General features: G+C 66.2%; 119 protein-coding genes (2 of these 119 cut by a window edge). 67 read left to right on the top strand and 52 right to left on the bottom strand.

Translation table 11 applies throughout. From position 1 onward, the window contains the following. Nucleotides 1-691 carry the 3' end of a ribonuclease H-like domain-containing protein gene (locus FEJ81_RS05805; protein WP_138244390.1) on the top strand. Its footprint begins 806 nt before the window's first position, so 691 of the gene's 1497 nt are visible here — the last part of the coding sequence; its start codon lies beyond the left edge, outside the window; the stop codon is at nucleotides 689-691. A gap of 2 nt (nucleotides 692-693) precedes the next feature. Beyond that, nucleotides 694-3231, top strand: coding sequence for a DEAD/DEAH box helicase (locus FEJ81_RS05800; RefSeq protein WP_138244389.1), 2538 nt, complete (start codon nucleotides 694-696; stop codon nucleotides 3229-3231). Between the two features lie 35 nt (nucleotides 3232-3266). Here the strand turns inward: FEJ81_RS05800 and FEJ81_RS05795 are convergent, their stop codons facing one another. Together FEJ81_RS05795 and FEJ81_RS05790 are read right to left on the bottom strand one after the other, a co-directional pair. Then, complete coding sequence (locus FEJ81_RS05795; RefSeq protein ID WP_138244388.1) at nucleotides 3267-3671, bottom strand: hypothetical protein; 405 nt, start codon at nucleotides 3669-3671, stop codon at nucleotides 3267-3269. Between the two features lie 91 nt (nucleotides 3672-3762). Next, a complete protein-coding gene (locus tag FEJ81_RS05790; protein ID WP_138244387.1) occupies nucleotides 3763-4203 on the bottom strand; it encodes a hypothetical protein in 441 nt (146 codons plus the stop codon). Nucleotides 4204-4470: 267 nt separating this feature from the next. On the opposite strand from FEJ81_RS05790, the gene FEJ81_RS24135 reads away from it, so the two are divergent. Beyond that, on the top strand, nucleotides 4471-4602 hold the full coding sequence (locus tag FEJ81_RS24135; protein ID WP_267877932.1) for a hypothetical protein: 132 nt from the start codon (nucleotides 4471-4473) through the stop codon (nucleotides 4600-4602). Between the two features lie 19 nt (nucleotides 4603-4621). On the opposite strand, the gene FEJ81_RS05785 is transcribed toward FEJ81_RS24135, so the two are convergent. Beyond that, nucleotides 4622-4849, bottom strand: coding sequence for a hypothetical protein (locus tag FEJ81_RS05785; protein ID WP_138244386.1), 228 nt, complete (start codon nucleotides 4847-4849; stop codon nucleotides 4622-4624). A 448-nt stretch (nucleotides 4850-5297) separates the two neighbouring features. Further along, the gene (locus tag FEJ81_RS05780) at nucleotides 5298-6260 is read right to left on the bottom strand and encodes a PGF-CTERM sorting domain-containing protein (protein WP_138244385.1); all 963 of its coding nucleotides are present in this window, start codon (nucleotides 6258-6260) and stop codon (nucleotides 5298-5300) included. Nucleotides 6261-6658: 398 nt separating this feature from the next. Here FEJ81_RS05780 and FEJ81_RS05775 point away from each other — a divergent pair, with 398 nt between their 5' ends. Beyond that, nucleotides 6659-8056 (top strand): APC family permease, encoded by a 1398-nt coding sequence (locus FEJ81_RS05775; RefSeq protein WP_138244384.1) that lies wholly within the window; start codon nucleotides 6659-6661, stop codon nucleotides 8054-8056. A 78-nt stretch (nucleotides 8057-8134) separates the two neighbouring features. Here FEJ81_RS05775 and FEJ81_RS05770 read toward each other — a convergent pair whose 3' ends face one another. Then, nucleotides 8135-8626: an Lrp/AsnC family transcriptional regulator gene (locus FEJ81_RS05770; protein ID WP_138244383.1), complete on the bottom strand. Its 492-nt coding sequence runs from the start codon at nucleotides 8624-8626 to the stop codon at nucleotides 8135-8137. 203 nt (nucleotides 8627-8829) lie between these two features. Between FEJ81_RS05770 and FEJ81_RS05765 the strand changes: the two genes are divergently transcribed. Together FEJ81_RS05765 and FEJ81_RS05760 are read left to right on the top strand one after the other, a co-directional pair. After that, a complete protein-coding gene (locus FEJ81_RS05765) occupies nucleotides 8830-10164 on the top strand; it encodes an aspartate aminotransferase family protein (RefSeq protein ID WP_138244382.1) in 1335 nt (444 codons plus the stop codon). Between the two features lie 186 nt (nucleotides 10165-10350). Then, a complete protein-coding gene (locus FEJ81_RS05760; protein ID WP_138244381.1) occupies nucleotides 10351-11694 on the top strand; it encodes an acetyl-CoA carboxylase biotin carboxylase subunit in 1344 nt (447 codons plus the stop codon). Between the two features lie 54 nt (nucleotides 11695-11748). On the opposite strand, the gene FEJ81_RS05755 is transcribed toward FEJ81_RS05760, so the two are convergent. From FEJ81_RS05755 to FEJ81_RS05735, 5 genes are all read right to left on the bottom strand, one after another. Then, nucleotides 11749-12510, bottom strand: coding sequence for a LamB/YcsF family protein (locus tag FEJ81_RS05755; protein ID WP_138244380.1), 762 nt, complete (start codon nucleotides 12508-12510; stop codon nucleotides 11749-11751). Nucleotides 12511-12713: 203 nt separating this feature from the next. Then, nucleotides 12714-12956 (bottom strand): acetyl-CoA carboxylase, encoded by a 243-nt coding sequence (locus FEJ81_RS05750; protein WP_138244379.1) that lies wholly within the window; start codon nucleotides 12954-12956, stop codon nucleotides 12714-12716. A gap of 80 nt (nucleotides 12957-13036) precedes the next feature. Next, entirely contained in the window at nucleotides 13037-14014 is a 978-nt protein-coding gene (locus FEJ81_RS05745; RefSeq protein WP_138244378.1) for a 5-oxoprolinase subunit C family protein, read from the bottom strand. Beyond that, the gene (locus FEJ81_RS05740; RefSeq protein WP_138244377.1) at nucleotides 14011-14913 is read right to left on the bottom strand and encodes a 5-oxoprolinase subunit B family protein; all 903 of its coding nucleotides are present in this window, start codon (nucleotides 14911-14913) and stop codon (nucleotides 14011-14013) included. The genes FEJ81_RS05745 and FEJ81_RS05740 overlap by 4 nt, the downstream gene beginning before the upstream one ends. 249 nt (nucleotides 14914-15162) lie before the next feature. After that, a complete protein-coding gene (locus tag FEJ81_RS05735) occupies nucleotides 15163-15360 on the bottom strand; it encodes a hypothetical protein (protein WP_138244376.1) in 198 nt (65 codons plus the stop codon). Nucleotides 15361-15561: 201 nt separating this feature from the next. On the opposite strand from FEJ81_RS05735, the gene FEJ81_RS05730 reads away from it, so the two are divergent. Further along, nucleotides 15562-15948, top strand: a complete 387-nt coding sequence (locus FEJ81_RS05730) for a DUF5789 family protein (RefSeq protein ID WP_138244375.1) — start codon at nucleotides 15562-15564, stop codon at nucleotides 15946-15948. A 116-nt stretch (nucleotides 15949-16064) separates the two neighbouring features. After that, nucleotides 16065-16676 carry a translation initiation factor IF-2 subunit beta gene (locus FEJ81_RS05725; protein WP_006431209.1) on the top strand — a complete coding sequence of 204 codons (612 nt, stop codon included), beginning with the start codon at nucleotides 16065-16067 and terminating at the stop codon, nucleotides 16674-16676. Nucleotides 16677-16818: 142 nt separating this feature from the next. Here the strand turns inward: FEJ81_RS05725 and FEJ81_RS05720 are convergent, their stop codons facing one another. Next, nucleotides 16819-17361, bottom strand: a complete 543-nt coding sequence (locus tag FEJ81_RS05720) for a helix-turn-helix transcriptional regulator (RefSeq protein WP_138244374.1) — start codon at nucleotides 17359-17361, stop codon at nucleotides 16819-16821. 112 nt (nucleotides 17362-17473) lie between these two features. On the opposite strand from FEJ81_RS05720, the gene FEJ81_RS05715 reads away from it, so the two are divergent. The 10 genes from FEJ81_RS05715 (at nucleotide 17474) to FEJ81_RS05670 (ending at nucleotide 25381) form a co-directional block, all read left to right on the top strand. Beyond that, a complete protein-coding gene (locus tag FEJ81_RS05715; protein WP_138244373.1) occupies nucleotides 17474-18109 on the top strand; it encodes an HAD family hydrolase in 636 nt (211 codons plus the stop codon). Between the two features lie 43 nt (nucleotides 18110-18152). Beyond that, nucleotides 18153-19091 carry an adenosylcobinamide-phosphate synthase CbiB gene (gene cbiB, locus FEJ81_RS05710; protein WP_138244372.1) on the top strand — a complete coding sequence of 313 codons (939 nt, stop codon included), beginning with the start codon at nucleotides 18153-18155 and terminating at the stop codon, nucleotides 19089-19091. Then, the gene (gene cobS / locus FEJ81_RS05705) at nucleotides 19088-19852 is read left to right on the top strand and encodes an adenosylcobinamide-GDP ribazoletransferase (protein ID WP_138244371.1); all 765 of its coding nucleotides are present in this window, start codon (nucleotides 19088-19090) and stop codon (nucleotides 19850-19852) included. The genes cbiB and cobS overlap by 4 nt, the downstream gene beginning before the upstream one ends. Further along, nucleotides 19852-20445, top strand: a complete 594-nt coding sequence (locus FEJ81_RS05700) for an NTP transferase domain-containing protein (RefSeq protein WP_138246721.1) — start codon at nucleotides 19852-19854, stop codon at nucleotides 20443-20445. Before cobS ends, FEJ81_RS05700 begins: the two co-directional genes overlap by 1 nt. A 1-nt stretch (nucleotide 20446) precedes the next feature. Further along, nucleotides 20447-21511 (top strand): nicotinate mononucleotide-dependent phosphoribosyltransferase CobT, encoded by a 1065-nt coding sequence (gene cobT / locus FEJ81_RS05695; protein WP_138244370.1) that lies wholly within the window; start codon nucleotides 20447-20449, stop codon nucleotides 21509-21511. Next, nucleotides 21501-22556, top strand: coding sequence for a pyridoxal phosphate-dependent aminotransferase (locus FEJ81_RS05690; protein WP_138244369.1), 1056 nt, complete (start codon nucleotides 21501-21503; stop codon nucleotides 22554-22556). The genes cobT and FEJ81_RS05690 overlap by 11 nt, the downstream gene beginning before the upstream one ends. Next, nucleotides 22556-23359: an adenosylcobinamide amidohydrolase gene (locus tag FEJ81_RS05685; protein WP_138244368.1), complete on the top strand. Its 804-nt coding sequence runs from the start codon at nucleotides 22556-22558 to the stop codon at nucleotides 23357-23359. Before FEJ81_RS05690 ends, FEJ81_RS05685 begins: the two co-directional genes overlap by 1 nt. A gap of 26 nt (nucleotides 23360-23385) precedes the next feature. Next, nucleotides 23386-23832 carry a hypothetical protein gene (locus FEJ81_RS05680; RefSeq protein WP_138244367.1) on the top strand — a complete coding sequence of 149 codons (447 nt, stop codon included), beginning with the start codon at nucleotides 23386-23388 and terminating at the stop codon, nucleotides 23830-23832. Nucleotides 23833-23973: 141 nt separating this feature from the next. After that, on the top strand, nucleotides 23974-24210 hold the full coding sequence (locus FEJ81_RS05675) for a hypothetical protein (protein WP_138244366.1): 237 nt from the start codon (nucleotides 23974-23976) through the stop codon (nucleotides 24208-24210). Between the two features lie 133 nt (nucleotides 24211-24343). After that, nucleotides 24344-25381, top strand: coding sequence for an amidohydrolase family protein (locus FEJ81_RS05670; protein WP_138244365.1), 1038 nt, complete (start codon nucleotides 24344-24346; stop codon nucleotides 25379-25381). A 52-nt stretch (nucleotides 25382-25433) separates the two neighbouring features. Here the strand turns inward: FEJ81_RS05670 and FEJ81_RS05665 are convergent, their stop codons facing one another. Further along, nucleotides 25434-25682 (bottom strand): hypothetical protein, encoded by a 249-nt coding sequence (locus FEJ81_RS05665; RefSeq protein WP_138244364.1) that lies wholly within the window; start codon nucleotides 25680-25682, stop codon nucleotides 25434-25436. 174 nt (nucleotides 25683-25856) lie between these two features. Here FEJ81_RS05665 and FEJ81_RS05660 point away from each other — a divergent pair, with 174 nt between their 5' ends. From FEJ81_RS05660 to FEJ81_RS23070, 7 genes are all read left to right on the top strand, one after another. Continuing rightward, complete coding sequence (locus FEJ81_RS05660; RefSeq protein ID WP_138244363.1) at nucleotides 25857-26618, top strand: fumarylacetoacetate hydrolase family protein; 762 nt, start codon at nucleotides 25857-25859, stop codon at nucleotides 26616-26618. Between the two features lie 271 nt (nucleotides 26619-26889). Then, nucleotides 26890-27402 (top strand): YkgJ family cysteine cluster protein, encoded by a 513-nt coding sequence (locus FEJ81_RS05655; protein ID WP_138244362.1) that lies wholly within the window; start codon nucleotides 26890-26892, stop codon nucleotides 27400-27402. Nucleotides 27403-27538: 136 nt separating this feature from the next. Further along, on the top strand, nucleotides 27539-27823 hold the full coding sequence (locus FEJ81_RS05650; RefSeq protein WP_083902798.1) for a translation initiation factor eIF-1A: 285 nt from the start codon (nucleotides 27539-27541) through the stop codon (nucleotides 27821-27823). 207 nt (nucleotides 27824-28030) lie between these two features. Further along, nucleotides 28031-29527 carry a phytoene desaturase family protein gene (locus tag FEJ81_RS05645; protein ID WP_138244361.1) on the top strand — a complete coding sequence of 499 codons (1497 nt, stop codon included), beginning with the start codon at nucleotides 28031-28033 and terminating at the stop codon, nucleotides 29525-29527. 85 nt (nucleotides 29528-29612) lie between these two features. Further along, nucleotides 29613-30485 (top strand): prenyltransferase, encoded by an 873-nt coding sequence (locus FEJ81_RS05640; protein WP_138244360.1) that lies wholly within the window; start codon nucleotides 29613-29615, stop codon nucleotides 30483-30485. Next, nucleotides 30478-31479 carry a bisanhydrobacterioruberin hydratase gene (cruF, locus tag FEJ81_RS05635; RefSeq protein ID WP_229504761.1) on the top strand — a complete coding sequence of 334 codons (1002 nt, stop codon included), beginning with the start codon at nucleotides 30478-30480 and terminating at the stop codon, nucleotides 31477-31479. Before FEJ81_RS05640 ends, cruF begins: the two co-directional genes overlap by 8 nt. 107 nt (nucleotides 31480-31586) lie before the next feature. After that, complete coding sequence (locus FEJ81_RS23070; RefSeq protein WP_175416363.1) at nucleotides 31587-31748, top strand: hypothetical protein; 162 nt, start codon at nucleotides 31587-31589, stop codon at nucleotides 31746-31748. A gap of 53 nt (nucleotides 31749-31801) precedes the next feature. Here the strand turns inward: FEJ81_RS23070 and FEJ81_RS23065 are convergent, their stop codons facing one another. Both FEJ81_RS23065 and FEJ81_RS05630 read right to left on the bottom strand, forming a co-directional pair. Beyond that, nucleotides 31802-31954 (bottom strand): hypothetical protein, encoded by a 153-nt coding sequence (locus tag FEJ81_RS23065; RefSeq protein WP_175416362.1) that lies wholly within the window; start codon nucleotides 31952-31954, stop codon nucleotides 31802-31804. Between the two features lie 72 nt (nucleotides 31955-32026). Further along, nucleotides 32027-32977, bottom strand: a complete 951-nt coding sequence (locus FEJ81_RS05630; RefSeq protein ID WP_138244359.1) for a phytoene/squalene synthase family protein — start codon at nucleotides 32975-32977, stop codon at nucleotides 32027-32029. A 503-nt stretch (nucleotides 32978-33480) separates the two neighbouring features. Between FEJ81_RS05630 and FEJ81_RS23060 the strand changes: the two genes are divergently transcribed. After that, on the top strand, nucleotides 33481-33642 hold the full coding sequence (locus FEJ81_RS23060; RefSeq protein WP_175416361.1) for a hypothetical protein: 162 nt from the start codon (nucleotides 33481-33483) through the stop codon (nucleotides 33640-33642). Nucleotides 33643-33734: 92 nt separating this feature from the next. Continuing rightward, entirely contained in the window at nucleotides 33735-34136 is a 402-nt protein-coding gene (msrB, locus tag FEJ81_RS05625; protein ID WP_138244358.1) for a peptide-methionine (R)-S-oxide reductase MsrB, read from the top strand. A 21-nt stretch (nucleotides 34137-34157) separates the two neighbouring features. On the opposite strand, the gene FEJ81_RS05620 is transcribed toward msrB, so the two are convergent. After that, complete coding sequence (locus tag FEJ81_RS05620; RefSeq protein ID WP_138244357.1) at nucleotides 34158-36560, bottom strand: MEDS domain-containing protein; 2403 nt, start codon at nucleotides 36558-36560, stop codon at nucleotides 34158-34160. A 303-nt stretch (nucleotides 36561-36863) separates the two neighbouring features. Between FEJ81_RS05620 and FEJ81_RS05615 the strand changes: the two genes are divergently transcribed. The 3 genes from FEJ81_RS05615 to FEJ81_RS23055 all read left to right on the top strand — a co-directional run bounded on the left by FEJ81_RS05615 (nucleotide 36864) and on the right by FEJ81_RS23055 (nucleotide 38682). Beyond that, nucleotides 36864-37070 carry a DUF2196 domain-containing protein gene (locus FEJ81_RS05615; RefSeq protein WP_138244356.1) on the top strand — a complete coding sequence of 69 codons (207 nt, stop codon included), beginning with the start codon at nucleotides 36864-36866 and terminating at the stop codon, nucleotides 37068-37070. A 436-nt stretch (nucleotides 37071-37506) separates the two neighbouring features. Then, entirely contained in the window at nucleotides 37507-38361 is an 855-nt protein-coding gene (locus FEJ81_RS05610) for a YihY/virulence factor BrkB family protein (RefSeq protein ID WP_138244355.1), read from the top strand. A 147-nt stretch (nucleotides 38362-38508) separates the two neighbouring features. Then, nucleotides 38509-38682: a DUF7556 family protein gene (locus FEJ81_RS23055; RefSeq protein ID WP_175416360.1), complete on the top strand. Its 174-nt coding sequence runs from the start codon at nucleotides 38509-38511 to the stop codon at nucleotides 38680-38682. Nucleotides 38683-38723: 41 nt separating this feature from the next. Here FEJ81_RS23055 and FEJ81_RS05605 read toward each other — a convergent pair whose 3' ends face one another. Beyond that, nucleotides 38724-39380 (bottom strand): ERCC4 domain-containing protein, encoded by a 657-nt coding sequence (locus FEJ81_RS05605; RefSeq protein ID WP_138244354.1) that lies wholly within the window; start codon nucleotides 39378-39380, stop codon nucleotides 38724-38726. 97 nt (nucleotides 39381-39477) lie between these two features. On the opposite strand from FEJ81_RS05605, the gene FEJ81_RS05600 reads away from it, so the two are divergent. The 3 genes from FEJ81_RS05600 (at nucleotide 39478) to gdhB (ending at nucleotide 44037) form a co-directional block, all read left to right on the top strand. Beyond that, nucleotides 39478-42459 carry a bacterio-opsin activator domain-containing protein gene (locus FEJ81_RS05600; protein ID WP_138244353.1) on the top strand — a complete coding sequence of 994 codons (2982 nt, stop codon included), beginning with the start codon at nucleotides 39478-39480 and terminating at the stop codon, nucleotides 42457-42459. Between the two features lie 109 nt (nucleotides 42460-42568). Continuing rightward, nucleotides 42569-42715, top strand: a complete 147-nt coding sequence (locus FEJ81_RS05595; RefSeq protein WP_138244352.1) for a rubrerythrin-like domain-containing protein — start codon at nucleotides 42569-42571, stop codon at nucleotides 42713-42715. 2 nt (nucleotides 42716-42717) lie between these two features. Beyond that, entirely contained in the window at nucleotides 42718-44037 is a 1320-nt protein-coding gene (gene gdhB / locus FEJ81_RS05590) for a glutamate dehydrogenase GdhB (protein WP_138244351.1), read from the top strand. A gap of 90 nt (nucleotides 44038-44127) precedes the next feature. On the opposite strand, the gene FEJ81_RS05585 is transcribed toward gdhB, so the two are convergent. Further along, the gene (locus FEJ81_RS05585) at nucleotides 44128-45453 is read right to left on the bottom strand and encodes a CitMHS family transporter (protein ID WP_138244350.1); all 1326 of its coding nucleotides are present in this window, start codon (nucleotides 45451-45453) and stop codon (nucleotides 44128-44130) included. A gap of 248 nt (nucleotides 45454-45701) precedes the next feature. Beyond that, the gene (locus tag FEJ81_RS05580; RefSeq protein ID WP_138244349.1) at nucleotides 45702-46328 is read right to left on the bottom strand and encodes a phosphoribosyltransferase; all 627 of its coding nucleotides are present in this window, start codon (nucleotides 46326-46328) and stop codon (nucleotides 45702-45704) included. A 123-nt stretch (nucleotides 46329-46451) separates the two neighbouring features. On the opposite strand from FEJ81_RS05580, the gene FEJ81_RS05575 reads away from it, so the two are divergent. Further along, complete coding sequence (locus FEJ81_RS05575; protein WP_138244348.1) at nucleotides 46452-47228, top strand: NAD(P)H-hydrate dehydratase; 777 nt, start codon at nucleotides 46452-46454, stop codon at nucleotides 47226-47228. 14 nt (nucleotides 47229-47242) lie between these two features. Here FEJ81_RS05575 and FEJ81_RS05570 read toward each other — a convergent pair whose 3' ends face one another. Together FEJ81_RS05570 and FEJ81_RS05565 are read right to left on the bottom strand one after the other, a co-directional pair. Continuing rightward, nucleotides 47243-48148, bottom strand: a complete 906-nt coding sequence (locus FEJ81_RS05570; protein WP_138244347.1) for a hypothetical protein — start codon at nucleotides 48146-48148, stop codon at nucleotides 47243-47245. Nucleotides 48149-48343: 195 nt separating this feature from the next. Next, entirely contained in the window at nucleotides 48344-49021 is a 678-nt protein-coding gene (locus FEJ81_RS05565; protein ID WP_138244346.1) for a class I SAM-dependent methyltransferase, read from the bottom strand. Between the two features lie 111 nt (nucleotides 49022-49132). On the opposite strand from FEJ81_RS05565, the gene FEJ81_RS05560 reads away from it, so the two are divergent. Next, complete coding sequence (locus tag FEJ81_RS05560; RefSeq protein ID WP_138244345.1) at nucleotides 49133-50200, top strand: pyridoxal-phosphate-dependent aminotransferase family protein; 1068 nt, start codon at nucleotides 49133-49135, stop codon at nucleotides 50198-50200. Nucleotides 50201-50325: 125 nt separating this feature from the next. Continuing rightward, entirely contained in the window at nucleotides 50326-51525 is a 1200-nt protein-coding gene (locus FEJ81_RS05555; RefSeq protein ID WP_138244344.1) for a redox-regulated ATPase YchF, read from the top strand. Between the two features lie 74 nt (nucleotides 51526-51599). Here the strand turns inward: FEJ81_RS05555 and FEJ81_RS05550 are convergent, their stop codons facing one another. Next, nucleotides 51600-51824 (bottom strand): hypothetical protein, encoded by a 225-nt coding sequence (locus FEJ81_RS05550; protein WP_138244343.1) that lies wholly within the window; start codon nucleotides 51822-51824, stop codon nucleotides 51600-51602. A gap of 182 nt (nucleotides 51825-52006) precedes the next feature. Between FEJ81_RS05550 and FEJ81_RS05545 the strand changes: the two genes are divergently transcribed. Next, on the top strand, nucleotides 52007-52636 hold the full coding sequence (locus FEJ81_RS05545; protein WP_138244342.1) for a hypothetical protein: 630 nt from the start codon (nucleotides 52007-52009) through the stop codon (nucleotides 52634-52636). Here FEJ81_RS05545 and FEJ81_RS05540 read toward each other — a convergent pair. The 4 genes from FEJ81_RS05540 to FEJ81_RS05525 form a co-directional block, all read right to left on the bottom strand. After that, nucleotides 52633-54462, bottom strand: a complete 1830-nt coding sequence (locus FEJ81_RS05540; RefSeq protein WP_138244341.1) for a carbon starvation CstA family protein — start codon at nucleotides 54460-54462, stop codon at nucleotides 52633-52635. The two genes, FEJ81_RS05545 and FEJ81_RS05540, sit on opposite strands and share 4 nt — an antisense overlap. A gap of 199 nt (nucleotides 54463-54661) precedes the next feature. Beyond that, nucleotides 54662-55639, bottom strand: coding sequence for an ArsA family ATPase (locus tag FEJ81_RS05535; protein WP_138244340.1), 978 nt, complete (start codon nucleotides 55637-55639; stop codon nucleotides 54662-54664). Next, nucleotides 55639-55935: a hypothetical protein gene (locus tag FEJ81_RS05530; RefSeq protein WP_006431173.1), complete on the bottom strand. Its 297-nt coding sequence runs from the start codon at nucleotides 55933-55935 to the stop codon at nucleotides 55639-55641. The genes FEJ81_RS05535 and FEJ81_RS05530 overlap by 1 nt, the downstream gene beginning before the upstream one ends. A 121-nt stretch (nucleotides 55936-56056) precedes the next feature. Continuing rightward, nucleotides 56057-58000 carry a hypothetical protein gene (locus FEJ81_RS05525; protein WP_138244339.1) on the bottom strand — a complete coding sequence of 648 codons (1944 nt, stop codon included), beginning with the start codon at nucleotides 57998-58000 and terminating at the stop codon, nucleotides 56057-56059. A gap of 162 nt (nucleotides 58001-58162) precedes the next feature. Here FEJ81_RS05525 and FEJ81_RS05520 point away from each other — a divergent pair, with 162 nt between their 5' ends. After that, complete coding sequence (locus FEJ81_RS05520) at nucleotides 58163-59401, top strand: CobW family GTP-binding protein (RefSeq protein WP_138244338.1); 1239 nt, start codon at nucleotides 58163-58165, stop codon at nucleotides 59399-59401. Nucleotides 59402-59477: 76 nt separating this feature from the next. Here the strand turns inward: FEJ81_RS05520 and FEJ81_RS05515 are convergent, their stop codons facing one another. Next, nucleotides 59478-59888, bottom strand: coding sequence for an SRPBCC family protein (locus tag FEJ81_RS05515; protein WP_138244337.1), 411 nt, complete (start codon nucleotides 59886-59888; stop codon nucleotides 59478-59480). A 168-nt stretch (nucleotides 59889-60056) separates the two neighbouring features. Here FEJ81_RS05515 and FEJ81_RS05510 point away from each other — a divergent pair, with 168 nt between their 5' ends. Together FEJ81_RS05510 and FEJ81_RS05505 are read left to right on the top strand one after the other, a co-directional pair. Further along, the gene (locus FEJ81_RS05510; RefSeq protein ID WP_138244336.1) at nucleotides 60057-60284 is read left to right on the top strand and encodes a hypothetical protein; all 228 of its coding nucleotides are present in this window, start codon (nucleotides 60057-60059) and stop codon (nucleotides 60282-60284) included. Between the two features lie 102 nt (nucleotides 60285-60386). Further along, entirely contained in the window at nucleotides 60387-62081 is a 1695-nt protein-coding gene (locus tag FEJ81_RS05505; RefSeq protein ID WP_138244335.1) for a spermidine synthase, read from the top strand. A 56-nt stretch (nucleotides 62082-62137) separates the two neighbouring features. Here FEJ81_RS05505 and FEJ81_RS05500 read toward each other — a convergent pair whose 3' ends face one another. Further along, entirely contained in the window at nucleotides 62138-62932 is a 795-nt protein-coding gene (locus FEJ81_RS05500; RefSeq protein WP_138244334.1) for a helix-turn-helix transcriptional regulator, read from the bottom strand. 238 nt (nucleotides 62933-63170) lie between these two features. Here FEJ81_RS05500 and FEJ81_RS05495 point away from each other — a divergent pair, with 238 nt between their 5' ends. Then, complete coding sequence (locus tag FEJ81_RS05495; RefSeq protein ID WP_138244333.1) at nucleotides 63171-64151, top strand: DMT family transporter; 981 nt, start codon at nucleotides 63171-63173, stop codon at nucleotides 64149-64151. Nucleotides 64152-64156: 5 nt separating this feature from the next. On the opposite strand, the gene pth2 is transcribed toward FEJ81_RS05495, so the two are convergent. Both pth2 and FEJ81_RS05485 read right to left on the bottom strand, forming a co-directional pair. Beyond that, nucleotides 64157-64495: a peptidyl-tRNA hydrolase Pth2 gene (pth2, locus tag FEJ81_RS05490; RefSeq protein WP_138244332.1), complete on the bottom strand. Its 339-nt coding sequence runs from the start codon at nucleotides 64493-64495 to the stop codon at nucleotides 64157-64159. A 167-nt stretch (nucleotides 64496-64662) separates the two neighbouring features. Then, entirely contained in the window at nucleotides 64663-65478 is an 816-nt protein-coding gene (locus tag FEJ81_RS05485; RefSeq protein WP_138244331.1) for a hypothetical protein, read from the bottom strand. Nucleotides 65479-65642: 164 nt separating this feature from the next. Between FEJ81_RS05485 and dcd the strand changes: the two genes are divergently transcribed. From dcd to FEJ81_RS05465, 4 genes are all read left to right on the top strand, one after another. Next, nucleotides 65643-66245, top strand: a complete 603-nt coding sequence (dcd, locus tag FEJ81_RS05480; protein WP_138244330.1) for a dCTP deaminase — start codon at nucleotides 65643-65645, stop codon at nucleotides 66243-66245. Nucleotides 66246-66370: 125 nt separating this feature from the next. Beyond that, nucleotides 66371-67450, top strand: coding sequence for a Vms1/Ankzf1 family peptidyl-tRNA hydrolase (locus FEJ81_RS05475; protein WP_138244329.1), 1080 nt, complete (start codon nucleotides 66371-66373; stop codon nucleotides 67448-67450). Nucleotides 67451-67536: 86 nt separating this feature from the next. Further along, nucleotides 67537-68289: a hypothetical protein gene (locus tag FEJ81_RS05470; protein ID WP_138244328.1), complete on the top strand. Its 753-nt coding sequence runs from the start codon at nucleotides 67537-67539 to the stop codon at nucleotides 68287-68289. A 96-nt stretch (nucleotides 68290-68385) separates the two neighbouring features. Continuing rightward, nucleotides 68386-69183, top strand: a complete 798-nt coding sequence (locus FEJ81_RS05465; RefSeq protein ID WP_138244327.1) for an alpha/beta fold hydrolase — start codon at nucleotides 68386-68388, stop codon at nucleotides 69181-69183. 195 nt (nucleotides 69184-69378) lie between these two features. On the opposite strand, the gene FEJ81_RS05460 is transcribed toward FEJ81_RS05465, so the two are convergent. Continuing rightward, nucleotides 69379-70692: a YihY/virulence factor BrkB family protein gene (locus tag FEJ81_RS05460; protein WP_394349658.1), complete on the bottom strand. Its 1314-nt coding sequence runs from the start codon at nucleotides 70690-70692 to the stop codon at nucleotides 69379-69381. 227 nt (nucleotides 70693-70919) lie between these two features. Between FEJ81_RS05460 and FEJ81_RS05455 the strand changes: the two genes are divergently transcribed. Further along, nucleotides 70920-71120: a hypothetical protein gene (locus tag FEJ81_RS05455; protein ID WP_138244326.1), complete on the top strand. Its 201-nt coding sequence runs from the start codon at nucleotides 70920-70922 to the stop codon at nucleotides 71118-71120. A gap of 13 nt (nucleotides 71121-71133) precedes the next feature. On the opposite strand, the gene FEJ81_RS05450 is transcribed toward FEJ81_RS05455, so the two are convergent. Together FEJ81_RS05450 and FEJ81_RS24130 are read right to left on the bottom strand one after the other, a co-directional pair. Next, nucleotides 71134-72252, bottom strand: a complete 1119-nt coding sequence (locus FEJ81_RS05450) for a tRNA (guanine(26)-N(2))-dimethyltransferase (RefSeq protein ID WP_138244325.1) — start codon at nucleotides 72250-72252, stop codon at nucleotides 71134-71136. A gap of 81 nt (nucleotides 72253-72333) precedes the next feature. Continuing rightward, on the bottom strand, nucleotides 72334-72459 hold the full coding sequence (locus FEJ81_RS24130; RefSeq protein WP_267877931.1) for an ATP-binding protein: 126 nt from the start codon (nucleotides 72457-72459) through the stop codon (nucleotides 72334-72336). Nucleotides 72460-72679: 220 nt separating this feature from the next. Here FEJ81_RS24130 and FEJ81_RS05445 point away from each other — a divergent pair, with 220 nt between their 5' ends. Both FEJ81_RS05445 and FEJ81_RS05440 read left to right on the top strand, forming a co-directional pair. Then, on the top strand, nucleotides 72680-73036 hold the full coding sequence (locus FEJ81_RS05445; RefSeq protein WP_138244324.1) for a hypothetical protein: 357 nt from the start codon (nucleotides 72680-72682) through the stop codon (nucleotides 73034-73036). Between the two features lie 116 nt (nucleotides 73037-73152). Further along, nucleotides 73153-73806 (top strand): hypothetical protein, encoded by a 654-nt coding sequence (locus FEJ81_RS05440; RefSeq protein WP_175416359.1) that lies wholly within the window; start codon nucleotides 73153-73155, stop codon nucleotides 73804-73806. Between the two features lie 179 nt (nucleotides 73807-73985). Here FEJ81_RS05440 and hisH read toward each other — a convergent pair whose 3' ends face one another. The 5 genes from hisH to FEJ81_RS05415 all read right to left on the bottom strand — a co-directional run bounded on the left by hisH (nucleotide 73986) and on the right by FEJ81_RS05415 (nucleotide 76763). Then, nucleotides 73986-74648, bottom strand: a complete 663-nt coding sequence (gene hisH / locus FEJ81_RS05435; protein WP_138244323.1) for an imidazole glycerol phosphate synthase subunit HisH — start codon at nucleotides 74646-74648, stop codon at nucleotides 73986-73988. A gap of 57 nt (nucleotides 74649-74705) precedes the next feature. Beyond that, nucleotides 74706-75176: a hypothetical protein gene (locus FEJ81_RS05430; protein WP_229504760.1), complete on the bottom strand. Its 471-nt coding sequence runs from the start codon at nucleotides 75174-75176 to the stop codon at nucleotides 74706-74708. 117 nt (nucleotides 75177-75293) lie between these two features. Next, entirely contained in the window at nucleotides 75294-75890 is a 597-nt protein-coding gene (locus tag FEJ81_RS05425) for a uracil-DNA glycosylase (RefSeq protein ID WP_138244322.1), read from the bottom strand. A 114-nt stretch (nucleotides 75891-76004) separates the two neighbouring features. After that, nucleotides 76005-76583, bottom strand: coding sequence for an endonuclease dU (locus tag FEJ81_RS05420; protein ID WP_138244321.1), 579 nt, complete (start codon nucleotides 76581-76583; stop codon nucleotides 76005-76007). 3 nt (nucleotides 76584-76586) lie between these two features. Further along, complete coding sequence (locus FEJ81_RS05415; RefSeq protein WP_138244320.1) at nucleotides 76587-76763, bottom strand: DUF5786 family protein; 177 nt, start codon at nucleotides 76761-76763, stop codon at nucleotides 76587-76589. Nucleotides 76764-76982: 219 nt separating this feature from the next. Between FEJ81_RS05415 and FEJ81_RS05410 the strand changes: the two genes are divergently transcribed. Then, the gene (locus FEJ81_RS05410) at nucleotides 76983-77600 is read left to right on the top strand and encodes an MBL fold metallo-hydrolase (RefSeq protein WP_138244319.1); all 618 of its coding nucleotides are present in this window, start codon (nucleotides 76983-76985) and stop codon (nucleotides 77598-77600) included. A 145-nt stretch (nucleotides 77601-77745) separates the two neighbouring features. Here the strand turns inward: FEJ81_RS05410 and FEJ81_RS05405 are convergent, their stop codons facing one another. From FEJ81_RS05405 to FEJ81_RS05395, 3 genes are all read right to left on the bottom strand, one after another. After that, nucleotides 77746-77895, bottom strand: coding sequence for a 50S ribosomal protein L40e (locus FEJ81_RS05405; protein ID WP_006185565.1), 150 nt, complete (start codon nucleotides 77893-77895; stop codon nucleotides 77746-77748). A 142-nt stretch (nucleotides 77896-78037) separates the two neighbouring features. Continuing rightward, nucleotides 78038-78541, bottom strand: coding sequence for a DUF367 family protein (locus tag FEJ81_RS05400; protein ID WP_138244318.1), 504 nt, complete (start codon nucleotides 78539-78541; stop codon nucleotides 78038-78040). 84 nt (nucleotides 78542-78625) lie between these two features. Beyond that, the gene (locus tag FEJ81_RS05395) at nucleotides 78626-78907 is read right to left on the bottom strand and encodes a hypothetical protein (protein ID WP_138244317.1); all 282 of its coding nucleotides are present in this window, start codon (nucleotides 78905-78907) and stop codon (nucleotides 78626-78628) included. Nucleotides 78908-79068: 161 nt separating this feature from the next. Here FEJ81_RS05395 and FEJ81_RS05390 point away from each other — a divergent pair, with 161 nt between their 5' ends. The 3 genes from FEJ81_RS05390 to FEJ81_RS23050 all read left to right on the top strand — a co-directional run bounded on the left by FEJ81_RS05390 (nucleotide 79069) and on the right by FEJ81_RS23050 (nucleotide 79872). Beyond that, entirely contained in the window at nucleotides 79069-79392 is a 324-nt protein-coding gene (locus FEJ81_RS05390) for a nuclear transport factor 2 family protein (RefSeq protein WP_138244316.1), read from the top strand. Between the two features lie 75 nt (nucleotides 79393-79467). Next, entirely contained in the window at nucleotides 79468-79662 is a 195-nt protein-coding gene (locus FEJ81_RS05385; protein WP_138244315.1) for a hypothetical protein, read from the top strand. A 39-nt stretch (nucleotides 79663-79701) separates the two neighbouring features. Beyond that, nucleotides 79702-79872 (top strand): hypothetical protein, encoded by a 171-nt coding sequence (locus tag FEJ81_RS23050; protein WP_006431146.1) that lies wholly within the window; start codon nucleotides 79702-79704, stop codon nucleotides 79870-79872. Nucleotides 79873-79917: 45 nt separating this feature from the next. On the opposite strand, the gene FEJ81_RS05380 is transcribed toward FEJ81_RS23050, so the two are convergent. Next, nucleotides 79918-81060, bottom strand: a complete 1143-nt coding sequence (locus tag FEJ81_RS05380) for an MBL fold metallo-hydrolase (RefSeq protein WP_138244314.1) — start codon at nucleotides 81058-81060, stop codon at nucleotides 79918-79920. A gap of 129 nt (nucleotides 81061-81189) precedes the next feature. On the opposite strand from FEJ81_RS05380, the gene FEJ81_RS05375 reads away from it, so the two are divergent. After that, complete coding sequence (locus FEJ81_RS05375; RefSeq protein WP_138244313.1) at nucleotides 81190-82722, top strand: stage II sporulation protein M; 1533 nt, start codon at nucleotides 81190-81192, stop codon at nucleotides 82720-82722. 30 nt (nucleotides 82723-82752) lie between these two features. Here the strand turns inward: FEJ81_RS05375 and FEJ81_RS05370 are convergent, their stop codons facing one another. Then, entirely contained in the window at nucleotides 82753-84129 is a 1377-nt protein-coding gene (locus FEJ81_RS05370; protein ID WP_138244312.1) for an MFS transporter, read from the bottom strand. Nucleotides 84130-84275: 146 nt separating this feature from the next. On the opposite strand from FEJ81_RS05370, the gene FEJ81_RS05365 reads away from it, so the two are divergent. Then, nucleotides 84276-84965, top strand: a complete 690-nt coding sequence (locus FEJ81_RS05365; RefSeq protein WP_138244311.1) for a DUF502 domain-containing protein — start codon at nucleotides 84276-84278, stop codon at nucleotides 84963-84965. A gap of 331 nt (nucleotides 84966-85296) precedes the next feature. Here the strand turns inward: FEJ81_RS05365 and FEJ81_RS05360 are convergent, their stop codons facing one another. The 5 genes from FEJ81_RS05360 to FEJ81_RS05340 all read right to left on the bottom strand — a co-directional run bounded on the left by FEJ81_RS05360 (nucleotide 85297) and on the right by FEJ81_RS05340 (nucleotide 91111). After that, nucleotides 85297-86232 carry a branched-chain amino acid transaminase gene (locus FEJ81_RS05360; protein WP_138244310.1) on the bottom strand — a complete coding sequence of 312 codons (936 nt, stop codon included), beginning with the start codon at nucleotides 86230-86232 and terminating at the stop codon, nucleotides 85297-85299. Nucleotides 86233-86355: 123 nt separating this feature from the next. After that, nucleotides 86356-88323 carry a copper resistance CopC/CopD family protein gene (locus FEJ81_RS05355; protein WP_138244309.1) on the bottom strand — a complete coding sequence of 656 codons (1968 nt, stop codon included), beginning with the start codon at nucleotides 88321-88323 and terminating at the stop codon, nucleotides 86356-86358. Between the two features lie 2 nt (nucleotides 88324-88325). Continuing rightward, nucleotides 88326-89507 carry a YncE family protein gene (locus FEJ81_RS05350; protein ID WP_138244308.1) on the bottom strand — a complete coding sequence of 394 codons (1182 nt, stop codon included), beginning with the start codon at nucleotides 89505-89507 and terminating at the stop codon, nucleotides 88326-88328. 189 nt (nucleotides 89508-89696) lie between these two features. After that, nucleotides 89697-90407 (bottom strand): 3,4-dihydroxy-2-butanone-4-phosphate synthase, encoded by a 711-nt coding sequence (ribB, locus tag FEJ81_RS05345; RefSeq protein WP_138244307.1) that lies wholly within the window; start codon nucleotides 90405-90407, stop codon nucleotides 89697-89699. Continuing rightward, the gene (locus FEJ81_RS05340; protein WP_138244306.1) at nucleotides 90404-91111 is read right to left on the bottom strand and encodes a DUF120 domain-containing protein; all 708 of its coding nucleotides are present in this window, start codon (nucleotides 91109-91111) and stop codon (nucleotides 90404-90406) included. Before FEJ81_RS05340 ends, ribB begins: the two co-directional genes overlap by 4 nt. Nucleotides 91112-91410: 299 nt before the next feature. Between FEJ81_RS05340 and FEJ81_RS05335 the strand changes: the two genes are divergently transcribed. The 9 genes from FEJ81_RS05335 to FEJ81_RS05295 all read left to right on the top strand — a co-directional run bounded on the left by FEJ81_RS05335 (nucleotide 91411) and on the right by FEJ81_RS05295 (nucleotide 102996). Continuing rightward, complete coding sequence (locus tag FEJ81_RS05335; protein ID WP_138244305.1) at nucleotides 91411-92574, top strand: glycosyltransferase; 1164 nt, start codon at nucleotides 91411-91413, stop codon at nucleotides 92572-92574. Further along, nucleotides 92571-93776 carry a glycosyltransferase gene (locus tag FEJ81_RS05330; protein WP_138244304.1) on the top strand — a complete coding sequence of 402 codons (1206 nt, stop codon included), beginning with the start codon at nucleotides 92571-92573 and terminating at the stop codon, nucleotides 93774-93776. Before FEJ81_RS05335 ends, FEJ81_RS05330 begins: the two co-directional genes overlap by 4 nt. After that, entirely contained in the window at nucleotides 93773-94867 is a 1095-nt protein-coding gene (locus FEJ81_RS05325) for a glycosyltransferase (protein ID WP_138244303.1), read from the top strand. Before FEJ81_RS05330 ends, FEJ81_RS05325 begins: the two co-directional genes overlap by 4 nt. Further along, nucleotides 94864-96318: a sulfatase-like hydrolase/transferase gene (locus tag FEJ81_RS05320; protein WP_138244302.1), complete on the top strand. Its 1455-nt coding sequence runs from the start codon at nucleotides 94864-94866 to the stop codon at nucleotides 96316-96318. Before FEJ81_RS05325 ends, FEJ81_RS05320 begins: the two co-directional genes overlap by 4 nt. Nucleotides 96319-96346: 28 nt before the next feature. Then, entirely contained in the window at nucleotides 96347-97456 is a 1110-nt protein-coding gene (locus FEJ81_RS05315; RefSeq protein ID WP_138244301.1) for a sulfatase-like hydrolase/transferase, read from the top strand. Next, complete coding sequence (locus tag FEJ81_RS05310; protein WP_138244300.1) at nucleotides 97453-98367, top strand: alkaline phosphatase family protein; 915 nt, start codon at nucleotides 97453-97455, stop codon at nucleotides 98365-98367. The genes FEJ81_RS05315 and FEJ81_RS05310 overlap by 4 nt, the downstream gene beginning before the upstream one ends. Before the next feature lie 650 nt (nucleotides 98368-99017). Beyond that, nucleotides 99018-100025, top strand: coding sequence for a polysaccharide pyruvyl transferase family protein (locus tag FEJ81_RS05305; RefSeq protein ID WP_138244299.1), 1008 nt, complete (start codon nucleotides 99018-99020; stop codon nucleotides 100023-100025). Nucleotides 100026-100119: 94 nt separating this feature from the next. Further along, the gene (locus FEJ81_RS05300; RefSeq protein ID WP_138244298.1) at nucleotides 100120-101532 is read left to right on the top strand and encodes a sulfatase-like hydrolase/transferase; all 1413 of its coding nucleotides are present in this window, start codon (nucleotides 100120-100122) and stop codon (nucleotides 101530-101532) included. A 21-nt stretch (nucleotides 101533-101553) separates the two neighbouring features. Then, nucleotides 101554-102996: an oligosaccharide flippase family protein gene (locus tag FEJ81_RS05295; protein ID WP_138244297.1), complete on the top strand. Its 1443-nt coding sequence runs from the start codon at nucleotides 101554-101556 to the stop codon at nucleotides 102994-102996. 148 nt (nucleotides 102997-103144) lie between these two features. On the opposite strand, the gene twy1 is transcribed toward FEJ81_RS05295, so the two are convergent. After that, nucleotides 103145-104182: a 4-demethylwyosine synthase TYW1 gene (twy1, locus tag FEJ81_RS05285; RefSeq protein ID WP_138244296.1), complete on the bottom strand. Its 1038-nt coding sequence runs from the start codon at nucleotides 104180-104182 to the stop codon at nucleotides 103145-103147. Between the two features lie 93 nt (nucleotides 104183-104275). After that, nucleotides 104276-104611: a hypothetical protein gene (locus tag FEJ81_RS05280; RefSeq protein WP_138244295.1), complete on the bottom strand. Its 336-nt coding sequence runs from the start codon at nucleotides 104609-104611 to the stop codon at nucleotides 104276-104278. 184 nt (nucleotides 104612-104795) lie between these two features. Here FEJ81_RS05280 and FEJ81_RS05275 point away from each other — a divergent pair, with 184 nt between their 5' ends. Together FEJ81_RS05275 and FEJ81_RS05270 are read left to right on the top strand one after the other, a co-directional pair. Next, complete coding sequence (locus FEJ81_RS05275; protein WP_138244294.1) at nucleotides 104796-105158, top strand: hypothetical protein; 363 nt, start codon at nucleotides 104796-104798, stop codon at nucleotides 105156-105158. A gap of 31 nt (nucleotides 105159-105189) precedes the next feature. Next, entirely contained in the window at nucleotides 105190-106158 is a 969-nt protein-coding gene (locus FEJ81_RS05270) for a hypothetical protein (RefSeq protein ID WP_138244293.1), read from the top strand. A 50-nt stretch (nucleotides 106159-106208) separates the two neighbouring features. Here the strand turns inward: FEJ81_RS05270 and FEJ81_RS05265 are convergent, their stop codons facing one another. Beyond that, nucleotides 106209-106889: an HAD-IIB family hydrolase gene (locus FEJ81_RS05265; protein WP_138244292.1), complete on the bottom strand. Its 681-nt coding sequence runs from the start codon at nucleotides 106887-106889 to the stop codon at nucleotides 106209-106211. 250 nt (nucleotides 106890-107139) lie between these two features. Here FEJ81_RS05265 and FEJ81_RS05260 point away from each other — a divergent pair, with 250 nt between their 5' ends. Continuing rightward, entirely contained in the window at nucleotides 107140-107439 is a 300-nt protein-coding gene (locus tag FEJ81_RS05260; protein WP_138244291.1) for a hypothetical protein, read from the top strand. Nucleotides 107440-107663: 224 nt separating this feature from the next. Further along, the gene (locus tag FEJ81_RS05255) at nucleotides 107664-108116 is read left to right on the top strand and encodes a response regulator (RefSeq protein ID WP_138244290.1); all 453 of its coding nucleotides are present in this window, start codon (nucleotides 107664-107666) and stop codon (nucleotides 108114-108116) included. 122 nt (nucleotides 108117-108238) lie between these two features. On the opposite strand, the gene FEJ81_RS05250 is transcribed toward FEJ81_RS05255, so the two are convergent. Beyond that, entirely contained in the window at nucleotides 108239-109279 is a 1041-nt protein-coding gene (locus FEJ81_RS05250) for a hypothetical protein (RefSeq protein ID WP_138244289.1), read from the bottom strand. A gap of 2 nt (nucleotides 109280-109281) precedes the next feature. Next, on the bottom strand, nucleotides 109282-109953 hold the final stretch of the coding sequence (glpK, locus tag FEJ81_RS05245) for a glycerol kinase GlpK (RefSeq protein ID WP_138244288.1). It continues 870 nt past the right edge of the window; the window shows 672 of its 1542 coding nt (coding positions 871-1542); the start codon falls outside the window, past its right edge; its stop codon occupies nucleotides 109282-109284.

The raw sequence follows: 109953 nt of genomic DNA, 5'->3' as shown, positions 1-109953 counted from the left end.
GGCGGCCGACGCGGCGACGCCGCTGTTCGTCGACATCGAAACCGACGGGCTCCAGCCGACGATCATCTGGGTAATCGGTGTCTACGATCCCGAACGCGACGCCTACCTCGACTTCGTCGACACCGAGCCGACCCGCGACGACCCGGGCGCGGCGACCCGCGAGTTCGTCTCGTGGCTGGCCGCCGAGTACGACGCCCCGTCGCTGGTCGCGTGGAACGGCCACTCGTTCGACTACGAGCACCTCGAGCGGTTCATCGCCCGTGACGCGCCCGCGTATCACGAGTATTGGCGCGAACACGTGTCCACCTACGATCCCTACGACTGGGCGGTGCGACGGGACAATGCCGTCCTGCCGGGCCGGACCGACCGACTCGAGGATGTCGCGCACGCGCTCGGCTGCGACCGCTCGGGTGCCGCGGCGGCCCTCGACGGGAAGACCCTCGCCGAGCGGATTCGGCGATTGCTCGAGGGCTCGAGCGGTCCCGATTCCGGCGCGAACGGCGGCTCGGATGCCGCGACCGATTTCGGTATCGACTGGGACGCGGCGCGTCGGTACTGCGAGGCAGACGTTCGCGAACTGGCCGCGGTCTACGATGCGATCGCCGCGGCTCCGCCCGCGACCGAGCGCGGCGCAAACGGAGATCGAGCGACGGACGATTCGACGACCCAGACCGGACTCGCAGACTTTTGAGTATGCCAACTGACGACACCGAGACCCTGACGACGGACGGAGACAGCATCCCGACGGACGGCCTCGCGCTGACCGCCGCGGAACTGGTCGAGACGTATCCCTCGAGTCGCTACAGCGGCCAGGACCGCGAGCGGTTCACGCTGCCGGCCGAGTCCGCCAGCCACGTCCCGGCCCGCGAGGTGTTACCGCCCGAACTCGCGGCGACACTCGCGGTCGACCCGTGGAGCCATCAGGCCGCGGCGCTCGAGTCGCTGTCCGCGGGCGAGAACGTCTGCGTCGCGACCTCGACGTCCTCCGGGAAGACCTACGTCTACGGACTGGACATCGCGCGACGGTTTCGAGAAAACTCCGACGTGCGCGCGTTGCTCGTTTACCCGACGAAGGCGCTCAGCCGCGATCAGGAGCGGGAACTCAACGACCTCTTCGACGCGCTCGGACTCGAGGTCACCGTCGGCGTCTACGACGGCGACACGAAACGACAGGAGAAAGCGCGCATCCGCGAGGACGCAAACGTCGTCATCACGAACTTCGCGGGGGTGAACCAGTACCTCGAGGGCCACCACCGCTGGGCCGACTTCCACGCGAACTGCGAGTTGCTCGTGATCGACGAGGCCCACGCGTGGACGGGGATCAGCGGGATGCACGCGGCGTGGATCCTCCGGCGGACCCGCCGACTGATCGACTGGTACGGCGGCGACCCGCAGTACGTGCTGACGACGGCGACGATCGGCAACCCGGCCGGACACGCGGAGGCGCTGACCGGCGAGCCGGCGACGGTGATCGACGAGGACGGCTCGCCGAGCGGCCGCCGCCATCTCGTGTTCTGGGACCCGCCAGCGGACGGCGACGGAGGCGGTGCCGATACCGGCGACGGTGACGGAGGCGGCGACAGCGCGTGGACGCCGAGCAAGCGCCCCGCGACCGTCGAGGCACCCGAGGTCTGGGCGCACTGCTGCGATCGCGGCGTCCCCTCGCTGCTGTTCTGTGACTCCCGCAAACAGACCGAACTCGCCGTCGGGCGCGCACGGGAGTACCTCGAGACCCCGAGTCTCCCCTCCCGCGGCGGGACCGAACTCGCCGCCTACAACGCGGGCCACGGCAAGCAATCGCGCAGAGGGACCGAGAACCGGCTCAAGAGCGGCGACCTCGACGGCGTCGCGACGACCAGCGCGCTCGAGGTGGGCATCGACGTCGGCGGCATCGACGGCACCGTTCTGCTGGGTTATCCCGGCTCGCGCCAGTCGTTCTGGCAGCGGATCGGCCGCTCGGGACGCGGCGAGCGCGAGGCGCTCTCGGTGTTCGTCCCCAGTCACGCGACGCTCGACCAGTACATCCTCCGCCACCCCGAGTACCTCCTCGAGGAGGAACCCGAGAGCGCGGTCGTCGATCTCGAGAACAATCCGGTCTACCTCCAGCACCTGCAGTGTGCTGCCCAAGAGCTACCGCTGCGCCGCGAGGACGCCGACCGGTTCGGCGGGCTCGACCGCCTCGAGCGAGCCGTCGAGTACGGCCGACGAATCGGCGACTTCGAGGGCTCGCTCGCGGGTGGCGTCACCTACGCCCACCGCGACCGACCGCAGGACGAGATCAGCCTCTACGCCTCCGGCGGGGACGACTTCGAGGTCCGACTGGCCGGCGAGGACTCGTTCGACCACCAGCCGATCGGCCGCGCACGCGCGTATCGGGACTACCACGAGGGCGCGACGGTGCTGTATCGGGGCGACCAGTACGAGGTGGTCGAACTCCGGGAGGATCGGCCCCAGCCCTACGTCGAACTCGAGGCCGTCGATGTCGACTACTACACCCAGTCCCAGCGCCAGACGACGATCTACGACACCGAGGTCCGCGAGTCCCGCGACGTCGGCCCGTTCCGGCTCAACTGGGGCTACGGCACCGTCACGGTCCACCACGGCACCTTCATGAAACGGGAGATCGGCTCGGGCGACGTTCGCGCCGTCGGACTCGAGACGGGCGTCCCGCCCCTGGAGATGCGCACGCAACTGTGCTGGGCCGAGGTGCCCGACGACGTGGAACGGGCGGTGACGGCCGCTCACAGCGACTACCACAACGACGAGTGTGAGAAACTCCCGCCGCGGCTCCACGGCTACCTCGGCGGCATCCACGCCATCGAGCACGCGATGATCGCCGTCGCCCCGCTCGAGTTGACCGTGGACGCGGCCGACCTCGGCGGACTCGCGACCAACCGGCTGCCCGACACCCCCGGAACGAGCGGCTGGTTCATCTACGACGGTATCGAGGGCGGACTGGGCTTTTCCCGGCGCATCTACGAGGAGTACGAGGCCGTCGCCCGGCGGGCCCGCGATCTGATGGTCGACTGTGAGTGCGGGCGCGACGAGGGGTGTCCCGCCTGTCTGATGGACGACCGCTGTGGCAACGACAACCGACCGCTGTACTCGCCCGCGGCGACGGACGTGATCGACGCGCTGCTGGGCGATTTCGACGTCGATGATCGGCGTGCCGATCTCGAGACGAACGACGGAACAGACAGCGAGCGCCGGCCGCCCGCGTCGATCTCGTAATGCGAACCCTAACTCTCGGTCGCGCCTTTCCGGGCTCAGCTGTCGGGCTCGAGTTCGCGCGGATCGAGCACGCCCGCGAGATAGCGGTCGCCCGCGTCGGAGACCTCGTACAAGCCGGGCATGTGGCGCTTCAGGAGACCGTACTTGGCCAGTTCACGACACCGATAGGCCGCGTACTTCGCCGGACAGATCCCTTCCTCGTCCATCTGGGTCGGCTCGAAGGCGTCTTCGTCCTGCATGAACTCGAGGATTCGGCCGTCGACGGCCTCCATCCATCTGGCGTCGATTTCCGAGCCGGCGTCGGCATAGATCGGGACGCCGGCTTTCGTCTCGACGGTGATTCCGCCCTCGAGATGGTCGTCCGCGTCGACCCGTATCTCGGGATGTGCCTCGACACCGGTGTCGCTCTCCGCGTCGGCGTCGGGAGTGCGTTCGTCCATACGGGGTCGTTCGGTCCGCGCCCGTGAGTATGTTTATACTGCCGGCCGCCGGGCTCGAGCGACGAGCGTACTGTCCCGTGAGAACGGTCGGTTACGACTGCCGCTGGTCGGGCGCGTCGTAATCGACGTGGACGTTCGGGGTGGTCGCCGGTTCCTGTCCCGTAATTCCGCGGTCGACGAACGTCACGTCGGTCAGATCGCCGGTGAACTGGAACGTTACCGTTCCGGACTCGATCGTCCCCTCGACCGTGGTCCCCGACACGACGGTCGCGTCGGCGTCCCGCGGGTCGTCGGTCAGATCGATCTCGCCGTCGACGGTAATCTCGAAACTCGAGGGCGTTCCCTGTCCGATGATCGTCAGCGTGTTCGGGAGGGAGTCCTCGGTCTCGCCGGCGTCCATGGCCGCCGTTCTCGTTGCCGCGATCGTCGCCGTCGCGGTCGGTTCGACGGTGCTCGGCGACGGCGTCTGGTCGTCTGCATCGGCCGCGAATCCGCTCCTGTCGTGGTCGACTGTCGCGTTCTTCCGCGTCATATACTGGACACAGTCGAGTATGCCAGCATAAGCCTTCTCACTGAACTAACGGTCGGAGGCGACGAAATATAAGCTCTCGAGTCGAAGATCGGCGGAATTTTCGAAACGGCGTCGACTCGAGAGAATCGGCGGAAATCCCGTGGCCGAGACCCGTTCACGGCATCGGCTTGACGGAGAACAGCTGATCGGGTCGATCGGCGTCCGGCCGTCGGTGGGCGACGATTGCAAGGTCAAGACTTGTCCCAGCGATCGCCGTAGCCGACCGGTATGGATTCGAAACGGCCCGACGTTCGACTCGACGACGCGCCCGACGAAGACGGAATCGTCACCAAGCGAGATCGCACTGAACAGTCCTCCCGCTCGCTCATCGGCAAACTTCGCGAGTATCTCGGCCGGTAATGTGTCGGTGAGCGGCCAGTCAGCCGTCGTCCTCGAGGAGACCGAGATCGGTGGCGGCGAGATCCGCGATACGATCGGCGATGTCGGGATCGACTTCGGCGATGTCGTCGCCGTCGTGGAGCTGGTCGTTGTGTCGTTCGATGGCGTCTGCGAGGTCGGAGAGCGGAACGCGGGAGGTCGTCTCGCAGGCCGGACAGACGACGGGAACGCGCGGCGCGTCCTCGTCAGCGTCGGTCGTGTTCGTCATTTGTCGGGTATCTCGCGTCGACCGTCAAAACCTAATTGGTTCGAACGGCGCTCCGAGTCAGCGTCCACGAGAGTCCGGACATCGAGACGTTCCGCTTCGAACGACTGACGTTGCTGTGGTTTGATAGCACACATCGGTCGATTCACCGGCGTCTGTCGTCCGTTTTCGTCGCGTTTTGAACCGATTGGCCAGCAGTATTATTGTGTTCCGCTCGAATCATCTGATAGACGGGGGTACGACAGTCTGTCGGTGGGATACCCCACCTGATCTTTGCCCCGTCACGACGTGCGAGGAGCTCCATGGTTCCCGGCTACAACTCGTAGCCGTTCCCTGTCTTTCGTCTCGGTTCACCGATGTGAGTTAGCTGTCCATGACGCCGCTCGAGCGGCTGTGCCGTGAATATCCCGGGTCGAAGAGCGTCGGGTGAGCGTCGGCTCGAGGGCCGGGATTAGCCGCGGTATCGAGCGAGGACGGCAACCGAGAGTGCGACGAGGGCTGCAAGGACGCCGAACCCGGGCATTTCGTCGTTCTCGCCGGACTCACTCTCGTCGGGTTGTTGGTCGTTCTCGTTCGTCGAGTCGCTCGTCTCGTTCGTTTCGGACTCCGAGCCGCTCGAGCCGTCGGGGTCGAACCGTTCGTCGGCCGGTGCGTCGAGTTGCAGGATGACGTCGACCTGTCCGTGCGTGGCCCCGGGTTCGTAGGTCCAGCCGCCGCCGGCTTCCTCGTAGGACTCCGCAGCGGTTAGCGGGTCGATGTCGGTATCCCAGCCGTCGCCTTCGGGGATCTGTTGAATGTATCCGGCGACGTCGATTCGATCGGCGTTCTCGCCGCTGATCTGCGCTTCGCCGTACTCGATCGTCGCGTCCTCGGGATTGCCGTGCAACTCGATACAGTGGGAATCCAAGTAGCCGTCGCCCTGTGCGATGTCCGGGCTCGTTCCGAACTGGTCGGCGTCGAGCGGACGGTCGTAGTGCTCGGTCATGGGGAACTGGACGGTCATCGGATCGGCCTTGGAGTGCCAGCTCGTGACATCGTTCGTGGGAATCGTCACGGACGTGTTGGGGACCGACTCACCGACGACGGGGTCGCCGTTTTCGTTAACCAGTGTAACACAGATTTTCCCGGAGCCGTCGCCGAGATACGGGTTCCGATACTCGTCGCGCGGGTTCTCGTAGCTGATCCAACTACCGTCGTCGGCCGCCGCCTCGAAGTAGGGATCGCCCGGCTCCGGCGCGGCCTCGACGTACGCCTCCTCCGAGACGGACTCGTTCGAATCGGGACCGACGGCCGCAGACGCGCCCATAGCACCCGTCGCGACGAGACTCGCGATGACGGCCAGTCCGAACCCGAGCGCGAGAAGCGTCTGCCGGCTGCCCGGAACCAGGTCTCGAAGCGTTCCTAATCCGATCATGGTTACGCTCCGTACCCGGCCGTGGCTGCCGTAGAATCGTTCGTCTGACTGTTCCGCGACGACGACTGTCGTCTGACAGTACTAGTCATCGAATTGAGGTACCGGATTCCCCGCCCTATATATGAGCAGCGTACTCGAGGAGTAGACAACTGCTACGCCGAGTAGACAGTCGTTTCGATGACCGGCAGGGTCCGAAACCGAGTCATAACAGCGGCTCTTCGAGGTGCCCACTGGGGTAACTCCGGGTTCATCGACGGCAACACTTCGCGTACCGTCGTTTCGATCGGTCAGTAATTCCGTATATTGGACAATGTCCGGCCAAAGACAGCTAACAGGAACGTGATCCCAATGGATTGTATTTAGTTAAACTTAACACCCGGTATTGGACAGGGAGTGGTATGGTAGAAGATAGCAACAACTTCGAGCGGATACTGACGAAGAAAGACCTCTTCGTGCTCGCGTTCGGCGCGATGATCGGGTGGGGATGGATTATCCAGACCGGCTTCTGGATCGACGAAGCGGGGGTCGCCGGATCGGTGCTCGGCTTCGTCGCGGGCGCGATCATGGTCTGTATCGTCGGCCTGATCTACGGCGAGCTCGCCTCCGCGCTGCCGTTCGTCGGCGGCGAGCACGTGTACAGCTTCCGGGCGCTCGGGCCGCTCTGGTCGTTCGTCTGTACGTGGTCGCTCGTCCTCGGCTACGTCGGCGTCGTCGTCTTCGAGGTCGTGGCGCTACCGTCCGCGATGGCGTACATCGTACCCGGCTTCAACGTCCTCGAACTCTGGACGGTGGCCGGCGAGCCGGTCTACGCCTCGTGGATTCTCGTCGGCGGGATCGGCGCGGTCGTGATGACGGCGCTCAACTACCGCGGCGTGAAACCCGCAGCACAGTTCCAAACGATACTGGCACTCGTCATCGGTCTGGCCGGGATCATGCTCGTCATCGGCGCGCTCTTCAACGGCCAGTCGCAGCCGAACCCGCCGCTGTCGGACGTCGGAACGGCGGGCGTGGCGACGGTCGCGATCATGACGCCGTTCATGTTCGTCGGCTTCGACGTTATCCCCCAATCCGCGGAGGAAGCAGATGTCGCGCCCCGGCTCATCGGACTACTCATCCCGGCGTCGGTCACGCTCGCCGCGCTGTTTTACATCGCGGTCATCTGGGCGTCCGGACAGGCGATGCCCGGCTCCACGCTCGTCGACAGTCCGCTGCCGGCCGCCGCGGCCATGGAAGCGATCTTCAGCAGTCAGCTGATCGGCCGTATCATGGCACTCGCCGGTATCGCGGGCATCCTGACGAGTTGGAACTCCTTCCTGCTCGGAGCCAGCCGTGCCGTCTTCGCGCTCGCCGACTCCGGCATGATCCCGCGGCGGATCAACACGCTCCACCCCGAGTACAATACGCCCTCGACGGCCATCGCCCTCATCGGCGGTCTCTCGATCTTCGCCCCACTGTTCGGCGAACAGATGCTGGTCTGGATCGTCAACGCGAGCGGCCTCGGTCTCGTCGTCGCGTGGTTCATCGTGGCCGTCTCCTTCCTGGTGTTGCGCCGTCGCGAGCCCGAACTGAACCGGCCGCTGAAGCTCCCGTTCGGGTACGCGTTCGGAGTGGCCGGGCTGGTCCTGACGCTCGGATTCATCGGCCTCTACCTGCCCGGCGGCCCGTCGGCGCTCGTGTGGCCCTACGAGTGGGCGATCGTCCTCCTCTGGGCGCTGCTCGGCGTGGTCCTGTACGGCGCCTCCTCGACCGATTCCGACCTCGAGCTGGCGGATCTCGAACTCGACGAACTCGAGTAGTCACTCGCGGGTTGACAGCGGGAACGAGAATCGCCGCTCGACTTCGGGTCGTCTTTCCCGGCGAAAACGGCGGTATCCTCACTCGTCGTCGGCGACGGTTTCGACTAACGTGTCCAGTTCGAAGTCGTTCAGCGGGTAGGACTCGTCTTTGACCGTTTCGACGACGAACTGCGAACTCGTTCGGACGACCTCGTCGATCGCCTCGTAGTCGCTGATGAGCCGGTGGACCATCTCGCGGCCCGAGAGGTGGGCGATGACGACGAAATCGGTGTCGCCCATCGTGAAGTACACCTGATTGACCCCCTCGATGGCGGCGAGTTTCTCGCCGACCTCCTCGTGGTACTGCTCTTCGTACTCCGCGATGACCTCCGTGATCACCGTGATCTCGAGTCCGAACTCCTCGAGGTCGATGTCGAACAGATCGTCTGTCACGACGCCGCTCTCTTTGAGTTTCGTGAGTCGATAGTGAACGGTCGACTTCGGGATGTCGGTGTACTCCGAAATCTCGTCCGGACTCCCCGTTCCGAGTTCCGCGATAGCCTGAAGAATGCGAACGTTTCGCTCGTCCATACTCGCGAAACGGAGTACACGGATAAACAACATTCGAACGTGAGTCGCGAGATCGGGGAAACGTTGGATGCAGTTCGGGGGTTCGCCGCGACTCGAGCGGTCGCGCCGCTCGAGCGATCAGTGAATCCGGGGCCGGCGTTTTAGAGATGGGACAGAATTCCTAAAGACATATTTTATTAGGATGTAGTTCGACTCTTTAGGCAATGGCTGGACAACAAACTGATTCGTCCGCCGGCCGGGAGTCGAACGCGGCCGTCCTGTCGGCGTACGACGACCACGTGATGCCCATCTGGAAATCGCTCGACGTGCCGATCAAACGGGCCTCGGGCTGTACGCTCGAGGACTTCGAGGGCAACGAGTACCTCGATGTCTTCTCCGGGATTTCGGTGGTCAACGTCGGCCACGACAACGACGCCGTCGTCGACGCCGCGAAAGACCAACTCGACGAGTTCGTCCACGGCTGTTCGTACGTCCACCCCAACGAACCGGTCGCCGACCTCGCCGAACGGATCGCCGACGTGACGCCGGGCGACCTGCAGAAGAGCTTCTTCTGTAATTCCGGGACCGAGGCCGTGGAGGGCGCGGTCAAACTCGCGCGGAAGTACACCGGCTCGAAGGAAGTCATCGCCCTCGAGATGGGCTTTCACGGCCGTACCCTCGGCAGTCTGGCGCTGACGGGGAACAAGGCCTACAAGCAGGGCATGGCCCCGACGCTCAACGACGTTGCCCACACCGCGCCGCCGTACGGCTACCGCTGTCCGCGCTGTGACGGCGACCAGTGCGATGCCGACTGCGCCGAGGAACTCGAGCGGATCATCGGCTCGCACACGAGCGGGGACCTCGCGGCGGTCGTCGTCGAACCCGTCATGGGCGAGGCCGGAATCATCGTGCCGCCGGCGGGGTGGCTCGAGCGGGTCCAGGAGATCGCCCACGACCACGGCGCACTGCTCATCGCCGACGAGGTCCAGACCGGCTACGGTCGGACCGGGGAGCTGTTCGCGAGCAGCCACTTCGATGTCGAACCCGACATCCTCACGCAGGCGAAAGGCATCGCGAACGGGTTGCCGCTGGGTGCCTTCACCGCCTCCGCGGAGATCGCGGACGCCTTCGAGTCCGGCGACCACCTCTCGACGTTCGGCGGGAACCCCGTCGCTTGTGCCGCCGCGCTCGCGACGATCGACGAACTACAGGACGGGATCGTCGACAACGCCAGCGAGCAGGGCGCGTGGCTCGAGTCCGAACTCCAGACCCTCGAGGACGAGTACGACGTCGTCGGGCAGACCCGCGGCCTCGGGCTCATGCGCGGCGTCGAACTCGTCGATCCGAGCGAGACCGGGCCACAGAACGTCGCGCCGAAACCGGACAGCGACCTCGCGTCCGCGGTGAGCGAGTCCCTCCGCGAGGAGTCGAACGTCGTGATGGGCGTCGGCGGCTACTACAAGAACGTCATGCGCTTCCAGCCGCCGCTGACCATCTCCCGCGACCAGCTCCAGTACGCCGTCGACGAACTGGAGGCGGCCCTCGAGACGGTCGCCTGAGTCCGCAGCCGCGCCGAACGGGACCGGCCCGAGTGCGGATCGACCGCGGTTCCTCCCGCACTCACGGCAGGTCCTCGCTCTCGGCGGAACAGGTCGATAGTCGGGACAATCAGCTTCTGTTGGACGCTGTCCAATACACGATTGTAAGTTAGCTTTATCTGGAAATAGAAGTCATATCACGACACTGTGTTCGAAAGAGTGCTGATCGCGAACCGAGAAGAGATCGCCGTTCGAATCATTCAGGCGTGTACGGACCTGGATATCGACGCGATAGCCGTCTACAGCGACGCCGACGAGGACGCCAAACACGTCCGCATGGCCGACGAGGCCTACCACATCGGCGGCTCGAAGGCGAAAGATAGCTATCTCAATCAGGACGCGCTGCTCGAGGCGGCGCGGGCGGCCGACGCCGACGCGATTCACCCGGGGTACGGGTTCCTCGCCGAGAACGAATCGTTCGCCGCGAACGTCGAGGAAAGCGAGTTCGCGTGGATCGGCCCGCCGAGCGACGTGATGGCCGATTTCGGCGAGAAGACGAAAGCCCGAAAGATCATGGAATCGGCGGACGTCCCCATCGTGCCCGGAACGACCGATCCGGTCACGTCCGCCGACGAAGTCGAGGCGTTCGCCGAGGAACACGGCTATCCCGTCGCGATCAAAGCCGACGGCGGCGGCGGCGGCCGCGGGCTTAAGATCGTCCACGAACCGTCCCAGATCGACTCGAAGCTCCAGGAAGCGATTCGCGAGGGCGACGCGTACTTCGACAACCCGAACGTCTACCTCGAGAAGTTCCTCGAGAGCCCGCGTCACATCGAAGTCCAGATCATCGGCGACGAACACGGAAACGTGCGCCACCTCGGCGAACGCGACTGCAGCATTCAGCGACGCCAGCAGAAACTCCTCGAGGAGTCGCCCTCACCGGTGCTAGACGACGACACGCGCGCCGAACTCTGGGAGGCCGCCTGCCGCGGGGCAGCGGCGGCCGACTACGTCAACGCCGGCACCGTCGAGTTCCTCTACGAGGGCGGCGAGTTCTACTTCATCGAAGTCAACGCGCGGATTCAGGTCGAACACGCGGTGACCGAGGAACTCACCGGGATCGATCTGGTCACGTGGCAGCTCCGGGTCGCCGCCGGCGAGGAACTCTCGTTCTCCCAAGACGAGGTCGACCCGCGCGGGGCCGCCATGGAGTTCCGCATCAACGCGGAGGACCCCGACAACGATTTCACGCCGTTGCCGGGGACGCTGTCGACGTACGAACCGCCGCGGGGCATCGGCGTTCGCGTCGACGACGGCGTCGACGAGGGCGACTCGATCGCCCCGTTTTACGACTCGATGTTCGCGAAACTGATCGTCACCGGACAGGACAGAGACGAGGTGCTCGCCCGCAGTAAACGCACGCTCGACGAGACGACGATCGAGGGCGTCCCGACGACGATCCCGTTCCACCGGCGGCTCCTCGAGGACGACGGGTTCATTTCGAACGAACACACGACGAAGTACGTGGAACGAGAACTGCTCGACGAGTGAGGATCAACGGGCGGCAGGGGAGTTCGTTTCGAGATCGGTGTTTCAACACCTCGATCAGGCGATTTGCGACAGCGGTGCGAGTTCGATGTCGTGTTCCTCGACCCGGTCGTGGATCGCCTCGAGGATCGCGACGGCATTGGGGTTGTCCCCGTGGATACAGATGCTCTCGGCGGGGATCGAGATCTCCTCGCCGTTTGCCGCCTCCACGACGCCGTCGGTGGCGATCGAGACGAACCGTTCGGCGACGAGTTCGGGATCGCGGTCGGCGAGTTCCTGTTCGACGATCAGGGAGCGGTCGGCCCGGTAATCCAGATCGACGTAGCCTTCGAACACCGCCCGAAGCCCGTCGATGTCCCGTGCGACCTCGTAGATGTTCATATCGGTCGCGAGGTAGATGAGATCGTCGTCGACCTCGAGCATGCCGTTCATGACCGCGCGGGCGTGCTCCGGGCTTTCCGAGAGCATCGAATACATCGCCCCGTGGGGCTTGACGTGCTGGACGGTCGCGCCGTGGCGGCGAGCGAACGCCGTGAGCGCGCCGAGTTGGTAGACGACGTAGTCGCGCACTTCTTCCGGCGTGGCGTCGATCTTGCGCCGCCCGAAGCCGGTCCGATCCGGCAGACCGGGATGGACACCGATGCCGACGTCGTGTTCGGCCGCCAACTCGACCGTTTCCCGCATTACGTGCGGATCGCCGGCGTGATACCCGCCGGCGACGTTCGCGGACGTGATGTAGGGCATGACCGCCTCGTCGTGGCCCATCGTCCAGTTGCCGAAGCTCTCGCCCATATCGCAGTTGATGTCGATCGCCGCCATGGGTGAGAGTCTAGCACAATCCAGCATATAGCTTACGTCGGTTCGTCCAACAGTCCCCGGAAACGTCAAATGTCGTCTCACGAAGGACGCAGAGACTAGCTCCTATCCGGTTGCATACCAGGAAACCTGTCTCGATTACAGTCGAATCGCGATCGGCCGACAGCGGACGGAACTCGCCGATCCGGCGGGTCGCTTCGACGCCGTTATTCGAGTTCGACGATCGCCTGATCGGCTTCGACTTCGGCCTCGTTCTCGACGAGGAACTCGCTGATCGTCCCCGAACTGTCGGCCTCGATGTCGTGGAAGTTCTTCATCACTTCGACGAGGCCGATCGTGTCGCCCGCTTCGACGGTGTCTCCCGGTTCGGCGAACGGCGGGTCGTCAGGATCGGGTTGTCGGTAGAAGATGCCCGGCATCGGTGACTTGATCGTGGTTTTCTCTGTCATATGTTGTGGATGTATCGGATTTAATCCCGAATCTATTCTTTGTTTTGGTTACTGTTCTGTCTGTTAGCGTATCGTTGACTCTAATTCTCACCCTCGATGTCCGCTCGGATCGCCTCGAGGCGCGCGTTCTGGTCTCTGCGCGCGTCGATCGCCTCGTCGACGTCGACTGACTCGAAAGAGACCGACTTGTGGGTCTGGCGCTGTGCGAGCAGCCCGCGGTCGGCGCTGATCACGGTCCCGACGGTCGCGTAGCCGCCGCCCGTGACCGCGTCCTGCATGAGGACGATCGGCTGCTGGGGCACCTGAATCGACCCGATGGGATAGCCGAGGTCCACGACGTTCGACGGATCGGTTCCCGCGCCGAAGGGTTGCTCGCGCTCCTCGAACTCGAGGTCCGGCCCCTCGAGCCGGTAGCCGACGCGGTCCGCTTCCGACGAGACTGTCCACTCGGACTCACAGAGCGTCTCCTTGGCCTCCTCGGTGAGCCGGTAGCTCGTCAGTCCGAGGACGATCCGAACGGTGTCCTCGTTCGCGTAGTCGGGCACGTCCTCGTCGTCGATCCGCGTGCCGACCAGTTCGCGCCGCTCGGCCGGTGCATCCCCGATCGGGAGCCGGTCGCCCTCCTCGAGACCGCGGCCTTCGTGACCGCCGATCCCGACGAGGGTGTACGTCGAGCGGCTGTCCATCACCTCGGGAACGTCGATGCCGCCGGCCACCGCGAGGTAGGCTCGCGCCCCCTCGGTCGCGAACGCCAACTCGAGTTCGTCGCCGGCGTCGACGGCGACGGTCTCCCACGTGTCGATCGGGTCGCCGTTGAGGCTGGGGGACATGTCGGCACCGGTGATCGCGATCACGGCGTCGTCTCGGAACGTCGCGGTGATGCCCTGATACGTCATTTCGACGGTCGCCGCGTCGGTGTCGTTCCCGACGAGATAGTTTGCGACCGTGTGGGCGTAGCGGTCCATCGCACCCGACGGCGGCATGCCGATGTGGTAGTGGCCGGTGCGACCGAGGTCTTGGACCGTACTCGCGATACCGCCCGCCTCGATTTCGATCATTCGACCACCTCCATGAGCCGCTCGTTGTACTCGGCCGGTGACTCGAAGAACTCCTCCGGTGAGAACCGGACTTCGCCGTAATTGTACTCGTAGGTGCCCGCTTTGACCTCCTCGCGGATCGCGTCGTACTCCTCGCGATCGATCCGTCTGTAGTTCAGGATGTCACCGGGGTTCGGGAACACCATCGAATCGCGGAAGTCGGGCAGCGTCTGCTCGGTGTCGAGCACTTCGATCGGAGTCCGCCCGTACAGCTGGTAGCCGCCGGCCCCCTGTACCGGATAGATGACCGAGAACGCGCCGCCGAAACCGACCGCGCGGCTCGGCGTGTCGGTCCGTGGCTCGACGTATTTGGGAACCTCCAACTGCTGGTTCCGCGGGACCATCTGGAAACACCACGGCAGCCCCGGCACGAACCCGACCATCGTGACCAGATGGGGCGCGCCGACGAAGGCGTCGATAAAGGATTCGACGCCGTCGAAGCCGTTGAGTTCCGCCGAGTACTCGAGGTCCGTCCCGTCGGGGTCTTGATGGCGTTCCCGGAACTCCATGAGCGTCTCGTGGGTCCACGGATCCTCGAACAGGACCGGCACGTCGATGATACGCGTCTCCCACTCGTAGTTCTCGAGGTCGATCTCGGACTCGATCTCTTTGAGCTCCGCGATCAGGTCGTCCGGGTGGATGATCTCCGGATCGATACGGAGCATGTAGGACGCGTTGGCCGGGCAGTTTTCGACGACGCCGTCGATGTCTCGCTCGGCGACCTGCTGGGTGATCGCCATCGCCTTGAAATTGGCAGTGAAGCTCATCTCCTCCGCGAGTTCGACGAACACGTGATCGTCCGCCCCGTACTCGTAGCGCGGTTCGGGAAGGTCGACGGGTGTGATCCGTTCGGTGGCCATGCCTTGTGATGACAATTCAGAGTTCAACTATGAATAGATATTGGTGCCTGATCAATATTACCACAGTATCCTGAACCAAATCCGACTAGGGTTCGAGATGGAGAACGAAGTGCGATATCACGACGGCGTCGCGCGTGTTCTCGAGAGCGCTACGCAGCGCCGTCGTCCCGTTCGGCAGAACCGTAGAGAAGGATCGAGATCGGATTCCAGCAGCTAGTGCGAACGCGATCGACTGCCCCGCGAGGAGGGTTACTCGTCCGAGTCGTCCTCGAGAGACAATTCGGAAAGAGAGCCGTCGACGGCGGAGAACGCCGTACTGCCACAGCGACAGCCGTCTCGGCGGCCGATCGGGCGAAGCTTGTCGTCGGACAACTCGAGTGCCGCGTAGAGTGCGCCACACTGCTCGCAGGCGGCGATCGTTCGTCGATTGGCATCGGATTCGTCCATCGTCGCAGTATCTCGTCGTCAAAGCGGGCACAAATAGCCGCTGTGAGGATGCGAGTGATAGCACGCTCGTTGCTACGGGCGTAACAACACCGGCTGGTGTCCAGGAGCGGAGGTCCGAGCGAGCGGATGGGCCGGACTGATCGGGCGAGCCACGCGAGCGCCGGCCGGCCGCTTTTCCGACGGCTGGTGATAGCTCCGGCTATGAGCGACGACGGACCGAGCCGCGACCGCGTCCAGGATCGTGCCGAACAACGCAAGGCGGAGCGGGCCGACCACACCGAGTCCATCCTCGAGGATGTCGAGCGCCACCTCGGCGAGATGGAGTATCCGATCACCAGCGAGGAGATCGCCTCGGAGTACGGCAACGAGCCGATCGACATGCCCAACGAGACGGAGTCGCTGGGGAGCGTTTTCGACCGGCTGGCGGGCGAGCAGTACGATTCGCCCGAAGAGGTCCGCGAGGCCGTCTACGGCGAGATCACCGGCGAGGCCGGCAGTCCCAACGAGGCCAACGCCGAACGCGACCTCGACGAACTGGACGACGAGACCCAGGGCTCGCTCAGCGAGAGCGGCGGCGGCACGTACTGAGCCGACGGCCGCCGCCCACTGCACGCCGACGGCGCTCGTATCCGTTCCGTTCGGCACGCCGTCGGGCGGATCGTGATAGCAGAACGGATTTACGTTCGCGTCACCTGTTCTCGCGTATGGATTACGAATCGAGTCTCGACCGAGCGATGGAGGATGTCCCCGATATCGGGGGCGACGAACAGCGGCTACAGATTCCCGACCCGGAGCCACAGAAAGACGGCGCGTTCACGCGAGTAACCAACCTCGACGAGATCGCCGACGTGCTCTCCCGGGACACCGAGCACCTCCACCGGTTCATCCAGCGCGAACTGGGGACCAGCGGCAAGCTCGAGAACGGCCGCGGCCGGTACAACGGGACCTTCTCGCAGACGGACCTCGACGCGGCGATCGACGCCTACGTCGACGAGTACGTCCTCTGTTCGGAGTGTGGCCTGCCGGACACCCGTCTCGTCCGCGAGGACCGCACCCCAATGTTGCGCTGTGATGCCTGCGGTGCGTTCCGCCCCGTCACCAAGCGCTCGACCAGCAGCCAGCAGCAACAACAGCAAGACGCCGTCGAAGAGGGCCAGACCTACACGGTCGAAATCACCGGCACCGGCCGCAAGGGCGACGGTGTCGCGGAGAAGGGCAGTTACACGATCTTCGTCCCCGGTGCGGACGAGGGCGACGTCGTCGACATCTACATCAAGAACATCTCGGGCAATCTCGCGTTCGCCCGCCTCGACTGAGACGGGTTGCTGTACCGATTTCCCGGCACAACCCCGATCGCTCTGGGGTTGCGCCGGCAATGACGTACAGGAGACCGTCTGAGATCCGCGGTTCGATTCGTTTTATTTTCGACGGCGACTCGAGCGTGCCGCGACGAACACGTCAGCACACCGAGTCGGGTACCGCGGCCGGGAGACAGACGATTTTCTCGCGACCGATCCGGTAGCGTTCGACGACGTCGCGCCCCTCGAGATCGGAGAGCAGCCGGCTGAGCGTCGCACGCGACCAGCCGTAGCGGTCGATGAAGCGCTGCTGTTTGATCCGGCCGCCGTGTTCGACGAGCACCGCGCGGACGTACTCTGCGGGCGTGAGGCCGTACTCGAGGATCTCGGCCCTGCTCGTGGGTCCGTCGTCCGGATCGACGGCCCCGTTCGCGATCGACGACCCGCCGTCCGATTCGTCGTCCGTCGGTCCACCGTCAGCCGCTCCCGCGTCCGAATCCTCGCCTGGCGCCTCGCCGGTTGCGGTTCGGCTCGTGTCCTCGAGCCGCCCCGCCCACGCCTCGCGTCGCTGCCTAGATCGGTTCGCAGTACTCTCGTCGCGTCGAATCGCACTCGCGGAGCCGACCGCGTCGGCGCAGGCTCGAATCGCCCGTCCGACGGCGGTCACGTGTCGGGAACCGATCGGCGCGTGTCGTCGAATCATCGTACTCGTGGCTGGCGACCGTGTCCGAAAAGGGGTATGCACAAAACCGTCCAAACAACCCCGCCACCGTGAGACCGCGAAATTAAAGTAGATTTGTGCTAGTCACACTGTCGTGGGAGTATCGTTCGATCTCTTCGGGACGCTGGTGACCGCCGACCGCCCGGACGACCCGGCTGCAGCCGTCGCGGCCGAACTCGCAAAGCGAGACGTCACGGTGCCGGACGACTGGGCCGCGGCCTACGCCGAGCCCCACGTCGACGCGCCCGACGGCGCGGAAGTGCCGCTTCCGGCTCACGTCTCCCGCGCCCTCGCGAGCCGCGGCGTCGACTACGACCGAAACGCGGCCAGACGGGCGGTCGTGGCGGCGTTCGATCCGGCCGTCGAGACCAGAGACGGCGCGCTCGAGGCGGTCGCCGCCGCTCGAGAGCAGGGACCAGTTGCAATCTGTTCGAACTGCAGCGTCCCGGAACTCGTCGGTCGCACCCTCGTCAGGTCGGCCTTCGAGCGCGACGATTTCGACGCGATTGTCACGAGCGTCGGCTGCGGCTGGCGCAAACCCGCGCCGGAAATCTTCGAACTGACCGCCGACGAACTCGGCGTTCCGCTCGCCGATCTCGTCCACGTCGGCGACGATCCGCACGCCGACGGGGGTATCGAGGCCGTCGGCGGCACGGCGCTGCTACTCGAGGACGCCTCGCTCGCGGACGTGCCGGCGCGACTGGCGACCGGCGAACGACAGCAGTCATGACCGCGCGGCTCCATTCCGAGAATAGCATGGAGGCGAGGACGACGTGCTGACGACGCTTTCGGTCATCGGCCTCGCGTTCAGTCTCGATCTGCTGCTCGGCGAGCCGCCGACCGCCGCCCATCCCGTCGCGTGGTTCGGCCGCCTCGTCGGGGCCGTGGATCGGACGTGGAGCGACGACGAGCGCCGCCAGCGACTGGTCGGCGGTGCGATCGCTGCCGTCGCTCCGCTCGTTCCGGCCGCCGTCGCCGGCGGGGTCGTCCTCGCGGCGGGGCTCGTCCACCCGATGGGCGGCGGCATCGCCGCCGCGCTCGTACTCTTCCTGACGACCAGCCTGCGCTCGTTGCTCGAGCTCACCGAAGACGTCGTCGGAGCGACCGCAGACGAAGCCGATCTCGAGCACGCTCGTGAGCGGGTCCGCGGGTTGGTCGGCCGGGACACGTCGACGCTCTCGGCCGGCGAGCTTCGCAGCGCGGCCGTCGAGAGCGCGGCCGAGAACCTCGCAGACGGGCTGATCGCGACACTGCTGCCGTTCGCGGTGCTCGCACCGATCTCGCTGCCGGCCGCCGCGGCGGTCGCCGCGTGGGTCAAGGGCGTCAACACGCTCGACTCGATGCTGGGCTACCCCTCGAAACCGATCGGCACCGCGAGCGCGCGGCTGGACGACCTCGTGATGTACCTGCCCGCCAGAATCGCCGCCGTCTCGATCGCGGTCGCCGCGGCCGACCCGCTCGCGCTCGCTCGCGCCCGGCAGTGGGCGCGGGTGCCGCCGTCGCCCAACTCCGGCTGGCCGATGGCGACGCTCGCCTGCGCGCTCTCGGTCCGCCTCGAGAAGGCGGGCGTCTACGTCCTCAATCCCGACGCCGACCTCCCGACGCTGGCGGAGGGAGAGCGGGCCGTCACCGCGGTCGGCCGAGCGGCCGTCGTCTCGATCGCTGGTTCGATCGGGCTGGCGATCGCCGTTGCCGGGGTGGTGTCCCCGTGACCGCGATCGGGCGCTGGATCGGGGCCGTCCGCGGCGCGCTTGGCTTCCTGACGCGCCTGCCGGTCGGGTTCCGCGACGGCGACTGGGAGGCCTTTCGGACGACGCCGGCGGCGTTTCCGATCGTCGGCCTCGTCGCGGGCGCGCTGGCGGCGGTGCCGCTGCTCGCAGCCGAGACGCTCGCAGCGCCGACCGTCGCGCTCGGATATCTGCTGTCGGTGTACGCCGTCACGGGAATTCACCACCTCGACGGGGTCGCGGATCTGGGCGACGCGCTGGTCGTCCACGGTGACGTAGCGCGCCGCCGCGAGGTGCTCAAGGACACGACCACCGGCGTCGGCGCGCTGCTGGCGGTCTCGCTCACCGTCGCTGGACTGGCGCTCGGGGGGCTCGGACTGGCCGGCCTCCCCGTCGGAACGGCGGTCGGCGTCGCGGTCGGAGCCGAAATCGGGACGAAATTCGGAATGGGGCTGATGGCCAGCTACGGACGGGCGGCGTACGACGGCATGGGGAAACAGTTCACCGACGGAGCAAGCAGCGGCTCGTTTTTCGTCCCGATGGTCGTCGTGCTTGCCGCGGCGACGCTCGTGTGGCCCCATCCCGGCGCAATCGCACTCTGCGGAGCGATCGCCGGTATCGGCCTCCCGTGGTACTGGGCGAACCGGTATCTCGGGGGTCTCAACGGGGACATCTTCGGTGCCGCGAACGAGATCGGCCGCGTCGCCGGCATCCATCTGGGGGTGATCGCGTGGACGCTGTTGTGATGTGTGGCGGCGAGGGGACCCGCCTCGAGAGCCCCCGCGAAAAGCCGCTGCACACGATCGCCGGGACGGCCATGGTCGATCGCGTGCTGGCGGCCCTGCGAGAGAGCGCGATCGAGACGGTTTACGCCGCCGTTTCGCCGAACGCGCCGGAGACGCGATCACATCTCGAGGCGACCGACGGCGTCGCGACGATCGAAACGGCCGGCGAGGGCTACGTGACCGATCTGCTGAGCGTCCTCGACGATCCCCGAATCTCGCCGCCGGTGCTGACCGTCGCCGCGGACCTGCCGCTGCTCGAGGGCCCCGTCGTCGACCGAATACTCGTAGCCCACGGCAATCAGAGCGCCTCGCGGACCGTCTGTGTCCCGGTGGCTCTCAAGCGGCGACTCGGGGTCAGTATCGACACGCGACTCGAGACCGCCGACCACCTCGCGCCGACCGGGGTCAACGTTGTCGGCACGACAGACGACCCAACGACTATGACCGACGTGTACTACGACTCGCGACTGGCGACGAACGTGAACCGACTGGAAGACGCCCGTCTCGCGGCCGGACTGCTGCGGGACCGAGACGAGGACGGGGAGGGCCGCTGAAATGCGGCTGCTCCTCCCCGCCGGAACGACCGAGACGGCCCTGATCGACGGCATCAGCGCCGCCGGGGCCGCTCCCGAACTGATGGAACACACGCCCTCCGCGGACGTCGAGATCCTCGAGTACGGGGAGCCGGTCATGTCGCCGGTGACGCCGGTGAGCCCGAACGGGTGTCCGACGCCCGCAGCCGTGACCCGCGCAGTGCGGGAGGTCGTCGACTTCGACGTGTCCGTGATCGATGCGGGGCTCACCCGGTCGACGGCCGCGCCGACGGTCGACCTCGGCGGGACCCCCGGCACCGATATCCGCGACGAAGCGGCCGTGCCGGACGCGAACGCCGCCTTCGACCGCGCCCACGACTACGGGGCGAGCCTCCCGGACGACCGGCTCATGATCGGCGAGACGGTCCCCGGCGGGACGACGACCGCCCTCGGCGTCCTCACCGCGCTCGGCGAATCCGCCGGCGTCTCCTCGTCGCTGCCGACGAACCCGCTTGAGCGCAAACGGCGGGTCGTCGACGAGGCGCTGGCCGCGAGCGGCCTCGAGCCGGGCGACTGCGAGGGCCGACCGCTCGAGGCGATCGAAGCCGTCGGCGATCCCGTCCAGCCGACGGTGGCCGGGATCGCGGCCGGCGCGCTCGAGTCCGGGACTGACGTGACACTCGCGGGCGGGACCCAGATGGTCGCCGTCGCCGCCGCCCTGCGCCACGCCGGGATCGACGCGCCGCTGTCGATCGCGACCACCTCGTTCGTGGCCGACGAGCAGGGCGAGCGGCTCCCCGAGGCCTGCGAGCGGTTCGACTGCGACCTCACCGTCACCGACCCCGGCTTCGACGAGCGCGAGCACGTCGCGATGGCCCGCTACTGCGCCGGCGAGGCAAAGGAGGGCGTCGGCATGGGCGGCGCGCTCTCGCTCGTCCCCGACGGCGAGATGGACGCAGTCAGGGACCGGCTCGAGGCGGTCTGTGCTCGTCTCGGAATCGACGGCGGTGAGGACGATGCCGACGACGAACCGAACGCCGAGCGTAGCGCTGGCGACGGCGCGCCGGAGGGCCACCGTGGACCCTGACTCGATCCACACCGGAACGCGGGTTCCCCACGGTGGCGAGTCCGACCGCGACCTGCTGGACTTCTCCGCCAACACCAACCCCCGAACCCCCGACGGCGTCGGGGACGCGTATACGGCCGCACTCGAGGAGTCCCGGCGTTACCCCGACGACGACTACCCCGACTACCGGGCCGCAGCGGCCGAGTTCGTCGGCTGCGATCCGGCGCGGGTGATCCCCACGCCCGGCGGACTCGCCGCGATTCGCCTCGCGATGGAAGCCGCGCTCGAGCCGGGCGACGAGGCGCTCGTTCCGTACCCGAGCTTCGGCGAGTACGCCCGCGAAGTCGAGCTCCAGGGAGCCGAGCCGCGGTTCGTACGCTACGACGATCTGTTCGAAATGGGTTCCGCCGTGCTCGAGGCGTGTGCCCTCGCTGTCGTCTGCACGCCGAACAATCCGACCGGCGACGCGGTCGAGCCGGACGCGCTCGAGGCGTTCGCGACCCGGTGTGCCGACGCCGACACGACGCTGCTCGTCGACGAGGCGTTTCTCGGCTTTACCGACCGCCCGTCCGCGGCCGAACTCGAGCGCGAGAACGTCGTCGTCGCGCGCTCGCTCACCAAACTGTTCGGCCTGCCCGGGCTCCGGGCCGGCTTCGCCGTCGCGGCCGGCGAGCGACGGGACGCGCTCGCGACGGCGCGGCGCGCGTGGTCGCTCGGGACGCCCGCGGCGCGGGTCGGTGCTCACTGTCTGCGACGGGAGGAGTTCGTTCGCGACACGCGCGCTCGCGTCGCGCTCGAGCGCAAGCGGATGCGCGATGCGCTCGCGGAACGATTCGACGTCCACGAATCGGACGCCCCGTATCTCCTCTGTGACGTCGGCGACCGCGACGTGGCGACGGTGATCGATGACGCGCGAGCGGCCGGCGTCGCGATCCGCGACGCGACGACCTTCCGGGCGCTCGACTCACACGTCCGGGTCGCGGTCAAGGACCGCGAGGCGAACGACCGGCTGCTCGCGGCGCTCGGCGTTCGCGACCGCGAGGACACCGACCGCGGGTCCGAGTGATGACCGACGCGGACACCGATCGGGACCCGGAGTTCGATGCGGTCCGACGGGACGGCGTGCTCCGAATTCGCCGGCCGAACGCGGAATGGCTCTCGACCGGCTGGAACGGCGGCCGCCGCGTGGCGGACCACGCGTACAACATCTCGGTTCCCGAGGGCTGGGACCGAACGGATCTCGAGGCCTACGTCGACGACCGACTCGAGCGAGCGGGGTTCGAGACGCCCGCTTCGGAGACGGACGGACCGGCGCTGCTGACCGGCGTCGATGTCGCCGACGCGCGCGGCGCTCGCCGCGGTCCCGTGACGGCCTACGCGACCGCCGGGATGTCGAACCCCGCCGCGCTCCCCGTGGAACCGGCTCCTGCAGAGTCGGACGGAGATGGGATCGAAGCCGGCGAGTCCGAACTCGAGCCGGGCCGAGGAACGGTCAACGTCGTCGTGGGGACGACGCGAGCGCTCGCGCCGGGAGCGCTGGCGAACCTGATCGCGGTCGCCGCGGAGGCGAAGGCGGCGACGCTCCTCGCCGAAACCGAGTTTCCGGGCACGACCACCGACGCGGTCGTCGTCGGCCACGATCCGGACGGATCGCAGGCGGCGTTCTCGGGGAGCGGCACCGAAGTCGGTGCGGCAACGCGAGCCTGTGTGCGAGACGCCGTCCGGGCGTCGCTTCGCGCCCACTACGCGGCCGCCGACGCCGAACTCCCGGCGTCGGTCGCCGACGCGACCTACGGGGTTTCGACAGCCGAGCGCGCCGACGTGTTTCGGCCGGCGCTCGAGGACGGCTCCGCCGAACCCGACAGTTAACCCGCCGCGACGCCAACCCTCGACCGATGGCCGAGGACGACGATTCGCCAGCCGAACCCGACGACCCGTCAGCGATTCGCTCGATCGCGCTGTCGCCGGCCGACGCCGTCGACGCCTTCGTCTACGGCCGAGAGAACCCCGGCGACGCCGTCCTCCGAGTAACGCCGCCGTTTCACGGCCGGATGCGAGCCCGGATCCACGTCTACCGCGTCGACGACACCGAACTGACCGGCGCGGTCCACCTCTCGCCGGCCGAGATCATCGCGGACGACATCGTCGAGGACTATCCCGACCTCGAGTCGGCGCTTGCCGACGCGGATGCGGACGACCCGGACGAGACCGACCGCGTCCGCGAACGCCACGTCGAGGCCGTCGAGGAGTGGCGAGCGCGGGCCCGCGAGGCGATCGTCGACTCGGTCGCGCTCGAGACCGACGGCGGGCCACATCGCGTCGAACTCAAACCGCTCGGATAACGGCGGGCGACTGACCCAACTCCTTGCAATCGGCCGCGTCGAGCCGATCGGCGGCGCTTCTCGGGGACTCCACTCCGTCCCGTACTTTCACTTTCACTCCGGACGGGTCGGTTTGACGTACTATCAGTCTAACTGAGAGGTATGCAACTGGCAGTCGAGGGGACCGACGAACGACGCGACCGCGATGAGGGGAGCAACCGACACGCGCCTCGATCGACCGGCGACCGTGACGACCGACCGCAGCGAGAGCGCCGACGGATCGATGTCTCCGACCTGCACGCGGCGGGGATCGACGAGTTCGTGCGCTCGAACGTCGACACCGACGCCGTCTCGCTCGAGCACCGCGGCGGCCGAACGTACCTGCTGCTCGAGGACTGAGCGGCCGTATCAGCATCGGCCATCTCGCTATCGTCTCAGTCTGCAACGAGGTGACCGCCGTTCCGAGGCCTCGTAGGGCGGAATCGATACTGGTCCCCGTAGCGTTTTGCGTCGGTCCGTGGGACCGACACGCATGACTGGTCCGCGAGCGGGTGACCGAGACCGATCGCCCGAGACCGCGACGCGGCGGCGAGTACTCGCGGTCGCGGGGACTGCGGGTCTCACCGGCGTGCTCGGATCGAACGCAGGCGCGATCGAGACTCGAGACGGCGACGCTCGAGTCGCACAGGCTGACGCCGGCGGGGACGCCCCCGTCGCGGAACGTCCGCTGTTCGACGCGCACACGCATCTGATCCCCCACGAGACGCTCGGCAGGGAGCCGCTGTCCGCCGACGGACTGCTCTCCTGGATGGACGAGCACGGGATCGATCGCGCCGTCGTCCACGCGCTCGATTCGCCGGAGAGCTACCCCGTACAGGCTCCGAGCTGGTGGGTTCTCGAGCAGGTCGCGGCCGCTTCCGACCGCTTGATCCCGTTCTGTTCGGTCGATCCACGGACCGTGGTCTACGGGGAGGAGACCGTCAGCAATCTGCTCGAGGGGTATATCGAACGCGGCGCTCGCGGCTTCGGCGAACTCAAGCCGGGCCTGCCGATCGACGACCGACGGCTCGAGACGATCTACGAACGCTGTGCCGAGTACGACCTCCCCGTCCTGTGCCATCTGGACAACAAGGCGCTGTTGGACGAGGTCGGCCTCCCGGGGTTCGAAGACGCGCTCGCGTCCTACCCCGGCGTCGATTTCATCGCACACGCGCACTTCTGGTGGGCCCACATCTCGGCGGACGTGACGGTCGCCGACCGGGGTCGCTACCCCGACGGTTCGGTCGAACCCGGCGGACGGGTCCCCGAACTGCTCGGGGCGTACGACAACGTCTACGGCGACCTCTCGGCCGGCTCGGGCTGGAACGCGCTCACTCGCGATCCGGCGTACGGACAGACGTTCCTCGAGACCCACTACGAGCGACTGGTCTGGGGGACGGACTACCTCGCTCCCGGGCAGATGGTTCCGCAGACGACGATGTTCGAGCGGTTCGATCTCGACATCGAGGCGTGGACGGCTATTCGAGCGCGGAACCTAGAGCGAATCCTCCGAGACGGTCAGCCCGGGTGAACGTCGTGCGACGTACGTTCGATTCGATCGCCACACACCGAGACGAGAATGATTAGAACCGCTGCAATCGGATCTCGTCGCCGGTGATCTCGTCGATGTAGTCCTCGTCGAGCTGGTAGGTTTCCGTGCCGCCGGCGACGTCTCGGTCCCGACGCAGCCGCGATTTGATCGAGTCCGTCATCTCCGGTCCGGGTTCGACGTACGCGACGCCCGCGTCGACGTCTCGGACGACGCCGACCGCTCTCCCGTTCGTGTTGACGATTCGCTTCCCTTCGTCGTCGACCGTCAAGTTGGCGCACATGGTTTCCCGTTGGCCGAGCAGCGGGGTATACGTTGGACCGACATGTGCGTGGGTGCGTCGGACCGGCGGTCGATTGGATGGAGCGAAACCGCTCGCCTCGAGCGAGCCGTTCGATCCGGATCGGGTCGCGATCGAATCGGTACCACTAATCCGCCGGAACCGAGACCGCCGACAATGAAACTCGCGCGGATCGCGACGGACGACGGACCGGTCACCGGACGGTACGAGGGCGGCGTCGTGCACACGGACGACGGCGTCTACGAGGTCGAATCGGACGCGGACTTGCTGCCGCCCTGCGAGCCCTCGGCGCTGTACTGCGTCGGGCGCAACTTCGCCGAGACTCTCGACCAGATGGAGTACGAACGACCCGACGAACCCGATTTCTTCATTAAACCGCCCGCGTCACTCGTCGGCCACGAGGACCCGGTTCCCTACCCCGGCTTCAGCGACGAAGTGACCTACGCCGGCGAACTCGCAGCCGTCATCGACGAACCCTGCCGAAACGTTTCGGAATCCGAGGTGCCGGAAATCGTCCGCGGCTACACGATCCTGAACGATATGGACGCGCTCGATCAGGGCGGCCGCACGGCCCGCAAGGCGTTCGACGCCTCCGGCCCGCTCGGTCCATGGATCGAAACCGCCGTCGACCCGACCGACATCGACATGTACACCGACGTAGCCGGCGAGCGCCGCCAAGAAGCGAACACCGAACTGATGCTGTTCGATCCCGCCGAGATCATTTCCTTTCTCTCCCGCCGATTCACCTTCCGCCCCGGCGACGTGATCTCCTTCGGCAGCCCCGCCAACCCCGGTCTCGTCGAGCCCGGTGACACCGTCGAAATCACCTACGAGGGCGTCGGCACGCTCCGCAACACGGTCGTCGACTCGAGTGAGCGGGAGAATTTGCCGCTCGAAGCCGACACGGTTCGCACGTAAAACTGACCGAACTGGGACGGAGAACAGCATCCCGACCGAGCCACCGCCGGGTGGGACTGAAAGGGGCTGCCGCTCTCGAGGAGGGTTCGCGACGCAAGCACTGGACTGAGGGAGCGAACGTGTGAGCGAGCGAGGGAAGGGCGCAGCGAGCGACACGACTCGAGAGCGGCAGGGGCTTTCGAAATGGTTGTCGAGACCGCCTCGTGAACAGCGCCAGTACTTGAGGAGACGGGTAGAAAGGCACTTCACGGTGACCACCTACCGACGACACGTGAGCGCTGACGCCACGCGACGCGTCGAAGTCTATCCCGACCGCGAGGTCGTCGTCGAGTTCGATCCCGAACTCACGTTCGAGTGTGTCGACGACTGCACGTGGTGTTGTCACCACGGCGTGCTCCTCTACGACCGGGACCTGCTCGAGTTGGCCCAGCGGGCGAACCTCGCCGACACGACGACGGAGTTCCGCGGCGAGAAGTTCGTCACCCGCGAGGGAAAAGACCGCAAGGACCACGTCGCCGAGGACGGCTCGGCCTGTGCGTTCCTCCGGGAGGACGGCCTCTGTTCGCTGCATCTCGAGGAGGACTGGAAACCGACCCGGTGTTCGGTCTTCCCGCTGGGGGTCTGGCTCGAGGACGGCGACCTCCACGTCGACATTCGAGAGTCGGCCCACGAGCACTGCGAGGGATTGAACGTCAGCGAGCGGAGCGTTATCGACAACCTCGAGGCCTTTCTGCCGGAATTGCTCTGGGACCTCGAGAACCCGGATTCGGACCGCGAGCTATAGGGTCGAGCTGGTGGTCCGCGAACCGGTCGACCGCCGGTCGACTCCGTCGAGGATGAGACACATAGTCGTACAGCGTCGTGGGGTGCGATACCACGTCTCCCCAACCATTTAAAGGTCTACCGCACGTAGTAAACCTGTGTCAGAAGACTCCGGGCGACGGAACCTCCGTATGCCCAACAGCGATGAAGTATTCGCCGTCGTAACCGAACACCTCGGTGGCAACCACGTTCGCCTCCGCTGTGAGGACGGCGAGGAGCGACTCGGCCGCATTCCGGGTCGCATGAAATACCGTACCTGGATCGAGCAAGACGACATCGTCGTCGCCGAACCCTGGGACTGGCAGGACGAGAAGGCCACCATCGAATGGCGCTACACTGGCCAGGACGCAGATCAACTGCGTCGCGAAGGCCACATCGATTGATCCCCGGTAGCGGTTTCGATTCCTACTAGATTTCTCCGCATCGCCCACTCGTCAGTAGCGGCCACACCGGCGCTCGTAGCCGTCCGTCAGTGAACGAATCGGTGGATCGAAAGACGATACCCGCCATTCGATAGTCGACACGATCCGTCCGATTCCCTACATAGGTGTGAAATACGTTTAACACCAGTCCCATGCTCAGAATCGAGCATGGAATCGCTGGCCGGTGAGTCGGTCGTCGTGATCGGGGGCGGCATCGGTGGGCTCTCGACGGCCTGTTACCTCGCGGACGCGGGTGCCGACGTGCGCGTCATCGAGAAGAACGAACAGGTCGGCGGCCGGGCGAGCCGCCTCGAGAAGGACGGCTTCCGGTTCGACATGGGTCCCTCGTGGTATCTGATGCCCGATGTCTTCGAGCGGTTTTTCGCCGATTTCGGCCGAATCCCGAGCGAGTACTACGATCTCGAGCATCTCGATCCCCATTATCGGATCTTCTTCAAAGACGGGGATCAGGTAGACATCACGCGGGACTTAGAGCGCACGAAAGCCGTCTTCGAGGAGTACGAGGACGGCGCGGGCGACGCCTTAGAGCGCTACCTCGAGAAGTCGAGGGAGAACTACGAGGTCGGCATGGAGCACTTCGTCTACGAGGACCGCGAGCGTCTACGGGACTATCTGGACCTCGACGTGGCCCGACAGGCTCGGGGCCTCTCGCTTTTAGGGTCGATGCAGGGCCACGTCGAGGGCTACTTCGACCATCCGAAACTCCAGCAGATCATGCAGTACACGCTGGTGTTTCTGGGCGGCTCGCCGACGAACACGCCGGCGCTGTACAATCTGATGAGCCACGTCGATTTCAACCTCGGCGTCTGGTACCCCGACGGCGGCATCGGCGCGGTCATCGACGGTATCGCCGACCTCGGCCGGGAACTCGGCGTCGAGTACGACACCGATCGCCCGGCGACGGAGATCAAGGGCCGCACGGGCGGGTTCGAAATCGAAACCGCAACGGGGCCCGTACAGGCCGATCTGGTCGTGAGCAACGCCGATTACGCCCACACCGAACAGGAACTGTTGACTCCCGAACGGCGCGGCTATGACGCCGGCTACTGGGACGAGCGGACCTACGCGCCCTCCGCGTTCCTGCTCTATCTGGGCGTCGAGGGAGACGTCGACGAACTCGCCCACCACACGCTCGTCCTGCCGACCGACTGGACCGGCCACTTCGACCAGATCTTCGAGGATCCCCAGTGGCCCGACGATCCCGCCTACTACCTCTGTGTCCCCTCCGAAACCGACGACGACGTCGCGCCCGACGGCCACAGCGCCCTGTTCGTCCTCGTCCCGATCGCGCCCGGCCTCGAGGACACGCCCGAAATCCGCGACGAGTACCGCGACCGAGTCCTCGCCGACATCGCCGCAAACACCGGCACCGACCTGCGGGACCGGATCGTCCTCGAGGAGCGGTTCTCGGTCGAGGACTTTGCCGATCGGTACAACAGCTACGGCGGCACGGCGCTGGGGCTGGCTCACACCCTCCGGCAGACCTCCCTCTTCCGGCCGCCGCATCGATCGAAAGAGGTCGACGGCCTCTACTTCGCGGGCGGCGACACCACGCCCGGAATCGGCGTCCCGATGTGTCTCATCAGCGGCGAACTGACCGCCGAGAAAGTGCTCGCCGACCACGGCGACGGGACCCGGCCGTGACGGGACCGCGACGGGGCGATCGGGTCGATGGTATCGATCGAACGGCCGACCGAGACGATCACACCGTACGCTCGAGTCCCCATCGATGACCCCGAACCCGACGGCCGAGAGCGAAGCGAGCATCGGCGACCAGCTATCGTACCTGCTGACGCTCTCGCGGCCGCGGTTCTGGCTGTACCTCGCGGGTCCCGTCCTCGTGGGGGTGGCCTACGCGGCGACCGCCGTCGGCGACCTGTTCGCGCCCGCCGCGGTCGCCCTGTTCGCCTACTTCCTCCTGCCGGCGAACGTCTTCCTCTATGGCATCAACGACATCTATGACCGGGAGATTGACGCGGCGAATCCGAAGAAGGAGGACCGGGAGACGCGGTATCGGGGACAACGATACGTTCCCGCGGCCGTCGGGCTCTGTGCGGCGCTTCCGTTGCTCTTTGCACCCCTCGTCGGAACGGCCGCGATACCGTGGCTCGTCGCCTTCCTCGTCCTCGGCGCGGCCTACAGCGCCCCGCCGGTCCGGTTCAAGACGACCCCGCTCCTCGATTCGGTCTCGAACGGGCTCTACGTCACGCCGGGTGCGGCCGCCTACGCCGCCGTCGCCGGCGCGCAGCCGCCGATCCTCGCCGTCGCGGGCGGCTGGCTGTGGGCCATGGGAATGCACACCTTCTCGGCGATCCCCGATATCGAACCCGACCGCGAGACCGGGATCCGGACGACCGCGACGGTGCTCGGCGAGCGCCGGATCTACCTCTACTGCGGCGCGTGCTGGCTCGCGAGCGCGGCCGCCTTCGGCGCGCTCAACGTCCGGTTGGGCGCGCTCATGCTCGTCTACCCCGCGCTCGTGGCCGCGATCGCCACCGCGAGCGTCGCCGTCGACCGCGCCTACTGGTGGTTCCCCGCCATCAACACCGCCGTCGGCGCGTTCCTGACGATGGGCGGCCTCTGGAGGGTGCTCTATGGCTAGAGAGCCGGATCGCCCGCCCTCGAGTTCGGGTCCGGACCGGGAGCCCGAGACCGACTCGAGCCCGGAGACGGGAACGGCCTCGAGACCGAACTGCAGCCGCGAGGAGTCCGCCGGCGAGGATCGTGACGGCGGCGGCGAGCGTGATGCAGACGGGACCCGAGCCGCGGTCCAGCGTCGACTCGAGGCGCTCGTCCGCGAGAATCGGGTCACCATCGCGGTCGTCTTCCCGATCGTCGGCGCGGTGACGCTGGTCGGGAGCGCCGAGGGAGTGCTCCCCGACCCGCTCGCGTACAACCCGCTGTTGATCCTGTTCGGGACGCTGGTGATGCGCTCGCCGCTGGTCGTCGCCCTGCTGCCGCGGGTCGACCGCCGAGCGGTCGCCTTTCTCGGCGTCCTGACGGCCTACACCTACGCCATCGAACTCGTGGGCGTCCAGACGGGCTGGCCCTACGGCGCGTTCGAGTACGGGATCCGGCTCGGGCCGATGATCGGTGGCGACGTGCCGCTCGCGCTGCCGCTGTTTTTCGTCCCGCTGGTGCTGAACGCCTACCTGCTCACGCTGCTGGCGCTCCGCGAGCGGGTCGGACGGGCCGCCCCTCGATTGCTCGCGGCTATCGCCGCCGTCGTCGCGGTCGATCTGGTCCTCGATCCCGCGGCCGTCGCGATCGGGTTCTGGACGTACGTCCCGCCGGGGAGCTACTACGGCGTTCCCGCCTCGAACTACTGGGGGTGGCTCCTCTCGGGGACCGTCGCCGTCGTCCTCGTCGATCTGGCATTCGACCGTGCGGCGTTGCTCGAGCGCGTTCGGGCCTGCGAGTTCGCGTTGGACGATCTGGTGAGTTTCGTCCTGCTCTGGGGCGCGATCAACGTCCTCTACGGCAACTGGATTCCCGCCGGCGTCGCCGGCCTGTTCTGTCTCGGGCTCCTCCGGACCGACCGGTACGACCTCGCGACGGTTCGGACGGCGCTACCGACGGGGTGGTCCCGGCGGTGACGGAGTCGGTCGCGTTCGGTAACGACGGGGAATGCGGAATATCTCGACGACCGACGGGAGGCGCATGCTTGCGGTCCGTTTTTGCACTCGAGGCGTGTGATCTCCGTATGGCTACCAGAGAACCGGTCGAGTGCCCGGTCTGCCGGGAGTCGCCGGCCGCCGATCAACAGCTCGAGGAGCACCTGTTCGCCGACCACTCCAAGCGCAAACTGGCGAAGTTCATCGTCGCCGAGACGAGCGCGCTGACCAGCAACGACGTCTCCGAGTAGCGCGCGGCGGCGATCCGCACGGTTTGGACCGTGAGACGGGGAGCAACGGCTAGTCAGACGAACAGACTCGAGATGACGTCGCCGAAGAGGAGCAACAACACCACGGCGGCGACGGTGAGCGCGAGCCACACGCCGAGGCCGACCGCCGTCGTTTTCGCCATCTGCCGTTCCTCGTCGAGTATCTCGGAGTTCGTGTCCGTGGACATACATCGGGATTCGGCCGCGGGGACAACGAACGATTAGCCACTATATCGTGGGGATTGATATGCGGCCGATCGTCACCGGGTCGGAACGCCGTCGCCGTGTTCCGGACCCAGCCGGTCGCGCTCGCCGGTCGGCACCGCCGAGACCCGCTGAAACACCGCCTCGGGATCACGGTTCCAGTGCCAGTACCAGCGCGTCTTCGCGAGACACCACAGTTTCCGGGCCGCCGATAACGACGGCTCCCGGGAGAGAACGTCGTACTCCTGTGCGCGGATGACGGCGTGGTGTTCCACGTAGAGGACCGCGGCCAACAAGACCGGGAGCTGGCAGTCCGCGGGCAGATACCGGATGCCGGCGACGCCCTCGCGATAGAGGTCCTCCGTGCGCTGGAGTTCGGCGGCCATCGCCGCCGCGAACGACTCGGAGTGCTCGAGGCGCTCGATCTGGGCTGGCTCGACGCCGTGGTCCCGGAGCGTCTCCTGCGGAACGTAGATCCGATCGCGCTCGCGGATGTCCTCGCGAACGTCCCGGAGAAAGTTCGTCATCTGGAACGCTTCGCCGAGTGTGACGGCGTGGGGCAGCGCGGCCGCCTCCGTCTCCGGCTCCATGATCGCGGTCATCATCACGCCGACCGAGGCGGCGGACCCCCGCATGTACGACTCGAGGTCGTCGTAGGTCTCGTATCGGCTCGTCTCGATGTCGGTCGCCATCGCGTCGATGAACGTCTCGACCTCCGCGTCGTCGATCCCGTATCGCTCCCGGAGCTCCTGAAACGCCTCGAGCACCGGATCGTCGGGCTCACGCTCGCCGAGCGCCTGTGATCGGAGGTCCTCGAGTTGGGCCCGCTGTGTCTCCGGCGGGACGTCAGCGGCGTCGTCGACGACTTCGTCCGCGATCCGGAAGAACGCGTAGAGGACGTGAGTCGCGTGTCGCACTCGCTCGGGGAGAAACCGCGTCGCGAGATAGAACGTCTTCCCGGTTCGTTTCTGTATCGCCTTGCCCGCGTCGATGTGTTCCTGTTTCATTCTCTGCCTCGTTGGCCCTGCTGATGGCGATCGGATGTATCTCATACGACAGATGCATATAAAATAACACCCCTCACTATGTTCAGTCGGCCGCTATCGGCGGTGATAAACGTGGTATCAGTCGCCTAAGCGGACGCGGGCATCGATTGCAGACATGTTGTGTTCTATAACTATAACGGCCACGAACATTTATGTAGTCGTTCGTGGACCATCCCCACGGAGATCAGGCGTGCCGGGATACTGATCCACTCCGGTGACGGACCGAGCGCCGGATCCGGACGGAGACGACACCGATCCATCCGACGGCGGGCGCTCGGAGACAGTGGGAAATCGACGAGGAGATCTCCGATCGAAATCGGATCGCACAGTCCACGTCCCTGTCACCCGTGGTTGTGTTCGCGACCGGTCGTCGCGCGACGATCGGTCGCGTAACCCGTTGGAGCCGGTGACGGTCGTCCGTACCCGAACAAATACCTATGTGGGTCTATGGCATAGTTCGACTCATGGTGAGCGATCAGATCACGCGCGGACGGTCGCGGTGTCGGAACTGCGGGTTCGAAGCACCGGGCGGGGACGACGAATGGCGGCGGATCGAGGTCCCGAAACTGGGCCGGATGACCCAGTGTCCGAACTGCGAGAGCACGGACGTCATTACCAGCCGGTGACGGCAGCGACGACGGCGACAGCGACGGCACGATAGCGATATCCGGTGGGCCGTGCAGACAGACTCTTGAGTGTCTCGACCCTATCGGTGCCCATGAGCAACGAGTCAGATCACGCCCCGACGAGCGACGAGGAGTGGCGCGAGCGACTGAGCGACGAGGAGTACCGCATCCTCCGCGAGGCGGGTACCGAAGCTCCGTTCAGCGGCGAGTACGTCGATCACAAGGACGACGGGTCCTACGCCTGTGCCGGCTGCGGAGCCGAACTGTTCGAGTCCGGAACGAAGTTCGAGTCCGGCTGCGGCTGGCCGAGTTTCTACGACGTCGACGACGATCGAGTCGAAACCCGAACCGACACCAGCCACGGCATGCGCCGGACCGAGGTGCTCTGTGCGAACTGCGGCGGCCACCTCGGTCACGTCTTCGAGGACGGTCCCGAACCGACCGGTAAACGCTACTGCATCAACTCCGTCGCCCTCGAGTTCGACGACGAGTAACGGCGACGGTCGCGACCCCGATCACGCGACGGGCAGCGTAAACGAGAACGTCGCCCCCTCGCCGGGTTCGGAGTCGACCCAGATGTCGCCGCCGTGGCGCTCGACGACCCGCTGGCAGAGCGCGAGGCCGATCCCCGTCCCCTCGTACTCCTCGCGACCGTGGAGTCGGTCGAAGACGGTAAACACCCGCTCGTGATCGTCGGGATCGATCCCGATTCCCTCATCGCGGACCGAGATCACCCACTCCCGACTCCGCCGCTTGGCACTGACGCGAACCTGCGGCGGCTCTTCGCCCGAGTACGTGATCGCGTTACACAGCAGATTCTGGAACACTTGCCGCAACTGGCTGGCGTCGCCGTCGACCCGAGGGAGTTGCTCGATTTCGATGTCCGCGTTGCTCTCCTCGATGTGGAACTGGAGATCCGCGCGGACGTCCTCGAGCACGGCCTCCAACTCGACCGGTTCGAACGGATCCCCCCGGGTCGAAACGCGGGAGTACTCGAGGAGGCCGTCGATCATCTCGCGCATGCGCTCGGCCCCGTCGACGGCGAACTCGAGGAACTCCTCGCCGTCCTCGTCGAAGGCGTCGCCGTACCGGGTCTCGAGCAACTGGAGGTAGCTCGTGACCATCCGCAGGGGCTCTTGGAGGTCGTGTGAGGCGGCGTAGGCGAACTGCTCTAAGCGCTCGTTCGAGTCCTCGAGGGCTCGTTCGCGCTGTTTTCGCTCGAGTTCGTACTGGACCCACTGGGACATCAGGTGGTGGAACGTCCGCTCGGCGTCCGTAAACGCTCGGTCGTGGGCGTCGGCGGAGACGAAGAAGAACGTCCGGTCGGGCTCGTTCTCGAGTTCGATCCGCGACCCGAGGTACGTTTCGACGCCGAACTCGTTGTAGGCGAGCGTGTCGCCGAAGCCGGCGCGAACGGGGTCGGTTACGCCGGCCGTCGACTCGTCATCGACGGTCAACCGGCAGTAGGTCTCCGAGAGCGGCGCCTGCGCGCCGGGTACGAGATATTCGTGCTCGTTGCTCACGGCCTCGACTTCGAACGAGTCGGTCGCCGGATCGATGCGCGCCAGTCCGCCGAGGTCGAGGTCGAATCGCTCACAGCCGAGTTCGAACATGGCCTGTAGCTTCTCCTCGAACGAGCGGTCGGGATCGGCCGCGATTTCGTACAGCGTCCGCTCGTGGGACTCCCGCTGTTCCTGTTCGAGCTGGTATTTGACCCACTGGCCCAGCAGGCGGAGGAAGGTCCGTTCGTCGTCCGTGAACGCCTCGTCGCGCCGGTCCGGAGAGACGAAGAAGAACGTTCGGTCGGCTCCGCCCTCGACGGGGACGTAGGTGCCGAGATACGCCCGCAGTCCGAACTCGTTGTAGACGGTGACATCGCCGTACCCGTCAGCCTGCGGATCAGTCACGCTCTCGGCGGTCTCGATTTCGGTGGCGGCGGCACAGTAAGTCTCCGACAGCGGGAGTTCGACCCCGGGTCGGAACTGCTCGTGATCGTCGCTGACGTACTCGAGTTCGAACCAGTCGTCGTCGACGTCGATGCGGGCCATCGCCCCGAGTTCGAGGTCGAAGCGTTCGCAGCCGAGGTCGAAGAGATCCTGTAGCTTCTCCTCGAACGAGCAGTCGGGATCGGCAGTGATCTCGTTTTGCCGCTCGAGGTGTTGCTGGTTGTGCTGTAACTCGGCACGGGCTTCGGTCCGATCGAGCAGCGTGCCCATCATCCGGTCGATTTCGCGTGCCGGTTGATCGGGTCCGAAGAACTCCTCGGGCGGCGTGTAATAGAAGTTCTGACAGACCGTCCGGTCGTAGATCAGATGGGGGTGGGTCTTGATCACGTCGCGGATGGTCTCCGCGGGAAACCGCTCGCGGTTGTACTGACAGAGCGCGATTCCGTTCGCGTCGGGGAGAACGCGGTTGAGTTTGCTCTCGTACTCGATGAGCGCCTCGAGCGGCGGGTCGTCGCCGAACACCCACGTCATCTCGCCGGTGATCCGGAGGCCTTCGTACTCGTCCTCGGCCTCCTCGATCGCGTCGGCGAGGAACGCGATCATGTCGTCGGGGTCGAATTCGCCGTACCGAAGGTAGGAGTCCTGTGCGGTGTGCATCGTCAGCGCGCCCGACTCGAGCGCGCCGTCGACGTCGACGCCGGCATCGCGGAGCGCCGTGAGGACCGCATCGGTGTCGTTCTCGTCGGCGATGTAGAGACAGCGTTCGCCGCGCTCGAGGCCCTGTTCGATGTACGGAATCGCCGTCGCGAACTGTTCGCCTTGGGTCTCGTAGAGCAGGGCGAGGTGATCGTACGAGTCATGTTCGGCGACCGGTTCGACGGGTCCGTGGAACTCCGGACTCGCCTGCAGCGCCTCGAGGCCGGTCTCGAGTCCGAGAACGTCGTGCTCGGGGGGTTGTGTCTGTTTACTCATGTGGTAGTGTCGGGTCGCAGTCAGTCGTTCGGAATCGCTGTCGTCCGATCCGTTCGGCGAGGAGACGGCAGGGAGAGCGTGATCCAGTCGCAGGTCACGTCGGTTGCTACTAACAGAGACTGCACACAGTCGGATAAGCCGTCCGGTGGAATCGGTTCAGACGCCGAGACAGTGGCGTACGACGACCAATTCGGCGGTTTAGAACTGGTCGTGAGCGACGGAACGCGGCCTCGAGACGGAATCCGAGTGGCCCGGTCGAGTGCAGGCACTACGTTTTTCGAGAGACCCGGCTCACCTCTATCCATGTCGAACGAACGACCGAGCGCCGAGGAACTGCGACAGGGCATCACCGTCGAAATCGTCCAGGACGACGCGGATCCCGAATCCGAGGACACGGAACCGATCATCGGCGAGGTCGGGACGATCCACGGCGACGACCCCGAGGGACCGCACGTCAAACTCAAGAGCGGCGTCGTCGGTCACGTCCAGTCGGTCGTCACCGACGAGTAGCGCTCCAGAAAATCTAATTGAACGCCGCCGTTAGAGACGATGAGGCGGCTGGATTCGGGCATGGACACCTAGAATACTGGCCGCCTTCTTTTCAGACCGTCTCTTCACAGCCCTCCGATACCAAGATAAATACTGAGTAACGAACCGAGAATACCAAGAATCCCTGCTATAAGACTAAATCGTTTCTTCTGTTGCATAGTCATATCGGGCTCTATTCGATATAGCGGCATAAATGTACTGTGAATAACTCTTGTGGGGGGTCGGATGGGCTGCAGGACTATGAGTGAGATTCCCAGTCAACCGTACCGAAACGCGACCACGAGTAGTGCCCGTTCCTTTTCGGGTGCGATGTCCCCTGTTTCTCGGTTGCTCCGTCGCCGCGGCCCGGTTCCATCGCCGGCCGAAACGGTTTCCGACGGACCGTTGATCCCGTGCTATGCGCGCCTCGAGTCTCACCGCGCTCGCCCACGATGTCGCCGCGATCGCACGGGAACGGCAACTCAGCGTCGCCGCCGCCGGGCTCGCCTACCACGCGTTCAACACCGTCGTCCCGCTGGTGATCTTGGCGCTCGTCGGCGCGTCGCTCGTCGACGCGCTCGAGCCGATCCTCGAGGTCGCCGTCCGGGAGACCGGCCTCGAGGGGACGGTATCGGCGAGCGACCTCGAGGCGGTGGCGGGCGACGGCGGCGGCCGAATCAGAGCGGCGCTGCTGGCGTCGGCGATCCTCTGTTGGAGCGCAGCCCGGTTGTTTCAGGCGGTCAACAGTGCGTTTCTGGCGGTCTACGACGGTCGAAAGGAACAGTCGTACGCGGACGCGGCCACCTCCGTAACCCTCGTCACGGTTTGCAACGCCGTCCTCCTGACGGCGACCGTCGCCGTCGGCGTCGCGCTGGTCGGCGTGATCGGGGCCGGGGTTCCGACGGGGAACGGCGGGCTCGTGGCGACGATCCTCGTGACCCTCTCGCTGACCGTCCTCCTGTTCGCAGCGTTTTTCCCGATGTACTACCTGTTTCCACAGCCCGCGGTCTCGGTCCGGGAGGTGCTGCCGGGAACGGCCGTCGCGGCCCTCGCGTGGACCGCGCTCGCGGTCGGCTTTCGGCTCTACGCCGCCGCATCCGAAAGCGTCGCGCTGTTCGGCGTCGCCGGCGCGGTCCTCATCGTCCTGACGTGGGTCTACCTCGGCGGGCTCTGTCTCCTGCTCGGGGCGGTCCTCAACGCCGTCCTCGCCGACCGCGTGAATCCGGAGACGGAGTGGCTCCCGCTCCGAAACGTGTGGTCGAAGTACGCGTGACTACCAGTCTCCTCCTGTTTCACTCCGTCTAACTTTCTCCCGATGTAGTTCGGTGTATACAGAAGTATGGCGTACTTTCTCGAGTATTCAACCACATATTCCGACCACATCGTTACATTCATGATGGACGGGGTGTTATCTCCGAGTATGACGCCCGAAGCAGAGTCGATCGGAAGCCGATCGAATGGGGCAGGAGATGTCGTCGCAGCCGTCGACGAGATCGACGGGACTCCGCATCTCGTCGTCGCGAACATCGCTCGGGACGACAGCTGGATCGCCATGAGCGAGGCCGACGCCGCCTCGCTCGAGGAGTGCCGGTAGACGCTTCGGGATACGAACGACGCCTGACCGCCCTTCTTCTCTCACGGGCCGTCGTCGCGGAACGCGGTGTGAATCGTCTTCGCCCGCGTCGGCCCGATCCCGTCGATCCCCGTGAGTTCGTCGACCCCCGCCTCGAGCAGTGCCTCGACGGTGGGATACCGGTCGTACAGCGTCGCCGCGAGTTCGGGGCCGATCCCCTCGATGCAGCCGTACATCCGCTTGGTCGTCGGTTCGCGCCGGCTCGGCACGGAGCCGACCGGCAGCCGTCGGCTCGTCGGGTCCTCCGCGTGCTTTCGACCGAGGCGGATCGCGAAGTCGATCAGGTGCTGGCGATCCGTACAGGGGATGACCGCCACCCCCTGCCGGGCAGTGATCGACGCCATCGATCCCCGGATCGACGCCGGTGACACGTTCGTTCGGAGCGACTCGAGGTCGGCGAAATCCCCCTCGAGCAGGACGTAGGAGTGGTCGTAGGCGGCGGCCATCCGTTCGACCTGATCCGCGAGGTCCGAGCCGCTCCGACCCATGGCGCTGGTGACGTAGTCGCGGGGCGTTTTCCGTTCGATGCCGACCGAGTCAATCGCGAGGTCACCGGTCGCCAGCCGTTCGACGGTCACGTCGATCACGTCTGGATAGGCCCGGACCGCCTCGACGAGTCCGGCCGGCTCCCGGTCGTCGACGGTAACGGAAACGCGCATACGCCCCCGTAGGGACTCGAGCGGTGAACGGGTGTCGGTCGCAGCGAGCGCGACCGGAGCGATGCTTTCTATCCGGTGGAGACCCTATCGGAGACGAATGGATTCGCCAGCAACGTTCGACAGCGCGCGGCTCCTCGTCGTCGAGCCGTCAGAAGGGACCCTCTCGAGTGCGCTCGAGGGCGACGCGCGCGACGTGACCGCGGTGTCGACGGCCGCCGCCGCACTCGACCGGCTCGAGAGTCGGTCCGTCGACTGTCTGCTGACGGTACAGTCCCTGCCGGAATCCGAAGCGGCCGGACTCGCCCTCCTCGAGGCGGTTCGCGAACGCGACCCGGAGCTTCCGGTGGTGTTCGCGCCGGCCGACGGCGACGAGACACTGGCCAGCGACGCGGTCGCCGCGGGCGTTACGGCGTACGTTCCGCGCGATGGTACCGACGACACCGATGACACGGTCGCGGACTGTCGGGCGGCGATCGACCGAGCGCTCTCGACGGGCCGCGAGCGACGGCGCCGGCGGGAGCGGGCTCGCCGGTTCGACGCGATTTTCGAGGACTCCGAGACGTACTCGTGGGTGCTCGAGCCGGACGGAACCGTCCGACGGACCAGCGAACCCGCGCTCGAGGCTATCGGCGCGACCGAGAGCGATGTCCGCGGGCGGCCGTTACAGGACCTCCCGTGGTGGCGGTGTACCGCCGACGGGGAAACGGCGATCCGGGAGGCGATCGACCGGGCGGCGAGCGGCGACACGGCTCACCGGGAGCTAACGCAACTCCGCGCCGACGGCGGCGGGGCGACAGCGGGGACCACGGACGGCGGAAGCGCGTCCTCGAGCGATGTCGCGGACGCGGCCGAGGCCCACTTCGAAGTGACCATTCGACCAGTCCGCGACGAGTCCGGCGAGGTCGTCTCGTTGCTCGCGCGGGCGACAGATATCACCGAACGCGCCCGGCTCGAGCGGGAGCTCCGCGAGTCGGAGGAGCTCCACCGGGTGACGCTCAACAACATGACCGACACGGTCCTCATCACGGACGACGACGGCGAGTTCACCTACGTCTGTCCGAACGTCCACTTCATCTTCGGCTACTCGGACGACGAGATCCGGGAACTGGGGACGATCGACGAACTCCTCGAGCCGGACCTCTTCGATCGCGCCGAGCTCGAGTCGGCCGGCGTCCTGACCAACCTCGAGTGTACGGCGACCGATCGGGCGGGTCGCGAGCACACGCTCCTGGTCAACGTCCGCGAGGTCTCGATTCAGGGCGGAACGACCCTCTACAGCTGCCGGGACATCACGACGCGAAAGCGCCGCGAGGAGGCGCTGACGGCCCTCCATCGCACCGCCCGCGAACTCCTGTACGCCGAAACCGACCGCGAAATCGCCGACATCGTCGTCGACGACGCGACGGACGTGCTCGACTGCGAGGCGAGCGCCGCGTACCTGTTCGACACGGACGACAACGTGTTGCGGCCCGCCGCGTCCTCGCCGGGGATGGAGCGGGGACACGGCCCGGTCCGCGACCACCGGGCGACCGACGACAGCATTCCGGGACGCGTGTTCGTCGACGGCGAGAGTCGGTTCTTCGCGGACGTTCACGACTCGCCGTCGCTCTCGAACCCCGGGACGGACCTGCGAAGCGCGGCCTACGTCCCGCTGGGCGACCACGGCGTTTTCGTCGCGGGCTCACCGGAGCGGGACGCGTTCGACGACGTGACCCGAGAGCTGACGGACCTGCTCGCGGCGACCGCGGAAGCGGCGCTCGACCGCGTCGAACGAGAGCACGCGTTGCGCGAGCGGGACCGCGAACTCGAGGGGCGAAACCGACAGCTCACCCGCCTCAATCGGGTCAACGAGATCATCAGGGAACTCGATCAGGCGCTGGTTCGAGCCGAGACCCGCGAGGAGATCGAACGCGCCGTCTGCGACCGACTCACGGCCGCCGACCGGTTTTCGTTCGCGTGGATCGGCACCACCGACGTCGGCGGCGACCGCCTCGAGGCCCGCGCCCAGGGCGGCGACTCGAACGGCCGGGCGTATCTCGATAGCGTATCGCTCTCGCTCGCGGACGGGAGCGAACCCGCGGTCAGGGCGACAACCGATCGGGAGGAGACCGTCGTCTCGAACGTCGCCGACGGCCTCCGCGACGAGTCGTGGCGGTCGGCGGCGCTCGCCCGCGAGTATCAGTCCGCCGTGAGCGTCCCGCTCTGCTACGACGAGTTCGCGTATGGTGTCCTGACCGTCTACGCCGATCGACCCGGCGCATTCGACGACATGATCAGGGCTGTCCTCGGGGAACTCGGCGAGACGATCGCCTCCGCGATTGCCGCGGTCGAGCGCAAGCGCGCGCTGGTCTCGGACGCGAGCACGCGACTCGAGTTCGAGGTGGGCGACGACGCGTTCGTGTTCGCACAGCTCGCCCGACGGGCTGATTGCGCGCTCTCCGTCGACGGGAGCGTCCGCCAGCACGAGGACGGCGCGTCGGTCTTCGCCGCGGTCGACGGCGCGTCGCCGGACGCCGTCGTCACCGCGGCCGCGGACCTCGTCAGCGTCGAGCGCGCACAGGTCATCGGCGAGGGCGATCAGGGCGGCGGTGGCGGCGATCACGGCGACGGTAGCGACGGCGGGATCGTCCGCTTGCAACTCGCCCGCCCGGCGCTTGCTCTCCGCCTCGCGGACCACGGCGCGGTGTTACGGGGGATCGAGGCGTCTCCCTCGAGCACTCGAGTCGTCATCGATGTCCCCGGATCCGTCGACGCACGGGAGAGCGCCGACATCGTCTCGACGGCGTTCTCGGACGCCGAACTGCGCTCGAAACGGACCGTCGAACGAACGTCGCCGCGCGATTTCCGGTCAGCACTGCGGGATCGGCTCACGGATCGCCAACTCGAGGTCGTCCAGATCGCGTACTACGGCGGCTACTTCGAATCGCCGCGGGAGAACTCGGGCGAAGACGTCGCCGACGCGCTCGACATTTCGCCGGCTGCGTTCTACCGTCACATTCGGGCCGTTCAGCGGAAGCTCTTCGAAGTGGTGTTCGAGGAACTCGGACTTCCGGCAACCCAATCGCAGGGGGTTGAATAGTGAACCCTCAATTAACGGCGACGCTAGCTATCTGACGGATATACTCATCCTAATATCCCTTGTATTCCTAAATGCAACGACCATCGAAACATCGTTCGTCATCTCTCCCATGCAACACAAAGACGCCGACTTCGATCCCGAAGCGGAATCGACCTACGAATGCTTCGACTGCGGAACCGTCGTCCGCGCGGCTGCGCCGGACGCCTGCCCCGAATGCGGTGCGGAGATGCGAAATCGGCGCACACCGATCGAGTAACGATGGCGTCTCAAAACCGTTCGTCGCCGACGCGGGAAGCGACGGCCGAATCGACCGACCCCGAGACCGCACTCGGGACCGCGCGCCGACAGCTCGACCGCGTCGCCGCTCAACTGGATATCGACGACGCTGCCCTCGAGCGGCTCGCACACCCCGCGGCGGTCCACGAGGTAACGGTGCCACTCAAGCGCGACGACGGCTCCGTCGAGGTCTTTACCGGCTACAGGGCCCAGCACGACAGCGTCCGCGGTCCCTACAAGGGCGGCCTGCGCTACCATCCCGACGTGAGCCGCGACGAGTGCGTCGGCCTGTCGATGTGGATGACCTGGAAGTGCGCCGTGATGAACCTCCCCTTCGGCGGCGCGAAGGGCGGTATCGTCGTCGATCCGAAGTCGCTGAGCGACGACGAAAAGGAGCGGTTGACGCGTCGATTCACCCAGGAAATCCGCGACGTGATCGGGCCGAAGACGGACATTCCGGCACCCGACATGGGCACCGACCCGCAGACGATGGCGTGGCTGATGGACGCCTACTCGATGCAAGAAGGCGAGACGATCCCCGGCGTCGTCACCGGGAAACCGCCGGTCATCGGCGGCTCCTACGGCCGCGAGGAAGCCCCGGGCCGGAGCGTCGCCATCGTCACTCGAGAAACCTGCGAGTACTACGACTACCCGCTCGCCGAGACGACCGTCGCCGTCCAGGGCTTCGGCAGCGTCGGCGCGAACGCCGCCCGCCTCCTCGAGGAGTGGGGTGCCACCGTCGTCGCAGTGAGCGACGTCAACGGCGCGATCTACGACCCCGAGGGAATCGACGTGGACGAAATTCCGTCCCACGACGAGGAGCCGGAAGCGGTCACTCGCTTCGCGACGGGTATCGATGACGCGGACAGCGTCCGGCGGCTCTCGAACGAGGCCCTCCTCGAGCTAGACGTCGACGTACTGATCCCGGCCGCGGTCGGCAACGTCATCACGGCGGACAACGCCGACGCCATCGCGGCCGACATCGTCGTCGAGGGCGCAAACGGCCCGACGACGTTCGCCGCCGACACCATCCTCGCGGAACGAGGCGTGCAGGTGATCCCGGACATCCTCGCGAACGCCGGCGGCGTCACCGTCTCGTACTTCGAGTGGCTGCAGGATATCAACCGCCGCGCGTGGTCACTCGAGCGCGTCCACGAGGAACTCGAGACCGAGATGCTCACGGCGTGGACCGCCCTGAAAGACGAGGTCGAACGGCGGGACGTCACGTGGCGCGACGCCGCCTACGCCGTCGCGCTCGATCGGATCGCCGAGGCGCACGAGACGCGCGGTCTCTGGCCCTGATCGGACGGACGGAATCGAGCGCGGCCGTCCGACCGTCTGCAATCGAGTTTCCCGAGTACTATTCTCCGAGTTGACGGCGTACCGATCGGCTTAGATCGGAATCGCACCGACCACCACGCCGGCGACGAGGATCGTCGCCGAGACGACCACCATGTAGGGGAGCGTGAACTTGATGTGTTCGCCGAGTTCGATGTCCGCTAGCCCGATGAGGAGGTAGGTCGCGCCGGTAAACGGTGAAATCGGGAAACCGACGGTCTGGCCGACCAGCGACGCGCGGACGACGGCCACGGGATCGTGGCCGTAGGAAACGCTCGTCTCCGCGAGCACGGGGAGGACGCCGAAGTAGAAAGCGTCGGGGCTGAACAGGAGTCGCGCAGGCAAGGAGACGATCGCGACGACCAGCGGCAGGTTCGCGCCCAGCGCGTCGGGGATGAGCACGATCAGGATGTTCGCCATCTCGGTGATCATGTCGCTCTCCTCGAGGACGCCGATGAGGACGCCCGCGGCAAACAGGATGCCGACGTAGGTCATCACGTCGGGCGCATAGGACTCGAGGACGTCCTTCTGCTTCTCGTAGTCGGGGACGTTGACGACGAGGGCGATGACCAGTCCGACCATGAACGACAGTTCGGGCGACGTGACACCCCGGATGAGCACGGCGAGGACGGCGACCGTCAGCAGGAGATTGAACCACCACCGCCAGTCCGTCTCGATCGTCCGCTCGTCGACGGCTTCGTCGATTATCGACTCCTCGTCGACTCCTTCGAAGGCGGTGACGGAGTCGATATCGTTGCGGATCTTTCGCCCGAAGTAGGCGCTGATCACGAAGATCGAGAGGACGCCAGCGGCTTGGGCGGGGATCATCGGATCGAACACGTTCGAGATCTCCGCGGGCTCGATCGCCGCGACGCCGCGGACGACCTGCCCGCCCCACGGGACCATGTTCATCGTCCCGGCGGTGATCGCGACGAGCGCCGCGAGGATCTTCCGATCGACATCGAGGGCGTCGTACAGCGGCAACATTGCCGGAATCGTGATCAGCATCGTCGTCGCGCCGGCCCCGTCGAGATGCGAGACCATCGCGAGGACCACAGTTCCACCCGTCAACAGGGCTGGCCGATTGACAACGCTGCTGACGATGCGGGCGACGAACGGGTCGAAGAGCCCGTTGTCCCGCATGATGCTGAAGTACCAGACCGCGAACGCGAACATCGCGGTGATGCTGACGATTCCGCCTAACCCTTCCGCCGCGAACGTCCCGATCTCGTCCGGCGAGAACCCCGCGACCAACCCGGCTAGCACCGGGACGATGATCAGAGCAGGGATGACGTATAACCGCCGTTGTATAATCAAAAATAGTATGAGAAACACCGAACTGTAGCCGATAATACCAAGCGGCAAGCCAGTTATTGCCATACGAGAGCGGTCATATTCTACATATAAAAACCAACTGGTGTCTATCACTGTTTATCAGATCTTGCCGCCATAAAAAGTGTAGATAATTATTAAAATAAGAATATTTGAAGTTTTTCGAATGTTTGTACAAGATATGTCCAATTCTCTTTATCTGGACAGATCAGATAACGGATAATCGGATCGAAAAACGACGGCAGCCGTCACGGGAGTAGCGCGTCGGCGGTCACGATGGCACTCGAGACGGAGCCCTACCCCCGATCGAGGTACTCGAGCGCCTCCTCGTCGGTCACCTGCCCGAAATCCCGGTAGTACTGGCCCACGGCGCGGAAGTCTGCGGGCGTCTCCAGCGCGATCACGTCGTCGGCCTCCCGCTCGAGGGCGTCGATCGACCGCGGCGAGCCGACGGGGACGGCCAGACCGACCCAGTCGGCCTCGGTCTCCCGGACCTGTCGGAGGCAGGCCGTCGCGGTCGCGCCGGTCGCGACGCCGTCGTCGACGAGCAGGACTCGCTTCCCCCGAAGGTCGGGGAGGCCGCCCGTCTCGCGGTACCGATCCGCTTTCTCGCGCGCGTTTTCGGCCTCGTCGGTCCGGATCTCCTCGAGGTACGCCTCGGAGGGATTTACCCGATCAATCAGGTCGTCGTTGTACCAGACGCTGCCGTCGCTTGCGACCGCACCCAGCGCCACCTCCGGGTTTTGGGGCGCGCCCATCTTGCGCGCCACGACGACGTCGAGGTCGGCCGCGAGCGCGTCGGCGACCGGCCGCGCGACGGGCAGGGCACCGCGGGGGATCCCGAGGACGACATCGGCCTCGAGCCCGCGGGCCTCGAGGTCCGCTGCGAGGCGTTCGCCGGCGTCGGTTCTGTCGTCGAACATAATCGTCTGGAGCTACGGCGGCGGCGTACTATGAGTTTGCGTCGCATACGCCGGGCCGGGACGTAACGCCGAACCGGAACTCGCCTGCCGAACGCCTACACGCCGTCGTTCGGGACGGTGCGTATGGCACGGCTCCAGCAAACGCTCTCGAACATCTCGGAGGAGTCCGGACACGACAACGGCCGGGTCGGGATCGTCGCCGGGAGCGTCGCGTACCCGAACCAGCCCGCACTCGTCGGCCGGGCGGCGCTCCGGACGGGCTCGGATCACGTCCGGGCGTTCGTCGCCGAATCGATCTACGAGATCGTCGCGGGCCACTCGCCGAACCTGCTCGTCGACCACCACGGGCACGAGGAGTTCTACGACGGTGCCGTCGAACGGACCGTCGAGGTCAGCGAGTGGGCCGACGCCTTCGTGATCGGCCCCGGCCTCGTCGACGCCGATCCCGAGGCGGTGCGCGACGCGGTCGATCGCATCGAAGTCCCGACCATCATCGACGCGCTGGCGATCGAACCCGCCCTCGAGGCCGACCTCTCGAACGCCGTTCTGACCCCCAGCGGCTCCGAGGACGGGCCGATCTACGAGGCCTACGGCTCGCTCGAGGCGTTCTCCGAGGAGACGGGAGCGGTCATCGCGCTCACGGGAGACGTCGACGAGATCGTCGCCGAGGGCGAACGGATCGAAAACGAGACGGGAACCTCGGCCATGACCGTCGCCGGGACCGGGGATACGTTGGCCGGGATCATGGCGTCGCTGCTCGGTCAGGGGATGGATCGGCGCGAGGCCGCCGAACTCGGCGCGTGGATCCTCGGCAAGACCGGCGAACTCGCGACGGCCGAACGCGGCCCGGGCGTCGTTGCGACCGATGTCATCGAGCGGATTCCGGACACGATTCGATAACGGGGCGGGTTGCCCTATTCTTCGACCGCCGCCGCGGCCGATGTCGGACAGCCGTCGGGAACAGTGTTTTGCGGGTCGGTCCCGGACTCACCGCCGAAGTACACCGTTCCGCCGTGGTGGTCGGTCCACCCGCCGTGGAACTCGTCGTCCCATTGGGTCTCGATGGCGGCGATATCGCTCCCCTCGCCGTTCGCGCCGGGAACGAACGAGTAGTGGTGCCCGTTCATGGCGAACTGACACCCTTTGACCAGGACCGGCCCGGACGGCCACGCCCAGACGCCCCGGCCCTTGCGGTACTGGCGGTCGTCGGTGACGGCGGCGACGCAGTCCTCGACGATCCCCGACGAGAGCCGGTAGTTGGCGATCCACGAGTTCGCGGCGTAACAGTTCCGCAGGGCGACGGTTCCGCCACAGCCCGTACCCGGCGGCGAACAGTAGAACCCGTTGTCGCTCATCTTCTGAACGTTCACTCGATCGATCTCGAGGTGGCCGTCGTGGTCCGGACTGACCCAGATCCCGGTCCCGCCTTTCTCCTCGTAGACTGCGCCGTCACCGATCCAGACGTTTTCGATGCGGGAGGTCCCGCCGTGGGTATCGGCCGCGCCGATCACCGCTTCGTCGCCCATATCGACCTGCCCGCGGACCGCGACGTTCCGGATGGTCCAGTCCGAGCCGTACGCGACGATCGTCACCGCGGCCCCGCTCGCGGTGACGTCGAACAGGACGTTCTCGAACGTCCCGCCGTCGTCCACGCGGACGACCTCGCGCTCGCCCGCGGGAACGGTGACCGTCTCGTACCCGTCGTTCGACGCCGCGCCGACCGTTCCCGCTCCGCCGATCGCCCCCGCAACGGCCGTGGCGGTTGCTGCGAGACACGATCGCCGGTTCAGGTGTGTACTCCGGTGGTGTTCGGGAGACATAATCGATACTCCAACGACCGACGGCGAACGCATAATGAATGGTTATAGTCATCAGTTTATGAAAATCAGTTCGATGTGACTATTCTCGGAGAGCGTCGAGACCCTCCAGTCGACGTTCCACACCTTCGGGCAGCGGTCTCGAGGGTCACCCCGGGCGAAAACGCGACCCGAACGCGGCCTCGAGTCTGAAGACGGCTACCGGATCGAGAACTGCTCGTCCCGTCGCCGAAGTCGCCCGCGGACGACCGGCGTCACCGGGAAGATCCCGACGCCGGTCCGCTCGATCTCGAGCACGCCGAACGCGTCGTGGCCGACGAACCGCGCGACCGTCTCGCGGTTCAACTGACAGCCGCCGGCGGCGCGCTCCCACAGCGGTGTCAGCCGATCCTGGGCTCGCGCGCGCCAGCCGTCGTTTCGGACGTGCTCGAGGAAGCGCAGTTCCCCGCCCGGCCGCAGGACGCGGGCGACTTCCTCGAGCGCGGCGTCCGGGTCGCCGATGGTACAGAAGACCAGCCCCGAGAGCACGACGTCGAAACTGTCGTCGGCGTAGGGCAGCGACTCGCCGCGAGCGTCGCGGAGGGCGACCGACAAGTCCGTGCGCTTTGCCTTGCGTGCCGCCCGGCGTCGCATGTTCGGGTCCGGTTCGACCGCGTGGTACTCGAGATCATCTTCCCCGGCGTCGGCGGCGTAGGGAAACATCGGGCCGCTGCCCGCGCCCAGATCGAGGACGCGCCCGGAGAGGTCGGCCGCGAGGTACTCGCGGTGCGGGCCGATCAGGAATCGATCCGGCACGAGACGGTCGGACAGCGCGGCGAAGGCGGGATGGGAGATCGTCCCCTCGCCCGCACCGCGCCGTGGATCAGTGTCTGCCATGGCGGACTCGGTGCAACCGACGACGACCGAGTTGATACCCGTTTGCCCGTCCCCGCTCGAGCGGCCGTCATCCCGAGTGGTTTTATGGCCGAACGTGCCGGTGTCCCGCGTATGAGCGACGATCGACTGCGCATGACCCCCGGGCCGACCGAGGTGCCCGCAGCCGTCCGCGAACGGATGAGCGAACCGACGCCGAACCCCGACGTCGAACCCGAGTTCTTCGAGTTCTACCGCGGGCTGACGGACAAACTCGAGGCGATCTACGGCGACGACGACATCGCGATCCTCGGCGGCGAGGGCATCCTCGGTCTCGAGGCCGCGATCGCGTCGCTGGTCGAACCGGGCGATCGGGTGCTGTGCATCGCGAACGGGCTCTACGGCGAGGGGTTCGCAGACTTCGTCGACATGGCCGGCGGCGAGGCGGTAGTCTGTGACGCGCCGTGGCGGGACCCGCTCGATCTTGAGCGGATCGAGTCCCGGCTCGCGGACGAGTCGTTCGACGTGGCGACGCTGGTCCACTGCGAGACCCCGACGGGCACCCTGAACGATATCGAGCCGATTCTCGACGCGCTCGAGGAACACGGCGTCATCAGCGTCGTCGACGCCGTCTCCTCGCTCGGCGGGACGCCGGTGCCGACCGACCGGATCGACGTCTGTCTCGGCGCCTCCCAGAAGTGTTTCAGTGCGCCGCCGGGGCTGACGGTCTGTTCGATCAGCGACCGCGCGTGGGAGCAAATCGAGTCCTTCGAGACCGAGAGTCTGTACACCGACCTCGAGCCGTGGCGCGACGCCGCCGCCGACGAGTGGTTCCCCTACACGCACCTCTCATCGAATCTGTACGGACTCGACGCGGCAACCGACCTACTGCTCGAGGAGGGCCTCGAGTCGGTCTTCGAGCGCCACGAGGACGCCGCCGCGCGCTGTCGCGAGCGGGCTGCGGATCTCGGACTGTCGCTGTACCCCGACGAAGCGACGCCGTCGCCGACCGTGACCGCACTCGAGATCGACGGGAGCGCGACGGCCCTGCAGCGAACGCTCGCCGAGGACCACGACATCGTCCTCGCGACCGGACTCGGCGACCTCGAGGACGATATCCTCCGCATCGGCCACATGGGACACAACGCCCGCGTCGACCGGGTCGATCGGACGATAGACGCGTTAGCTGCTGTTCTCGAGTAGGCGCGGGTGCTGTTTCGGAGCGACCGCTTACCGCCAACACGAGCACACAGGTCGTGATACGTCAGGCCGTGGCACTGTCGCACCGGAGAGAAACCCGTTTAGGCACTGCTCGCTCACTCAGGGTAATGAGTACGAGTTACCGGATCGGACTCGTCGGCAAACCCTCCGTCGGCAAGTCCTCCTTTTTCAACGCCGCGACGATGAACGACGTGCCCGAAGGGGCCTACCCGTTCACGACCATCGACCCCAGCGTGGGCGAGGCCTACGTCCGCGTCGACTGTGCGGCGCCCGAATTCGACGAGGAGTGTACCCCCAACGTCGGCTACTGCGACCACGGCACCCGCTTCGTCCCGACGAAACTCGTCGACGTGGCCGGGCTGATCCCCGGCGCACACGAGGGCAACGGACTCGGCAACCAGTTCCTCTCCGATCTGAACGAGACCGACGTGCTCGTCCACGTCGTCGACTTCTCCGGGGAGACCGACGCCGAGGGCGAACCGACCGAGGGCCACGACCCGCGGGACGACATCGCGTTCCTGGAAGAGGAACTCGACCAGTGGTACCTCGGCGTCTTGGAGAAGGGTATCGATCGCTACGAGACGGGTTACACCACCGAAGACGACGCCATCGAGGAGGAACTCGCCGAACAGATGAGCGCGTTCAAGACCACCGAAGACGAGATCAAACGGCTCATTCGGCGCGTCGACGTCGGCTTCGATCCCGACGCGTGGGACGAGGACGACCAACTCGAGTTGGCCCGCGAGATCCGCAAGGAGACCAAGCCGATGGTCATCGCGGCGAACAAGATGGACACCCCCGAAGCGCAGGCAAACTACGAGGAGATCGCGAACGATCCCGACTACGAGCACCTGACGATCGTTCCCTGCAGCGCCCACGCGGAGAAGGCCCTCAAATCCGCCGACGGGGCCGGCGTCGTCGACTACCGACCCGGTGACGACGACTTCGAGATCACGGGCGACGTCTCCGGCGATCAGGAACAGGGCTTAGAGCAGATCCGGGACTTCCTCGCGGAGTTCGGCGCGACGGGCGTTCAGGCGGCGCTGGAAACCGCGCTCTTCGACGTCCTCGGCGTCACCCCCGTCTTCCCCGGCGGCGCGAACGGGCTGGGGAACGAACGCGGCGAGGTGCTGCCGGACTGTTACCTGATCCCGCCGAACTCGACCGCGGAGGACTTCGCCTACAGCCTCCACTCCGATATCGGCGACGGCTTCCTGCACGCGATCGACTGCCGGACGAACCGCCAGTTGGGCAAGGACTACGAAGTCGAGTCTCGAGACGTCATCGAAGTCATCACGACCAACTGAGCGACGGCAACGACGCACTGACCGCGAGAATCCGTGCGGGCACGCCGCGGGTATTCGATTCTCCGGAGTTACTGCTACTGTCCCCAGACGAACCGCTGAGCGGCGTCGTCGAGCCGTCCCGCGAGCCCAGAGAGCCACGCGCCGGGCGAGACGGTCCGCAGTTCGTCCTCCTCGACCTCGATTCGCGCCTCGCCGTAGGGATCGCGGTCGCTCTGTCTCTCCTCGTCGGTGTCGGCATTCGCGACATCGACGGCGACCGACATCGAACAGCGCCCGCAGGCTTCGCGGTCGTTGCCCATGCTAATTCATCCCACGTCCCCGCGGCACTTAAACCTGATCGCGGTCCCGCGGGCTGCATGCCGACGGACTTTTGCCCGCGACGTGGCATCTACTCACATGGAGACGGTCACTACTGCGACTCGCTGTTTCCGACGAGCGGCCCGAACTGCACCCGCTCGAGACCACGGAGGACTCGCCACCCATGTCTGACCGGGAGCCCGCATCCGAGGAGTCCCTTGGGGCAGACTCAAGTACGGGAACCGAAACAACGGCCGTTCCCGACTGGGACGACGAGTACGTCGATCGGGTGAGCGACCGTCTGATGCACAACTACGACCTCGAGAAGGATCGCTCGGTCGACGGCGAGCGGTTCACGCTGTACGGGCGGATGGACCTCGCGAGCCAGAAGCACTTCCTCCATCCGTCGATCTCGATCGCCGAGCACGAGTCGACCGAACACTTGTTCGTCGATCGGGTCGACAGCGTCGACGACCGGCTGCTCGATCGGTACGTCGATCTCGGCCATCAGTTGGCCGACGACTGGATCGATCCCGACGAGGAACACTACAGTACCGAGTTCACGTTCGTCGCGGTCGCGCCGTCGATCCCCGACGAGATCCGCAGCCGCGTCGCCGGTTTCTCCGAGCGAACGCTGTTGAAGTACGGCTACAACGGCCACTACGAGATCAATCTGGCCGTCGTCGCGCCCGAACCGGAGGACCTCGTCGCCAGCGAGAACGCCGATATCGCGACGGCCTTCCGGCTCTGGGAGCGGATCGAGCGGAAAGAAGTCGGTCTTCTCGGGCTGATCGCCCGACGGCTACAGCTTTAGTCGTCTTCCGACGGCTCGCCGCCGTCGGCGGCGACGGGTTCTTCGCCGAAGCCGCGACTGGACTTGATGTTTCCGTAGCCCATTCGCAGCAGCGACAGCGCCAATCCGATCAGCGTCAGGTTGATCACGATTTGGCCGCCGCCGGCGATCCACGTCCAGATCGTCGGATCGCCCATGAGGAGCCGACTGTACAGGACCTGATAGAAGGCGACCCACAGCAGCCCGATGATCGTCACGACCGCCATCAGTGCCAGCGGGACGCCCGTGCTCATCAGTTGCTTGCTCCGGTCCCAGTTCGCGAGCCAGACCGTGCCGGTCAGCAGCGCCAGCCCGGCGAGCAACTGGTTCGCACCGCCGAACAGCAGCCACAGGTCCTCCCAGCTTCCAGTTCCGAGGAGCAGGAAGGCGGCGATGACGACGATGCTCGTGTTGACGTACCGGTTCGCGCCGTATTCCTCGATCGACGTCTGCGGCGTCCCGACGAGTTCCTCGACCATGTACCGACTGAGACGGACTGCGGTGTCCATGCTCGTCAGGAGGAAACTGGCGAGCACCAGCGCCATGAACGGCGCGCCGTAGCTCTCGGGAAGGCCGAACGCGGTGAGGATCACGCCGCCGCCGGTCGCGAAGTTTGGCAGCGCCGTGCCGATTCCGCCGGCACCGGCGATTCCCGCAACGCCGATCGTACAGAGCGCGACGGTGGCCAGCAGGCCTTCACCGAGCATCCCGCCGTAGCCGATCAGCCGCGCGTCGGTCTCCTTATCGAGCTGTTTCGCCGTGGTGCCCGAGGAGACCAGCGAGTGGAACCCGCTGATCGTCCCGCAGGCGATCGTAATGAACAACAGCGGGAACAGCGGCATCAGTTCGTACGACGCGTTGTCGCTGCCGAGCACCCCGTACCACGCGTCGATCTGGAAGGTCAGCGGTTCGCTGGTGGACGTGATGAACGTCCCGGCGATGACGGCGAGCAACGCCCCGCCGACACCGGTGTACAGCAGGAACGACGACAGGTAGTCACGGGGTTGTAGCAGCATCCAGACCGGCAAGACGCTGGCGAGTCCCCCGTAGACGAGCATCACGAGGACCCACGCACCTACGTTCGCGTTGAATCCCAGTTCGGGCACGAACCAGGGCGCGGTCTCGCCGAATAGAACGATCGTATCCGGCGCGTTCTCGAAACTCGAGCCGAACAGCGCGATGGGGTACTGGATACCGACCCAGACCGTCGCAAAGATTCCGGCGACGAAGACGACTGTCCCGACCGAAAACGGGAGGTTCAGTTGGTACAGCCAGAATCCGAAGACGAACGCGAGCCCGACGTACAGCATGCTCGCGGTGGCGGCCTGCGGGTAGCCGTCGAACACGATCCCGATGACCAGTGCGAACACGGCTACGACGAGAATCGTCAGCAGGAACGCGAACCACAGCAGCATGTTCTTGCCGCGCTCCCCGACGTACTCACCGATGATGTAGCCGATGGACTTCCCCTCGTGTCGCAGGCTGCTCGACAGCGAGACGAAGTCGTGGACCGCACCCAACAGCGGGTTGCCGATGGCGACCCACAGCACGGCCGGGACCCAACCCCAGACCAGTGCGGCCGTAATCGGGCCGACGATCGGCGCGCCCCCCGCGATACTCGAGTAGTGATGCCCCAGTAGCACCGGCTTTTTCGCCGGAACGTATTCCTGACCGTCTTGATACTTGTGTGCTGGCGTCTCCCGGCTGTCGTCGAGATTGACGAACTGCTGGAGGTACCGTCCGTACCCCACGTACGCGACCGAGAACAACACGAGCACCAGTGCGACGATCCAAATTACACCTGCCATGTTACTAACTCCCTAGCGATGGGTTGCACGGGACAACCATAAATATAATTCATTGTATTTCGGACTAGGTCTGAACGATTTTTCATTCCTCCCTCTCTTGATTTGAGAATATAATATATACGTCACGAGCGATGCTGAATCTACCGCGGGTTCCCGCCGACACCGAGTTTCCCTGTCCCAATCGCGACGGTCGACTCCGTTACGTCGTCGGCGCTCGGTCGCCGTCTTCGACCTCGATCTCGAGGTCGGCGGCGACATCCTCGAGAATGCTCCCGCGGACCTCCTCGACGCGGGTTTCGATCGTCGCGGCGATCGGCACGTCGAACTCGCGTTCGATCCGCTCGAGGCGGTCGCGTTCGGTTTCGACCCGCTGGCGGAGGTAGCGCGCGCCCCGGCCGTTTTCGTCGGGATCGGGTTCGGGCGAGAGGCGGTTGACGACGAGCCCCCGAACGGGCAGGTCGGCCTCCGCGAGCGTCTCGACCGAGCGGCGCGTCTCACGGATCGAGAGTTCGTCGGGGTTCAAGACGAGGTAGAACGTGGCGTCCTCGCGCAGCACCTCGCCGGCGAACTCGAATCGCTCCTTGCGCTCCCGCAAGCGCGCGAGGATCGGATCGCCCTCCATCACGCGGCGCGGTTCGTTGTTGCCGATCGCCGCCTTCTCGAAGAGGTCGATGCTGCGCTCGCGTTTGTCCATCAGCCGATCGATCCAGCGCTCGAGCAGTTCCGGGAGCGCGAGCAATCGGAGCGTCGACCCGGTCGGCGACGTGTCGAACACTACCCGATCGTACGGCTCGGCGTTGCGCATCACCTCGACGAATCGATCGAACAGGGCGGCCTCGTAGGCACCGGGGGTCTGATGGGCCATCTCGAGTTGAATGTCGACCTCGTTGACCATCGTCGCGCTCAGTTGCGAGCCGAGTTGCTGTTTGAGCTCCGAGAGGTGGTCCTGGACTTCCCGATCGGGGTCGATCTCCATCGCCGAGAGCCCGTCATAGCCCTCGACCGGCCGCGGCTCGTCGCCGAACTCCTGGTCGAACACGTCGGCGGTGCTGTGGGCCGGGTCCGTTGAGACCACCAGCGTCTCGAGGCCCGCATCGACGCACTCGAGGGCGTAGGCGCTCGAGACGGTCGTCTTGCCGACGCCGCCCTTGCCGCCGAAGAAGGTAAACTCCGTCATCAGAAGTGGTACTGGTGGCCTTTGCGCTCGATAATCGACTGCCGGTCCCACATCCGGCGCTCCCACGCTTGATACTCGTCCTCGAGGAAGGGGAGGAGTTCGGCCGTGTAATAGGAGACTGGCGAGGGGATGCCGAAGGCGTCGGGGAAACACGCGAGCATGAACGCGTCCTCGAGGTCCTCCGCTTCGGCCTCGATCTTCTCGTAGGCGGGATGGGCGATCATCCCGTGATAGAGCCCGCGGAGCCACTCCTCGAGCGTGGCCCGGAACGTCGCGATCCGATCGGCCAATGTCATCGTCAATCATGCTCAGGGCCGGAGACAAAAATATGTCGCGTCCCGGCGGTGGCCGAGTCCGTGTCGCTCGGATCATCGAAACCGGAAGCCGGAAAATATGCCCTCTCGGTTTTCGACCCGGTTACCGCGGCGGATGCGCGTAGCCGACCGAATACTCGCCGTCGTATCGGAGCATAATGCTGCGAGCTTCCTCAGCGTCGACGGTGAACGAATCGCCCTCCGCGAAGTCGCCGTCGACCTCGTCGGCGATGTCGATCACGGTGCGACCGTCGGTCGTCCAGACGCGAGCCTCGAGTTTCGACGCGGGGAGGGCGTCGCCGCCCTCGTGGGTGACCGTCCCCTCGTCGAACGACAGCTGGATCGACGGGTGCGCCCGCGTGCCGCCGATACGGATGTCTTCGTCGCCCCAGACAGCGGTGGCGTCGGTGCCGACCGCCACGTCCTCGAGTTCGATCGTCGTCCCCGAGCTAACGGTGTCGTACTGGTCGGTCCACTGGGTATCGGCCGGCTCGTCGTCGATCAACAGTTCGTACTCCGCGGCCGACCGCTCGGTCTCGTCTTCGAACTCGACGGTCGCCGAGAGCGTCTCGCTCTCGTACTCGTACTCGAAGCGCACGCGACCCGGTGGTCGGATACGGGTGCGAGCGATGCTGTCCTGTCGGCCTGTGCCGTCCCAGCAGACGAGGACGGTGTCGCCGGGTTGGACGTCCTCGAGTGTCGCCTCGTCACCCGAACTCATCGTTCCGCTCCACGGCTGCGTCGTCGTTTTCGGCTCGGGGCCGTCCTCGTCGAGTCGGTATCGCGGCTGTTCGTCGTAGGCGACGAGCGAAACCTCGTCGCCGTCGAGCGGGAACTCGTCTACGTACTCGACGGCGAGCGTCTCGGTATCGATATCGTAGTCGAACTCGAACTGGAACCGGCTGAGGATCGTCGTTGAACTCGAACTCGTGCCGAGTTCGTGATCGTGTGTGATCGTGACAGACTGGTTCGGTTCGACGTCGTCCATGTCGATGACGATCGTGTCGCCCTCTTCGAGGGTGCCGTGGCCGTCGGCCCAGATATCACGGTCGTACTCCTCGTCGCCGACCTCGAGCGTGAGGTCCTCGATCGGGGTCGGGTCGCCGCGCCCGACTTCGATCTCGAGGTAGTCGTCCTCGAGATCGAAGTCGCGTTCGGCCCGGAGGAATCCGGGACTGTCGTGTTCTCTGACCGCCCGTTCGGCCGCGAGATCGCGCTCGACGGAGATGGTGACGAGAGCGCCGTCGGTTTCGACCGTCGGCTCGCCCGTCGTTGCGGTGTACGCCAGTTCGCCTTTGAGCGTCTCGATCAGTTCGTCGGTGACATCGGAGGCGTCCTCGAGTGCGATCCCGACGTTCATCTCGAGGGTGTCCGGATCGAGTACCGTGATCGCTTGGACGATGTATTCGACGGTAACGTCGTCCATGGAATCGGGGGCCTGAGCGCTGTTGCCGGTCTGGACGGTGTAGCCGGCACGGCCACCGTCGAAGAGGCCGAACCCCTTCTTGAGGGAGGATTCGGCGGCCAGCAAGCGCTCGGTTTCGCCCGCCTTCGCGGTGAACGCGTCGTCGATCGTGTCGTCGTCTTCGGCGATGACGGCGAGCGTCTCGGTGACGGCGGCGACCGTTTCCTCGGTCTCTCGGTATTCGTACTCGACGCCGCCGTCGGTCTCGCGAGTCTCGGCGTCGCCCTCGAGGTCGAACTCACCGGCGAGGACGATGATCGGCCGCGAAAACTCGCTGTCTCCGCTGTCGTAGACGTAGACCTGTTTCGAGACGGATTCGGCGTCGATCTCGAACCGTCCGGTGGACGGAGTGCGTTCGTAGGGTTCGTCGGCTTTCCGTCGGCGCTCGTAGTCCGTCGCCATCACCATCATCGAGTCCGTCGCGACCGACGCCGGGAGATAGTCGAGGAGCCCATCGAGCGACGGTAATTCGGCGTCGCTACCCGTCTGTGTGGTCGTCGCGCCGGCGGCGCTTCCTACCATCGCGGCGGTGATCGTCGTGCCGATGCCACCGAGGAGGGTACGGCGGGGACACTGCTTCATACGAGCCGATTTTATTCCCGACATTACAAGTAGGTTTTCATTACTTTCCCATCAAGTAACTACTTCACCGGGGAACGGTAGTGGGGACGACGTACGTTCCGCGAGCCGACAGCCCCGACCTCGAGGCGACGCTTCTTGCCCCTCGAGTCACAACCCATCCCTATGCAATCGCCGATTCCGGTGACCGTCCTCTCGGGGAGCCTCGGGGCGGGAAAGACGACGCTGCTCAATCACCTTCTGCGGACCGCCGACCGCGACCTCGCGGTACTGGTAAACGACATGGGCTCGGTCAACGTCGACGCCGAACTCGTCGCGGAGGGCTCGGATCTCGACATCGAGGGCGGCGTCGCCGAACTCTCGAACGGCTGTATCTGCTGTGAACTGCAGGACGACCTCGAGACGGCGGTCGTTCGGCTGGCCCGCGAACGGGAGTTCGATCACCTGCTCGTCGAGTCCTCCGGCATCTCGGAGCCCGCACCGGTCGCCCGGCTTTTTATCACGTCTTCGCGCGTGGCCGCCAGCTACGATCTCGACGCGCTGGTGACCGTCCTCGACACGCGGCTGTTCCTCGATACCTTCGCCGGCGACGAGGTTCCCGAGCGCCGCGGAGAGACTGGCGATGCCGATCGCCCGCTCTCGGATCTGGTGATCGAACAGCTCGAGGTCGCGAATCTGGTCCTGCTCAACAAGACGGATCTCTGTACGGACGCGGAACTCGAGCGGGCGGAAGCCCTCGTCCGCGCGCTCCAGCCGACCGCCGAGACGATCCACACGACGTTCAGCGAGGTCGACCCGGATCGCATACTGGGCGTCGACCTGTTCGATCCCGGCCGGACGGGCGAGTTAGCGGGCTGGCAGCGGGCGCTGGCCGACGACGACACTGCACACGGAGGCGAACCAAACGACCACGACGACCATCACGATCACGGACATGACGACCATCGCCATCCGGACGAGGTCTACGGCGTCGACTCGTTCGTCGTCCGGGAGCGCCGCCCGTTCCATCCCGAGCGCTTCGCGTCGTTCCTCCGGGACCTCCCCGACGATATCGTCCGATCGAAGGGGACGGCGTGGATCGCCGGCCGCGACGTGAAACTCGACATCGCTCAGGCCGGTCCATCGGTCCGCGCGACCGTCCGCGGGCCGTGGATCGCCGCCCTCCCCGAGGTCCAGCGGGAGTTATACCGCTCTAATCGCCCCGACCTCGAGTGGCACGACGACCACGGCGACCGCCGGACGGAACTGGTCGTCATCGGCACCGATCTCGCGGCCCACGAACCGACGCTTCGCTCGCGACTCGAGGACTGTCTGGTCACCGACGAGGAGTGGGAGCGAGCCGACGAGTTGCCGAACCCGTTCCCGAGCGAGGACGACGAGGACGTCGTACTTCGCGAGCCCTGATCGCTGCCGCTGCCCGCGCTCACCGCTCCGTACTCTTACTCCGTCTCCGCCGCTCGTTCTCATCCCACTACGACCGTCAGCCGAGTTCGGTCTCGATCGTCTCGAGCGCCTCCTCGAGTTCGCCGTTGCGTTTCCACGCGGCGATCCGATCGCCGAAGGGCAGCGGTGCGGCGAGTTCGACGGCCGACCGGATCGTCACCCGGGTCCGCTCGTCGTCGATCGGCTCGTACTCGAGCCACGTCTCCATGTGGGAGAAGGGACCGTGTTCGCCCTCCTGCGTGTAGTAAATCACGCCGTCGCGGTCCTCGAACCGCAGCGGAAGTCGGATTCCGGGACCGCTGGCAACGACGATCGTGGCGTCGGCTCCCTCCTCGACGCGCTCGACCGCGAAGCTCCCCTCGGCTTCGACGATCGCCGCCGGCTCGAGCCACGCCGAGAGGTCGGCCGCGGCCACCTCGAGGACTCGCGACGCCGTCACCTCGCGCATAGTGACCACGTGCCGCCGAACCACTATAAAAACCGCCGTCCCGGCGGGATCGTTCCCGATGAGACCGCCGACACTCGTCTCGACGCGGCCAACACGGCAGATTTCCGCTGCGGGTCGCCGGTGTCGTGCACGGAAACCTCTAAGTGACCCACGTCCCCCTCTCTTCGCATGGCCGAACCCGACGGCGAGCCGGACGACGGACTACAGGGGGGCCTCGAGTCCTCGCAGGGCGATCCGCGCGTCTTGCTCCTCCTGAACGCCGTCCTCTCGACGCTGTTCGCCGCGATGTTCGTCTGGGGGGCGGACCTCATCGGTGCGCTCGTATTCACGCCGGTCACCGTCGCAGCGGTGGCTCTCGCCGTCTTCGTGCTCACCCACGTCGTCACGCGGCCCTAACCGGTCGTCGCGAGGGGCGGATCGACGGCGGCGATAGCGGCGGTCCGGCGAGACCGTCGCGAGGCGACAGGTTCTCGTCGCAGGCCCGCTACAGTTTCGATAATGAGTATGCGGCAGCTGTCCGCCTACCGGCCGACGAAGCCCGATGTCGCAGTGTTCGTCTCCGGCGTTGCCAGCATGGGACTGGAGATTCTTGCAGGCCGGATCATCGCCCCCCAGTTCGGGAGCAGCATCTACACGTGGGGAAGCATCATCACCGTCTTCCTCACCGCGCTGAGTCTGGGCTACTGGCAGGGCGGGAAGCGAGCCGGGACCGCGTCGAACCGCCGGATGAGTTGGATCCTGCTGGGGACGGCGGGCTACGTCGCCGTCGTGGTCTATGCGAGCGACCAACTCCTGCTCTCGGCCTCGGCGATGCCGCTGCCGGCCCGATACGCCTCGCTGCCGGCCGTCCTCATCCTCTTCGGGCCGCCGACCTACCTGCTCGGGTTCATCAGCCCCTACTCGGCCGAACTCTCGATGAAGGAGGGGACCGGCGAGGCGTCGGGCCACGTCTACGCGCTCGGGACGATCGGGAGCATCGTCGGCGCGGGCGCGACGACGTACCTCCTCATCCCCGTGCTCGGCATCGACATGATCGGCCTCCTGTTCGGGTTCGTCCTCGTCGGCACCGCATTCGCGCTCACGCTCCCCGCAGTCACATCGAAACCAGCGGCTGCCAGCGTCGCCATCGCAGTGTTGCTCGTCGTCGCGGCCGGCCTCGGCCCGATCGCGTTCGACCACCGCGGCGACGTCGTCTACCAGACCCAGACGGCCTATCAGGAACTCGAGGTCATCGACGACGGCGATACCCGGACGCTGTATCTCGACGGCGCCCGCCACAGCGCGATGGACCTCGAGGACCCCGACCGACACGTCTTCGAGTACACGCGGTTCTTCCACCTGCCCATGCTGATGGTCGACGATCCGGACGAAGTCGAGAACGTGTTGTTCATCGGCGGGGGCGGGTACACCGGTCCGAAGGACTTCGAGCGGAAATACGACGCCGACGTCGACGTCGCCGAACTCGATCCCGAGGTCTCGCAGGCGGCCAAGAACTACTTCGATCTCGAGGAGGGCGAGAACATGACCGTCCACACGGAAGACGGGCGGCAGTTCCTCCGAGACACCGACACGACCTACGACGTGATCGTCCTCGACGCCTACCAGAAGGATCAGGTCCCGATTCACCTGACCCAACTCGGATTTATGGAGTTGGCCGAGGAGCGACTGACCGAGGACGGCGTCTTCCTCGCGAACGTCATCGCCGCACCCAGCGGTGCCGGCTCGGAGTTCTACCGCGCCCAGTACAAGACCATCGACGAGGCGTTCGCGTCGACCTACAGCTACCGGACATCGAACTGGGACTCGGTCCAGAACATCGAGGTCGTCGCGACGAAAGACAACACCGACTTCACCGACGCCGAACTCGCCAAGCGAAACGAGAACCGCGACCTCGGGATCGACCTGAGCGGCGAGATCAACGCCTCGCTCTCCGAGCCGGAGACCGACGACGTGCCGGTGCTGACCGAGGACCACGCGCCCGTCGACAGCCTGCAGGCGTCGACGGTCGGACAGGAGTACGTCATCGAGCAAACGAGCGACGAGGAGACGAGCCCGGAACCCGCGTCGATCGCGGCGGACTCCTCACCCGCACTCGCGCGACCCGCGCCGGAACCGGGCGGATCGGGACTCGAGTCGGGAGCGCCCGATCCGGCGGCCGTCGGCCCGGTGGCAACGGAACCGGCGTCGCCGTAGCCGGTCGCCGCGGCTACGGAGCCATGATGACGCAGAACGGGCGCGCCGGTCGCTTCTCAGTCGGATAGCGTCTCAGACTCGAGCGGCGTCGCCGTCCGCCAGTAGTGATCCAGCGAGTCCTCGGCCCATGAGCGCACGGCGTCGTCGTCGGTGTCGACGGAGGCGCGGAGAATGCCGTTCTCGTCGCGCAAGAGCAGGTAGACGACCTCGTCGACGATCATGATCGCGATCGGCACGCCCTCCTCGCGGACCCGGATTTCGGCGTCCTCGGCCGCGAGCAGGGCCTCGAGTTGTCCCCGGAGCGCCGAGTCGTCGGCGAGGGCGTCGATCGCGCTGCGGCCGAACACGCCTCGAAAGCGCTGCTCGCCGGCGGTCACGCGCTCTCGAACGACGCGCAGCGTCTGTTCGTTGAACGTGTGCGAAAACGTCCGGACCTCGACGCCCTCCCGAAGGAATCCGAGCAACCGGCTCAGCGGCGCGTTCGGCCGCGTTCCGCTGGGGACGGTGATCGTCGCGTCCGAGAGCCGCCGGAGGTCGAAGTCCATCGCGTGCGTGGGCAGATAGTCCACGATATCCCGGAGCCTGCCCTCGGTCTCGAGGATCTCCTGTAAGTCGGTAAACCCCTCCGCGACGAGCCGACCGGTCGCGGTCGCGACGTACTCGCTGCCGTCGTGTCTGATCCACGATCGGTCCTCGAAATCGCCGAGAATCCGGCCTAGCGTCGCCTGCGAGGCGCCGGTCGCGTTCGCGAGGTCGGTCCGCGTCCGTCGTTCCTCGGCGAGCAGCCTGAGTACCTCGACCCGGTTCGACGAGAGTGCGAGGAACTCGATCTCCTCGAGCGCCGATTCCATACGGACAGTCGTCGCCGCTGTGGTAAATCGTTTTCGCAGTGTGAAATTATTTCACGGTCTGCAGCGGTATCGCGGCTTCCAGCAGTTTCTCGGCTCGCCGACCTTTCTTACTATGAAATATTTTCTGAACGAAACTATAAACCCGTAGCTCGTACGGTGTAGTACGATGATTTTCGCTATCCCCGCGTCGGCCGAGATCGGTCCGGCGCACACGGTTCGAACGGAGGTGACGGCGTAGATGGTTTCCCGCCGCATCGCCGTTTTCTTCGCCCTCTCGAGTCTGTTCTTCGGCGGCACCTTCGTCGCCGCGAAGGCCGGGCTGGCGTACTTTCCGCCGCTGCTGTTCGTCGCCTTCCGGTTCGACATCGCCGCGGTCGTCATGCTTGCCTACGTCGGTCTGACGTCGTCGCGGTCGGAACTGCTCCCGCGGACTCGCGGCGATATCGGTGCGATCCTCGCGACCGGCGTCCTCGCGATCGGGCTGACGAACGCCTTGCTGTTCGTCGGCCAGCAGTACGTCACGAGCGCCGTCGCCTCGATCATGTACAGTCTCAACCCCATCATGACGCCGGTGTTCGCCGCGTTCCTGCTCTCCGACGAGCGACTCTCCGCCCGCGGCGCGGCCGGCATGGGACTGGGCCTGCTCGGCGTCGCCCTCGTGGTCAGCCCCGACCCCGCGAACCTGCTCGGCGGTGCCGTCGGCAAAGGTATCCTCTTCGCTGGAGCGATCGCCGCCGCGCTCGGGGCCGTCCTCATCCGCCGGGCCGACAGCGACCTCTCGAGTACGGTCCGCGTCGCGTGGGGCCTGCCGTTCGCCGCCGCGCTGTGTCACCTGCTGGCCTGGTCCGGCGGCGAGTCGACGGCCGCGATCACGTGGAGCGCCGAAGCGGCTCTGGCGCTCGGCTACGTCAGCATCTTCGCCGGCGTCCTCGCCTACATCGCCTACTTCGGCCTCATCGACACGGCCGGCGCGATCCGCGCGAACCTGATCTTCTACGTCGTGCCCGTCGTCTCGACGCTCGGCGGCTGGGCGCTGCTCGACGAGACCATCGACGCGATGGCCGTCGTCGGCTTCCTGACGATCTTCGCCGGCTTCGCGGTGCTTGGCAGCAAGTCGATCGACGTTCGCTCGCTGCTCCCGACCGTTCCCGCCGACCCGCCGCTGGCAGACGACGAATCGGCGGTCAGGGAGGAACCGCGGGGCTACCGCTCGGACTGACGGGATTAGAACAGCGACAGCTCGCCGGTCACGCTATCGACCCGGTCGTCCGCCGCCGGACCGACCGCCAGCGCGGTGACGGTTCCCGGCTCGAGTTGGGTGTGGCCGGCGTCCCGGATCACGGCGCTCGGGATCCCCTTCCGCTCGGCGATTTCGGAGAGTTCGTGGAGCTGCCGTTCGCTCTGGCCTTTCAGGACGACCTTCTTCTGTCCGCCCTGTTTCCACTGGTCCTGTAACTGTTTGTCCGCCTTCTCGTAGGCCGACAGCGACGCGTGAGCGACCTGTGCGGCGAGCTTTCCCTGCCCCATCCCGATGTCCGTACGGGCGACGATGGCCTGTTTCATGGCCGACTCGAGGACGGGGACACCTTTAGCCGTGACTATCTCCGCGGCGAAAGCGACGACGGGTCGGCGAGTAGCCGTTCATCCGGTGAGATTTCGTCCGCCAGAGACGCGCGTTCCAACTGCGCGACCACCGCTTTCGCTACTCGCGTCGGGTGAACCGGCCGCGGTCAGTGAACGATCTCGCAGTCTCGAAGGAGTTTGCGCTCCGTCCGCGTCGCCTCCGGGCCGGCCTCGACGAGAGTCGGCTCGTCGATCGACTCCGAAAACCGATCGGGATCGGGCTCGACGCGCTCGAGCAGTTCCGAGAAGACCGAGCCGCGGCGGCCGCCCGCCGAGACGACGCCGCCGTACTTGCGCTCCTCGAAGGACGTCTCGTCGGGACCGGGGAACTCCTCGCGGATGATCTCGGCGGTCTCGCTGAGGTAGTCGGCGGCCTGTTTCTGGGAGTACAGGCTCTCCTCGTAGTAGGTCTCGGTGTATCCGTCGTCGAGGTCCTCCGAACAGTGGGCCGGCGATTCGTAGCGGACCGATTCCGCCGTCGTGTACCCGCTGGCGAACCGCATGTTGAGGGTGAAGCTGTCCGGATAGCGGAGTATCAGCGGGGAATACAGCATGTCGGTGATCGTGACCTGCTGTTGTGCCCGCCACGCCCCCTCGAAGTAGTACGCGGCCAGCGCGCCGATCCGGTCGTCTCGCTCACCGCGGTGATATGCCATCGCGACCTCCTCGTAGTTCTCCCCGACAGTCCGTCGAAGCCGCCGCTGGAACGTCTCGGCGATGCGATCGCGTTCCGCTTCGTAGGCGTCTAACACTGAGACGTCCGAGTCGGCGAACAGCGCCGCTTTCTGCTCTCGAGCAGCTGCCACGTTCATCATGTTCTCGTGGAATACGCGCTCGGCCTCCCGATCCGGAAGCGGTATTCTGACAGCCTGCTGATGCAGAACCCTCGTGTCGCCGTGGAACCGGTCCTGCTCCCCATCCATGCGGCGGCCTTTGTGATACAGCGTTATAATCGGTTAGGCCGTCCGCGCGAGAATTTCAGCGTATTCACACGAGACGACGATCCGCGCGATCGGTCGGTCGCGGCCGACCGACGGGTCGCGCTCGGACCGAGGAATTTAGGGCCCCGTGCTCGCTCCTACTCCGTATGATCCTCTCCGACGCGGACATCCTCGAGCGCCTCGAGGCCGGCGATCTCGTCGTGGAACCGTTAGACGATCCGGAACTGCAGATCCAGCCCGCGAGCGTCGATCTGCGGCTGGGCCGTGAGTTCCTCGAGTTCCAGCGGACGAACATCCCTTGTATTCACCCGAACACCGAAGACGAGGTCGACGAGTACGTCACCGAGACGATCGTCGACGAGGACGACGACTTCATCCTCCATCCCGGCGACTTCGTGCTCGGGACGACCCACGAGCGCGTCGAAATTCCTGACGACCTGATCGCCCACGTCGAGGGCCGCTCCTCGCTCGGCCGACTCGCCGTCGTCGTCCACGCCACGGCGGGTCTCTGCGACCCCGGCTATCGGGGCCAGATCACGCTCGAGCTGTCGAACCTCGGCTCCGCCCCGGTCGCGCTCACGCCCGGCATGCGCATCTCGCAGCTCACGTTCACCGAGCTCAAGTCGCCCGCGGAGCGACCCTACGGCAGCGAACGCGGCTCGAAGTATCAGGACCAGGACGGCCCGCAGGCCTCCCGTATCCAGAGCGACGACGAGTTCGGCGGCGACCAACTCGAGCGCGACCGGTGAACACGCCGGCAGGGCATTCAATCCCGGGCCGCTTGTAGCCGCGGGTAGCCCCTCCTCGACGCCGACATCGGATGTGACGAGTTCGTCGGTTCCGTCGACGAGGCGGCGACACGAACGCGCTATCCATGTCTCCTGCCAACTACGAACTCCACGAGCGACTCGACCGCCTCTCGGACGCGTCGGCCGACCGCGACGTGCTCGTCACGCTGACCGTCACGCCCGAGGAATCGATCGGCGAGGCCCGCCAGCCGGTCGAAACCGACTACGCCGAGGCGACCCAGCTCGCCGAGCAGTCGACGGCCCAGCCGCTCGTCGACGCACTCGAGGAGACCCGAAGCCGCCTGAACGAGTACGACGAGGTGCCCGAGACCGGGCTGGCGATCTACGCCGGCGTCGTCGACGGCGACCTCGTCGCCGCGTCGTTCGACGACCTCCCGGTCCCGATCAACGAGTCCAGATACGACCACGCGAACGAGTTCGCCCTCGAGCCCCTCGAGACCCTCGCGGAGCCCGAATCGACCTACGGCCTGCTCGTCGTCGAGCGCGGCGGGGCCGCGCTGGGCCGGCTGGACGACGAGGGCGTCGAGCCGATCGAGCGCTTCGATAGCGACGTGCCGGGAAAGTCGAGCGCCGGCGGGCAGTCGGCCGAGCGGTTCGAACGCGACCGCGAGCGCCAGAAACGCGACTTCTTCGACGAGGTGGCCGACCGCGCCGAAATGGAATTCGTCGACGGCGACCCGATCGACGGCGTCCTCCTCGGGGGCACCACGGGCACCGTCGAGGACTTCCGCGAGGAGGCCGACCTCGACCACCGGCTCGAGGACCGCCTCGTCGGTGAGTTCGCCGTCGAGTACGCCTCCGAGCAGGGGCTCCGCCAACTCGCGGCCAAGGGCGAAAGCGAGATTTCGGAGCGCGATCGCGGGGATGTCCGCGACACGCTCGGGACGTTTTTCGAAGCGGTCCGTGACGACGGCGACCCCGTCGCCTACGGCGCAGACGAAGTCGACGACGCACTCGAGTACGACGCGGTCGAGACGCTGTTGCTCTCGACGGGGCTCGAAGGGCGCGAGCTACAGACGTTGGGTGACCGAACCGCGGAGCAAGGCGGCAAGACCGTCGTCGTTCCGGACGACTTCCCGGACGGCAGCCGCTTTCGCGACGCGTTCGACGGCGTCGGCGCGCTGTTGCGGTTCCCGATCGACTGACGACGGGGCAGACCGGCTGCGGTCCCCGAAATCGACTGGCTGTTGCAGGCACCACCGGCTTGCCTCGAGTCGCGGTAGCCGACGGTATGTGCGCCACGTTTTCGGACGACGACATCGACAAGCCCGTTGAGAACGCCGCCGGCGAGGCGGTCGGGGTCGTCGCGGCCGTCGAGGGGGACATCGCCCGCGTCAGGCCGGACCCGTCGGCCGTCGAGTCGATCAAGTCCTCGCTCGGCTGGGAGAAGGGTGCCGAGGAGCGGATCATGCTCGACCGGGAGTCCGTTCGCGAAATTACTGGCGACGCGATCCGACTCGAGGGCGGGCTTCCGATCCGGGATGACTCGACGACCGACGCCGGTGCCGAGCGCGACGGGTCGTCGTCCGACGGACCGGAGACGGAGCCCGCCGGCAGCATGAGCGGGATCGACGAGACTGAAATCTCCGAGGATATGGCCGACGATGACGGCCTGCGTACGGCCGAGGAGATGGACGAGATCGAAGAACGGGGTCGCGGGATGGAGGCTGATCCGACCGAACTAGCCGACCGCGATCCGCAGTTCTCGTCGGGGTCGGCTGGCGACGACGGCAGCCGATCCGATGCGACGGTAGACGTCGACGAGAACCCACAGCGGACGGACGCGACCGTTGATCCCGGTGAGGATGCAGACCGGACCGACGCCGCAGTGGACCCGGACGCGCTCCGCGAGACGGAGTCGACCGATCGAGGGCCGACGACCGAGGACGGTGCACGAGGGCTCGCAGACGACCCCGAAACGGAGTCGCTGACGGACGCCGAATCCGAGTCCGGATCCGGTTCCGACGAGAGCGGGGACGAGTAGCGTCCACAACTCGCGTCGACACCGGATTCGTTTCCGCGCTCGCCGTGGCTCGCCGGGTGGCCTACTAAGACGCTCCTTGTGATACGCACACCAGCTATGAACTGGAGAGGCGAGGGCGACGGCGTCGAGGGCGTCGATGTCGCCGGCCCATCGGATGCACAATCGATCGTGTTCGTCCACGGCGCGATGTTCACGCGAAAGATGTGGCTGCCCCAGCAGCGGGAACTCTCCGAGGAGTATCACACCGTCGCGCCCGATTTGCCGGGTCACGGGACCCGCGCCGGCAAGCCGTTCCGGATGGCCCCGGCGATCGACGTCCTCGAGGACGTGTTCGAGACCCACGTCGACGGCTCGGCGGTGCTCGTCGGGCTCTCGCTGGGCGGGTACGCGGCGACCGAGTACGCCTACCGCAATCCCGGCGACGTCGACGCGCTGGTGCTGTCGGGTAGCAGCGTCAACCCGGTGAACACGATGGCGCTCGGTACGCGACTGACCGGCGGTTTGACGCGGCTCCTGACCAAACCCGACCTCGGGAAACGCGCCGGCGAGAAGCTCGCGACGCGCTGGGTCCGAAACCGCGATCTCCCGCCGGACATCGAGCGGGAGATCATCGACTCGGGCTTCTACCCGAAGCAGTTCGGCGACGCGGGCCCGGACATCGCGGGCGTCGATTTCCGGGCGAAGCTCTCGAGCTATCCCGGGTCGACGCTGATCCTCAACGGGGAGAACGACAAACTCATGCGACGCGGCGAGCAGGCCCACGCCGGCGCGGCGCGGGACGGCCGCGTCGAAGTCCTCGCCGGTGCCGGCCACATCTGCAACCTCCACCGCCCGGCGACGTACACGGATCGGGTACGGCGGTTCGTCCGGCAGGCCGTCCCCACGCGGCAGTAATCGATGGGGCCAGCGACGCGACGCAGCGAGCGACTCGGTAACGGCCCCGCTCGAGCGGCGAGACCGCCGATCCGGGTCGCTATGAAGCGGTGGTCGAGTCGCGATGGAACGGTTGAACTGTGAGGACTCGAGGACGGAATCGAAGAACCGCGCGTGAGACGGGAGCCGAAAGGAGGACGAGGACTACGTGCGCGATCAGGAGCGTCGATCGCCGATCAGGTTCCGAACGCGGCCGGGAATCCCGAGCAGGGAGATGCCGAAGCCGAACAGGACCATCAGGACGTAGACGCCGAGCGTCGAGGTCCAGACGACGATCATCGCGAGGATAGCGTAAATTCCCTCGAGGAAGTAGAACGCGGCGATCGACATCGCCGTCCCGTACAGCAAGACGAGGTACGGTCCCCAGTCGTGGGCGTGGCCGCGCCGCACGCGGCGTCGAACGTAGCGTTTCAACTCCCCTTCGAGGGATTCCTTTCGAACGGTCCTGTTCTCGACGTCGTCTTCGAAGGAATCCACGCGGTCGCGCAGCCGCTCGATCTCCTCGCGGAGCACCTCGGGGTCGCCCGAACGATCGCGCGTTCGGGCGCTGGCGCTCCTCGCGGTCGCACGGTCGCTCGCGCGGTCCTCCGCGGCTCCCTCGTCGGCACCCGTAGCGTCGTCGGTCATCGCTTCTGTCGAAATCTGTCGGTGTCCGGGACTTTGTAGCTGCCGATCCACTTCACGGTTGGCGAGGACCGCGTTGAGGACCGCGCCGAAGACGAGGATGATCGAGCCGATGTACAGCCAGACGAGGACGAGGAACACGGCCCCGAGCGCGCCGTAGATCGCGTACCCGGTAGCGAGACTGGTGTACAGCGAGAAGCTCCGACTCAGCGCGAACCAGCCGATGGCGGCGACGAGCGTCCCCGGCGCGGCCTCCCGGAAGCCGACGTTCGCGTCCGGAAAGATGACGTACAGCGGCAGGAACGTCGCGATGAGTCCGAGGATGACGAACAGCTGCCCGATGATCGACAGGCCGACTCCGGGAACGAACCGGATCCCCAGTTCGAGGGTCCCGACTATGACGAGGCCTGCCGAGATGCCGAGCGAGACGATCATCGCGTCCCAGACGGTGTCGAGCAGCGATTTGTCCCCTGCGGTGCCATACACCTGCGAGAAGGCCCGATCGAGTCCGCGGAGGACCCGACTCGAGCCCCACAGCAGCCCGAGGCTGCCGACGACCGTCGCCCCCTGTCGGCCGGTGTCGTCGACGATCGTCTCGGCGAGCAACTCCTGGGCCGCCGGCGTGAGCACGTCGCTGGCCGCGACGGTGAGCCGCGCCGCGAGCGCCTCGCCGCCGATCGACGCGGCGATCCCCAGCGCCAGTAACATGAGCGGGACGAGCGAGATGAACCCGTAGAACGCGACGCCCGCCGCGAGCAGCGTCAACTGTTCGGTCCGCGCGAGCCGGACCGCTTCTCCCGTTACCTCCAGTCCCCGTTTGCGGTCGATCACGCGCGCCCCTTCCACGCGGGCCACTATATGTAGTCTCGTCGCACAGATGCACAACGGACTCTTACACTGTGGCGCTCGTCACGACGCCTCTGGCCCGATCGCGACTGAAACGCCGTAGTCGTTCCCTTCGACCGTCGAGTCGATGTACGGGGCCGATACGGGCCGGAGAGCCGCCGCTCGACCCGTCGCCGGACGCTGCGGTTCGAGCCAAGTATTTTCAATTGGAGAACTGATACTATCGTATGGAGCAACGACGCTGTCCGGACTGCGGTGTGACGATGAAATCGGTCCCCGTTCGCGACACCGAGGGAATGAGCCTGTCCATCGCGACGGGGAAACGCGACGGACTCCTGGGAAAGATCGGGCTGAAAAATACGACGAAACTGCAGGGCGTCTGCTGCCCGGAGTGTGGGCTCGTGCGACTGTACGCCGACCTCGAGTGACCGCTCTCGTCGACTAGCCGAGACTGTCCTCGGTCGCCGCACGGATCTCGCCCACGCTCGCGTCCGTCTTGAACGTCGTCCCGCCGTAGTGGGCTCGAGAGGCCGCATACCCCGCCTCGCGCAGATCGGCCAAGAAGTCGTCCATCGCGTTCGCGGGCAGCCCCCAGTTCCGACAGAGTTTGTGCTGGTCGTAGTGGGTCGGCTCGTCGAGTTCCGCCGCGAGCGTGTCACAGAGTTCCCGCGCCTCCGGTGCGGTATCGAACGTATAGGGAATCTCGTCCCGAACCGCGGCGATGAACTCCGAATCTTGGACCGGTCCGAGCCAAATCGGGCCGGCAGCGAGCATCCGATTCCCGCCGCAGTGGGGACACGTCTCGACCGGATCGGCGATCAGCCCGGGGTCGACCTCGCGGTAGAGGCAGTCTTCGCAGTGATAGCAGTGGCCTAACTCGTCGATCGCGGCGTCGGCCGCGGTGGGCTTGTGGGTCAGTTCGAGGTAGGTGCGGACGTAGTGGCTGGTCGCGTGGGTCAGGATCGGCTCGACGCCGACATCGAAGCGCGCGCCGCTGCGTGCGAGCGCCGAGATGAGGATCCGAACGCCCATTTCGGCGTGGTAGTCCGTGTTTCGGGGCACCGCGGAGTACGAACGGACGCCGCTGTTGAAGTGTGCGCCACACAGCGGCGCGGTGTCGGTCGCGGTCACGCAGAGCAGATCGCGGCAGTTCGCGAACGCGGCGTCGGCGAAGGGCATCGGCGTCCCGTAGGGATCGAGATCGATCACGTCGAACGTCGAGTCGTGCATGAGGGCGTTGACATCGCGGTGTTCGACGGTCGCCTCCTCGCAGTCGTTCCGCTCGAGGTTCTCTCGCGCGAGGTCGACGGCTTCCTCGTCGACGTCACAGCAGGTCACGTCCCAGCCGTCCGCGGCGGCCCGAACGCCGCGGACGCCGCTCGCGGTCATCGCGTCCAGATAGGAGGTGGCGCGGTCCTCGCGCTCGCGGTAGGCCCGCAGCGTCGCGATCGTCAGATCCCGGTTCAACTCCTGTCGCGGGTTGTAGAAGACCGCCTCCTCGATGCCCTCCGTCTGCTCGCCGGGGACCTCGAGTTCGACCCCGCCCTCGGTGACGCGCATACCACGTCTCGTCGGTACCGGGCGAAAAACGGTGTGGTCTCGGACGGCAGTCGGCGGACCGCGCTGTGAGACCGTGTGGGCTCACTCGAGGCCGTCGTCGAGCGCGGACAGGGTACCCGAGACCGTCGAGTCGTCGCCCGACTCGGACTCGACCCGGCTGTCCCCGCCGTGGCGTTCGACGATTCGGTTCCGTTGAAGCAGACGCAACGCCTCGGCCGTTAGCGCGCGGAGGCTATCACGCTACGGAATGGTTCCCCAGACTTTCGGCTTTCCTGTTACGTCGCCGGCTCGAGCGGGAGTCAACCGGTTGACCGAGCCCGGCGTCGCTCTCGAATCGGCGGGCGATTGCACACAGGGCGCGTCGGTCGTCCCGCCCCTGCGGCGACACAACCAAACCGATTTTACAGTTCGGTGCACAGTCACGGACGTGCCGAAGGCCAACCCCGTCGAGCGATGGCAGGCTGCTCTCGAGGAAGCCGGCGAGCTGACGCCGGAGATCGTCGGCGAGATCTCGGAGATCCACGGCGACCGCGGGGTTCGCGCCATCGAAGCGGTCGGCGAAAACCGCGTGAAATCCTACCGCGACTTCACGATCGTCGTCGGCTACGACGACGAGTACATCGTCGAGGACGGCGGCTGTACCTGCAAGGACAGCGAGTACAACCTCGACGCCGACGACCCGACAGAGCGCTGCTGGCACTCCTTAGCGGTCGCGATCGCGCGCCGGGTCGGCCACGTCGACTACCACGATATGTGGTACTCGGAAGTCCGTGACCTCATATAACGTCTCTGCGGCCGGCTGCGGAAATCAGTCAGTGAGCGGTCTTACACCCCAACACGTACGACTATCACTAACGATATGAGTAGCATTTGAAGACGTTGAATGTGGGTTGTTACCGTATGAAGAGACGACGCTATCTCACCGCGAGTCTCGGATTGACCGCTCCGATCGTTGGCTCGTCCGGAACAGCCGCAACCACGGGAACGGCCAACGTCCAATCGGACGACGACCCAGATCCGCTCACGATCGACGGGACGGGTGCGACCGTCACCGACGAGTTCGAACTCGAGGGTGGTGTGACCATCGCCGAGGCCGTCCACGACGGCGAGGCGAACTTCATCGTCGAACTGATTCCGACGGATAACGGGTACGAGGAATTGCTGATTAACGCGATCGGGGAGTACGACGGCGCGTCGGGCGTGCTCGCGGAACAGGGGACGTATCTACTGGATATCGACGCTGACGGGGAGTGGGAAATCGAGATCCGACAACCGCGGCCGACTGCGGACGAAGCCGATTCGTTACCGGTCGAACTCGAGGGTGAAGGGTCGACATGGGACGGCCCGTTTCTGTTCGACGGACTCGGCCGAGCTCACGGAAGCCACGAGGGGCAAGGTAACTTCATCGTCGAAATCCTTCCCCAAGGCGGTCTCTTTTCGGAACTCGCGTTCAACGAACTCGATCAGTTCGAGGGTGAGACGACGTTCGATATCGACGGCGTCGGTTTCGTGACGGTCGAAGCCGCCGGGACGTGGTCGCTCTCGATGGAGTGACGGCCGAAGAGCACTCCGTCTATTGCTCTGCGCGAGTCGGTTGCACCTCGACGACTTTTGCAGAATTCCCAGCCCGTCAGCACTCCGCTTTTTCGTTCGGGCGATCCAATGGCTTCCACTCCGCATAATCGGGAAAAAGCAGCACGTTCCGGCAGCCGTTCGCAGTCTGCGACGCTCGACTACTCCGCGGCGCAGATTTCCACGAAATTCCGCAGGATCTGTAGTCCCGTCTCGCCGCTCTTCTCGGGGTGGAACTGCGTGCCGAAGACGTTGCCCGCCTCGTTCGCGACGATCGAGGGGAACTCGAGTTCATAATCCGTCGTCGCGACCGTCGCGTTCCGGTCGTCGGGAACCGCGTAGTAGGAGTGGACGAAGTAGGCGTAGTTCCCGTCGATGCCCTCCACCAGCGGGTGCTCGCGCTGGACGTGGAGTTCGTTCCAGCCCATGTGGGGGACCTTCTGGCCCTCCGCGAATCGGACGTTGGTGCCGGGGATCAGGTCGAGTCCCTGAACGGCCGACTCGCCGTCGTTGTCGCCCTCCTCGCTCGTCGTGAGCAGCATCTGCATTCCGAGACAGATGCCGAAGAGGGGGGTCCCGCTCTCGGCCACCTCGAGGAGGTCCTCGCGGAGCGGGTCGGCGTTTTCGACGCCCTCGCGGAACGCGCCGACGCCCGGCAGGACGACGCCGTCGGCCGCGGCGAACGCCGCGGGGTCGTCCGTGATTTCGATGTCGGCACCCGCCCGCTCCAAGCCGCGCGTGACGCTGCGGAGGTTCCCCAGCCCGTAGTCGACGATGACGATGGACGCGAGGGTTTCCTCCTGCGGAGACGAAACAGTGCTCATACGCGTACTCGGTGGGGCGTGGTAAAGTGAATTACCCTTCGTGCAACCCGTCGTGACTCACGCGGCGCGGCCCTCCGTCGACTCGGTTGGCCCACCACTGCCGCCACTGTCGTCACCGCCGTCGCGACCGATCAGTTGCCGTCGCCGGTAGAGGTAGTAGCCGATACCGGGAACCGAGAGCAGGTACGGAATCACCAGTTCGGCTCCGGCGAGGTGAACGAGACCGAGGCCGCCCGCGATCCACGGGTTCGGATTCCAAGACGGGTGGTCCCGGAGTGCGAGCGCGTCCATGAGCAACGACCCCGCAACGATCGCAGCGAAGATGACCGACAACCAGCCGGCGAGGACGGTCACGGCGAACGCGGCCAGTCCGACGCCGAGCGACTCCGCGTCGACGGACCGCGTGAAGAGCCAGAGGCCAGCGTACGAGCCGAGCATCGCGAGCGGCGCGAGCGGAAACAGGTAGACGCCGAATCGCCACGCGGGATCGGCGGGTTCGGCGGATTCGGAAGCGGAGGACTGAGACATATGCGTTGATTTCTGACAACATGTAATAATATATTCGATGAACTGTGATCGGTCGTCTGAATCGTCACCGAAATCGCTCCGCCGACGACTGAGAGTTACCGCGTCGGCTCCGGCAGCTCAAAACCCGTCGAGGCGGGACTGTCCGCCCTCGCTGTCCGCGACGCCCGCGAGATCGGCCGCCCGCTGCAGGGCGTTCTCGAACGTCTCCTCCTGACTGCGATCGTACAGCGTCGCCGCCGGGTGGACACAGATCAGCAGTCGCCGCGGCGTGCCGTCGATCCGAACCTCCGCGAGGTCGCCCGCCTCCTTGGTGACCGCGACCGACCGCTCGAGCAGGTGTTCGCTCGGCACCTTCCCCAGCGTGACGATCACCTCCGGATCGAGCGAGGCGATTTCTTGCTCGAGGTAGCCCCGACAGTTCGCGAGTTCGTCCTTTTTCGGGTCGCGGTTTTCGGGGGGACGACAGCGCACGCAGTTGGTAATGCGAATGTCGCCGCGCCCGAGGCCGACGTTGCGGAGGCCGTCATCTAAGACGGTGCCGCTGCGGCCGACGAACGGTTCGCCCTGCTCGTCCTCGTTGGCTCCGGGGCCCTCGCCGACGAACAGGAGGTCGGCGTCCTCGGGGCCGCCGCCGTTGACGATCCGGCTCCGCGAATCGACGAGCGCCGGACAGCGCGTACACTCCGTGACACAGAGGTCCTCCATCGCTCCCATACGTGGGAGTCAGCGGGTCGCCTCCTACGTCTTTCGGGACGGTGCCGTCGGGTCCGAGACGGACTGCGACCGGTGTACCGGCTCGACGGACCGACCCCTGCCCGCCTCATTCCGTCACTCGAGCGATCGCACGTACGAATCCGCCGCTCGAGCCGCCTGTCCGGCGACCCGAATCGGCTCCGGACGGCCGCCCTCGGGAGTGAATGCCCGGACGACGGCCGCTGCCTCGTCGGCCTCGAGCCCGACCGATCTCACGTAGACGGTCTCGTCGTTGACCGACAGGTCGCGTCGCTCCGGCAGCGCTCGGTAGGTCGCGAGGCGGGCCTCGAGTTCGGGTCCGGAAAACGCCTCTCGGAGGCTGGCCTCGAGGCCGTCGCTGGCCTCGAAGGTGACGGCGATCACCGGCCGGTCGACCGCCTCGTGAATTCGCGAGAGGTCGAGAAGGTTGTACCACGCGGGGGCGACAGCGCCGAGCAGGACGTACCGGATGTCCGGACGGCCGAGGTCGTCGAGCAGCCCGATAACGGCGTCGGTCCCGTCGGTGCCGCCGACGCGACAGGCAGCGTACTCGAGGCCGTCACAGACACGGTCGGCCCGGACGACGGCACCGGCGAGCGTGCTCTCGGCCCGGTTACGGTCGTGATCGCCGCGGTACGATTCGGCGATGCCCAGCGCCCGCACCCCGGGCTTCATCCGTCAGTCGCTCTCGTCTTTGATCTCCTTGAGCCGATCGAGCAGTTCGTCGCTGGACGCGCCATTTTCGAACTCGATGGTTCCCTCGTGGCTGTTCTCTCCCGACTTGACTGCGTCCTCGTCGTCAAAATCAGCGTCGACCTCCTGTTGCTCAGATTCATCGTAGCTCCCAAATCCCATACAGTATGGTCTACGAGATACCGATTGAAAAATTCCGTGGTCACTGAGTTATGAGAGTTTTCCAAGCAACAAACACGTTCGGGAAAGACGTTCTACGGACGATCCGGAGATCCGATATAAAATATCCGCCAGATGTGCGATGGGCGAAGACGGCGAGCGCGAGCGGCGTCGGGTTCCGTGATGGCACCGTTTTTGCCACCGGCCGTCGACTGTTCCGGTATGGAAGTCCATCACGTCACCGAGGACGCGGAGACGTTCACCTGCAACGCATTCCTCGCCGTCGGCGAGGACGGAACGACGACGCTGGTCGACGCCGGCGCGTGGGACGGCGTCGTCGACGAAATCCGCGACTACGCCGACGACCTCGAGGCCGTCGTGATGACCCACCAACACGGCGATCACGTCGCCCAGCTCGAGGCCGTCTGCGACGCCTTCGACCCCGAGGTGTACGCCTACGCCGAGCATCCAGCCCGGACGCAGGCGATCGACGACGGCGACACGGTCCGGATCGGCGACGAGGAGTTCGACGTCGTCTACACGCCGGGCCACGCCGACGACCATGTCTCGTTCGTCTCCGAGTCGTCGCTGTTCTCCGGCGATGTCGTCGTCCACGACGACGGGGCCTTCGACTACGGCAGTTTCGGGCGCACCGACATGGCCGGCCAGTCCCGCGAGCGACTCATCGAGAGCATCGAGGACTTGCTCGAGCGCATGCCCGAGGGGGTCGAACACATGTACGCGGGCCACGGTGGGGTCTTCCACGGCGACGTACTCGATGTCGTGGAAACGGCGCTCGAGCGGGCGGAGAAGCGGGAGCCGAAATATCCTGACGAGTGAGGACTTGTCGTCTGGGCCATCACTAGCGCTGCGACCGTCTCTCGAGACGACGGCGTCGCCAGCGAGAGTCGGAACTAGCAACGTGGTCACTACAGAACCAGAAGCGCCAAAAACCGGATCGAACCGAGCGATCCGTCGCGGGCGATTATGCGGCGCGGGCTTCCTTCGCCTTGGGGCGAAGCTTCTTGTACCCGCACTTGCGACAGCGGGTGGCTCGCTTGGAGTTGCGAGCGTTACAGCGCATGCAGATCATCTTCTCGAGCATCCGTTTCTCAGCGGCGTCGAAACTGGCCATACCCGGCTTTCGCTCGTGGGGCATTTAATCGCTGTGATCCGACGGGCGCGACTCGGTCGCGGCCGAACCCAACTGTCGAGCGGGCGTCAACAGGACCAGCGGTCGGTGTCGGCGACGGACCGTCGCCGCCGCTGGCTCGCGGTTACTCCTCGTCGGCCAGATAGTCTTCTTGGACCGCGACGATCTCGCTCGAGTCCGTACACTCGCTGTACCGCCGGAGCGGTTCTTCGTTGAGCGTCAGGAAGGTCTCGCCCCAGCGGAACGGCTCGAGCAGGTCCTCGGCCAGTTCCCGGTCGTCGAAGATACAGGCCGCGGCGGCGAGCGCCTCGACGGTGGTCAGCCGGAACGGGCGACCGTAGTTGATCGGGTTCGCGGCGACGAGAAACGGGAGCGCGCGGTGGACCCCGCGCATCTGAAATGACGCTTCCTCGGCGGACTCCCACGAGCAGTCCAGCGCGACCAACGTCCCCAGCCCCTCCTCGAGATCGGCCGGCGAGAGCGCCTGCTCGGCATGGGGGTTGAGCACGACCCCGTAGGGCACCCGCCCCATCGACCGATGGAGGATCGCCTTCTCGAACTTCTCGAGGCGACGCGCGGTACACTTCTCGGGGTCGTCGTCGCCCTCGTAGTAGACGTGACACTCCACAGGAGGAGGGAGGGGAAGCCGAGAGAAAAGCGATGTGGAACGGGGCGACTCACAGGTCCGCCGTCCGTTCGTCGTTTCCGGGCCTCAGTGGGCCGTACTGCCATCGGAACGCCACCCTCGTGTCGACAGGTGCAATGCGAGGCCAGTGATGAAGCAGATCGTGGCAGGACCCAGCAAGACGAGTCCGGGCGGCCGAATCACTCCGTTCGCGGCGAGCAACACGCAGCCGACGAGGGAGACGATACTCGATCGAACCTGTTCCTCTGAGTCTCGATTCTCGAGCAGATCACGGACGAGTACGGCTGACACGAAGACGCTCATTGCGACCTGTTCCCAGTAGATCTCGCTTCCAATTCCATCGATCATTTGCTATCTCGGTCGGTACCGTTTCGGCCATTCATTTCAGCCCTTCGCATATGGGATTATCGCTGTAAATCGTCCAAATGATTGCGATCCCTGCTCGAGTAACCGGAACGAACCGGGCAGGAGAGTCGCACACTTTTGTCGATCGCACCGAAACGTCGGGTATGGATTCGGCCGCTCTCGTCCGGCAATACTACGACGCGCTCGACGAGCACGATTACGACGCACTCGAGGCGGTTCTCTCGCCCGAGTTCGTCCAGCACCGGCCCGACCGGACGTTCGAGGACCGCGACGAGTTCATCGAATTCATGCGCGAGAAGCGACCGAATCCGGACACCAGTCACGAACTCGAGTCGGTGATCGCCGAGGCCGACCGGGTCGCGGTTCGCGGCCGCGTGGTCGACGACGGAGCGACGCTCTTCGAGTTCGCCGACTTCTTCGACCTGTCGAACGGGGAGATCCGCCGCCTCGAGACGTACTCGCGGTGATCGATTTCGCGGTGGTCGAGTCGCCGATGTGGAACGTGGGTAACAAATTTCAGGCAGGCTTCCCATTCGATCGCTATGGTCCACTGCCCTGACTGCGGAACGACCCTCGCCGAGGCGTCCGACATCGACTTCACAGAAACCGACGCGGAGATGGGGATCATCGCGGCGTCCAAACGCTTCTATACGGCGTCCTGTGCCGCCTGCGGCGCGACGATCGGCAGCGGCGTCGCCGGCGCGAAAGCCGGCGGTGGCGGGGGCGGAGCCGTGTGAGAGGACAAGAAATATAGCACTGCTATCATAACTGCGCGTATGGTCCACTGCCCCGAATGCGACGCGACCCTCTCGGAGAAGACCGACGTCGAGTTCGTCGAAATGGACGCCACGACCGGCTTCTTCGCGGCGTCGAAGCGGTTCTATCTCGTCGCGTGCAACGACTGCGGCGCGGCGATCGGAAGCGGCGTCGCCGGCGCGAAGCGGTAGGCTGACGCGACGGTCGGCCAGCGGGCCAGTCGGCACCCGGTCGGCTTACGCCGAACAGTTGTTCGGCCCGAGCTCGAGTTCGACGCGCTCCTCCGGCGGGAGGGTGGTGTCGCCGCGGTTGTACTCGATGATCTCCTCATAGTTCGACGGCTTCTCGCCGGCGTCGGCCATGCGGTCGACGAACTCGTCTTCCTCGAGTCCGAGGAGGTCGATTCCCGTCCGGGCCTCGCGGATCGTTGTCCGGATCGGCTCGCCGGGTGCGCCGTGCTCGAACTCGCCGTCGGCGGTAACCGTGACGTGACCGGGCAACACCGCGACGCCCTCGGGCTCGGCCAGAATCGTCCGGTGAAGCGTCTCGTAGAGGAGTTTGGCTCCCTGCTGGCCTTCGTCGTCGCTAAATTCGAGTTCCGTCCGCCCCGTTGAATCGATATGGAGCGTATCGGCGGTCAACAGCGCTCGGTCGTCCACCAAGAGGGTGATCATCTCGCTCGTGTGACCCGGCGCGAACAGCGCCTTGAGTTCGCGTTCGCCGACCGCGAGCACCTCGTTGCGCTCGAGGGGCGTGTACTCGTACTCGACATCGCGTTCGCTCGCGCGCTCGCTGAGGTAGTAGGGCACCGCGAGGTCGTCGGCCAACTGGCGACCGCCGGAGACGTGGTCGGCGTGGACGTGCGTGTCGACGACGCCCGTGACGGTGAGGCCGGCTTCCTCGGCCGCGACCGCGTACGCGTCGGTGTCCGCGGTCGGATCGACGACGACGGCCTCGCCCGTGGTGTCACAGCCGACGACGTAGCCCAGACACCCCTTCGCGCGGCGCTGGATCTGGACGATCGTCAGCCCGTCCCCGATATCGATCTCGACGTGGTCGTAGACACCGCTCCAACCCTTCATCCCGCCGTCGACGGTCCCGACATCGTACTCGTCGGTCGCCGACTCGAGGCGCGTCGCGAGGTTGCCCGAGGAGATGCCCTTCGCACAGACGGTGATCACGCGGTCGGCGTCGCCGACGGTCTCCCGGAGGTCCTCGAGGCGGCCGTCGAGTTCCTCCTCGGGGCCGAAGGAGAAGTGGACCGCCCCGGAGATGTGCCACGACTCGTAACTGTCCGCGGGGCGGGTATCGACGAGGACGAAGTCCGCATCGTCGTCTTGCAGTTCCGCGAGCCGGTCAGCGTCGATCGTGGTGACCATACACGAACCTACGCCGCCGATCGACGTAAGTCTCGAGTCGGCGGCCGGAGGTGACCGACCGAACTTTCCTGGCAGATATTACGCGTACAAAGAGGGTTCATTTAACTAATAGCCGGTCCAACGGTCGGTATGGCTCTCTCCGATTTCATCGCTGCCGTCGTCGCCGTCCTCCGTCGCCGCCCCGGCGATCTCCTGCCCGTGTACGCTCTCGGCGCCGCGATCACCGCGATCGTTCGCGTCGTTCCGTTCGTCGGGATCGCCGTCGCCTACCTCTTTCTGGCGGCGACCGGTCGTCTGGACACGATCCGGACGGCGCTGGCCGACCTCGAGTCGCCCCCGACCGATCCGAACGCCGATCCCGAGGCGTTCGAATCGTGGGCCAACGGCCTCGAGCCCGTCTTCGACCAGCTCTGGACGCTGCCGCTCGGTATCCTCGCCGCGGTCACGATCGGTGTGAGCGTGTTGCTGTTCGCACTGCTTTCGGCCGCCGTCGCCGCGGGACAGCTCTCGGCCTGTTACAGCCGGCTGCGCAACAACCGCGGGCTCCTCGCCGCGTTCGACGGGGCGCGACGCTACTGGCTGCGATTTCTCGGCCTCTTCATCCTCGAGTTCCTGTGTTGGTCCGTCGTCCTCGTCACCGTCGGTATCGGGGCGGCGCTGCTCGCCGGCGCGATCTCGCTGGGAACCGGGTCGATGCTACTCATCGCTCCGGTCGTCCTGTTGGCTGGGCTTTTCACCGTCGTTCTCCTCGTCCTCATCCGGGCGCTGTTCGCGTTCGCACCGGTCGCGATCGTCGTGGACGATGCGGGCGTCTTCGGCTCCCTGCGGAGCGCCGCCGGCTTCGTCCGCGCACAGCCGGTCGAAGCCGTCTTTTACTACGCCATGGCGATCCTCGCGATGATCGCCCTGTCGATGGTCACCGGGCTGCTCTCGCTCGTCGACGTCGTCACGCTCGGCTCGCTGGTTTCCGCCCTAGTTCTCTTCCCGGCGCTGGATCTGCTGAAGACGGCCATCTACTGCGGCTACCGGGATCGATTAACGCCACCGGAGCCGCCGACCCGCTCCCTGCGTGCTCAGTTCCGGGCCGGACTCCGGCGCGGCTGGACCGAACTGGTATCCTACGTCCGATCCACCCCGGGGACCCACGTGCTCGTCCTCGCCCTCGGGCTCCTCGGCTTCTGGATGGGCTGGGCGGCCGCGGGCCCCTTCGCCGGTACCTTCGACGCGTCGATCGCGACCCGACTCGAGGGGATGTTCCCCCCGACGATGGCGCTCGAGCTGTTCGGCAACAACTGGCTGGTCGCGCTCACGACGGCCTACGGCGGCGTCGCGTTCGTGATCCCGGCGATCGTCTCCGTGCTGTTCAACGGCATCGCGCTGGGGATTACCGCCCGCCTCGAGGTCGATCCGGCCGAACTCGCGGCCTTCGTCGTCCCCCACGGCATCATCGAAATCCCGGCGATCCTCATCGCCGGCGCGCTCGGGATTTCCGTCGGCGTCACCGCGTGGCGGACGTGGCGCGGTCGCGCGGCACGGACGGACCTCGCGGACGCGCTCGAGCGGGCGTTCTGGGTGCTCGTCGGGATCGGGATCCTGCTGGCGATCGCGGCCCTGATCGAGGGGTTCGTCAGTCCGTACTACTACCGGCTGTTCCTCTCGTAGTTGCGCCGACGCGGCGTCCGCACTCGGCGGCTACTCGTACGCCTCGAACTCCCTGCCGAACAGCAGGAAGTAGGCCGTCCCGAGCAGTCCGATCGCGGTCGCGAGAGTGAACGCGACGATCGGATCGCCGGCGAACACCTCGGTCCCGGTCAGCGGGTTCGAAACGCCGTCCCAAAGGAGGCCACCGAGCGCGGCGCTCGGGATGACGACCAGGTTCCGCAGGAGGTAGTACGCACCGGTCACGCGACCGCCGGCACCCCGCTCGGCGGGACCGACGATCAGCGCCTTGTGGGCGGGCAACCCCGCGAACCGGAGCCCGGAGAAGGCAAAGAGGGCCGCGAGGACGACCGCGTCGTCCGGCGCGTTGATCAGGAGGACCGGGAAGATCGCGTAGACCGCGAAGCCGAGCGCGACGACCGGTTTGAGCCCGATCCGCTCGGCGGCCTTGGCGACCGGGATCATCGTCAGCAGGGCGACGAGCATCTCGATCCCCAGCAACACGCCGAAGTACGACTGCGGCGAGAGATCGACGGTCCCGACCGCCGGAACGGACAGGGAGAGGCCGACCTCGAGAACCCGGGTGACGACGATGACGAAGAAGACGTAGACCATCCCGTTGGCGAAGCGAACGAGCGTGTCGGCCACGAGCAGCGGGCGAAGTTCCGCGGGCATCGCTCGCAGATCGGCGACTACCTGCGAGACGCCCTCGAACGCTTTGCCGACATCGTCCTCGTCCGGCCTGTAGAGGACGTGCTGGACGAGCGTGCCGAGAACGCCGAAGACGACGGCGATGAGCAGGATTAGCTGGAAGGCAGTACGGATCTCGCCGTCGCTCGAGCCGAACGGATAGAAGAGCGCGGCGGCGACCAGCGGGCCGACGAGGAAGGCGGTCCGGCGGAACGTCTCGGTGCTCGCGAAGCCGGCCGCCAGCTGCGAGGGCGGCACCGCCTGCTTGACGATGGCGAAGGTCGCCCCGAGGCCGAACGACTTCCAGGCCTGTGCGAGAAGCAAGCCGACGAAGAGCAGGACGACCGCCAGCGACGTCGACCCGATCGAGACGTCCGCGAACGCGGGGGCGGCCAGCCAGATCCCGAAGCCGACCGTCGAGCAGAGGCCAAAGGCGGTCAGCGCGTACCGCGACCCGATTCGGTCCGAGATCGCCCCGCCGGGATAGGGGTAGACGGCGCTGATGATATTCCCGAACGAGCCGAACAGGCCGATGACAAACGCCGACGCGCCCAGCGCCGACATGTACTCGGCCATGTACCGATTGGTCATCTGAAAGCCCAGACTGAACGCGAACATCGCCGCCGAGAGGACGAGCACGTCGCGCTCGAGCGCGAAGAACTGCCGGAACGGGTCCAGCGGATCGGCCGACTCACCCGGTCGGTCCTGCTCGAGGCTCATACCCCTCTGTGCTCATCGAATCGACTTGAAATTTGGTCCGGCGGATCGCCGAATCCGGACCGCCGCACCTCGAGTCGCCGCGGGCGGCCCGGACTTGGATACGACAAAGGGAAGCGCTCATTAGCCAGTAGTGTGAGTTGCAGGACATGGCTTCGTGGAAGCGGGATTTCGCGAGTGGGCTCATCGTTCTGGTCCCGATCCTCATCACGCTCTACGCGATCTACTGGCTCTACGGACTCGTCGCCGGCCTCACGCCCGGTCTCATTCTCAAACAGGAAGCGCTGACGGCGTTTATCGGCGGCCAGAGCGATCAGGCGGTCCAGACGCGCGAGCAAGTTGCCCAGTTTCTGCGGGTGATCGTCGCCCTGACCGTCTTCATCATTCTCACGTTCTCGGTCGGCTACCTCATGCGGACGACCGTCGGCGGGCTCGTCGAACGCCTCGTCGACAACATCGCGAACCGCGTTCCCGTCATCCGCGTCGTCTACAACGCCTCGAAAATGGCCGCCGAGACCGCCTTCGGCGAACAGGAATCGCTCCAGAAACCCGTCAAACTCGAGACGTGGCAGGGGCTGCGGATGACGGCGTTCAAAACGGGCAAAGTAACCAGCGACGGCCGCGAGGTGCTCTTCTTACCCACGTCGCCGAACATCACTACCGGCTACGTCATCGAAGTCGAATCCGACCGAATCACGGAACTCGACGAAGACGTCGAAGACGCGCTCACTCGAGTCCTCAGCGCCGGCTTCGGCGACGCCAACCGCCGCGGCATGGACGCCGGCGTCTCGATCGACGTGATCGACGAGGCGAAGACGACAGGGTCGGACGACGACTAAAGAACGAACTTTTGCGCTGCGGGCGCGGCTTCGCCGCGCCCTCGGCAAAACTTCGATGAAAAGCACTCCTCCTTCCCCGCCAGCCGCGCAGAGCGCGGCTTCTGGGTCAGTCGTCGGCCCGCTCGCTCACCCTTCGGGTTCGCTCGCGGTCGGTACCGGGTGACGGCCTGCCCTCCCCCGAGTCGCGCGCCTCTCGTGGTACTCGAGGCACGCTCCCGGCCAAACGGTTTGATTCGAGCGGAAAAGTACCGCAATGTCGCCTGCGTAGCCGTTCAGAGAGCGAGTGTGAAAATCGAATTCCTGTTGCTGCGGTCCCTGCGGGACCGTGAGGTTAGATATCGACGTACTCGAACCAGTCGTCGTATTCGTCGGGGGCCTCCTCGACGATCTCGAAGAATTTCTGCTGGATCTCTTCCGTGATGGGGCCTCGAGAGCCGTTCCCGATGACGACGTTGTCGACTTTGCGGATGGGCGTGACTTCGGCCGCGGAGCCGGTAAAGAACAGCTCGTCGGCCGTGTTGAGTTCGCCCCGCGAGATGGAGACGTTGTCGTGGACGGTGTAGCCGAGATCCTCCGCGATCTGGATCACGGAATCGCGGGTGATGCCGTCGAGAATAGACTCCGAGAGGCCGGGCGTGAAGAGTTCGCCGTCGCGCACGAGGAAGATGTTCTCGCCGGGGCCTTCGGCGACGTTGCCCTCCTTATTGAGGACGATCGCTTCCGCGTAGCCGTTCCGGCGGGCCTCCTCGCCTGCGAGCATGCTGTTGACGTAGAGCCCTGAGGTCTTCGCGTTCGTGGGGATCTGGCTCGAGGCGTGTTTCCGCCACGAGGAGATCATCACGTCGATGCCGTTCTCCAGTGCGTCCTCGCCGAGGTAGGCACCCCACGGCCAGACGGCGATGGCAGTGCGGGTGGGACAGTCCTTGGGACTGACGCCCAGCGAGTTGTAGCCGTAGTAGGCGATCGGGCGGATGTAACAGGAGGGCAGCTCTTGGCGCTGAATGAGCTCTTTGGTCGCCGCAGTGAGTTCCTCGGTCGTGAACTCGATGTCCATCTCGTACGGCTTCGCAGACTGGAAGAGTCGATCTAAGTGTTCCTCCCAGCGGAACAGCGCCGGCCCGTTGTCGGTGTCATAACAGCGTGCGCCCTCGAAGACGCCCGATCCGTAGTGGAGTCCGTGGGTCAACACGTGAATCTCCGCGTCGTCCCAGTCGACGAACTCGCCGTCCATCCAAATCGTGTCGACGTCCATCTCGTCGAATCCCATGATCAGGACTGTTGCAAGCCACTCTACTAAGTGTTCGCGGTTTCGGGTTCGGCTGTCGCCGAATTCGCCGGCACTGCGCCGTCGAATCCGACGTGTTACGCCGACCAGACACGCAGTCGTCAGTCAGCGTCTGCGAGTCCGAACCGCTTCGATCGTGACGGCTGCGGTACCGACGACGCCGACCGCGACTGCAGCGATCCGGAGGCCAGCGGTGAACGACGAGTCGGTTCCGGCATCGCTTGTGCCGCGGTCGTACTCGCGCGACTCTCCGTTGCCGTTGTGTCCTCGCTCGGTAGCGTCCGCCAGCGCGTGCACGTCGATCCACTCGTCGACGTAGCGACCGTCCGGCCCGCCGGTGATTCGCAGCCGCCAGTCACCGCTCGCCGGCAACGCCCGGACGGTCGCGTAGGTTCGGTCGTCAGTCGCCTTGAGGTCGACCTCGAACCGTTCCTCGTCGGGACCGTCGGCGAGCAGGCGGACGGGCCGTTCCGATTCCAGCGGCTCGTCGCCGTCGCGGAACGCGACTTCAAAGACGACCGGCTCGCCCGCCCGCACGAGGAGTCGGTCGTCGGCTTCGCCACCGTGCGTAGCGGGAATCGCCGTTAGCTCGAGATCGACATCGCCCTGGCGTTCGATCGTAGCTCGCTCGAGACCGTCGTCCGCGCCGCCGACGGCCGCGGTCGGGACGGAGGTGAGCACCCCCGAGAGCAACACGACGAGGACGAGGACGGCGACCTCGAGTCGGACGGCGCGGGTGAACGCGGCGATCGTCCCGCTCGCGTCCGCTCGGTCGCCGTCCGCGGCAGACTCGAGCCGTTGGAGGAGGACGAATCGGGTGAACCCGCCTAGTCCGAGCGCCAGCAGGACCAACAGGGATTTCGCGGAGAGGGTGACGCCGTAGCGACTCGCGCCGATCGACTCGAGGGTCGGCACGTGCCACGCTGCGAGGAGGAGGCCGGTCGCCGCCGCCAGCGCTACGCCGCCGAGCGCGAGCAGGGAGTAGCGACGGATCGTTCCGGCGGCGAGCGCCGCCCGATCGTCAGGGGCCGCCTCGCGGAGCGCCGGCGGGACGGCGACGGCGAGGACGACGAGGCCGCCGACCCACAGCCCCGCGGCACCGACGTGGGCGAAGTCGACGGCGGTCCCCTGCAGCCGATCGATCGCCGCCGCGGAGTGGCTCGTCCAGCCGACGGTTGCGCCGACGGAGACCGCGCCGGCGACCGTTCCGGGGAGCCAGACGCGGCGGGGCAACGACCCCGCTACGGCGAGGGCGAGGACGACGACGAGGATCGCTGCGAGTACGAGTTGGACGACCCACGCGGTCCCGAGCGGCAGGCCGGCGAATTCGACGAGCGTCTCGAGCGACGGCGGACCGACCGATGCGGCCCGGCTGAGTCCGAGTCCGAGCACGGAGACGAGTAACAGTCCGCCCGCGGCCGCGAACAGCCGTGTGAGACGTCGATCGACGGTCCGGGCCGGTGAGCCGAACCGGCTGACGACCGGGTAGACCGCGACCGCGGCCGTCACCGGCCCGCCGACGAGCGCGATGAGCGCGACCAGTAGCAGCCCTTTCGCGGCGGTTTCGACGAGTGGAATCGACCCTTCTCCCCCGTCGCCGTCGCCCTCGGCGGCCGCGAGAACGGCGTCGCGATCGAGCGGGCCGTCGCCGACGCTGAAGACGAACGAGCCGTCGGTTTCGTGGCCGTCGTCGGCGAGGATTGCCCACCGAACGGTGTACAGGCCGTCGGCCCCGTCGCCACCGGCCGCGTCCGCGATCGGGACCCGAACGATCCGCGAGTCGTCGGCGTCGACCGCGGCGTCGCCGCTAACGTCTTCGCCGTCGGGGCCGATCACCGTCACGTCGGCGGTCTGGACCCCGTCGCCGCCGAACGTCAGCGTCACCTCGTCGGGAACGGACCCGACCCGGTCGCCGTTCGACGGATCGGAGTTGCTCAGGTACGCGTGGGCCGCGACCGGCGCGGCGAGACTCGAGAGGGCGAGCGCGACGACAACGAGGCCGACGAGAAGCCGCACGCGGCGAGCGCGGGCGTGGTGTGAGCGTGTCCGCTCGACCGAGCCAGTCGTCGCCATGCTCACTCGGGAACGTAGGCGACGGTGCCGACGCCGTCCCCGACCTCGACCTGCGCGACCGGTTCCCGGTCGGCCATGTCGATCACCGCGACGGTGCCCTCCGCGTCCGCGGGCGTAATGAAGTACCCGTCACCGGAGACGGCCGACCGGTGGAGGTGCTGGGCCCCCGCCGGGCGCTCGATGTCGCCGACCTCGATTCGGTCGACCGCCTCGAGGGCGTCCATGTCGACCACGACCGAGTCGTCGTCCATCGTGTTGGCCGTAAAACCGTAGAGTGTGTCGTCTGCTCGGTAGTACTCGAGGTCGTCGGGACCGCCCTCGATCGTGACGGAGCCGATCGCCGTCGTTTCGTCGCCGGTCACGTCGAACGCGTGGATCGCGCCGTGATCGACGATGGCCATCCGTTCCTCATCGGGCGTGAGATACATGCCGCCGGCGACGTCGAGTTCGTCGACGACCGCGTCGGTTTCGGTGTCGACGACGGCGGTGACGTCGCCGTACTCGACGTACGCGAACCCGTTGGCCGGACTGTACGCCTTGTAGTGAGTCCCGCCGTCCTCGCCGAGTTCGATCGTGTCGGTTCGTTCGTACGCCTCGAGATCGACGACGTGGAGGGCCGGATCGTTGACGTTGGTCGCGTACCCCGTGTCGCCGAGTTCCGGGTGGGAGAGCAGTTTCCCGTGGCCCTCGCCGTCGAGGCCGGCCTCGACGGTCTCGATAACCTCGTGGGAGTCGGTGTCGATGACGTAGAAGGTCCCCTCGGTATCCGAGTGGGCCCACATCTCGTCGTCGGTCGGGTGGTACATGTGGGTGCCGCCGGGACCCATCCCGATCTCGGCGGCGATCTCGCGTGCCTCGAGGTCGATGGCGAGTACCTGACTGAGCGTTTCTTCGATGGCGAATAGCTGGCTTCCGTCCGCGGTCACGACCGCGTCGCCGTACTCGTAGCCGTCGACGCCGTCCGTGATCTCGTCGACGACCTCCCCCGCGCTAGGATCGACGAGCGAGATCGCGTCCGGACCGAACGCGTAGGCGAGGCCGGCGCTTCCCTCGTCGGGCTTGGCGTCGTCGGTCTCCTCGTTCGTCTCGTCGTCATCGTCGCCGCCGAGACAGCCTGCGACCCCGACCGCGAGACCGCCGGTGATCGCCTGTACGAGCCGTCGTCGATCGATGGATTGCACCATGTGCGATAGCCAGCCACCCCACCATATTTTCTATTCTGGTTCATCGGTCGAAATTATGGTTCGATCGTCGAAAATAGCCGTGCGGAAACGGGTTTCGGATGAGTATCAGTCCGTCCGAGAACGATGGACAATCGAAGAACGCGGAGAGAATAAACTGCCTCTCGAGCCGTCGGTATTTGTCGGCGAGTCTCAGCCGAGGCGCTCGAGGACCTCGCTGCCCTCGAGGTAGGCGAAGTCGTGGCGCTCGGCGTAGGCGCGGGCGTCGGCGGGCGAGAGCGCCGCGCCGGTCTCGTCGTCGAGCATTTCGCAGACGACGACGGCAGAGGAGAGTTCGGCGGCGTCGGCGAGGGCGAGTCCGAGTTCGGTGTGGCCCTCGCGCTGGGCGAGCAGGTCGGGCGCGCCCTTGAGCAGGTGGACGTGGCCGGGGACCCGAAACGCCGACGCGAAATCGGTCGTCGCCGGCTCGGCGGCGGCTTCGCCGAGCGCCCGGATGGTGGTCGAGCGGTCGTCGTCGGTGATGCCGGTGTAGGTGTCCCGGTGGTTGACCGTCAGCGAGAACGACGAGCGGTCGTCGTAGCCGAGTTCGTGGTCGGCCGTCGCGGGGTGGTCGACGGCTTCCGAGTAGAACGGGAGTTCGAACGCCTCCGCGATGTCGTGGCCGAGCGCGACGCAGACCAGTCCGCCGGCGTCGTTGCGCAGTCGAGCGACGGCCTCGGGCGTGACGGCGTCAGCGTGATAGATCAGGTCCGTCTCGCCCTCGCGGTCGGCCGCGTCGTGGACGAGGATCGGTTCGCCCGCCCGAAGCGACTCGAGGGCGTGTTCGAACGACCCCGCGGCGTTCGCCGATCCCGCGGCGCTCCCGTCGGCGTTCGACTGGGGACCGGCGTGGCGGCCAGTCATTCGCGATCACCGACCGAGACGGTGACGTGATCGCCGTCCTCGAGGTCGAGTTCCTCCCGGAGCTTGTCGGGGGCGATGACCTCGAGTTGGTCGTCGTCATGGTGGGTTCGTTCGGGGGCGATGGTGTAGGCGTTATCGTAGGTGTCGCCGTCGGTCGTCTGAATCGTCGCCGGATAGCAGACGGCGGGGCCGTAGGTCCGGTCGTCGGACTCCCAGCCGTCGATGGGGACGGGTTCGAGCGAGGCCATGGCGCTGCGCCGGCGGACGCTGTCCTCGCGCAGGTCGACGTTCAGCGTGCCGGGGAACGGCTCGTAGCCGAGGCGCTCTTCGAACTGGCGTTTGTACCCCGACAGGGAGATGTAGTGGCGACCCTCGCCCATGCCGCTGGTGACGGTCCCCTCGAGCGCGATACGGGAGTCCGTCTCGAAGATGCGACGGTAGTCCTCGTACTCGGCGTGGAGCGTCTGCTCGCCCGTCTCGGTGATCGCGACCCACTGGCCGTCGCTGACCGTGTCGCGCTCGAGCAGGTCGGCGCTTTCGAGCCGTTGCAGCCGCCGCGAGGCGGTCTGGTTCGACGCGTCGAGGCGTTCCGCGAGACGAGAACAGGAAATCTTGACATCGCCCTCGAGTCCGCCCTCGAGTGCGAGGAGTTTGAGCACGGCGAGTTCGTCGTGCCCGACGGCGGACTCGGCTAGTACTGACATACACGAAGCTATACCGTAGCCCCGTAAAAGCATATCGGATGTGGAATGCGTCACGAAACTGTGATGCAGTTCACGAGAGTTTATCGCGTACTCGACGGTTGGCGAGCGGGTGGAAAAAGCCACCGGTCCGGTCGGATTCTGCCTTCGCTCTCCGCGTCGACCGGCAGCGATCCGAGCCGATCGATCCGTGGGGCGATCCCGGAACCACCTAAAACCGATGACAGTCACGGCCGTCGTCCCTTGCACAATGCAAGGAGACCGGCTTTCAGCCGGTCCGTTGAGCGTTTAGCCGTACCTGCATGAAGCGTCTCCTCGAGGCCCTGTTCGGGTTAGTCGCATTGACCGGCCTCCCCTATCTGATCTACCTCGGGGTGTACTACCTCCGCCGGCCGTCGGGCACGCCCGCCGACACGTGGCCCCGAGAGCCGTCGGTGAGCATCGTCTTACCCACGTACAACGAGGCGGCGATCGTCGAATCGAAACTCGAGGAACTCGTCGACCTCGACTATCCGATGGCAAAGGTCGAAATCGTCGTCGTCGACTCGAGCGACGACGGAACGGCGGAACTCGTCGAGACCTTCTTCGCCGGGCGATCGGACCCGGAGCTGACGCTCATCCGCGAGGACGAGCGGAAGGGACTCGCGGTCGCGCTGAACGAGGCCTACGCCGCCGCGACGAACGAAGTCGTCGTCAAAACGGACTGCGATTCGCGGCTCGCACCCGACGCGGTCCGGAAAGCGGCCGCGAACCTCGCCGATCCAGATGTGGCGGCGGTGACCGGCCGCAACGCGGACGTCCTCGGCGACAGCGATGTCGAGCGAGGCTACCGGGACATCCAGACGATGATCCAGGTCCTCGAGTCCCATATCGACTCGACGCTGATCTTCCACGGGCCGTTCTCGGCGTTCGAACGCGACGCGATCGTCCGGATCGACGAGGACTCGATCGCCGACGACACCGAACTCGCGCTGAAGATCCGGCGCAACGGCGACCGCGTCGTCTTCGATCCGGACATTCACTACAAGGAGGCCGCCCACTCGGCCTTCGGCAAGCGCCGCGAGCAGAAAGACCGGCGCGCGATGGGGCTGCTCCGACTCCTGTGGCGACAGCGCGACGCGCTCGGCAGCCACGGGGCCTACGGCCGCGTCGTCCTCCCCTTCAACTGGTGGTTCATGGTGGTCTCGCCGTGGCTTGTCGCCGCGGGGATCGCCGTGGCCACGGTCGGGTCGCTGGCGATGCTCGGCCCCGCCGGTGCGGCCGTCCCGGCCGCCGCGCTCGGCTTTACGGCGCTCGGCTCCCGCGACGCGCTCGGCCCGCTCCAGCCGTTCTACTCGCTGTTCGATACCCAGATCTCGCTGCTCCGCGCGAGCGTCTCGCTGCTCCGCGCTCGAGCCGACGGGGACGACGAGACCCACGACGGCACGTGGTCGACCGACGACGAACTCCGGGAGGTGTTACAGTGACCGACGCGAACGTCGCCGTCCTCCACGACCGCTTTCCCGGCATCGGCGGCGGCGAGGAGTTCGCGATCGAGGCCGCGCGAGTGCTCGACGCGCCGATTTACACCGCCTACGTCGCCGACGGAACCGAGATTCCCGACGATATCGAGGTGATCCCGTTTCGGCAGTCGAAGTACACCTCGCTGCCGTGGCGGCCGTTCCTCGAGTGGAAAAACGAGGGGATGAACCCGCTCGAGACGCTGAACGTGGCGCTGGATATGACCGACGCCCACCCGGCTCTCGCCGACTACGACGTGGTCCTCGAGAGCGCGCCGCTGTCGAAGTACTACGTCCCCGACGTGGGCCAGCGGATCGTCCACTACCCGCACAGCCCGCCGCGGTGGCTGTACGACCTCTATCGGGACCGGCTCTCGTCGTTCGAGTTACCGTTCGTCGAGATCGGACTCAAAGCGTACGCGAAGGCGTGGCGGGCACTGGACAAGGAGGCCAACGACTACGTCGACCAGTTCGTCGCGAACAGCGAACTGGTCCGGGACCGCATCCGGCGGTTCTACGACCGCGACGCGACGGTCGTCTACCCGCCCGTGACCGGCGATTGGCACAACGACGGCGACGACGGCTACTTCGTGACGTGGTCCCGGCTCGCCCCCGAGAAGCGGATCGACCTGATCGCGAAGGCCTTCGCGGGGCTCGACGAGCGCCTCGTGATCGCCGGCGACGGGGAACAGCGCGAGCGACTCGAGGAATTCGCCGCGAACTACGACAACATCGAGGTCCGGGGCTACGTCGAGGACATCGAATCGCTCGTCGCGCGCGCTACCGCGATCGTCTACGCGCCCAAGCAGGAGGACTTCGGCCTCGTCGGAGCCGAGGCCATGATGGCCGGCAAGCCCCTGCTCGGGGTGAACGAGGGGTTCACGCGGTATCAGGTGCAGGACGGGCGGACGGGGCTGTGCTTCGAGCCGACCGTCGCCTCGATACGGGAGACGGTCCGCCGATTCGATCCCGACGACTTCGACGCCGGCGAGATCCGCGAGGAAGCCCGGCGCTACGAGTACGATCGCTTCGCCGCGGGCCTACGCGAGGTCGTCGAGCGGACGGCGACCGCCGACGTGGGTCCGCGAGGTGGAGACCGATCGGGCCGCGGCCCGGACGACGATCGAGAATCCGGACGACAGCGTGCCGAGGGGGTGCTCGATCAGTGACGGCGAGGACGACCCAACACGATCGAGACGGCGACTCGAGGAAGCGGACGGTGACCGAGCCGTCGCAGACACAGCGAGCGGCGACGAGCGATCGGTGTCTGCTCTATCAGAACAGCGACGCACACCCCGCTCACCGGGTGTTCGCCGACGCCGTGAGCGCCGATCGCCGTCACTTCGAAACCGGTCGTCGCCCGCCAGAACCGGGCGGCAACACCGAGCGGACCGTCGACCGGCTCCGAACCGCAGGAACGCTACCCGCATACGAGACGGTCATCGCGGAGGGGAGCGCGCCGCTCCAGACCGGGCTCGCCTACAAACTTCGCCATCCGGAAACGACCCTCGTCTACCTCGCCGCGGACGAGACTTTTTATACGCTCTCCGAACGGCCGACGCGACACCTCTGGCGCGGACTCAGGCCGCTCTCGAGCCGGCTGCTCGACGGCGTGATCGCGGTCGGCCGCGACGCCGACCGCTGGGCGCGGCCGTACCTCGGCGACGCCCCGGTCGCTTACGTCCGGCCGCCGATCAGCGACGCGAAGTACGAGCGCCTCGCCGCGCTCTCGCCGAACTCGCCGCAGGACCCCTTTACCGTCCTCTCGGCGGGCGAGGCCAAACCGGCCAACGGCTACGATCGACTGGCTCGAGCCGTCGACCGGTTTGCCGGGACCGTCGAGGTCGACGTTCGATTGGTCATCCTCGGGGAGGGTCACGAGGCCGAAGGGTACGCGGACAGTTCCCGCGTCATCACGCCCGGCTTCGTCGACCTCGATACCTTCGCCGACTGGTTCGACCGCGCGAGCCTCTACGTCCAGTCGTCGCGGGGCGATGCGTTTCCCGTGGCCGCGCTCGAGGGGATCCTCTCGGGGACGCCGACGATCGTCACCGAGGCGACCGGCGTCCGGGAGCTCCTACCCGCCAGACAGGTCGTTCCGCCGACCGAGGCGGGCCTGTTCGACGGGCTGGTGGCGTTCGCTGACCTGTCGCCCGCGGAGCGGCGGTCCGTCGCGAGCGACCAGCGGGACCTCGTCGCCGACCTGACCGAATCGAACCAGCGAGACCGCTTCAGCGCCGCACTCGAGCGATTCACATGACCGGAGACGCCCGCCCGAACGTCGTCGTCCTCTGTCTGGACACCGTTAGGAAAGACGTTTACGACCAGTACGCCACTCGCCTCCGGGAGATGGCGACCGTCCGCTTCGAGGGAATGCGGGCGCTCGGTGGCTGGAGCGTTCCGAGCCACGCCGGGCTCCTGACGGGGTCGGTCCCCTCGGAAACGGGCGTCCACGCACACCAGCGTCGGTTCGACCCGATCGACGCCGCGGACACCTGGATCGCGCCCCTCTCGCGGTCGGGCTACGAGTCGGTCTGTGTCTCGTCGAACATCTACGCCAGCCCCGTCTTCGGGTTCGATCGATTCTTCGATCGTACGGTCCCCATCTCGCCGAGTCGCAGGCTGCCCGCGGGCATGGATGTCCAGCGCCACATCTCCGATCGATCGACTGACGGCGTGGAAGCCTACGCCGATTTCGTCCGGCAAGCGCTCGAACACGACCACCCGCTGCGCTCGCTGGCCAACGGCGTCCTCCTCAAACTGGACGACGTGAGCCGGAAGCTCCCGATCGAGAAACCGACCGACTTCGGCGGCCGCGCGATCGCTCGAGCCCTTGAGCGGGAAGTCACCGAGCCCGACGGCCCGGTGCTCGCCTTCGCTAACCTCATGGACGCCCACGGGCCGCACACGCCGTTTCGCGGGTTGGACGACTCGATCCACGGCGTCTCCGCGGACTTCCACTCGAGTTCGTTCCGCGATTCGGACGTGAACGTCGCGGACGGCCTCGGCGAGTACACCGCGGCGGTCGAACGCGTCCGCCGGCTGTACGCAGCGACGGTCGACTACCTCGATCGAATCGTCGCCGACCTCGTGGCCGCACTGGGGACCGGTGACGACCGCGAATCAATCGTGATCGTGACGGCGGACCACGGTGAGAACCTCGGCTACCAATCGGACGGCCACCTCATGAATCACATGAGCAGCCTCTCGGAGGCGCTGTTGCACGTCCCCTTCGACGTCATCGCGACCGGCGAACGGGACTTCGATCTCGCGACTGACGCCACTGCCCGCCCCGTCGACGTGGACGGGCTCAGTTCTCACGCCGATCTCGGGGACGTGCTCCGATCGCTCGCGAGCGAGGGCCCCTTCGATCCGTTCGCGTTCGAGCGCGAGCGCGCTCGCGCCGAGATCGTCGGCTCCGGCTCGGGCATCCCCGAAGGCGGCGACGAGTCCTACTGGGACCGCGGCCAGCGAGTCGTCTACGAGGGCGATCGGAAGTACTACCGCGACCAGCTCGGCACCGAAGCCGTGTACGATGTCTCCGGTCCCCCGTCGAAACAAGTCGACCGGCCCGACGAGACGGTTCCGGACGGACTGTTCGAGTCCGCCTTCGGGGACTGGGTTACCGACGACGACCGCGACGAGGGGGCGTTCGGCGAGGAGGTAGACGCGGCGAGTCGCGCGCGACTGGAGGACCTGGGATACCTATGAGAACGAATTCGATTCGAACGGAGAACACATGACGGACACGACCCTGTTAGTCACGGTCGATTCGCTCAGAACCGATCACGTCCAGTACATGCCCCGAACGCTGGACTTTCTGGACGACACCCACGACGCCGCCTTCGCCACGAGCACCGCGACGCCCGGCAGCTTCCCGGCGATCATCGGCGGGGAGTACCCGGCCGGCAACGGCCTCGAGTCCGAGGCCAGCGTCGCCCACGAGTTCGATGTCCCCTGCGTCGGGATTACGACGAACCACCTGCTCTCTCAGGAGTACGGCTACGCGGCCGGGTTCGACTCGTTCGCGTCGCCGAAAGGCGGCGGCGAGTCGCTGAAGGACAAGGGCGCGATCCTGCTCGAGCGCGGCTCGCTTCCCTACAAGGTCGCCAGTTGGGGCTACAACCGATACCAGCAGCTCCGGAGCTACGTCGAGGAGACCGAGAAGTCGTTCCGCCCCGCGGACGAGGTCGTCGACCAGTTCCTCACCGCGGTCGACGGCCGCGAGGAGTGGTTCGGCTGGCTGCACTTCATGGAGCCCCACCATCCCTACGATCCCGACGGCACGGATGTCGATCGGGCGACGGCCCAGCGGGTCACCCGCCGCGTCCTCTCGGACCGCGGCTCCGAGGAAGACGAGGCCCTCGTTCGGGACCTCTACCGGCAGGAGGTGAGCGAACTCGACGCGGCCCTCGAGGCTCTCTGGGACGCGATCCCCGACGACACGCGCGTCGTCTTCTGTGGCGACCACGGCGAACTGCTCGGCGAGGACGGGCTGTGGGGTCACCCCGGCGAGATGCGCCCCGAACTGCTGAACGTCCCGTTCGGGACGCACAACGCCCCCGACGTCGGCGAGGTCGTCTCCCTGATCGACGTGCCGACGATCCTGACCGGAAGCGAGCACCGTCAGGGGACGCTCGATCGCGATGTCGCGTTCGCCGCGTACGGGGACCGAAAGGCCGCGATGACCGCCGAACGCATTGCGACCGACGAGGGTACGTATCGACTCGAGGATGGCGAACCGGTCGACGACCCCGGACTCGAGCGGGAACGCGAGCGGTTCGATCCCGCCTACGTCGTCAAGGAAGAAGCACTGCAGGAAGACCTGGAGGATCTGGGCTACGCATGACCGTCGTCGTCCTGGCGCTCGACGCGCTCGACGCCGGGTTGGTCGACTACTTCGACCTCGACGCCGTCCGCCTCGAGTCGGGCGGCGAGATCGAGACGTTCGCGAACACGCAGGCGGTTCCGTACACCCCGGAGGTCTGGGCGACCGTCGCGACCGGGCTCGGGCCGGCCGAACACGGGATCACCGGTGGCGGCACGAGCGAGTGGCAAAACCCCGCGCTCGACCTCGCCTCGACGGTCACCGGCCACCTCGACGAGTCGACGCGGGGGACGCTCGGCAAACTGGTCCGCTCCCGAACCGGCGAGCGCGAGCGCATCGGCGAGACGGACCGCGAGTCGATGTTCGACGCCGACGACGCGGTCGTCCACAACTGGCCGGGCGTCCACGACGGGAAACCCCTCCAGCGGGCCTGGGACCTGATGAACGCCGTCGCCGAGGGGATGCCCCGCAGCGAGTTCGAGCGCGAACTGTTCGGGCTCTGCGCCCAGCAGTTCGGCTGGGCCCGCGAGATGCTCGCACATCCGGTTTCGATCGCCGGCGTCCACGTCCACACGCTGGACGCGGCGGGCCACGCCTACGCCGACGACGAGGCCGCGCTGGGCCGCGCCTACGAGCGCGTCGGTGAGTTCGTCGACGAAATCGTCGCCGCCCTCGGCGAGGACGACGAACTCCTCGTCGTCAGCGACCACGGCATGCGAACCGAGTTCTACCCGCCCGACGCCGGCGAGAAGCCGGCGAGTCACTCTTGGCGCGCGTACGCGAGTTCGACGGCGGACACCCATCCGAAATCGGTCTACGACGTGCGCCGGTGGGCCGAGGAACGCGCGGCCGAATCGGGCACGGCCGCCGACGGCGACGAGGGGATCGATATGCCGACCGAGCGCCTGCGCGAACTCGGCTATCTCGACTGACCGCTACTGATGACGTGCTGTGGCGCGCGCTGACGGCTGACCGAGCGAAGCGAGGTGCGACTGGAGGGAGCTCGTCGAATGTGAACGGGGAACGAAGTGACCCGTGAGCGCTAGCGAGGGAAGCCGTCGATACTGTGCGAGGGATGAGTGAGCGACGGCCAGGAGCGAACGAATCGGCTGGGGAGGGTGTGGTGATTCCCTGCCGCCACGATAGCAGGCTAGACGGCTTCAGAACCGTCCCCTCGAGTCCGAGGGCTCTACGAGAGAAGGTGGTGCTCGCCTCGAGAGACGGCGGGTTGGTGAGTTGAACCACGCCGATGTCGGTCGCTGCTCCCTCGTCGTCTACTTCGAATCTACTCGTCGCATTTTCGAGACGTACGAAACTGCCCCTCTCCGCTGGCCGCGATTACGGGGTGGGATTCGCTTTCCGTCACGGAAAGGCGAGTACCCGCTCGTCGCGTGGGCTGGGACGGAACCGTCAGCGTCGGATTACCGTGTGAAACCGCTCACAAACTGTTCCGTTCGACGGGCCGCTCGAGGCACGTCGGCTCGAGGCCGTCATCGACGAGCCGCCACTTCGGCGTCGAATCGGTCGCGTACGGGCTGTATCCTCCGCATAATTATGCCCCGTTCCAGTGGAGAACGGCCCAATGCGAATCCTGCTTTTGCGGACGTGGACGACGAACATCGGGAACGGCTTCATCGACTACGGGGCGAGGGCGATGCTCGAGCGGGCGTTCCCCGACGCGGAGATTGTCGAGACGGGCGGCTATCCCAACCACGCGGCGGACACCGCGGCGCTGTGGCGGGGCACCCGAAAGTTCGAACGGATGACCGGGTCCGGAGCGGACTACGAGTCGCCGACACACTCGATCCGGCGGAACGTGATGAACGTCAGCGAACTGATCGACGCCGATCTGGCCGTCTTCCCGGGCTGTGTGCTCTCCCGACCGACGTTCCGGAAGTACTTCGACACGCTCACCCGACTCAGGGAGCGGGATATCCCGATCGTCATCATCGGCGGGGGCGGCGAGGAGTACGACGAGGCCGAGCGCGAGGACGTCGAGGCCGTCTTCGACGCGCTCGATATCGAGGTCCTGCTCACGCGGGATCGAACCGCCTACGAGGAGTACGGCGACCTCGTCGAGTACCTGTACGACGGCATCGACTGCTCGCTGTTTCTGGGCGACCGCGACCGGCCGCCCGAGGCGAACCGGGAATTCGACGTTCACACGTTCGACAAACAGGAAGAGCCCGACATCGACGGCGCATCGACGATCATCAGGCCCGATCACGCCCCTTTCGACGAACCGTACCACTTCCCGGTCGGCGAGCGAGCGCGGGAACTGCTCGGCCTCGAGACGCCGCTGTTCGAGGCCGAGAACGTCTTCGTCTCCGATCAGGTGGCCGACTACCTCTTCCTTTACGCCAACGCGGACGTGGTTCGTTCCGATCGGATCCACGCCTGCCTCCCCGCGCTGACCTACGGCAACCGGGCGCAGTTCTACTTCGACACGCCGCGAGCGAACCTGTTCGATCGGGTCCCGATCGACGGCGACGTCACGAGCGAGCCGGTCCGGTTCGATATGGACGAACTCGAGCGGGAGAAAGACGCACAGGTCGAGGCGCTTGAGGAGGGGGTGACGACGGTCCTGTGAGCGTGACCGTACCCGCGTTCGGCGGGCGGACGGCTGGCGGTCCCACAGTCGATTCTATTGCCGGGGCTAGGTTCTTTGGCGGAGGGCTGGTAGGATGAGCGGACACGCAACCATGGGAGACGAGCCATCCATCGCCCTCGTCGTGCTCGACACCCTGCGGGCGGATTCCTTCGACGAGCACTTCGACTGGCTGCCGGGCGTGCAGTTCGCGAACGCGTGGAGTACGAGCCACTGGACGGCACCGGCCCACGCCTCGCTGTTCACCGGCCGATACGCGAGCGAGGCCGGCGTGACGATCAAATCCCAGGACTTCGACCGGGACACGACTCGCCTCCCCGAACTCCTTCAGGACCGCGGCTACCGGACGCGGGCGTTCAGCTGTAACGTCAACATCTCGGAGCAACTCGGCTGGCATCACGGGTTCGACGAGTTCGACGGCGGTTGGCGGCTCAGCGGCCTCGGCGAGGACGTCTTCGACTGGGACGAGTTCATCGCCGAACACCAGGCCGACGGCCCCGAGCGGTACCTTCGGGCGCTCTGGCGGTGCGTCGACGACGACTGTGATACGACCCAGTCGCTGAAACAGGGGGCCCTGATGAAGCTCCGGGATATGGGCCTGAAGGGACGCCACCCTGACGACGGCGCGGCGGAGTTCCTGGAGTACGTTCGAGAACGGTCGTGGACCCACAACGGCGAGTTCCTCTTCGCGAATCTGATGGAGGCACACCTGCCGTACGACCCGCCCGACGAGTACCGCACCCATCCGGACGAGGACTCACCGCACTTCGACAGCGTGAAAGCCACGCTCGAGGAGCCCTCGGCCGATCCGGAGCGTATCAGGACCGCGTACGACGATGCCGTGCGGTACCTATCGGACATCTACCGCGACATCTACGCGGAACTCGCCGCCGAGTTCGACTACGTCGTGACCCTCGCCGACCACGGGGAGGCGCTCGGCGAGTACGGCGCGTGGCAACACGGCGGCGGCCTCCACCCGCCGGTGACGAAGGTCCCGCTCGTCGTCTCCGCGCCCGGCTCGAACGCCGACGATCGAACCCCCACCGCAGACGGCGCGGAGCGACCGACGCGGGACGCCCTCGTGAACTTGCTGGACGTCTACGCGACGGTGCTCGATCTCGCCGGCGTCGAGTCGGCCCACCGCCGCGGCGAGTCGTTCCGCCCGCTGTGCTCGAGCGACTCGGTCGACACTGGGCCGCGCTCGAGCGCGCTGCTCGAGTACCACGGGATCTCGAAGCGACGGGCGCTCGCGCTCGAGGAGGACGGATACGAGGCCGCCTCGATCGACACCGAACGCCACGGACTCGTGACGGCCGACTGTTACTACTTCGAGGGGCTGTCCGGGACTGAACTGATCGGGGACTACGAGCCGGCGGCCCTCGAGTCGGAACTCGAGGAACTGGTCGCTGACCTCGAGCGCCGCGAAGGACTCTCCGAGGCGGATATGGGCGGTCTAGAGTCCCAACTCGAGGAGCTGGGATATCTGTGACGGAGGTCTCGAGACGAACGCATGAGTGACGCAACGTCCGTCAGCCTCGGGGGCGAGACGATCAAGGCGACGGCCGCGAAGTTCACGATGGCCGCGATCGGCTTTCTCGGCACGATCGTCTTCGCGCGGGTGCTCGGCCCGACCGGGTTCGGCGGCTACTACCTCCTCTTTTCGCTCGTGAAGATCGCCGACCGGGCGGTCAACGGGTGGGGAACGGCGGTGAAAAAGCGATATTCGGAGGCCGATGCACCCTCTGGAGAGCTGATCGGCAGTCAGGGGCTGTTCACGCTCGTCTGGATGGCGCTGGCCGTTGCAGTCGCCGTCGTCACCTCGAGTTGGCTCGTCTCCTATACGGGACTCCCCGAGGCACCGATCCTGTTCGTCCTCTTGCTGTTCGCGGTCACGCTCTTCGAGCCGCTGGATCTGATCGTCCAAGCGCGCGGCCGCGTCGGGGCCTCGATGTGGACCGATACGCTCCGGTCGCTGCTTACCTTCCCGCTCCAGTTGGGCCTGATCCTGCTCGGGTTGGGCGCGGCGGGAATGGCGTACGGACTCGCCGCCGCGACGTTCCTGACGGTCCCGGTCCTCTGGTATTTCATCCGGACGCGACCGGTCGCGCCGACGCGGGAGACCGTCGCGAACCTCTGGTCGTACGCGCGGTACAGCATTCCGAACTCGTTTCTCGGACAGGCCTACGATCGGTTCGACATCATTCTGCTCGGCTACCTGCTCGCACCCGCCGCGGCCGGTCACTACGAGGTCGCGCTCAAGCTCACGGTGCCCGCGACGTTCGTGACGATGGCCGCCTCGAGCGGACTGATGGCCCGCGTGAGCCACCGACACAGCGAGGGCGAGACGCTCGGGCCCGACATCTCGAACACCCTCTCCTTTACGAGCATCATCGCGATCCCGATGTTCTTCGGTGCCGTCGCGATGCCGGAACTGCTCGTCGTGACGCTGTTCGGGGACGAGTACGCCGCGGCCGCGGCGCTCCTCGTCGGACTCGCGGCCTACCAGATCGCGAAGACCCAGGCCGGCGTGCTCACGAGCGTGCTCTACGGGATCGACCGGCCGGACATCAACACCCGAATTTCGGCCGCGACGCTCGCGATCAACATCGTCCTCGGCGTGGCACTGACACTCGCCTACGGCGCGATCGGCGTCGTCGTCGCGACGGCCGTCGCGGAAACGCTCCGTTACGGCCTCTCTGCGATCGTTATCAAACGCGAACTCTCGTCGGTCGTCCTGTTCCCGCGGACGCTGGGAGAACAGGTCGCGGCCGGACTCGTGATGTTCGCCGTGATCGTCCCCGTCGAGCGCGCCGCCACCGTCGACCACTGGTACCACCTCCTCGCGATCGTCGCACTGGGCGCGGCGGTCTACAGCCTCACGCTGGCGGCCATCAGCAGAAAGCTCCGCGTCACGATCAGGGGCGTCGTCAGCAGTTCGCGACTCGAGTTCTAGAGGTTCCGCGCGACGTACTCACCGATCGCAGCGACCCGATCCGGATCGGCCGTCCAGAATCCGTCCTAAGTCCGGGACTCGGTCCCGAGCCCCGCGAGCACGTCGGGCCAGTTCGGAAATTCGGTCCATGCTGGCCGGGTTCGTGCGGTCAGTCGCCGGTAACGGGGTCCCGTTCCCAGAACTCGCTGCCCTTCTGGAGTTTCGGCACCCACGTGTCTTTCGTCTTCGAGAGGAGCGCGACGCGGGAGGCGGGCACTCCCTTGACCTCGTCGAACTCGGGCATGTACTCCCCGACATCTTCGGCGAACTCGACGACTTCCTCGTGGTCGGGCATCGCGGACCGGTCGAGGCGGCCCTGCGAGTGGCCGACGTGCATGTACGCCTTCAACTCGATGTAGTCGGGATCGGCCTGCTGGTAGAAGCCGGCGTACCAGTCGGGACTGTGCATGTTCTCGCCCTTGACGAGCGTCGTCCGGAGCACGGTTCGTGTCTCGTCTTTCTCCGCGAGGACGTCCATCGTCTCGAGGAGGTTCGCCCACGCGTCGTCCTCCATCGCGCCGACGACCTGATCGAAGGTGTGGCGCTCGGGGGCGTCGACGCTGACGTACAGTTGCGTGGGGTCGCAGTCCCGAAGCATCTCCGGTCGGGTGCCGTTCGAGACGAGGAAGGTGGTGATATCGCGGTCGTGGAAGGCCTCGATGAGTTCGGGGAGGTAGGGGTACAGCGTCGGCTCGCCGTCCAGCGAGATGGCGACGTGACGGGGTTCCATCGCTTGCTCGAACACGTCTCGAGGGACCTCCTCGTTGCCGCCGAAACCCGAGAGCAGCTTCTTCTGCAGTTTGATCGAGGCGTCGACCACCGCTTCGGGGTCGTCCCACGCGACATCATCCATCTCGTAGGAGTGGCCTTGGTGATCGCGCCAGCAGAAGACACAGCGCTCGTTACACCGGACGACCGGCGTCATCTGGATGCAGCGGTGGGACTCGATACCGTAGAAGATGTTCTTGTAACACTTGCCCTCGCCGCGCATGGCGTTCGCCGTCCAGCCGCAGGTCTGGGCGGCCGTGTGGTTCTCGCTGTGGTAATCCGGGCTCGAGACCTGTGCCGGCCCGCCGCCGTCGCTCTCGGCGTCGTCGCCTGTGTCGGCGCTCGCGCCGTCGGCCCCGGGATTTGCGGAATCGCTCATTTGCCCGTCGTTGGACCGGCCCGGTCAAAAGGTGTGTGGTGTGGCGACCGCCCGGCGCGTCTCCGACTCCGGCCCGTCTCCCCACCCGGTCGACTACTCGTCGTCGCGCCGCTCGCTCGAGGAGTCGCCGGCCGACTCGTCCGGAAGCGCGCGCGGGTCGGCGGGTTCGTCGCCGTATTTCGCGTCGTCCCGCTCGAACAGGTACAGCGCCGGACCCGCGATGACGATCACGAGCAGGCCGGGAACCGGAACGTCCGGCGGGCCGAGATACATCGCCAGCCCGGTCCCGCAGGTGGCGAACACGAATCCCGCCCACAGCGCCGGCCTCGAGAACTCGAGTCGGGTCGCGTCGCGGTAGACGGCGACGGCGGAGCCGAGGACGATCGCGAACCCGACGACGGCGACGGCGACCGCCTGCAGCGAAACCATACCGAACCTTACCACAACGAGGGGAAAAGCGTTCTGAGACCCGTCTGGTCGAGCCGATATCGATTTGGGAAAGCGAGCCGAGATCGGCTCCCGAGGCCGTTCGCGGTCTTCAGCCCCCCGTCGCTCGTTCCCGCTTCCGTACGAAAGCCTCGCCCTCTTGCCCGTTCCGGCGCAAGTCTCGGGTATGATTGGCGCGTACACCATCGGCAAGAAAGCGGTCACGTTCGGCTACAAACGCTACGGGGTTCCGGGAGCCGTCGCCTCCGGCGGCGCCGCGCTGGCGGGATACCTGATCGTCCGCCGAGCCCTGAAATCGTCGACGAACGACGGCAACGTCGACTCGGCCATCGACGCCGGCGAAATCCAGTCCGCGGTCGAGGAGAAGGGGCTCGGCACGGTGACGAGTACGGAGACGCTCGACCGAGCGATCAACGAAGACGAGGTCGGTTCGACCTTCGACATGGACGACGTCCAGTCGTCGGCCGAGGAGGAGACCGACGAGTTCGCCGACAGCACGGGCGGGGACGGCTCGAGCGCCGAGAGTTGAGCCACGCGACACGACATCGACCACTACGAGTATGAGCCAACGAGATACCTCCGCCGAGACCGACGACAGTCCCGCGGCCGAGCAACGCGTCCCGAAACTCGGCAACGGAACCATCTCCGGGGCGCTGGGGGCCGTTCGGCGCGGCGTCCGCTCGGGCGTTCCGGCGGGCATCGCCGGGTTCGCGAGCCTCCTCGGCGGCGTCCGCGCGCTGCAACGTGGCGACCGCGATAACGGCTACCTCCGGCTGGGGGCGGGCGGGCTCCTCGTCGCGATCGCGCTCAACCAGCGGCGGGTCGCCGGCGACCGAGCCGATATCGACGCGACCGATGTCGTCGATACGACGCCCGACATCGGGAACCTCGAGACGGGAGACACCGAGGGCGAGCACTACGGTGGCGACGCGGCCAGCGAGGTCGTCGACACCGGCACAGGGATCGACATCGAGGGCGCGGACTCGGGCCCCGATCGGGACGGCGGGGTCGACGCAGCGAACGTCGACCAGACCGATGTCGCCGAGTCCGGAATCGACGAGGAGCGACTCGCCGACGCCTCGAGCGAGTCCGCTGCCGCGGGCGAGTCCGCCGCGTCCGAGCCAGCCCACGAGACCTACGAACGGCTCGGCGCGGCGTCGTTCGACGAACACAGCAGCGAGATCCCGATCCCGCAGGCGGCGTTCGATCGGACCATCCTGTCGCTGCGGTCCGAGGTCTTCTGGGGGATCCGCGACGCCGACGACGCCGTTATCGTCTCGGGGCAGTTCGATCCGATTCAGGACGGCGACGAGATCAGATACGTCGCCAGTTCCGAGGTCGACGGCGACCGCCTGCTGACGGTTCCCGATCCCGTGTTGAACCATTGGGACGCGGTCGCCGGCGGCGGACTTGCCGTCGCCTCCGGAACCGAACTCGCCGTCCTCACGACCGATACCCTGCAGGCGGACGACCAGCTCCGAATCGTCCCGGAGCAGTGGCTCGAGGACGTTCTCGAGGGCGGCGAATAACGACCGGCAGTCGTCTTTTCGCGGCCGAATACCTGCTTTACCCGCTTCGGCTACGTCCCGCGAACCCGCTCGAGCACCGCGAGCGTGCCGTCCGCGTGGACCTCCTCGAGCACCTCATCGGCGGCCGCCGTCGCCCGCTCGTCGGCGTTCGCGACGGCGAAACTCCGTCCCACGGCCTCGAACGTCGAGACGTCGTTGATCGAGTCGCCGACGGCGACGCAGTCCGCGAGGTCGATCCCGACGTGATCGGCGATCGTCTCGAGCCCCTCGCCCTTGGTCGGATCGGTGTCCTTGACGTGGTAGGCGTAGCCGGTGTCGATCACCTCGAGGCCGTAGTCGGCGGCGATTTCGCGCAGCGGCTCGAGGGGTTGGTCCAAGTTGACCGCGATCTCGGTTTCCCGCCAGCGGTTGACGGTGTCCTCTCGGCCCCAGCCGAGGTCGTAGCCGGCGGCCCGGTAGGCCTCGGCGACGGCGCGGGCGGCCTCGCGGTCGGCGGTGAAGAAGACGTCGTCGCCGGTGTAGACGACGCCGCCGTTTTCGGCGACGACGAGTTCGGGGATGCCGACGAAGTGACAGAGGGCGACGGGGTAGGGGAAGGCCTTCCCGGTCGCGATCACGACGGGCGCGTCCCACTCGCGCAGCGGGTCGAAGACGCGGGGATCGATGCCCCAGCCTTCGGGCCGGGTCAGCGTGCCGTCGATGTCGAGGACGAGCGGCGGATCGGCGGTCATAACCGTCACTCGAGGGCTTGACGACCTAAAGGGGTCGGTTCGGGCGTGTTCGAGACCGAATGGTCTTCGGTTATCTGACTGGAATTCGTTCTCTAGCAGACAGGAATTATGTCGAGAATGACGTGCTGAACCCAGTGTGCAACTCGGACAGAATCATCGGTACCGCTTGCTCGGCGCAGATGGAACAGTCCTTGCAGAGGGAGCATATATACAGTCAATATTTATCTTTCACGGAAGAATCACACATCAGATGCCCTCCATCATCAACGAGATCGTGTTCAGTGAACCCTCTGGTCGTTTCTTTGGAGTGGTCCAGCTCTGTGGCGCATTCGTTTTGTTCAGTGCCTACGGATACTACGCAGTTGTTGCAAATTCTTTACCGGGCAGTGGGGCGCTATTTATTGGTGTCGGGGCCGCCCTGTCCGGAGTTGCCGAGTCCCTGCCGAACAATCGACGACGGGCGGCTGGTGTCCTGCGACTCACAGCGTTCGTTGTGCTTGGATCTCTGTTCGCTACGATGGCTTTCGCTCCTGAATTCATCACCGGATGACAGCGGAAACCTGTGTGAATTCACTGCTGTTGAAACGGGTTTTTCTCACGGGGACTCACCACGAGTGCTGAAAGGGACGGGATTGAGCTGCTGAATTCATCCTCTCTATTCAGCAGGCCGTTCCTGACTGATTCTGAGCGGATGACGGAAGCTCGCGGTAACCGTGTGCGAACAGACCGCCTGCAAGCCGAGCGGCTTATCCCTTCTCACTAATTGAGTCGGGTATGGAATGCCGCCCGTCACCCGCGAATGATGCGCAAATATTACTGATTGAAGACAATCCAGGGGATGTGCGTCTTCTCGAAGAAGCCTTCCGTGACGGCCAGATTAACAACCAGCTGCATACCACTACCGATGGCCAAGCAGCACTGGACTTCATTCATCGCCAAGACGAATACACGGACGCCCCGCGTCCGGACATTGTCTTATTAGACCTCAACTTACCGCGCGTAGATGGAGAGGATGTCCTGCACGAGATCAAACATCATCCCGAACTGGACGACGTTCCCGTCATCGTTCTCTCCGGAATGGACGAAAACATCATCGAATCCCGCGATCTCGACCATGATGCAGACGAAGATGCAGTCATTGAAAAGCCGATCAATCCAGACGAATTTCTCGACGTGGTACGGGAGTTCGCAGATTTCAAACTGTCCATCGTTCGTACTGATCAGTAAGTCTTTGACCAGTACGTACCGTTCAGGAAAACCATCTCACGAGACACATTTCAATCACTCCATAATCCAACCCCTTCGACCGGAACTCGGAAAGACGGGATGCAGTTGAAATCCGAATTCGTTCAGAGTCCGAGGTAGCCCGCGTTGGGCAGGAGCCCGGCCAGATACAGGACCCCGAGGACCAACATGAACGCCGCGATGGCCATCGCGGGCGGGTCGACGTGGGTCCCGGAGTGCGAATAGAACACCCGTTGGCTCACCTCGCCGATGAGGGCGCTGATCGCGCCGAACGCGCCGGCGACGAGCAACACGACCGGGTCGCTGCCGACGGCCGACGCCGCGATCACCGCGCCGGTCGATCCCAGCAGCGTGATGTGGTGGGTTACCGGGATCTTCTCGACGCCGAGGTTGAGAAAGAGCAGACTCATCGCCGAGATCGCATAGCCCATGAAGATGCTCCCCGTCTCGAGCCAGATGAAGCCGCCGAGGAGGCCGCCGACGATGCCGATGGCGGTGACGCCGCTCCACTCGTACTGATGTGGCAGCCACGGCTCGGTCGCCAGCCGCCCGGTCTGGGTGCCGCCGTCGGCGGCCACGCGCGTCTCCTCGCGCTCGAACGGCGACATGTCGAGGATGCTCGAGCCGCCGACCTTGCCGACGAGCGGGTAGCCGAACGCGATCCGCGCGAGGAAGGCCGTTGCGACGACTGACAGCGCGATGTTGTCCGTGGGGAAGCCGATCCCGTTCATTCCCCGGGTGATGAGCATTCCGAGCGCGCCGAAGATCGCGCCGACCGCGAGGATGTCGGGTTTGGTCCCGAACGCGTACAGGATGTCCTTCCCGAAGTGGTAGTCCCAGTCGGCGGGCTCCATCTCGGGGTACTTCCGACCGGCGTAGGCGGTCGCGGCGACCCCGCCGGCGAAGGCGATGTGGGGGCCGGTGACCGCGCCGAAGCCGATCACACCGGTGATGTCGGTCGCGAGATCCCCCTCGAGGACGCCCAGTCCTTCACCGAGGAATACGACGAACCCCGTGAAGACGAACGAGGGCAGCGCGCCCAGCGCCGCGCCGAACGCGCCGCCGGCGAGGGCGGCGATCAGCAGGACGGCGAACGCTTCGAACTCCATCCCGATGACGGGAACCTGGAGGAGCGTCCCGAACATGATTACTCCTCACCGTCCCGCGCCCAGTCGCGCGATCGTTCGACGGCCTCGCTCCAGCGGCCGTAGCGCTTGTCCGCCGTCTCGGGGTCCATCTTCGGTTCGAACTCCGCGTCGACCTGCCAGTTGCTCCGCAACTCGTCGGGATCGCTCCAGTAGTCGACGGCGAGGCCGGCCGCGTAGGCCGACCCCAGCGCCGTCGTCTCGTCGACGACTGGGCGGACGATCTCCGAGCCGATGATGTCCGACTGGAGCTGACAGAGGAAGTTGTTCTTGACCGCGCCGCCGTCGACCTTCAGCGAGCGCATCTCGATGCCGGAATCGGCCTCCATCGCCTCCGCCACGTCCCGGGTCTGGTAGGCGATCGACTCGAGGGTCGCGCGGACGACGTGTTCCTTCCGGGTGCCGCGGGTCATCCCGACGATGGTGCCGCGAGCGCGCTGGTCCCAGTGGGGCGCACCCAGCCCGGTGAAGGCGGGGACGACGTAGACGCCGTCGGTCGAGTCGACGCTGCGGGCCAGTTCCGCCGTCTGAGCGGGGTTGTCGATCAGCGACATGTCCTCGAGCCACTCGATCGCCGCGCCGGTGATGAAGATCGAGCCCTCGAGGGCGTACTGGACCTCCTCGCCCGAGCGCTGGAAGCCGATGGTCGTCAGGAGGCCGTGATCGGACTCGAC

The organism is Natrinema versiforme, from assembly GCF_005576615.1.
Lineage (GTDB): Archaea > Halobacteriota > Halobacteria > Halobacteriales > Natrialbaceae > Natrinema > Natrinema versiforme_A.
This window is presented reverse-complemented; position numbering and strand designations above follow the sequence as displayed.

Bases quoted from the DNA above. Each gene is read 5' to 3' on its own strand.
- FEJ81_RS05320 (WP_138244302.1), top strand. From the start codon at position 94,864: ATGACCGGAGACGCCCGCCCGAACGTCGTCGTCCTCTGTCTGGACACC.
- FEJ81_RS05680 (WP_138244367.1), top strand. From the start codon at position 23,386: ATGGCCGAGGACGACGATTCGCCAGCCGAACCCGACGACCCGTCAGCG.
- FEJ81_RS05525 (WP_138244339.1), bottom strand. From the start codon at position 58,000: ATGAAGCAGTGTCCCCGCCGTACCCTCCTCGGTGGCATCGGCACGACG.
- FEJ81_RS05630 (WP_138244359.1), bottom strand. From the start codon at position 32,977: ATGAAACAGGAACACATCGACGCGGGCAAGGCGATACAGAAACGAACC.
- FEJ81_RS05555 (WP_138244344.1), top strand. From the start codon at position 50,326: ATGAGTACGAGTTACCGGATCGGACTCGTCGGCAAACCCTCCGTCGGC.
- FEJ81_RS05725 (WP_006431209.1), top strand. From the start codon at position 16,065: ATGGATTACGAATCGAGTCTCGACCGAGCGATGGAGGATGTCCCCGAT.
- FEJ81_RS05745 (WP_138244378.1), bottom strand. From the start codon at position 14,014: ATGATCGAAATCGAGGCGGGCGGTATCGCGAGTACGGTCCAAGACCTC.
- FEJ81_RS05595 (WP_138244352.1), top strand. From the start codon at position 42,569: ATGCAACACAAAGACGCCGACTTCGATCCCGAAGCGGAATCGACCTAC.
- FEJ81_RS05565 (WP_138244346.1), bottom strand. From the start codon at position 49,021: ATGGCAGACACTGATCCACGGCGCGGTGCGGGCGAGGGGACGATCTCC.
- FEJ81_RS24135 (WP_267877932.1), top strand. From the start codon at position 4,471: ATGGATTCGAAACGGCCCGACGTTCGACTCGACGACGCGCCCGACGAA.
- FEJ81_RS23050 (WP_006431146.1), top strand. From the start codon at position 79,702: ATGGTCCACTGCCCCGAATGCGACGCGACCCTCTCGGAGAAGACCGAC.
- FEJ81_RS05585 (WP_138244350.1), bottom strand. From the start codon at position 45,453: ATGGCAATAACTGGCTTGCCGCTTGGTATTATCGGCTACAGTTCGGTG.
- FEJ81_RS05370 (WP_138244312.1), bottom strand. From the start codon at position 84,129: ATGAGCCTCGAGCAGGACCGACCGGGTGAGTCGGCCGATCCGCTGGAC.
- FEJ81_RS05420 (WP_138244321.1), bottom strand. From the start codon at position 76,583: ATGAAGCCCGGGGTGCGGGCGCTGGGCATCGCCGAATCGTACCGCGGC.
- FEJ81_RS05615 (WP_138244356.1), top strand. From the start codon at position 36,864: ATGTCGAACGAACGACCGAGCGCCGAGGAACTGCGACAGGGCATCACC.
- FEJ81_RS05580 (WP_138244349.1), bottom strand. From the start codon at position 46,328: ATGTTCGACGACAGAACCGACGCCGGCGAACGCCTCGCAGCGGACCTC.
- FEJ81_RS05545 (WP_138244342.1), top strand. From the start codon at position 52,007: ATGTCTGACCGGGAGCCCGCATCCGAGGAGTCCCTTGGGGCAGACTCA.
- FEJ81_RS23060 (WP_175416361.1), top strand. From the start codon at position 33,481: ATGGTGAGCGATCAGATCACGCGCGGACGGTCGCGGTGTCGGAACTGC.
- FEJ81_RS05415 (WP_138244320.1), bottom strand. From the start codon at position 76,763: ATGGGATTTGGGAGCTACGATGAATCTGAGCAACAGGAGGTCGACGCT.
- FEJ81_RS05260 (WP_138244291.1), top strand. From the start codon at position 107,140: ATGCCCTCCATCATCAACGAGATCGTGTTCAGTGAACCCTCTGGTCGT.
- FEJ81_RS05375 (WP_138244313.1), top strand. From the start codon at position 81,190: ATGGCTCTCTCCGATTTCATCGCTGCCGTCGTCGCCGTCCTCCGTCGC.
- FEJ81_RS05700 (WP_138246721.1), top strand. From the start codon at position 19,852: ATGTGTGGCGGCGAGGGGACCCGCCTCGAGAGCCCCCGCGAAAAGCCG.
- ribB (WP_138244307.1), bottom strand. From the start codon at position 90,407: ATGACTGGCCGCCACGCCGGTCCCCAGTCGAACGCCGACGGGAGCGCC.
- FEJ81_RS05610 (WP_138244355.1), top strand. From the start codon at position 37,507: ATGCGCGCCTCGAGTCTCACCGCGCTCGCCCACGATGTCGCCGCGATC.
- FEJ81_RS05350 (WP_138244308.1), bottom strand. From the start codon at position 89,507: ATGGTGCAATCCATCGATCGACGACGGCTCGTACAGGCGATCACCGGC.
- FEJ81_RS05485 (WP_138244331.1), bottom strand. From the start codon at position 65,478: ATGGATGGGGAGCAGGACCGGTTCCACGGCGACACGAGGGTTCTGCAT.
- FEJ81_RS05500 (WP_138244334.1), bottom strand. From the start codon at position 62,932: ATGGAATCGGCGCTCGAGGAGATCGAGTTCCTCGCACTCTCGTCGAAC.
- FEJ81_RS05550 (WP_138244343.1), bottom strand. From the start codon at position 51,824: ATGGGCAACGACCGCGAAGCCTGCGGGCGCTGTTCGATGTCGGTCGCC.
- FEJ81_RS05505 (WP_138244335.1), top strand. From the start codon at position 60,387: ATGAGTATGCGGCAGCTGTCCGCCTACCGGCCGACGAAGCCCGATGTC.
- FEJ81_RS05405 (WP_006185565.1), bottom strand. From the start codon at position 77,895: ATGGCCAGTTTCGACGCCGCTGAGAAACGGATGCTCGAGAAGATGATC.
- cobT (WP_138244370.1), top strand. From the start codon at position 20,447: ATGCGGCTGCTCCTCCCCGCCGGAACGACCGAGACGGCCCTGATCGAC.
- FEJ81_RS05380 (WP_138244314.1), bottom strand. From the start codon at position 81,060: ATGGTCACCACGATCGACGCTGACCGGCTCGCGGAACTGCAAGACGAC.
- FEJ81_RS05295 (WP_138244297.1), top strand. From the start codon at position 101,554: ATGAGTGACGCAACGTCCGTCAGCCTCGGGGGCGAGACGATCAAGGCG.
- FEJ81_RS05300 (WP_138244298.1), top strand. From the start codon at position 100,120: ATGAGCGGACACGCAACCATGGGAGACGAGCCATCCATCGCCCTCGTC.
- FEJ81_RS05255 (WP_138244290.1), top strand. From the start codon at position 107,664: ATGGAATGCCGCCCGTCACCCGCGAATGATGCGCAAATATTACTGATT.
- FEJ81_RS05780 (WP_138244385.1), bottom strand. From the start codon at position 6,260: ATGATCGGATTAGGAACGCTTCGAGACCTGGTTCCGGGCAGCCGGCAG.
- FEJ81_RS05515 (WP_138244337.1), bottom strand. From the start codon at position 59,888: ATGCGCGAGGTGACGGCGTCGCGAGTCCTCGAGGTGGCCGCGGCCGAC.
- FEJ81_RS05270 (WP_138244293.1), top strand. From the start codon at position 105,190: ATGAGCCAACGAGATACCTCCGCCGAGACCGACGACAGTCCCGCGGCC.
- FEJ81_RS05600 (WP_138244353.1), top strand. From the start codon at position 39,478: ATGGATTCGCCAGCAACGTTCGACAGCGCGCGGCTCCTCGTCGTCGAG.
- FEJ81_RS05265 (WP_138244292.1), bottom strand. From the start codon at position 106,889: ATGACCGCCGATCCGCCGCTCGTCCTCGACATCGACGGCACGCTGACC.
- FEJ81_RS05475 (WP_138244329.1), top strand. From the start codon at position 66,371: ATGTCTCCTGCCAACTACGAACTCCACGAGCGACTCGACCGCCTCTCG.
- FEJ81_RS23065 (WP_175416362.1), bottom strand. From the start codon at position 31,954: ATGTCCACGGACACGAACTCCGAGATACTCGACGAGGAACGGCAGATG.
- FEJ81_RS05275 (WP_138244294.1), top strand. From the start codon at position 104,796: ATGATTGGCGCGTACACCATCGGCAAGAAAGCGGTCACGTTCGGCTAC.
- FEJ81_RS05530 (WP_006431173.1), bottom strand. From the start codon at position 55,935: ATGACATTGGCCGATCGGATCGCGACGTTCCGGGCCACGCTCGAGGAG.
- FEJ81_RS05790 (WP_138244387.1), bottom strand. From the start codon at position 4,203: ATGACGCGGAAGAACGCGACAGTCGACCACGACAGGAGCGGATTCGCG.
- FEJ81_RS05605 (WP_138244354.1), bottom strand. From the start codon at position 39,380: ATGCGCGTTTCCGTTACCGTCGACGACCGGGAGCCGGCCGGACTCGTC.
- FEJ81_RS05335 (WP_138244305.1), top strand. From the start codon at position 91,411: ATGAAGCGTCTCCTCGAGGCCCTGTTCGGGTTAGTCGCATTGACCGGC.
- FEJ81_RS05430 (WP_229504760.1), bottom strand. From the start codon at position 75,176: ATGTCTCAGTCCTCCGCTTCCGAATCCGCCGAACCCGCCGATCCCGCG.
- FEJ81_RS05560 (WP_138244345.1), top strand. From the start codon at position 49,133: ATGAGCGACGATCGACTGCGCATGACCCCCGGGCCGACCGAGGTGCCC.
- FEJ81_RS05540 (WP_138244341.1), bottom strand. From the start codon at position 54,462: ATGGCAGGTGTAATTTGGATCGTCGCACTGGTGCTCGTGTTGTTCTCG.
- FEJ81_RS05665 (WP_138244364.1), bottom strand. From the start codon at position 25,682: ATGTGCGCCAACTTGACGGTCGACGACGAAGGGAAGCGAATCGTCAAC.
- FEJ81_RS05750 (WP_138244379.1), bottom strand. From the start codon at position 12,956: ATGACAGAGAAAACCACGATCAAGTCACCGATGCCGGGCATCTTCTAC.
- FEJ81_RS05640 (WP_138244360.1), top strand. From the start codon at position 29,613: ATGACCCCGAACCCGACGGCCGAGAGCGAAGCGAGCATCGGCGACCAG.
- cruF (WP_229504761.1), top strand. From the start codon at position 30,478: ATGGCTAGAGAGCCGGATCGCCCGCCCTCGAGTTCGGGTCCGGACCGG.
- FEJ81_RS05735 (WP_138244376.1), bottom strand. From the start codon at position 15,360: ATGGACGAATCCGATGCCAATCGACGAACGATCGCCGCCTGCGAGCAG.
- FEJ81_RS05775 (WP_138244384.1), top strand. From the start codon at position 6,659: ATGGTAGAAGATAGCAACAACTTCGAGCGGATACTGACGAAGAAAGAC.
- FEJ81_RS05310 (WP_138244300.1), top strand. From the start codon at position 97,453: ATGACCGTCGTCGTCCTGGCGCTCGACGCGCTCGACGCCGGGTTGGTC.
- FEJ81_RS05510 (WP_138244336.1), top strand. From the start codon at position 60,057: ATGGCCGAACCCGACGGCGAGCCGGACGACGGACTACAGGGGGGCCTC.
- FEJ81_RS05765 (WP_138244382.1), top strand. From the start codon at position 8,830: ATGGCTGGACAACAAACTGATTCGTCCGCCGGCCGGGAGTCGAACGCG.
- FEJ81_RS05520 (WP_138244338.1), top strand. From the start codon at position 58,163: ATGCAATCGCCGATTCCGGTGACCGTCCTCTCGGGGAGCCTCGGGGCG.
- FEJ81_RS05770 (WP_138244383.1), bottom strand. From the start codon at position 8,626: ATGGACGAGCGAAACGTTCGCATTCTTCAGGCTATCGCGGAACTCGGA.
- FEJ81_RS05645 (WP_138244361.1), top strand. From the start codon at position 28,031: ATGGAATCGCTGGCCGGTGAGTCGGTCGTCGTGATCGGGGGCGGCATC.
- FEJ81_RS05570 (WP_138244347.1), bottom strand. From the start codon at position 48,148: ATGTCTCCCGAACACCACCGGAGTACACACCTGAACCGGCGATCGTGT.
- FEJ81_RS05280 (WP_138244295.1), bottom strand. From the start codon at position 104,611: ATGGTTTCGCTGCAGGCGGTCGCCGTCGCCGTCGTCGGGTTCGCGATC.
- FEJ81_RS05360 (WP_138244310.1), bottom strand. From the start codon at position 86,232: ATGGGATTCGACGAGATGGACGTCGACACGATTTGGATGGACGGCGAG.
- FEJ81_RS05535 (WP_138244340.1), bottom strand. From the start codon at position 55,639: ATGACGGAGTTTACCTTCTTCGGCGGCAAGGGCGGCGTCGGCAAGACG.
- hisH (WP_138244323.1), bottom strand. From the start codon at position 74,648: ATGAGCACTGTTTCGTCTCCGCAGGAGGAAACCCTCGCGTCCATCGTC.
- FEJ81_RS05670 (WP_138244365.1), top strand. From the start codon at position 24,344: ATGACTGGTCCGCGAGCGGGTGACCGAGACCGATCGCCCGAGACCGCG.
- FEJ81_RS05660 (WP_138244363.1), top strand. From the start codon at position 25,857: ATGAAACTCGCGCGGATCGCGACGGACGACGGACCGGTCACCGGACGG.
- FEJ81_RS05465 (WP_138244327.1), top strand. From the start codon at position 68,386: ATGAACTGGAGAGGCGAGGGCGACGGCGTCGAGGGCGTCGATGTCGCC.
- FEJ81_RS23070 (WP_175416363.1), top strand. From the start codon at position 31,587: ATGGCTACCAGAGAACCGGTCGAGTGCCCGGTCTGCCGGGAGTCGCCG.
- FEJ81_RS05410 (WP_138244319.1), top strand. From the start codon at position 76,983: ATGGAAGTCCATCACGTCACCGAGGACGCGGAGACGTTCACCTGCAAC.
- FEJ81_RS05385 (WP_138244315.1), top strand. From the start codon at position 79,468: ATGGTCCACTGCCCTGACTGCGGAACGACCCTCGCCGAGGCGTCCGAC.
- FEJ81_RS05395 (WP_138244317.1), bottom strand. From the start codon at position 78,907: ATGATCGATGGAATTGGAAGCGAGATCTACTGGGAACAGGTCGCAATG.
- FEJ81_RS05470 (WP_138244328.1), top strand. From the start codon at position 67,537: ATGTGCGCCACGTTTTCGGACGACGACATCGACAAGCCCGTTGAGAAC.
- FEJ81_RS05785 (WP_138244386.1), bottom strand. From the start codon at position 4,849: ATGACGAACACGACCGACGCTGACGAGGACGCGCCGCGCGTTCCCGTC.
- FEJ81_RS05575 (WP_138244348.1), top strand. From the start codon at position 46,452: ATGGCACGGCTCCAGCAAACGCTCTCGAACATCTCGGAGGAGTCCGGA.
- pth2 (WP_138244332.1), bottom strand. From the start codon at position 64,495: ATGAAACAGGCCATCGTCGCCCGTACGGACATCGGGATGGGGCAGGGA.
- FEJ81_RS05305 (WP_138244299.1), top strand. From the start codon at position 99,018: ATGCGAATCCTGCTTTTGCGGACGTGGACGACGAACATCGGGAACGGC.
- FEJ81_RS05755 (WP_138244380.1), bottom strand. From the start codon at position 12,510: ATGGCGGCGATCGACATCAACTGCGATATGGGCGAGAGCTTCGGCAAC.
- FEJ81_RS05450 (WP_138244325.1), bottom strand. From the start codon at position 72,252: ATGCGCGTCACCGAGGGCGGGGTCGAACTCGAGGTCCCCGGCGAGCAG.
- FEJ81_RS05425 (WP_138244322.1), bottom strand. From the start codon at position 75,890: ATGGGAGCGATGGAGGACCTCTGTGTCACGGAGTGTACGCGCTGTCCG.
- FEJ81_RS05620 (WP_138244357.1), bottom strand. From the start codon at position 36,560: ATGAGTAAACAGACACAACCCCCCGAGCACGACGTTCTCGGACTCGAG.
- FEJ81_RS05250 (WP_138244289.1), bottom strand. From the start codon at position 109,279: ATGTTCGGGACGCTCCTCCAGGTTCCCGTCATCGGGATGGAGTTCGAA.
- FEJ81_RS05315 (WP_138244301.1), top strand. From the start codon at position 96,347: ATGACGGACACGACCCTGTTAGTCACGGTCGATTCGCTCAGAACCGAT.
- FEJ81_RS05440 (WP_175416359.1), top strand. From the start codon at position 73,153: ATGAAGAGACGACGCTATCTCACCGCGAGTCTCGGATTGACCGCTCCG.
- dcd (WP_138244330.1), top strand. From the start codon at position 65,643: ATGATCCTCTCCGACGCGGACATCCTCGAGCGCCTCGAGGCCGGCGAT.
- FEJ81_RS23055 (WP_175416360.1), top strand. From the start codon at position 38,509: ATGACGCCCGAAGCAGAGTCGATCGGAAGCCGATCGAATGGGGCAGGA.
- gdhB (WP_138244351.1), top strand. From the start codon at position 42,718: ATGGCGTCTCAAAACCGTTCGTCGCCGACGCGGGAAGCGACGGCCGAA.
- FEJ81_RS05740 (WP_138244377.1), bottom strand. From the start codon at position 14,913: ATGGCCACCGAACGGATCACACCCGTCGACCTTCCCGAACCGCGCTAC.
- FEJ81_RS05355 (WP_138244309.1), bottom strand. From the start codon at position 88,323: ATGGCGACGACTGGCTCGGTCGAGCGGACACGCTCACACCACGCCCGC.
- FEJ81_RS05675 (WP_138244366.1), top strand. From the start codon at position 23,974: ATGCAACTGGCAGTCGAGGGGACCGACGAACGACGCGACCGCGATGAG.
- FEJ81_RS05455 (WP_138244326.1), top strand. From the start codon at position 70,920: ATGGAGCAACGACGCTGTCCGGACTGCGGTGTGACGATGAAATCGGTC.
- FEJ81_RS05795 (WP_138244388.1), bottom strand. From the start codon at position 3,671: ATGGACGAACGCACTCCCGACGCCGACGCGGAGAGCGACACCGGTGTC.
- FEJ81_RS05800 (WP_138244389.1), top strand. From the start codon at position 694: ATGCCAACTGACGACACCGAGACCCTGACGACGGACGGAGACAGCATC.
- FEJ81_RS05365 (WP_138244311.1), top strand. From the start codon at position 84,276: ATGGCTTCGTGGAAGCGGGATTTCGCGAGTGGGCTCATCGTTCTGGTC.
- FEJ81_RS05390 (WP_138244316.1), top strand. From the start codon at position 79,069: ATGGATTCGGCCGCTCTCGTCCGGCAATACTACGACGCGCTCGACGAG.
- FEJ81_RS05685 (WP_138244368.1), top strand. From the start codon at position 22,556: ATGACCGACGCGGACACCGATCGGGACCCGGAGTTCGATGCGGTCCGA.
- msrB (WP_138244358.1), top strand. From the start codon at position 33,735: ATGAGCAACGAGTCAGATCACGCCCCGACGAGCGACGAGGAGTGGCGC.
- FEJ81_RS05720 (WP_138244374.1), bottom strand. From the start codon at position 17,361: ATGATTCGACGACACGCGCCGATCGGTTCCCGACACGTGACCGCCGTC.
- FEJ81_RS05495 (WP_138244333.1), top strand. From the start codon at position 63,171: ATGGTTTCCCGCCGCATCGCCGTTTTCTTCGCCCTCTCGAGTCTGTTC.
- FEJ81_RS05340 (WP_138244306.1), bottom strand. From the start codon at position 91,111: ATGTCAGTACTAGCCGAGTCCGCCGTCGGGCACGACGAACTCGCCGTG.
- FEJ81_RS05730 (WP_138244375.1), top strand. From the start codon at position 15,562: ATGAGCGACGACGGACCGAGCCGCGACCGCGTCCAGGATCGTGCCGAA.
- twy1 (WP_138244296.1), bottom strand. From the start codon at position 104,182: ATGAGCGATTCCGCAAATCCCGGGGCCGACGGCGCGAGCGCCGACACA.